The organism is Corynebacterium sp. HMSC29G08, from assembly GCF_001806875.1.
GTDB lineage: Bacteria > Actinomycetota > Actinomycetes > Mycobacteriales > Mycobacteriaceae > Corynebacterium.
Window position 1 is genome coordinate 56,347 of the sequence record NZ_KV786241.1, and the last position, 94,971, is coordinate 151,317.

Annotated in this window: 89 protein-coding genes, 1 pseudogene and 1 riboswitch (1 of these 91 only partly in view); of the genes and pseudogenes, 67 read left to right on the forward strand and 23 right to left on the reverse strand. The window is 60.2% G+C overall.

Annotation, left to right across the window (positions count from 1 at the left end; all coding sequences use genetic code 11):
• The 11 genes from HMPREF3101_RS05515 to HMPREF3101_RS05570 form a co-directional block, all read left to right on the forward strand.
• Positions 1-822 carry the 3' portion of a cytochrome bc1 complex diheme cytochrome c subunit gene (locus tag HMPREF3101_RS05515; protein ID WP_070463496.1) on the forward strand. Its footprint begins 27 nt before the window's first position, so only the last 822 of its 849 coding nucleotides appear in the window; the start codon falls outside the window, past its left edge; the stop codon is at positions 820-822.
• Entirely contained in the window at positions 819-2,039 is a 1,221-nt protein-coding gene (locus tag HMPREF3101_RS05520; protein ID WP_070463499.1) for a cytochrome bc1 complex Rieske iron-sulfur subunit, read from the forward strand. Before HMPREF3101_RS05515 ends, HMPREF3101_RS05520 begins: the two co-directional genes overlap by 4 nt.
• Positions 2,039-3,664 carry a cytochrome bc1 complex cytochrome b subunit gene (locus HMPREF3101_RS05525; RefSeq protein ID WP_070463501.1) on the forward strand — a complete coding sequence of 542 codons (1,626 nt, stop codon included), beginning with the start codon at positions 2,039-2,041 and terminating at the stop codon, positions 3,662-3,664. The genes HMPREF3101_RS05520 and HMPREF3101_RS05525 overlap by 1 nt, the downstream gene beginning before the upstream one ends.
• A gap of 344 nt (positions 3,665-4,008) precedes the next feature.
• Positions 4,009-4,208, forward strand: a riboswitch (cyclic di-AMP (ydaO/yuaA leader).
• On the forward strand, positions 4,207-4,899 hold the full coding sequence (locus HMPREF3101_RS05535) for a C40 family peptidase (protein WP_246816657.1): 693 nt from the start codon (positions 4,207-4,209) through the stop codon (positions 4,897-4,899). It overlaps the preceding riboswitch by 2 nt.
• Before the next feature lie 237 nt (positions 4,900-5,136).
• A complete protein-coding gene (locus HMPREF3101_RS05540; RefSeq protein ID WP_070463504.1) occupies positions 5,137-6,165 on the forward strand; it encodes a C40 family peptidase in 1,029 nt (342 codons plus the stop codon).
• 5 nt (positions 6,166-6,170) lie between these two features.
• A complete protein-coding gene (locus HMPREF3101_RS05545) occupies positions 6,171-7,286 on the forward strand; it encodes a glycosyltransferase family 4 protein (RefSeq protein WP_070463506.1) in 1,116 nt (371 codons plus the stop codon).
• Positions 7,287-7,325: 39 nt separating this feature from the next.
• Entirely contained in the window at positions 7,326-8,285 is a 960-nt protein-coding gene (locus HMPREF3101_RS05550) for an ROK family protein (protein ID WP_070463508.1), read from the forward strand.
• Positions 8,286-8,298: 13 nt separating this feature from the next.
• On the forward strand, positions 8,299-9,054 hold the full coding sequence (locus tag HMPREF3101_RS05555; RefSeq protein ID WP_070463510.1) for a lysophospholipid acyltransferase family protein: 756 nt from the start codon (positions 8,299-8,301) through the stop codon (positions 9,052-9,054).
• Positions 9,047-9,235, forward strand: coding sequence for a hypothetical protein (locus HMPREF3101_RS05560; RefSeq protein WP_070463512.1), 189 nt, complete (start codon positions 9,047-9,049; stop codon positions 9,233-9,235). Before HMPREF3101_RS05555 ends, HMPREF3101_RS05560 begins: the two co-directional genes overlap by 8 nt.
• A complete protein-coding gene (locus tag HMPREF3101_RS05565) occupies positions 9,232-9,747 on the forward strand; it encodes a polyadenylate-specific 3'-exoribonuclease AS (protein WP_070463514.1) in 516 nt (171 codons plus the stop codon). Before HMPREF3101_RS05560 ends, HMPREF3101_RS05565 begins: the two co-directional genes overlap by 4 nt.
• Positions 9,748-9,789: 42 nt before the next feature.
• Entirely contained in the window at positions 9,790-11,178 is a 1,389-nt protein-coding gene (locus HMPREF3101_RS05570) for a class II 3-deoxy-7-phosphoheptulonate synthase (RefSeq protein WP_070463517.1), read from the forward strand.
• Positions 11,179-11,211: 33 nt separating this feature from the next.
• On the opposite strand, the pseudogene HMPREF3101_RS05575 reads toward HMPREF3101_RS05570, so the two are convergent.
• Positions 11,212-12,405, reverse strand: a pseudogene (locus tag HMPREF3101_RS05575) (protein kinase); the annotation flags it as partial.
• 30 nt (positions 12,406-12,435) lie between these two features.
• Here HMPREF3101_RS05575 and HMPREF3101_RS05580 point away from each other — a divergent pair.
• Positions 12,436-12,819 (forward strand): Rv2175c family DNA-binding protein, encoded by a 384-nt coding sequence (locus HMPREF3101_RS05580; RefSeq protein WP_246816658.1) that lies wholly within the window; start codon positions 12,436-12,438, stop codon positions 12,817-12,819.
• A 7-nt stretch (positions 12,820-12,826) separates the two neighbouring features.
• On the opposite strand, the gene HMPREF3101_RS05585 is transcribed toward HMPREF3101_RS05580, so the two are convergent.
• Entirely contained in the window at positions 12,827-13,930 is a 1,104-nt protein-coding gene (locus tag HMPREF3101_RS05585; RefSeq protein ID WP_070463524.1) for a polyprenyl synthetase family protein, read from the reverse strand.
• A gap of 11 nt (positions 13,931-13,941) precedes the next feature.
• Positions 13,942-14,502, reverse strand: coding sequence for a GNAT family N-acetyltransferase (locus HMPREF3101_RS05590; protein ID WP_070463527.1), 561 nt, complete (start codon positions 14,500-14,502; stop codon positions 13,942-13,944).
• 146 nt (positions 14,503-14,648) lie between these two features.
• On the opposite strand from HMPREF3101_RS05590, the gene HMPREF3101_RS05595 reads away from it, so the two are divergent.
• From HMPREF3101_RS05595 to HMPREF3101_RS05660, 14 genes are all read left to right on the forward strand, one after another.
• Positions 14,649-15,086 carry an SAV_6107 family HEPN domain-containing protein gene (locus tag HMPREF3101_RS05595; protein WP_070463658.1) on the forward strand — a complete coding sequence of 146 codons (438 nt, stop codon included), beginning with the start codon at positions 14,649-14,651 and terminating at the stop codon, positions 15,084-15,086.
• 121 nt (positions 15,087-15,207) lie between these two features.
• On the forward strand, positions 15,208-15,603 hold the full coding sequence (locus HMPREF3101_RS05600; protein WP_070463529.1) for a DUF3040 domain-containing protein: 396 nt from the start codon (positions 15,208-15,210) through the stop codon (positions 15,601-15,603).
• Between the two features lie 430 nt (positions 15,604-16,033).
• Positions 16,034-16,468: a division/cell wall cluster transcriptional repressor MraZ gene (gene mraZ / locus HMPREF3101_RS05605; RefSeq protein WP_070463532.1), complete on the forward strand. Its 435-nt coding sequence runs from the start codon at positions 16,034-16,036 to the stop codon at positions 16,466-16,468.
• 195 nt (positions 16,469-16,663) lie between these two features.
• On the forward strand, positions 16,664-17,677 hold the full coding sequence (gene rsmH, locus HMPREF3101_RS05610; protein WP_070463534.1) for a 16S rRNA (cytosine(1402)-N(4))-methyltransferase RsmH: 1,014 nt from the start codon (positions 16,664-16,666) through the stop codon (positions 17,675-17,677).
• A 4-nt stretch (positions 17,678-17,681) separates the two neighbouring features.
• A complete protein-coding gene (locus tag HMPREF3101_RS05615) occupies positions 17,682-18,386 on the forward strand; it encodes a cell division protein FtsL (protein ID WP_070463536.1) in 705 nt (234 codons plus the stop codon).
• An 81-nt stretch (positions 18,387-18,467) separates the two neighbouring features.
• Positions 18,468-20,399, forward strand: coding sequence for a peptidoglycan D,D-transpeptidase FtsI family protein (locus HMPREF3101_RS05620; RefSeq protein WP_083280105.1), 1,932 nt, complete (start codon positions 18,468-18,470; stop codon positions 20,397-20,399).
• A gap of 15 nt (positions 20,400-20,414) precedes the next feature.
• Positions 20,415-21,938 carry a UDP-N-acetylmuramoyl-L-alanyl-D-glutamate--2,6-diaminopimelate ligase gene (locus HMPREF3101_RS05625; protein ID WP_070463538.1) on the forward strand — a complete coding sequence of 508 codons (1,524 nt, stop codon included), beginning with the start codon at positions 20,415-20,417 and terminating at the stop codon, positions 21,936-21,938.
• Positions 21,939-23,480 carry a UDP-N-acetylmuramoyl-tripeptide--D-alanyl-D-alanine ligase gene (gene murF, locus HMPREF3101_RS05630; protein ID WP_070463540.1) on the forward strand — a complete coding sequence of 514 codons (1,542 nt, stop codon included), beginning with the start codon at positions 21,939-21,941 and terminating at the stop codon, positions 23,478-23,480.
• Positions 23,481-23,495: 15 nt separating this feature from the next.
• Positions 23,496-24,602, forward strand: a complete 1,107-nt coding sequence (gene mraY, locus HMPREF3101_RS05635) for a phospho-N-acetylmuramoyl-pentapeptide-transferase (protein WP_070463542.1) — start codon at positions 23,496-23,498, stop codon at positions 24,600-24,602.
• Between the two features lie 11 nt (positions 24,603-24,613).
• On the forward strand, positions 24,614-25,975 hold the full coding sequence (murD, locus tag HMPREF3101_RS05640; RefSeq protein ID WP_070463660.1) for a UDP-N-acetylmuramoyl-L-alanine--D-glutamate ligase: 1,362 nt from the start codon (positions 24,614-24,616) through the stop codon (positions 25,973-25,975).
• 40 nt (positions 25,976-26,015) lie between these two features.
• Positions 26,016-27,485: an FtsW/RodA/SpoVE family cell cycle protein gene (locus HMPREF3101_RS05645; protein ID WP_070463544.1), complete on the forward strand. Its 1,470-nt coding sequence runs from the start codon at positions 26,016-26,018 to the stop codon at positions 27,483-27,485.
• A gap of 21 nt (positions 27,486-27,506) precedes the next feature.
• Entirely contained in the window at positions 27,507-28,589 is a 1,083-nt protein-coding gene (locus HMPREF3101_RS05650; protein WP_070463546.1) for a UDP-N-acetylglucosamine--N-acetylmuramyl-(pentapeptide) pyrophosphoryl-undecaprenol N-acetylglucosamine transferase, read from the forward strand.
• Between the two features lie 22 nt (positions 28,590-28,611).
• Positions 28,612-30,090, forward strand: a complete 1,479-nt coding sequence (gene murC, locus HMPREF3101_RS05655; protein WP_070463549.1) for a UDP-N-acetylmuramate--L-alanine ligase — start codon at positions 28,612-28,614, stop codon at positions 30,088-30,090.
• Entirely contained in the window at positions 30,074-30,952 is an 879-nt protein-coding gene (locus tag HMPREF3101_RS05660) for a cell division protein FtsQ/DivIB (RefSeq protein ID WP_083280106.1), read from the forward strand. The genes murC and HMPREF3101_RS05660 overlap by 17 nt, the downstream gene beginning before the upstream one ends.
• A 493-nt stretch (positions 30,953-31,445) precedes the next feature.
• Here the strand turns inward: HMPREF3101_RS05660 and HMPREF3101_RS05665 are convergent, their stop codons facing one another.
• The 3 genes from HMPREF3101_RS05665 to HMPREF3101_RS05675 all read right to left on the reverse strand — a co-directional run bounded on the left by HMPREF3101_RS05665 (position 31,446) and on the right by HMPREF3101_RS05675 (position 33,925).
• On the reverse strand, positions 31,446-32,471 hold the full coding sequence (locus HMPREF3101_RS05665; protein WP_070463550.1) for a hypothetical protein: 1,026 nt from the start codon (positions 32,469-32,471) through the stop codon (positions 31,446-31,448).
• Positions 32,455-33,054 carry a hypothetical protein gene (locus tag HMPREF3101_RS05670; protein ID WP_070463555.1) on the reverse strand — a complete coding sequence of 200 codons (600 nt, stop codon included), beginning with the start codon at positions 33,052-33,054 and terminating at the stop codon, positions 32,455-32,457. The genes HMPREF3101_RS05665 and HMPREF3101_RS05670 overlap by 17 nt, the downstream gene beginning before the upstream one ends.
• An 85-nt stretch (positions 33,055-33,139) precedes the next feature.
• Positions 33,140-33,925, reverse strand: coding sequence for a hypothetical protein (locus tag HMPREF3101_RS05675; protein ID WP_070463557.1), 786 nt, complete (start codon positions 33,923-33,925; stop codon positions 33,140-33,142).
• Positions 33,926-34,085: 160 nt separating this feature from the next.
• Here HMPREF3101_RS05675 and ftsZ point away from each other — a divergent pair, with 160 nt between their 5' ends.
• From ftsZ to HMPREF3101_RS05720, 9 genes are all read left to right on the forward strand, one after another.
• The gene (gene ftsZ / locus HMPREF3101_RS05680; protein ID WP_070463558.1) at positions 34,086-35,321 is read left to right on the forward strand and encodes a cell division protein FtsZ; all 1,236 of its coding nucleotides are present in this window, start codon (positions 34,086-34,088) and stop codon (positions 35,319-35,321) included.
• 9 nt (positions 35,322-35,330) lie between these two features.
• Entirely contained in the window at positions 35,331-36,056 is a 726-nt protein-coding gene (gene pgeF / locus HMPREF3101_RS05685) for a peptidoglycan editing factor PgeF (RefSeq protein ID WP_070463560.1), read from the forward strand.
• Between the two features lie 4 nt (positions 36,057-36,060).
• A complete protein-coding gene (locus tag HMPREF3101_RS05690; RefSeq protein ID WP_070463562.1) occupies positions 36,061-36,756 on the forward strand; it encodes a YggS family pyridoxal phosphate-dependent enzyme in 696 nt (231 codons plus the stop codon).
• Positions 36,757-36,802: 46 nt separating this feature from the next.
• Positions 36,803-37,258 (forward strand): cell division protein SepF, encoded by a 456-nt coding sequence (locus HMPREF3101_RS05695; RefSeq protein WP_070463564.1) that lies wholly within the window; start codon positions 36,803-36,805, stop codon positions 37,256-37,258.
• Positions 37,259-37,272: 14 nt separating this feature from the next.
• Positions 37,273-37,584: a YggT family protein gene (locus tag HMPREF3101_RS05700; protein WP_246816659.1), complete on the forward strand. Its 312-nt coding sequence runs from the start codon at positions 37,273-37,275 to the stop codon at positions 37,582-37,584.
• Between the two features lie 60 nt (positions 37,585-37,644).
• A complete protein-coding gene (locus HMPREF3101_RS05705) occupies positions 37,645-38,616 on the forward strand; it encodes a DivIVA domain-containing protein (RefSeq protein WP_070463566.1) in 972 nt (323 codons plus the stop codon).
• Between the two features lie 231 nt (positions 38,617-38,847).
• Positions 38,848-42,030: an isoleucine--tRNA ligase gene (gene ileS, locus HMPREF3101_RS05710; RefSeq protein ID WP_070463570.1), complete on the forward strand. Its 3,183-nt coding sequence runs from the start codon at positions 38,848-38,850 to the stop codon at positions 42,028-42,030.
• 56 nt (positions 42,031-42,086) lie between these two features.
• Complete coding sequence (locus tag HMPREF3101_RS05715; protein WP_070463571.1) at positions 42,087-43,343, forward strand: HNH endonuclease signature motif containing protein; 1,257 nt, start codon at positions 42,087-42,089, stop codon at positions 43,341-43,343.
• Between the two features lie 42 nt (positions 43,344-43,385).
• Complete coding sequence (locus tag HMPREF3101_RS05720; protein WP_070463573.1) at positions 43,386-44,768, forward strand: DNA polymerase IV; 1,383 nt, start codon at positions 43,386-43,388, stop codon at positions 44,766-44,768.
• Here HMPREF3101_RS05720 and HMPREF3101_RS05725 read toward each other — a convergent pair.
• Positions 44,765-45,670 carry an asparaginase domain-containing protein gene (locus HMPREF3101_RS05725; RefSeq protein ID WP_070463575.1) on the reverse strand — a complete coding sequence of 302 codons (906 nt, stop codon included), beginning with the start codon at positions 45,668-45,670 and terminating at the stop codon, positions 44,765-44,767. The two genes, HMPREF3101_RS05720 and HMPREF3101_RS05725, sit on opposite strands and share 4 nt — an antisense overlap.
• Positions 45,671-45,713: 43 nt before the next feature.
• Between HMPREF3101_RS05725 and HMPREF3101_RS05730 the strand changes: the two genes are divergently transcribed.
• Entirely contained in the window at positions 45,714-46,274 is a 561-nt protein-coding gene (locus HMPREF3101_RS05730; RefSeq protein ID WP_070463578.1) for a WKL family lipoprotein, read from the forward strand.
• Here HMPREF3101_RS05730 and HMPREF3101_RS05735 read toward each other — a convergent pair.
• The 4 genes from HMPREF3101_RS05735 to HMPREF3101_RS05750 all read right to left on the reverse strand — a co-directional run bounded on the left by HMPREF3101_RS05735 (position 46,271) and on the right by HMPREF3101_RS05750 (position 49,528).
• Positions 46,271-46,564: a chymotrypsin family serine protease gene (locus tag HMPREF3101_RS05735; RefSeq protein ID WP_070463580.1), complete on the reverse strand. Its 294-nt coding sequence runs from the start codon at positions 46,562-46,564 to the stop codon at positions 46,271-46,273. The genes HMPREF3101_RS05730 and HMPREF3101_RS05735 overlap by 4 nt on opposite strands.
• Positions 46,564-46,809 carry a hypothetical protein gene (locus HMPREF3101_RS05740; protein ID WP_070463582.1) on the reverse strand — a complete coding sequence of 82 codons (246 nt, stop codon included), beginning with the start codon at positions 46,807-46,809 and terminating at the stop codon, positions 46,564-46,566. Before HMPREF3101_RS05740 ends, HMPREF3101_RS05735 begins: the two co-directional genes overlap by 1 nt.
• A gap of 61 nt (positions 46,810-46,870) precedes the next feature.
• The gene (locus HMPREF3101_RS05745; RefSeq protein WP_070463584.1) at positions 46,871-48,568 is read right to left on the reverse strand and encodes an ABC-F family ATP-binding cassette domain-containing protein; all 1,698 of its coding nucleotides are present in this window, start codon (positions 48,566-48,568) and stop codon (positions 46,871-46,873) included.
• A 9-nt stretch (positions 48,569-48,577) separates the two neighbouring features.
• Positions 48,578-49,528: a DUF6263 family protein gene (locus HMPREF3101_RS05750; RefSeq protein ID WP_083280107.1), complete on the reverse strand. Its 951-nt coding sequence runs from the start codon at positions 49,526-49,528 to the stop codon at positions 48,578-48,580.
• 54 nt (positions 49,529-49,582) lie between these two features.
• On the opposite strand from HMPREF3101_RS05750, the gene lspA reads away from it, so the two are divergent.
• From lspA to HMPREF3101_RS05790, 8 genes are all read left to right on the forward strand, one after another.
• Entirely contained in the window at positions 49,583-50,077 is a 495-nt protein-coding gene (gene lspA / locus HMPREF3101_RS05755) for a signal peptidase II (protein ID WP_070463587.1), read from the forward strand.
• Entirely contained in the window at positions 50,074-51,003 is a 930-nt protein-coding gene (locus tag HMPREF3101_RS05760) for an RluA family pseudouridine synthase (protein WP_070463589.1), read from the forward strand. The genes lspA and HMPREF3101_RS05760 overlap by 4 nt, the downstream gene beginning before the upstream one ends.
• Positions 50,975-51,490 carry a hypothetical protein gene (locus HMPREF3101_RS05765; protein ID WP_083280108.1) on the forward strand — a complete coding sequence of 172 codons (516 nt, stop codon included), beginning with the start codon at positions 50,975-50,977 and terminating at the stop codon, positions 51,488-51,490. The genes HMPREF3101_RS05760 and HMPREF3101_RS05765 overlap by 29 nt, the downstream gene beginning before the upstream one ends.
• 40 nt (positions 51,491-51,530) lie before the next feature.
• Positions 51,531-53,111: an efflux RND transporter periplasmic adaptor subunit gene (locus HMPREF3101_RS05770; protein ID WP_070463593.1), complete on the forward strand. Its 1,581-nt coding sequence runs from the start codon at positions 51,531-51,533 to the stop codon at positions 53,109-53,111.
• A 155-nt stretch (positions 53,112-53,266) separates the two neighbouring features.
• Positions 53,267-53,962, forward strand: a complete 696-nt coding sequence (locus tag HMPREF3101_RS05775; RefSeq protein WP_070463664.1) for an ABC transporter ATP-binding protein — start codon at positions 53,267-53,269, stop codon at positions 53,960-53,962.
• A 3-nt stretch (positions 53,963-53,965) separates the two neighbouring features.
• Positions 53,966-55,237 (forward strand): ABC transporter permease, encoded by a 1,272-nt coding sequence (locus HMPREF3101_RS05780; RefSeq protein WP_070463595.1) that lies wholly within the window; start codon positions 53,966-53,968, stop codon positions 55,235-55,237.
• Positions 55,238-55,270: 33 nt separating this feature from the next.
• The gene (gene dnaE / locus HMPREF3101_RS05785) at positions 55,271-58,831 is read left to right on the forward strand and encodes a DNA polymerase III subunit alpha (RefSeq protein WP_070463665.1); all 3,561 of its coding nucleotides are present in this window, start codon (positions 55,271-55,273) and stop codon (positions 58,829-58,831) included.
• A gap of 110 nt (positions 58,832-58,941) precedes the next feature.
• The gene (locus HMPREF3101_RS05790) at positions 58,942-60,147 is read left to right on the forward strand and encodes a cobalamin-independent methionine synthase II family protein (RefSeq protein WP_070463597.1); all 1,206 of its coding nucleotides are present in this window, start codon (positions 58,942-58,944) and stop codon (positions 60,145-60,147) included.
• 65 nt (positions 60,148-60,212) lie between these two features.
• Here the strand turns inward: HMPREF3101_RS05790 and HMPREF3101_RS05795 are convergent, their stop codons facing one another.
• Together HMPREF3101_RS05795 and HMPREF3101_RS05800 are read right to left on the reverse strand one after the other, a co-directional pair.
• Entirely contained in the window at positions 60,213-60,674 is a 462-nt protein-coding gene (locus tag HMPREF3101_RS05795; RefSeq protein WP_070463599.1) for a hypothetical protein, read from the reverse strand.
• Between the two features lie 28 nt (positions 60,675-60,702).
• Positions 60,703-61,080 carry a hypothetical protein gene (locus tag HMPREF3101_RS05800; protein WP_070463601.1) on the reverse strand — a complete coding sequence of 126 codons (378 nt, stop codon included), beginning with the start codon at positions 61,078-61,080 and terminating at the stop codon, positions 60,703-60,705.
• Between the two features lie 139 nt (positions 61,081-61,219).
• Between HMPREF3101_RS05800 and ilvA the strand changes: the two genes are divergently transcribed.
• Positions 61,220-62,494 (forward strand): threonine ammonia-lyase IlvA, encoded by a 1,275-nt coding sequence (ilvA, locus tag HMPREF3101_RS05805; protein WP_070463603.1) that lies wholly within the window; start codon positions 61,220-61,222, stop codon positions 62,492-62,494.
• On the opposite strand, the gene treZ is transcribed toward ilvA, so the two are convergent.
• Positions 62,495-64,216 (reverse strand): malto-oligosyltrehalose trehalohydrolase, encoded by a 1,722-nt coding sequence (treZ, locus tag HMPREF3101_RS05810; protein ID WP_141737368.1) that lies wholly within the window; start codon positions 64,214-64,216, stop codon positions 62,495-62,497.
• Positions 64,217-64,244: 28 nt separating this feature from the next.
• Between treZ and HMPREF3101_RS05815 the strand changes: the two genes are divergently transcribed.
• The 3 genes from HMPREF3101_RS05815 to HMPREF3101_RS05825 are packed head-to-tail and all read left to right on the forward strand — an operon-like array spanning position 64,245 to position 65,518.
• A complete protein-coding gene (locus HMPREF3101_RS05815; RefSeq protein ID WP_070463606.1) occupies positions 64,245-64,880 on the forward strand; it encodes an IMPACT family protein in 636 nt (211 codons plus the stop codon).
• Positions 64,881-64,897: 17 nt separating this feature from the next.
• The gene (locus tag HMPREF3101_RS05820; protein WP_070463608.1) at positions 64,898-65,131 is read left to right on the forward strand and encodes a hypothetical protein; all 234 of its coding nucleotides are present in this window, start codon (positions 64,898-64,900) and stop codon (positions 65,129-65,131) included.
• A gap of 3 nt (positions 65,132-65,134) precedes the next feature.
• Entirely contained in the window at positions 65,135-65,518 is a 384-nt protein-coding gene (locus tag HMPREF3101_RS05825; RefSeq protein WP_070463610.1) for an RNA-binding S4 domain-containing protein, read from the forward strand.
• Here the strand turns inward: HMPREF3101_RS05825 and HMPREF3101_RS05830 are convergent.
• Genes HMPREF3101_RS05830 through HMPREF3101_RS05855 form a run of 6 tightly spaced genes read right to left on the reverse strand, consistent with a single transcriptional unit; the run spans position 65,515 to position 73,843 of the window.
• Entirely contained in the window at positions 65,515-66,528 is a 1,014-nt protein-coding gene (locus tag HMPREF3101_RS05830) for a GTP pyrophosphokinase (RefSeq protein WP_070463611.1), read from the reverse strand. The genes HMPREF3101_RS05825 and HMPREF3101_RS05830 overlap by 4 nt on opposite strands.
• 2 nt (positions 66,529-66,530) lie before the next feature.
• A complete protein-coding gene (gene treY / locus HMPREF3101_RS05835; protein ID WP_070463613.1) occupies positions 66,531-69,032 on the reverse strand; it encodes a malto-oligosyltrehalose synthase in 2,502 nt (833 codons plus the stop codon).
• A gap of 32 nt (positions 69,033-69,064) precedes the next feature.
• The gene (locus HMPREF3101_RS05840; protein WP_141737369.1) at positions 69,065-69,670 is read right to left on the reverse strand and encodes a hypothetical protein; all 606 of its coding nucleotides are present in this window, start codon (positions 69,668-69,670) and stop codon (positions 69,065-69,067) included.
• A 56-nt stretch (positions 69,671-69,726) separates the two neighbouring features.
• Positions 69,727-71,100, reverse strand: a complete 1,374-nt coding sequence (locus tag HMPREF3101_RS05845; protein ID WP_070463617.1) for an exonuclease domain-containing protein — start codon at positions 71,098-71,100, stop codon at positions 69,727-69,729.
• A 7-nt stretch (positions 71,101-71,107) separates the two neighbouring features.
• The gene (gene glgX, locus HMPREF3101_RS05850) at positions 71,108-73,285 is read right to left on the reverse strand and encodes a glycogen debranching protein GlgX (RefSeq protein WP_070463619.1); all 2,178 of its coding nucleotides are present in this window, start codon (positions 73,283-73,285) and stop codon (positions 71,108-71,110) included.
• A gap of 9 nt (positions 73,286-73,294) precedes the next feature.
• Entirely contained in the window at positions 73,295-73,843 is a 549-nt protein-coding gene (locus HMPREF3101_RS05855; protein WP_070463621.1) for a TetR family transcriptional regulator, read from the reverse strand.
• 153 nt (positions 73,844-73,996) lie between these two features.
• Here HMPREF3101_RS05855 and HMPREF3101_RS05860 point away from each other — a divergent pair, with 153 nt between their 5' ends.
• Both HMPREF3101_RS05860 and HMPREF3101_RS05865 read left to right on the forward strand, forming a co-directional pair.
• Positions 73,997-74,734, forward strand: a complete 738-nt coding sequence (locus tag HMPREF3101_RS05860) for a nuclear transport factor 2 family protein (RefSeq protein WP_141737370.1) — start codon at positions 73,997-73,999, stop codon at positions 74,732-74,734.
• On the forward strand, positions 74,713-75,222 hold the full coding sequence (locus HMPREF3101_RS05865) for a hypothetical protein (protein WP_141737371.1): 510 nt from the start codon (positions 74,713-74,715) through the stop codon (positions 75,220-75,222). Before HMPREF3101_RS05860 ends, HMPREF3101_RS05865 begins: the two co-directional genes overlap by 22 nt.
• Here HMPREF3101_RS05865 and HMPREF3101_RS05870 read toward each other — a convergent pair.
• Positions 75,188-76,207 carry a YbjN domain-containing protein gene (locus HMPREF3101_RS05870; protein WP_070463627.1) on the reverse strand — a complete coding sequence of 340 codons (1,020 nt, stop codon included), beginning with the start codon at positions 76,205-76,207 and terminating at the stop codon, positions 75,188-75,190. The two genes, HMPREF3101_RS05865 and HMPREF3101_RS05870, sit on opposite strands and share 35 nt — an antisense overlap.
• Before the next feature lie 50 nt (positions 76,208-76,257).
• Between HMPREF3101_RS05870 and hisD the strand changes: the two genes are divergently transcribed.
• The 17 genes from hisD (at position 76,258) to HMPREF3101_RS05955 (ending at position 93,911) form a co-directional block, all read left to right on the forward strand.
• Positions 76,258-77,565, forward strand: coding sequence for a histidinol dehydrogenase (hisD, locus tag HMPREF3101_RS05875; protein ID WP_070463628.1), 1,308 nt, complete (start codon positions 76,258-76,260; stop codon positions 77,563-77,565).
• A 5-nt stretch (positions 77,566-77,570) separates the two neighbouring features.
• Entirely contained in the window at positions 77,571-78,659 is a 1,089-nt protein-coding gene (locus tag HMPREF3101_RS05880; RefSeq protein WP_070463630.1) for a histidinol-phosphate transaminase, read from the forward strand.
• On the forward strand, positions 78,652-79,272 hold the full coding sequence (hisB, locus tag HMPREF3101_RS05885) for an imidazoleglycerol-phosphate dehydratase HisB (RefSeq protein WP_070463632.1): 621 nt from the start codon (positions 78,652-78,654) through the stop codon (positions 79,270-79,272). The genes HMPREF3101_RS05880 and hisB overlap by 8 nt, the downstream gene beginning before the upstream one ends.
• 111 nt (positions 79,273-79,383) lie before the next feature.
• Positions 79,384-80,634 (forward strand): MFS transporter, encoded by a 1,251-nt coding sequence (locus HMPREF3101_RS05890; protein WP_246816660.1) that lies wholly within the window; start codon positions 79,384-79,386, stop codon positions 80,632-80,634.
• An 11-nt stretch (positions 80,635-80,645) separates the two neighbouring features.
• Entirely contained in the window at positions 80,646-81,293 is a 648-nt protein-coding gene (gene hisH / locus HMPREF3101_RS05895; protein ID WP_070463636.1) for an imidazole glycerol phosphate synthase subunit HisH, read from the forward strand.
• A 10-nt stretch (positions 81,294-81,303) separates the two neighbouring features.
• Complete coding sequence (gene priA, locus HMPREF3101_RS05900) at positions 81,304-82,041, forward strand: bifunctional 1-(5-phosphoribosyl)-5-((5-phosphoribosylamino)methylideneamino)imidazole-4-carboxamide isomerase/phosphoribosylanthranilate isomerase PriA (protein WP_070463637.1); 738 nt, start codon at positions 81,304-81,306, stop codon at positions 82,039-82,041.
• Between the two features lie 2 nt (positions 82,042-82,043).
• Complete coding sequence (locus tag HMPREF3101_RS05905; protein ID WP_070463639.1) at positions 82,044-82,847, forward strand: inositol monophosphatase family protein; 804 nt, start codon at positions 82,044-82,046, stop codon at positions 82,845-82,847.
• 13 nt (positions 82,848-82,860) lie between these two features.
• Positions 82,861-83,640, forward strand: coding sequence for an imidazole glycerol phosphate synthase subunit HisF (gene hisF / locus HMPREF3101_RS05910; RefSeq protein WP_070463641.1), 780 nt, complete (start codon positions 82,861-82,863; stop codon positions 83,638-83,640).
• On the forward strand, positions 83,641-84,018 hold the full coding sequence (gene hisI, locus HMPREF3101_RS05915) for a phosphoribosyl-AMP cyclohydrolase (RefSeq protein WP_070463643.1): 378 nt from the start codon (positions 83,641-83,643) through the stop codon (positions 84,016-84,018).
• The gene (locus HMPREF3101_RS05920; RefSeq protein WP_070463644.1) at positions 84,018-84,662 is read left to right on the forward strand and encodes a TIGR02234 family membrane protein; all 645 of its coding nucleotides are present in this window, start codon (positions 84,018-84,020) and stop codon (positions 84,660-84,662) included. Before hisI ends, HMPREF3101_RS05920 begins: the two co-directional genes overlap by 1 nt.
• A gap of 19 nt (positions 84,663-84,681) precedes the next feature.
• Positions 84,682-85,497: an indole-3-glycerol phosphate synthase TrpC gene (locus tag HMPREF3101_RS05925; protein WP_070463645.1), complete on the forward strand. Its 816-nt coding sequence runs from the start codon at positions 84,682-84,684 to the stop codon at positions 85,495-85,497.
• Positions 85,498-85,507: 10 nt separating this feature from the next.
• Entirely contained in the window at positions 85,508-86,389 is an 882-nt protein-coding gene (gene lgt / locus HMPREF3101_RS05930) for a prolipoprotein diacylglyceryl transferase (protein ID WP_070463666.1), read from the forward strand.
• Between the two features lie 14 nt (positions 86,390-86,403).
• Entirely contained in the window at positions 86,404-87,828 is a 1,425-nt protein-coding gene (gene pyk, locus HMPREF3101_RS05935) for a pyruvate kinase (RefSeq protein ID WP_070463646.1), read from the forward strand.
• 18 nt (positions 87,829-87,846) lie between these two features.
• Positions 87,847-90,285 (forward strand): excinuclease ABC subunit UvrA, encoded by a 2,439-nt coding sequence (locus HMPREF3101_RS05940; protein WP_070463647.1) that lies wholly within the window; start codon positions 87,847-87,849, stop codon positions 90,283-90,285.
• Between the two features lie 92 nt (positions 90,286-90,377).
• Positions 90,378-91,373 (forward strand): TAXI family TRAP transporter solute-binding subunit, encoded by a 996-nt coding sequence (locus tag HMPREF3101_RS05945; protein ID WP_070463648.1) that lies wholly within the window; start codon positions 90,378-90,380, stop codon positions 91,371-91,373.
• 16 nt (positions 91,374-91,389) lie between these two features.
• A complete protein-coding gene (locus HMPREF3101_RS05950; RefSeq protein WP_070463649.1) occupies positions 91,390-91,875 on the forward strand; it encodes a DUF1850 domain-containing protein in 486 nt (161 codons plus the stop codon).
• Positions 91,876-91,904: 29 nt separating this feature from the next.
• Entirely contained in the window at positions 91,905-93,911 is a 2,007-nt protein-coding gene (locus HMPREF3101_RS05955; protein WP_070463650.1) for a TRAP transporter permease, read from the forward strand.
• On the opposite strand, the gene HMPREF3101_RS05960 is transcribed toward HMPREF3101_RS05955, so the two are convergent.
• Together HMPREF3101_RS05960 and HMPREF3101_RS05965 are read right to left on the reverse strand one after the other, a co-directional pair.
• On the reverse strand, positions 93,908-94,132 hold the full coding sequence (locus HMPREF3101_RS05960; RefSeq protein ID WP_141737372.1) for a hypothetical protein: 225 nt from the start codon (positions 94,130-94,132) through the stop codon (positions 93,908-93,910). The genes HMPREF3101_RS05955 and HMPREF3101_RS05960 overlap by 4 nt on opposite strands.
• Positions 94,133-94,400: 268 nt before the next feature.
• Positions 94,401-94,971, reverse strand: a 571-nt coding sequence (locus HMPREF3101_RS05965; protein ID WP_210386175.1) for a hypothetical protein, incomplete at its 5' end; no start/stop codon positions are given.

Consider the following 94,971-nt stretch of genomic DNA (forward strand, 5'->3'; position numbering starts at 1 on the left):
AGCCGTCGCAAGACGCAGCGCACCGTCGCTGGTGCTGCAGCGCTTACGTTGGGTTTGACCGGCGCGGGTTTCCTTGCATCCGCGCTTGCGCCGAACGCGCAGGTTGCTACCGCCCAGCGTGATGAGCAGGCTCTGATTCAAGAGGGCAAGGATCTCTACGACGTGGCGTGTATTACCTGCCACGGTGCGAACCTTCAGGGCGTTGAAGGCCGCGGCCCCTCCCTGATCGGTACCGGCGAAGGCGCCGTGTACTTTCAGGTCAACTCTGGCCGTATGCCGATGATGTCCAACGATGCGCAGGCTGAGCGCAAGCGCCCGCGTTACACCGAGTCCCAGGCACTCGCCTTGGCCGCATATGTTGCTGCCAACGGTGGTGGTCCGGAGCTGGTGTACAACCCGGACGGCACGCTTGCCATGGAGGAACTCCGTGGCAAGAATTTCGATGGACAGATGAAAGCAGAAGACGTCGCCCGTGGCGGCGAGCTGTTTCGCCTGAACTGTGCCTCCTGCCACAGCTTCACCGGCCGTGGTGGCGCACTGTCCTCCGGTAAGTACGCACCAGTCCTGGATCCTGCGAATGAGCAGGAGATCTACCAGGCGATGCTGACTGGCCCGCAGAACATGCCGAAGTTCTCTGATCGTCAGCTCAGCGCTGATGAGAAGAAGGACATCATTGCCTTCATTAAGTCCTCCAAGGAGACTCCGAGCCCGGGTGGCTACGGTCTCGGTGGCTTGGGCCCAGTTTCTGAAGGTATGGCGATGTGGATTATCGGTGTGACCCTCGTGGCTGCCGGTGCTATTTGGATTGGATCCCGCTCATGAGTGATGTGAAGAAGAACTACACGACTGAAGAGCTCGACCGCATGAGCAATGCCGAGCTCGCTGCTCTGGGTACCGAGCTCGATGACGTTACGGTTGCCTACCGCAAGGAGCGTTACCCGGTAGAGGGTGACCCGCGCGAGAAGTCGGCTGCTGCCGGCATCACCGCGTGGCTGGTTATTTCCGTAGTCTCCGCGATCGCGTTTTTGGGTGTGTACCTGTTCTGGCCGTGGGAGCCGAAGTTCCACGGTGACGAAGGCCTGCTGACCTTCACCCTGTACACGCCGCTGCTGGGTCTGACCGCTGGTTTGACCTTTGCTGCTCTCGGCTTTGCCATCATCCAGTACGTGAAGAAGTTCATCCCGGAAGAGATTTCGGTGCAGCGTCGTCATGACGGCCGCTCTTCTGAGCTGGACCGCCGTACGACCACCGCACTGCTGAATGATGCGTGGGAGACCTCCACCCTGGGTCGTCGTAAGGCCATCAAGGGCTTGCTCGGCACCGCCGGTGTTCTGGCTGGTCTCGTGGTTATCGCCCCGATGGGTGGCATGATCAAGAACCCGTGGCGCGAGCGTCATGCTCTTGGCTACAACGGTGACGGCACCCTGTGGACCCACGGCTGGACCCTGCACGAGCAGGGCGTGAAGATCTACCTGGGTCGCGATACCGGTGCGATTGCTGAAAAGCACTCCGGTGTGGCAGGGGAGCACTTCACCACCGCTGGCGTTTCCCGCCTGGTGCGTATGCGCCCGGAGGACCTGGCTGCTGCAGCCATGGAGACCGTCTTCCCGCTGTATGAGGAAGATGTGAACGACGGCGCGCAGTACAACCCGGAGCGCGATGTGTACGAAAACCACATGCACTCCATCCATGGCCCGCGTAACGCGGTCATGCTGATTCGCCTGCGTTCCGCAGATGCGAAGAAGGTTGTGGAGCGTGAGGGGCAGGAAGACTTCCACTACGGCGATTACTACGCCTACTCGAAGATCTGCACCCACATCGGCTGCCCGACTTCGCTTTACGAGGCGCAGACGAACCGCATCCTTTGCCCGTGTCACCAGTCGCAGTTCGACGCACTGCAGTACGCTAAGCCGATCTTCGGCCCGGCTGCTCGCGCGTTGCCGCAGCTGCCTGTGACAATTGACGAAGAAGGTTACCTCATCGCCAACGGCAACTTCATCGAGCCCGTTGGCCCGGCATTCTGGGAGCGTAAGTCCTAATGACTACAAAACTCGCTAAAGCCGCGGACAACGCTGATTCGCGCCTGTCTGGCGCCGGATTCCTCCGCGCTCAGCTCAACAAGGTGTTCCCGAGCCACTGGTCCTTCATGCTCGGAGAGATGGCGCTGTACAGCTTCATCATCCTTCTGCTGACTGGTATTTACCTGGCACTGTTCTTTGACCCGTCCATTACCAAGGTCATTTACGACGGTGCGTACTTGCCGCTCAACGGTGTCGAGATGTCTCGCGCCTACGCAACGGCACTTGATATTTCCTTTGACGTGCGTGGCGGCTTGTTTGTCCGCCAGATGCACCACTGGGCTGCATTGATGTTCATGATGTCGATGTTCGCTCACATGATGCGTATCTTCTTCACCGGTGCGTTCCGCCGCCCGCGTGAGGCTAACTGGCTCATCGGTGTCACCCTGATCCTGCTCGGCATGATCGAGGGCTTCATGGGTTACTCCCTGCCAGATGACCTGCTCTCTGGTGTGGGTCTGCGCATTATGTCCGCGATCATTCTGTCCATCCCGATCATCGGTACCTGGACCCACTGGGCCATCTTTGGTGGTGACTTCCCGTCTGACCTGATGCTGGATCGCTTCTACATTCTGCACGTGCTGATCCTGCCGGGCCTGATCCTGGCGCTGATCGCAGCTCACCTGCTGCTCGTCTGGTTCCAGAAGCACACTCAGTTCCCCGGCCCTGGCCGTACTGAGAACAACGTTATTGGCATCCGCATCATGCCGGTCTTCGCTGTCAAGGCAATTGGCTTCATGATGATCGTGTTCGCAGTGCTTGCTGCAATGGCTGGTCTGACCACCATTAACGGCATCTGGAACATTGGTCCGTACAACCCATCGCAGGTGTCCGCTGGTTCCCAGCCTGACGTGTACATGCTGTGGACTGACGGTGCTGCTCGTGTCATGCCGGCATGGGAGCTCTACATCGGTAACTACACCATCCCAGGTGCCTTCTGGGTTGCCCTGATGTGTGGTGTGATGGTTGCTCTGCTGATCGGGTACCCGTTCATTGAGAAGAAGGTCACTGGTGACGACGCACACCACAACCTGCTGCAGCGTCCGCGCGACGTTCCGGCACGTACCGGCCTGGGTGTCATGGGCATCGTCTTCTTCATGATCCTGACTATCTCCGGTGGTAACGACCACGTTGCCCACTTCTTCCAGATCTCCCTGAACGCGATGACCTGGTTCGGTCGTATCGGCCTGATCATTCTGCCGCCGATTGCTTACTGGATCACTTACCGCATCTGTGTTGGTCTGCAGCGGTCTGACCGTGAGGTCCTGGAACACGGTATTGAGACCGGTATCATCAAGAAGCTGCCGAACGGTGCGTTCGTTGAGATTCACCAGCCGCTCGGCCCGGTGGACGAGCACGGTCACCCGATCCCGCTGGAGTACGGCGGTGCACGTGTGCCGAAGCAGCTCAACCAGCTTGGTTTCGCTGACTCCGAGACCATCGGCAAGTTCAAGCCGGCTTCTATCGACGTCACCGAGAAGGTCCGAGAGAAGGCTGCCGAGTACCACCGCGAAGAGGTTGAGACGCTGCGTCAGCTCGAGGAGACGAAGCACCTCGCTGATCGCGACGCCACCCCGCGCGACTAACGCCTAAGCCTGCGGTCGCTTACGCGTGAAGCCCTCTCCTTCGGGAGGGGGTTTTGTTATGTAACAAACCGGTTAACTAGCGGCCCCCACACTTCGTTTCCTCACGATTCGACACCGCATCTGCAGCTGGAGGACGGTATAAACGAAAAAGTGCCGGTCAATCTGCATATTCTGCAGTTGGAGGCATGTGAAAGAGGGCTTGCCTCGGTTGCCTGATTGCCCCCGAATTGGGGCAATTATTACAAATAACGAAACGATAACGGCGCGGTGAGTGGACATTGCCGTTGCCGTTTCGTAATCTAACCGAGACATTGCGACGACATACGTTGCCGCAAGGTACGAAAAGAACATATAAGCCGAATTTCACAGCGTGAGCACAAAGGGTGATCACGATGTGGAAACCGGGGGCCCACAACAGGTTCCGGATGGTTCCGCCCCCTGGGGTGAATGGTCGCAAGGATAGTGCGAGAAGCGCTACGGAGCGAGCCAGGGCTGGCTCTCAAGCCCAACCCGACAGCTAACCCGGTAGGCACTGAGATGATATGGAGAACACTTTCGTGGCTAAACACCGTCGCCAGGAGACCAACACTGCAACCCGTGCAGTGGCCGCAGCAACCGCAGCAGTTGCCGGTGCAACCCTGATCGCACCGACCGCTGGCGCAACCGAGATTAGCCTGCCGAACTTCGACGCTATCCCGGGCCTTGCAGACAATGTGCAGGCTGCTGTTGACGCTGCGCGTAACGTGCCGGCTGTTAACGCTGTTCCTGAGCTGAACAACGCCATCGAGGCTGTACAGTCTCAGTTTGCCCCGGCGGCGCCGGCCGCAAACGTGGCGGCTGTGGCCGACGCTCTTCCGCTGCCGGCTGCGGAGCCAGCTCCGGAAGTGAGCAAGGGTCAGCAGATCGTAGATATCGCTCGTGCAAAGGTTGGCGCACCGTACGTGTACGGCGCAGCTGGCCCGGCAGCGTTCGACTGCTCCGGTTTCACCTCCTGGGTTTACTCCCAGGCTGGCATCAACATTCCGCGTACCTCCCAGGCTCAGGCCTCCGCTGGCCAGCGCGTGCCGCTGGATCAGCTGCAGCCGGGTGACATCGTCGCGTACTACGGCGGTGCGTCCCACGTTGGGATCTACGCCGGCGACGGCCAGATCATTGACGCGCTGAATTCCGGCATTCCGGTTGGTTACCGTAGCCTGAATCTGATGCCGATCCACTCGGCATTCCGCTTCCACTAAAGCGAGCTTTTGCCCGGCCCCCTGGTTGAAGGGGTCGGGCGTTTTGCTTTTCGACGCCCGGCCGCGCTTCACCTCATCAGTCTCACAAAACACATGCGTATCTCTATATATCTGCAGTTCTCTTACAGTTTTCCGCGTCACGGAAAGTGGAGTGAAGGGCTTGGAAGGCGTGCTGCGCGCCGCTATAATAATAGCGGTCTTATATAACGCTGTGGGATTGAGAAGAGGTTTTCAAGCGTGCGGAAGGACTCGAAGCGTAGCCGGTGGCAGTCGTATGTTCCGGGGTCTGTGGCGGGCGCGTTGCTGGCGTCGATAATCGTGCCGGTGCACGCGAGCGCAGACGACATCGATGACCTGATTGAAGCGCTTGAGCAGGTGTCCCACGACACCACTGCGAAATCGGAAGAGATTAAGGCGCTTGAAGACGAGATTGCGGCTAAGGAGCAGCACATTGACCAGCTGCATGCAGATGCTGAAGCCGCACGCGTAGACGTAGAACATGCGAGCGGGGCCCGAGCCGGCTATCAGGGCAAAGTCAATGGCATTGCACAGTCCCGGTACCGTAACAATCAGCAGGAGCTGCTGCTGAACACCCTTGACTCCGGTAGCCCGCAGGCGGCGATTGACCGCGCGGCGTACTTGGGGGCGTTGACTCGCAGCGCCGGGCGCACACTTGATGGGCTGAATGAGGCTACGCGTTTTGCCACCGAGCGCTCGGATGCTGTGACCCGCGCGATGGATGAAGCTGAGCGTGAGCGCGAAGAGTTGCACCGTAAGCGTGATGAGCTCGAGCGTGAGCGTGAGGTCCTGGATGAGCGTGTGCATGAGATTGAGCACCGTGTGGACAATCTGAGCCCTGAGGAGCGTTCTCGCTGGATTGCTAAGGATGGTCCCGTGGATCTGTTGGGGCTGTCACTGCCGGGCGCAATGACCGGCGTGGTTGCTTCAGCCATGGCACAGCTGGGCAAGCCCTACGGGTGGGGCGCTACCGGACCGTATGCTTTCGACTGCTCCGGGTTGATGGTGTACGCCTATGCACAGAACGGTATTGGTATCCCACGTACCTCGCAGGCGCAGCTTGCGGGCGGAACCCCGGTGCCGCTGAGTCATTTGCAGCCGGGGGACATTATTGGGTACTTCCCGGGAACAACGCACGTTGGCATGTACATCGGCAATGGCATGATTGTGCATTCCTCTGATTACGGCATTCCTGTCCAGGTGGTGCCATATGATTCCATGCCGATATCTGGTGCAGTGCGCTACTAGCTGACATGACGGTGCTGCTTGTCACCAATGATTTCCCGCCAACCGTTGGCGGAATTCAGTCCTACCTGCGCGACTACGTCAACGAGTACATCGCGCGCTGTGGCGCCGAGGCGATTGTGGTGTTTGCGTCCACGCCGAAGGGCAACGAAGGCACCGAGGCGTTTGACGCTGCGCAACCTTTTACAGTGGTCCGTTGGCCGCGGCGGGTGATGCTTCCTACGCCGGCTACGAAACGTCGCATGCAGGACCTGATCCGCGAACACAACATAGGAACCGTTTGGTTTGGAGCGGCGGCGCCGCTTGCGCTGATGGGTAAGGCCGCAAAGCAGGCGGGTGCGAAGCGTGTTGTTGCCACTACTCATGGGCATGAGGTGGGGTGGTCGATGCTTCCTGGCGCACGCCAAGCGCTGCAAGCTATTGGGCGCAGCGCAGACGTCATCACGTATATCTCCGCTTACACCTACGGGCGTTTGCGGCCGGTCTTTGGTAATCACCTGCGCTACGTGTCGTTACCCTCAGGGGTGGATACGCAGTATTTCCGCCCTGCAACCCCCGTCGAACGTACCGAAACCCGTGCGCTTTTAGGCGTTGGAGATGCACCGTTGGTGGTGTGTGCTTCGCGCCTTGTGCGTAGGAAGGGGCAGGACCAGCTGCTGCGTGCGCTGCCGAAGATTCAGCAGCGGGTGCCCGGCACACAGCTGGTGATCGTGGGGGCGGGGCCGTATCGCTCCCGCTTGGAGTCCATGGCTCCTGAGGGGGTGCATTTCACTGGCGCGGTGGAGCGTGACACGCTGCGAGATATTGTCGCCGCTGCGGATGTGTTTGCCATGCCGGCTCGCACGCGTTTTGGCGGTCTGGATGTTGAAGGCCTCGGCATTGTCTATCTGGAGGCCCAAGCGTGTGGCGTGCCGGTGGTGGCGGGGGATTCTGGTGGCGCACCCGAGACGGTCGCAGCCGATTCCGGCATTGTCGTTCCCGGCCGCGATACGGATGCACTCATTGACGCTGTGAGCAGGTTGCTTATCGACGCCAACGGGTTGCCCTCCGGCCGCCAGTTTGTCACCGAGCGCTTTTCTTGGCAGGCGTTAGGCGATGCTTTGGCGGATGCGCTGGGTAGTTAAAACTGGTAGGTGAAACGGGGGAGTCTACGATTGGCACCTATGGTTGCAACTTCTTCACCGCTGACTGTCGGGTTTGATATCGGCGGAACGAACGCTCGCGCGGCTGTGGTGGATGCTAACGGCAGCGTGATCACGGTGCGCTCTGAGGCCACCCCGGATAGTGGCGAGGGCCTGACCCGGGCGATCGTGGACATGGTGGGACAGCTGCGGACTGAGCACGACATCAGTGCAGTGGGCGTGGCAATCGCCGGCTTTTTGGATCCTGAGTGCGAGGTCGTCCGGTTCGCGCCGCACTTGGCGTGGCGTAATGATGCGCCGGTGCGCAAAGAGCTGGAAGCCGCCATTGGTCTGCCGGTGCGTCTTGAACACGACGCGAACGCCGCCGCCTGGGGCGAGTACCGCTTCGGTGTGGCAAAAGATGCTGAGACGTGGGTGTTTTTCGCCGTTGGCACGGGTATTGGCGCAACGCTGATGCACAAAGGCGAGATTTACCGCGGTGCGTTCGGCACTGCACCGGAGTTTGGCCACCTCACCGTGGTGCCCGGTGGGCGTGTGTGCTCGTGTGGCAAGAAGGGGTGCTTGGAGCGCTACGCCTCTGGTACGTCGCTCGTCGATTGCGCGGTAGAGCGCGCTACCCAGGGCGAGTTCACCGACTGCGAGCTCTACCGCAAGGTTGTGGACAAACGTGCCACAGGCCACGACGTTATGAACGCCGCGCGTGCAGGCGATCCGTTGGGGTTGGCGGCGCTGAACAGCTTCGGCATTTGGCTGGGGCGCGGGCTGTCCATTGTTGCGGACGTGCTGGATCCGTCTCTGATCGTGCTGGGCGGTGGGGTGAGCGCGGATGCAGATCTGTTCCTAGACACCGCCTGCACAGAGATGAAGGAAACAATGGTTGGTGCGGGCTATCGCCCGGTACCGGAGGTACTGCAGGCAAAGCTAGGCCCCCAGGCGGGTATGATCGGCGTAGCTGATTTGGCCCGAGTGAAGACGAACTAGAAGGAGCCTGCGAATGAAAAACCGGTGGTACTCGTTTTTCAAGGCAGTCTTCGGACTTCCTCTGCGGGTGTATAACCGCCCGACGATTGAGGGCAGGCAGCACGTTCCGGAAACCGGCCCGGTGATCTTGGTGTCTAATCACCAGTCCGTGATGGACTCGTTCTACCTGCCGCTGATGATGCCGCGTCAGATCCAGTTTCCTGCGAAGAATGAGTACTTCACCGCGCCGGGCATCAAGGGCAGACTGCAGAAGTTCTTCTTTACCGCGGTAGGCCAGATTCCGGTTGACCGTGGAAGCAAAGAGGCAGGCGATGCACTGCAGGTAGCTGCCACAAAGGTGCTGGAGCGTGGTGACGTTTTCGGTATCTACCCGGAGGGCACCCGCTCACCTGATGGGCGTGTGTACAAGGGGCGTACTGGCGTGGCCCGCATTGCTATGGCCAGTGGCGCACCGATTGTCCTTGTGGCCATGTTTGGGGCGCGGGAGGCCAATCCCATTGGTTCGTGGATGCTGCGCCCGGTGAAGGTGCACATCAAGCTGAGCGAGCCGATTGACCCGCATGGGTGGGCACGCGAGAACGGGTTTGACCCAGATTCGCGTGACGTCATGCGTCCATTTACGGATTACTGCATGCAGAGGTTGGCTGCGCTTTCTGAAAACCCGTATGTGGACATCTACGCATCTGACGTGAAGAAAGAACTAGAGGCAACAGGCAACTACCCGGAGGGTGCGCAGCCGGGTGGCGCTTTGGAGTCGTGGCATGGATAAAGATCTGGCTGTACGTGTCGCTCTTGTAGTAGTGACGGTGGTTGCTTACCTCATTGCAAACCGCTTTGAGTTTCATAACACGGTGCTTGCACCGATTGCTGTGGTGACGGTTGCGGTGATTATGTTTTGGCCGCGGATGGGGGACAACGCGGCGTCGACAAGCAAGAAGCCCAAAGCGTGAAGTACTTTTACGACACTGAATTTATCGAAGACGGCTCCACGATCGAGCTGATCTCTATTGGCGTTGTGGCTGAGGATGGGCGCGAGTATTACGCTGTATCCACCGAGTTTGATCCGGCGAAAGCCAATAGCTGGGTGCGTGACAACGTGCTGGACAAGCTGCCCGAGGCTGGTGCGGACGTGTGGAAGCCGTTGGGGGCGATCCGCGATGAGTTGTTTGCGTTTCTGACTGCGCGTGGTCAGCCGGAGCTGTGGGCTTGGGTCGGTGCCTACGATCATGTCGTGCTTGCGCAACTCTGGGGCGATATGCGCGGTTTGCCTAGGCAACTGCCGCGTTATACGCGTGAGTTGAAGCAGTACTGGCTGATGGCGGGACGCCCGCGGTTGCCGAAGCTGCCGGACGGAAACCACAATGCTTTGGTGGATGCGCGGCACAATTTGCGCAAGTATAAAGCGTGTGCGGAGGCGTTGCCGTTGACTCGCGACGGCAAGGTGTCCACATTGCGGAACTGATATTTCACACATTGAACGCGCTGGCGTGGTACAACTATTAGCGTGAGTTGGACTATCGATATTCCCAAGGATGTGCTGCCAGATCTGCCCCCGCTGCCGGGGGACCTGAACCAGCGATGGCTCGACGTGCTTTCCCTCGACGCGAAGCAGCAGCCGTCGTGGGACCCGAATCAGGCGGACTATGTTCGCAAGATTTTGGAGTCTGTGCCGCCAGTTGTGCTTGCCCCAGAGGTTAACAAGCTGAAGGCCCAGCTTGCAGACGTTGCGTTGGGTAAAGCATTCCTTCTTCAGGGTGGCGACTGTGCAGAGACGTTTGAATCCAATACTGAGCCGCACATTCGCGCCAACATCCGCACCCTGCTGCAGATGGCTGCGGTGCTGACGTACGGTGCGTCGCTGCCGGTGATCAAGCTTGGCCGTATCGCTGGCCAGTACGCCAAGCCGCGTTCCTCTGATTACGACGAGAACGGGCTGCTGAACTACCGCGGCGACATCGTCAACGGCGTGGAGCCGACTGAAGAGGCACGCCGCCATGATCCGGCTCGTATGGTGCGCGCATACGCAAACTCCTCTGCGGCGATGAACCTGGTGCGTGCACTGGTCTCTTCCGGTACGGCCGACCTGCACCACATCAATGACTGGAACCGTGAGTTCGTACGCAAGTCTGCCGCGGGTGCTCGTTATGAGGCTTTGGCCCGTGAGATCTCCCGTTCCCTGGCGTTTATGGATGCCTGTGGTGTCAACGATGACAACCTGCGTCACTCTGAATTCTACGCTTCCCACGAGGCGCTTTTGGTGGACTACGAGCGTGCAATGCTACGTATTGCGGAAAACGATAAGGGCGAGACCAAGCTCTATGACTTGTCCGCGCACCAGCTCTGGATCGGCGAGCGTACCCGTGGGATTGATGATTTCCACGTGAACTTCGCCGCCCTGATTGAAAACCCTGTAGGCATCAAGCTCGGCCCGTCGGTCACCCCGGAAGAGGCAGTGGCCTACGCGGACAAGCTGGACCCGAACCGCGAGCCGGGCCGTTTGACCATGATTACCCGCATGGGCCACGACAACGTGCGCAACGTGCTGCCGGGCATTGTCAAGGCAGTGGAAGCGTCCGGCCATAAGGTGGTGTGGCAGTGTGATCCGATGCACGGCAACACCATGACCGCATCTAATGGTTACAAGACCCGCCACTTTGACAAGATCATCGATGAGGTCCAAGGCTTCTTCGAGGTCCACCGTGAGCTGGGCACCCACCCGGGCGGTATCCACGTGGAGGCTACCGGTGAGAACGTCACTGAGTGCCTCGGCGGCGCCCAGGACATTACGGACGTGGACCTGCCTGGTCGTTACGAGTCCGCAGTTGACCCGCGTTTGAACACCGAGCAGGCTCTCGAGTTGGCCTTCTTGGTTGCGGAGATGTTGCGTTACTAGCGGGTTTGTGGCCGGCTACTGGCCGGTCACAAAAATAGGCGGGAACATCCCGTACATACCTGAGCCGAACCACCAGCCGCCAACCAACACGGCGGCGGTTGCGGCAATGGCAAAGCCCACAAACAGCGTGATAGCGAACCCGCCGCGGTTACTTACTGAGCGGGGGCGCGGCGCCAGGGTACGCTGCCGCGCTGCGGGTGCTGGAACGCGCTCTGGTGCAGGCGCCGGGACGGGGGTGGGGGCAGCCGGGTCAAAACGTGTGGCTTGGGGTGCTTCCGGGAAGAGACGCTGATCTCGAGCCCTGGTTTCTTGGGCCCCGCCAAGCCTAAAGACTGTCGGATGGGCTGCTGCGCGGTTCGCCGCGGCGTTGCGCGGTATCGGCACTGTGTAGTCCGGCAGCGCCAATGCGTCGGCAACATCTTCAAGCGCCCCCAAAAACTCCGCTGCATCTCGGAAGCGTTCTTCGGGGTGGCGGGCGGTTGCGGTGGCCACGAGCTCGTCGAAAAGCATGGGCACCCCGGGCATCCAGGCTGAGGGGGGCGGGACGTTCTCACGCAGGCGTGCATACGCGTGGGCAATCGGCGTTTCCCCGGAAAAGGGCGTGCGCCCAGTCAGCAGCTCAAAGAACACGATGCCGGCGGCATAAACATCGGAGGCCTGTGTCATTGGGGAGCCATCGACCTGCTCGGGGGAGAGGTAGCTGACCGTGCCAACAATCTGATCCGTGGAATGCGTGGCATCCGCGGCGGCACGCACCAGCCCGAAATCCGCCAGTTTTACCCGGTGATCCATGTCAATCAGCACGTTATCCGGCTTAATATCGCGGTGAATCAACCCTTTGCGGTGTGCAACCGAAAGGCCGGTAAGCATCCCGCGCATCACTGCCGCTGCGGCGTGCGCAGGCATTGGGCCGCGCTCATCCAACAACTCGCGCAGCGTGCCGCCAGTGATGAGCTCCATGATCAAAAAGATCGCGTCGCCCTCAGAGGAAAAGTCGTACACGTTGACCAGATTCGGGTGGCTCAGCTGTGCCATAGCGCGTGCTTCACGGCGAAACCGCTCCGCAAACACCGGATCGTGCACGTACTGCTCATGCATCACCTTCGCTGCGACCTCGCGGCCTAAGCGAGTATCCACGCAGCGGTAGACGGTAGCCATGCCGCCGCGTGCAATCGCACGGTCAATGACATAGCGGTTATCCAAATAGTCCCCAACTGCCAACTGCATGCAACCAGTATGGCATTAGACTTACACACCGTGAATACACCACAGCAACAGCCACAGCAGCCGCAGACCCTTGACGCTTTGCTTGCAGACGAAGAACTGCTTGCATACCCCGACGTTGCCGAAACCCTCGGCGTGCCTGTGACCAAGGTCCATGACCTCGTAGGCGCCGGCAAGCTTGTGGCCTACCGAAAAGACGGCGTGCGCTACATCCCGGCGGCTCTGCTGGATGAAGGCGAGCTATCCAAGTTCGTGGCAGGTGCGATCACCGTGCTTGCAGACGGCGGGTTTAACCCCGAAGAAATCCTCCACTTTTTGTTCACGCCCGATGAGTCCCTGCCGGGGCGCCCAGTGGACGCGTTACACGGCCACGGTGCGCGCGAGGTAATCCGTCGCGCACAAGCGATGGCGTTCTAAACACGTTCTAGTTGTGCCGCGCAGTGGCCTTGATAGCCAGTGCGCGCAGGTTTTCCCGCACGTTTTCCGGCAGCTCAGCAGCATCTAGTTTTGCCAAGCCTGATGCGGTAAGCGCCTCAATGCGCTCTTCCACCGCGTCGACGGCGCCGCTTTGCTCAATAATGCGCGCCAGCTCACGCAGGTGCTCTGGATCGGAGGCGACGCCGATGCCATTGCGAAGCGTGGCGGCGTCGGGGCTTCCCGCCGCATCCAGAAGCGATAATGCACTTGCGTACAGCACGGTGCGCTTGCCCTCCCGGATGTCATCACCTGCAGGTTTGCCGGTTACTGCGGAGTCACCGAAAACGCCGAGCAGGTCATCGCGCAGTTGGAAAGCGATGCCGATGTCCTCGCCGTAGCCACGAAACGCTTCGATGACCTGATCTGAGGCACCCGCGAGTGCGGCGCCGAGGTGCAGGGGACGCTCAATGGTGTAGGCGGCCGTTTTGAAACGGTTGACGCGATCAGCCATGTCTACCGACTCACTGCCTTCGGCTTCCAGCATGATGTCGAGGATCTGCCCGCCGATAACCTCGGTGCGCATGCCGCGCCACGCGCCCTCTGCACGTGCCAAAGCTTCGGTGCTTACGCCGGAGCCGCGCCACATATCTTCGGCCCACACCAGGGCCAGATCGCCGATCAGGATAGCGGCGTTGATGCCAAACACCTCAGCGTTCCCGCGAAAGCTCTGCGCGCGGTGGGAGGCCTCAACACTGCGGTGCACCGTGGGATTGCCGCGCCGGGTATCGGAGGCATCAATGATGTCGTCATGCACCAAGGCGCAGGCCTGGATGAACTCCAGCGCCGTGACTGCGCGCAGGACCGCAGCAGGATCTTCGCTTCGGTTCTGCAGGCCAGCGCCGCCGACAAACCCTGCCCAGCCAAAAAGCGGACGAATGCGTTTGCCGCCACCAAGGACGAAGCGCTCAAGGTGCCCCACAGCTGCGTTGACTGGGTCCCCGAGCTTGGCAATATCACTGTCGCGTTGGCGGAAGAAACGCTCAAGTTCCGCGTTGACTGCTTCAGGGATGTGCTCGAAATCGGGAATCTGTTGTGATGAAGGGGCTTGCATAGCCTTTAAGACTACAGATCAAGCGGCAAGCGACGGCCCAGGATGGCAAAAGGTCGGGCGTCGCCGGGATAGTAGAAATCCCGCGCGATATCTTCAAAACCAAACTTGCGGTACAGGCCGAACGCATTGTTGTCCTCGTTGTCTACCTCTGGGGTGGAAAGCACAGTCCACTTCGCGGGAGCGAGGCGCAGCAGTTCACGCAGCATGGCAGCACCAATGCCAGCGCCCTGCTGTGAGGGGTGGACATGGATCTCAGCAACCTCGAAGTAGCTGTTGAGCATGTCTTGGCGCTGCGGGGTGATGCCGCCGTTTTCTTCCATGGCGCGGACCAGTTGTTTGTCCCACCAGCGTTCGCGACTACCAAGAAAGCCGTAGCAGCCGCCCACCACAGTATCGCCGTCAACTGCGGCCAGGGCGGTAAACCCAGGGGCAGTGACCTCGCTGCGCCAGACGCGCACGCGCTGGTTGCTTACCTGTGGGTTGTAGTCCATCGCTGAAACGTAAATCCCCACAAGGGTGGGTGCGAGGATGGAAAACTCGCCGGGACTCAAACGTCGAATGCTGATTGGCACTCCACTACCTAACCACGACACAACTCCTTTTCGCGCCCTTTTTTCATTAGAACAAGTGTACGAATTGCTGGCGGGGCTGTGGGGTGGGCCTTTTAGGCTTAGGTGCAACAAAGAAAACAATGGAAGAAAAGGTAAAGGAAAAGCCCATGAACAGTGTCGTATCTGCCACAACGTCCAAGGTCTACGGGTCGCCCGCAAGGATTTCGCGCCGGGACGCATTCTTTAACGCCGCAGAGGACCTGATTGCCGCGGCGCATGATGATATTGAAGCAGGCCGCTTCGATGTAGCTATGGAGAATGCCTACCGCGCGGCGCTGCGTATTGCGGGAGCGGTTAACGCTGGTTCTGAGGTGCTGCGCAAGCGCAAGCGCCTGCCAACCAGTGCGTGGGAAAAGTTAGCGCTATGTGGTCCGGAGGCAAAGGCGTGGGCTGCTCGCTTTAATAGCTACTCGCGCCTGCGTGGGCGGGTCGCCTCTGGTTTGGAATTGCACCCTGATCCGGCGGTTGTGCTGAATCTTTTAGGGGATGCGGAAGAATTCCTCTACGCTTCGCACCCTGGCAAGGCGCCGCTGGCTGCTGCCTAGCTGGTTATCGGACTCTTTATCTGGATACTGTGGCTGCGGGAACAAAACAGCTACGATGGCCGTTAATACAGCAACAGAGATTTAGCATTGCCCATCGATAGTTGTGAAAGAGTTATAGCCAGTGTCTCTATCTGAGCAAGAACAGCAAATGCTGCGCGAAATTGAGAAGTCGCTCCTCGCGGATGACCCGAGGTTTGTTAGTAGCGTGGCCCGTGAATCCGGCTTTTCGGATGCACCGCGAGGCGGCCAGCTGACGTTGCGAAGCATCGCGCTGCTGGTGTTTGGCATTGTGCTGCTGCTTGGTGGCGTTGCTTTGGCGTCCCTATCCACGTGGGCCATATTGATTAGCGTGGTTGGCTTCGGTGTCATGATGGCCGGTGGCGTCATGGCCTTGCGGGCGCCTGCGTCCCCGTCCCGTGGGCCCCGGCCGGCGGCAGGTGGGCAGCGCTCCCGCTCTGCCCGCAGTGTGAATATGGAGGAAAACTTCCGTCGCCGATTCCAGAATCCTGACGCCTAGCCGGTAGCGGTTTTCTACGCGCCCTTCCATTTTGGAAGGGCGTTTTTTCGTGTCCCACTTCGCCCCATCTGAAGCCCCCACTTTGCCCCACTAGAGCCTGGTTTGGGTCCTGTCTGCCTCCATGGTGCGTGTTTTGTCTGGTTTGAGGGGTGGTGGAGATGTGGGAGTCGTGAAGCAAAGTGCCCTAAATCTACGTAAGTGACACATGTGACGATAGAATTTCCACAAAATCCCCACCCTCTTAACCTGCAGAAATAGGTATTTTTCGCAGTATTTTGGCTCGCGATGTGGCGTTTGTGGGGCAAAGTGGGTTAAAGTGGGGCACAGCGGAGAATCGTGGTGGTCGCCTTGACTACGTGTCCACCAGGAATCGAAGCCACAGAAAACTGCATAAGCCAATGTCAGAAAGTGAAGGAAGGTAGGTCGCCGGATGTTTCTGGGAACCTACACTCCCAAGCTCGACGACAAGGGGCGCCTGACACTGCCCGCGAAGTTCCGTGAGGAGCTGGCGGACGGGTTGATGGTGACCAAGGGGCAAGACCACTCGCTAGCGGTCTTTCCTCGCGAGGAGTTCGCACAACGTGCCCGCAAGGCTGCGGCGGCTTCTCGTACGAACCCGAAGGCGCGCGCGTTTATCCGAAATCTGGCTGCCAGTGCGGATGAGCAAACGCTTGATGGTTCCGGTCGCATCACGTTGTCGCCGACGCACCGTGAGTACGCAGGCCTGACTAAGGAGTGCGTGGTCATTGGCTCGGTTGATTTTCTGGAGATCTGGGACGCAGAGTCCTGGGCCGCATACCAACAAGAAACTGAAGCCGCTTTCTCAGCGGCGGATGATGACGACATTCTCTCCGGTCTGCTCTAGGGACTGACTACCCCTAACACAGCAGGCACTGACTACTGACGGAGAGCGTGTACGGACTCTGTCCGGGGCGCGAGCTCCTCTGGTGTACTTCCCCGACATCAGAGCGGCCGCCCCGGACAGGGCTCTACTCGCTCCCCGCAAGGGCAACTCTTCGACACATCTACACATGCGCAGCAGGGCAAAGGGGTGGCACCCATGGATTACGCAATTGAGGCGAACCACGGTCACGTCCCTGTTATGCGTGATCGCATGGCGGAGCTTCTCGCGCCGGCAGTGGAGAAGTTCGGTTCCCAAGCGGTGATTGTGGACGGCACGTTGGGCGCCGGTGGCCATACCGAGCATTTCCTGACAGTGTTCCCAAACGCTCGCGTGATTGGCGTTGACCGTGATCCGCTGGCGCTTGCGCAGGCTACGAAACGCTTAGAGCCGTTCGGTGCTCGCTTCACGCCGCTGCAGGCGCGCTTTGACCAGGTCACTGGGCCGATCATGGGCGGCGACGGCGACGTCTTCGATATTGTACGCGAAGTTGGCGTGGCTGGCGCGCTCTATGACCTCGGCGTGTCGTCGATGCAGTTGGACCAGGAAGAGCGCGGCTTTGCGTACAAAGTGGACGCGCCGCTGGACATGCGCATGGATCCGACGCAGGGAATTACAGCTGCGGAGGTCCTCAACACCTACTCCCACGGTGAGATCGCCCGCATTTTGAAGACGTATGGCGACGAGCGCTTTGCGGGAAAAATCGCCTCCGCAATTGTCAAAGAGCGCGAGCGTGAGCCGTTTAGCCGCAGTGGGCGCTTAGTGGAGTTGTTGTATGCGACGATCCCAGCGGCGTCTCGGCGCACTGGCGGACACCCGGCGAAGCGCACGTTCCAGGCGCTGCGCGTTGAGGTGAACCGTGAGCTTGAAGCGGTGGAGAACGTCGTGCCGGTGATTACGGATCTGCTTGGCGTAAGCGGACGTGTGGTGTTCATGAGCTACCAGAGCTTGGAAGACAAGATCATCAAATCCGCGTTTGCGGAGCTGACCACGTCGAAGACCCCACCGGGATTGCCGATGGATCTTCCTGGCACCGCGCCGAAGTTCAAGCTTGTGACCCACGGTGCCGAGAAGGCGTCGCAGGCCGAGATTGATGAAAACCCACGCGCTGCCCCGGTGCGGGTGCGTGGCATTGAGAAACTCCCAACCGATAACCCGAACGAAGGACAGTGAGACCATGGCAGTGAAAACCCGCACAGCTGCAACTGTGTACACGCCCACGCGCACGCCGCGTACCTCGCCTGACACCCGTCCGGGTCTGCACCCGAATGCGCGCCCGAATGTGCGCCCGCATGTGCCGCATCAGAAGTCGCGCAGCGGCCGCCTCGGTTCGCAGCAAGTGGTGTCTGTCCGTGGTCGCAGGGTGGCCACGGCGGCGAAGCAGAAGACTGCGTTAGGCAAGGTTGGCGGCTTGACGGTTGTGCTGCTTGTTATCGGGGTGACCATTGCGATGCTGCTGTCTGGCCTATCCACGGCACAGACGTTTACCATCCAGCAGCTGCAGTCCCAGGAGCGTCAGCTGGCCAATGAGGTTGAATCCCTCAACCGGAATCTGGAGGACCTGCGTTCTTCTGCGGAGTTCACTCAGCGCGCGACAGAGAAGGGCATGGTGGTTGCGAGCCAGCCCGGTATTGTTGCCATGCTTGACGACGGTCGCATTGAGCACCGCCGCGACTTCAACCCGGAGTCCGTGGCCAAGCTTGTAGACGTCAACGGCGCTCCAACCCGCGCAAACCGTGCAAGCAGTGATGAGAAGGCAACCGCTGAGCTTGGGGATAACTTGGCGCAGGTCCCAGGCGGCAACGTGGTGGGCGAAGCCCCTGCCGCTGCTGAGTTGGCAAACCTGGCGCCGTACCAGCCGAACGTTCCCGCCGCGTTCTAGCGCGTGGTGCGCGAACTTGTACTTGCCAAGGTGCAAGATGGATGGGAACGAGCAGCAAACAGAGGTAGGTGAGGTTTCGGCGTGGGCAAACATCCGCAGCCGGTACGGCAATCCCACATTACAAACCGCCGCGCCTCAGGGCTTGCGGTGGCGTTTCTCGTTGTAGCTGCACTTTTGGTAGGCCGCCTGTTTTGGGTGCAGGTGGTGTGGGGCCCGGAGCTTCGCGTCCAGGCTGCTGACCAGCGCACCCGTACGTATGACGATGTTGCGCGTCGCGGCGAGATCACTGACCGTGAGGGCAAGCGTTTGGCCTACACCATGCAGGCACGCTCGCTGACGGTTTCGCCGATAATGCTGCGCAAAGAGATCCAGGAGCAGCAGGAACTGAAGCTGCGCGTAGAGGGTTTGTCTAGGGAAGACATCGCCGCCCAGATTGATGCGCGTGTTGAAGATGTGCTGCGCACCATGGCCAACGAGATTCCGGTCATGATTGCGGAAGGCAAGCCGGAGACGGACCGAAGCATTGATGACGGAGGCAACCGTACCGTTGGCAACGTTTCTGCCCGCGAGATCCTAGACAAGCTCAAAGCTGATACCCACTATGAGGTGTTGGTGCGCAACGTGGATCCAGATGTGGCCGCGAAGGTTGCCAAGAGCTTCCACGGCGTGGCGGCAGACCACCAGGACATCCGCCAGTACCCGAATGGTGCGATTGGTGAGAACATTTTTGGCAAGGTTGGCATGGACGGCCACGGCCAGTTCGGTCTGGAGGCCTCCAGTGACGCGGTCTTGACTGGTATTAACGGCAGCTCTACGGAGGATGTCTCCGCTGACGGCCTTGCTATCCCAGGCAGTCTTCGCGACGTTGTTCCGGCGGTTGACGGCGCGGATATCCAGCTGACCATTGACTTGGATCTACAGACCTTTGTCCAGCAGACCCTTGAGCAGGCGAAGGCGAACTCGCTGGCCAAGAGTGGCCAGGCAGTGGTGCTGGATGCGCACACGGGGGAGGTGCTGGCAATGGCTAACACGGACACGATTGACCCGAACGGGAACTTGGAAAAGCAGTTGAAGGAGGGCCGGGACTTTGACAACACGTCAATCTCGCACCCCTTTGAGCCGGGTTCTGTGGCGAAAGTAATCACCGCTGCCGCAGCGCTTGAAGAGGGCTTGACTGACCCGTATGAGGTCCACCAGGTGCCAGGCTTTATCGAGATGGCAGGCGTTCGTGTGAACGACGCCTGGTCCCACGACGTTGCGCCGTACACCACGGCAGGCATCTTTGGTAAGTCCTCCAACGTGGGCACGCTGCAGCTTGCACAACGACTGGGTGAAGACCGCTACTGGGATTACGTGCGCCGCTTTGGCATTGGCCAGACCACCGGCATTGAGTTGCCGAACGAGTCTGATGGTCTGTTGCCGGTGCGCGAGCAGTGGTCGGGCGGTACGTTTGCCAACCTGCCTATTGGACAGGGTATGAGCTGGACCGCGTTGCAGATGGCGGGGGTCTATCAGGCCTTGGCTAACGGTGGCGAGCGTATTGAGCCGCGCATTATTGCTAAAGTCACTGGCCCGGATGGGGAGGAGATTCCGCAGCCGGAGCCGGAACGTGTACGTGTGGTCAGCGAGGAAACGGCGCGTACCACGGTGGATATGTTCCGTTCCGCGTTCCAGTCGGACCCAACTGGGATGCAGTCTGGTACCGCCCAGAACGCAGGCCTTGAGGGCTACCAGCTTGCGGGTAAGACCGGCACAGCACAGAAAGTAAACCCGGATACCGGCGCATATTCCAACAGCGCGTTTTGGATCACGTTTGCCGGTATCGCTCCGGCAAATGATCCTCGTTTCGTTGTCGCCGTCATGCTGGATGAGCCTCAGCGTGGTCCGCTCGAAGGTGGTGCTGGCGGCCAGTCGGTTGCACCGGTATTTACGCAGATTGCCAGCTGGTTGCTCAACCGGGAAAACATTCCGCCAAGCCCACACGCAGAGCCATTCCTGCTACAGGCACAGTAAGAGAGAAAGGACACCATGAACGCAGACAACGGGGCGACTATTCGCAGACTTGCCCAGCTGGCTCACGCTGAACTTGTCCACGCATCGAACGAAGACATGACGGTGACCTCTATCAGCCTGGATTCTTCCGCGGTGGAAGCCGGGGGCATCTTCGCGGCGCTTCCTGGCACCCGGGTACATGGCGCGAGCTACGCGGCTGATTCCAAGGCGAGTGCCTTGCTTACGGACGCCGACGGGCTCGCCATCATCCGCTCCACCAATGACCCACGTCCGGTGCTTGTGGTTGACAACGTTCGCGCTGTGCTAGGCGAGGTTGCGGCTGAGGTGTACGGGTGGCCGTCGACAAGCATGAAGCTCATTGGGGTGACCGGAACCTCCGGCAAAACCACCACCACCTACATGCTGGAGCGCGGTTTAGCCGCCGCTGGCTGCAAGGTGGGGCTGATTGGGACGACTGGCACGCGTATCGCGGGCGAGGATGTGCCGACGAAGCTGACCACACCAGAGGCGCCGAAGCTGCAAGAACTGTTTGCTCGGATGCGCGACGCTGGGGTGACGCACGTGGTGATGGAGGTCTCCTCTCACGCGTTGATGCTGGGGCGTGTTGGCGGCACGCAGTTTGATGTGGCGGGCTTTACAAACCTGTCCCAGGACCACCTGGATTTCCACTCCACGATGGAGGAGTATTTCGAGGCCAAGGCGCTGTTTTTTGACCCAAAGTCACCATATGCGGCCGATCAGTGCGTGATCTGTGTTGATGACCAGTGGGGCCTGAAGATGGCCGGCATTGCCAAGGATCCTGTGTTGGTGGGCACCCGCGGCCAGGACGGGGTGGACGTATCCGCACACCAGGAAAGCGTGGATGCCACCGGCGTGCAGCACATTGCGCTCGAGGTGCGCGGTGAGCCGCACACGCTGATGCTGCCCATGCCGGGCAAGTTCAACGTGGCAAATGCGGCGCTGGCGGTAGCACTGGCAACGGAAGTTGGTGTGGACGCAGAGGCGTTCATCCAGGGCTTGTCCGGTGCGAGCGTGCCTGGGCGTATGGAGCCGATTGATTGCGGCCAAGAGTTCGTGGCCGTGGTGGATTACGCACACAAGCCGGCGGCGATTGCCGCGGTGCTTGAGACGTTGCGCGGCCAGGTCAGTGGGCGAGTGGGCATTGTGGTCGGTGCGGGTGGTGACCGTGACGCTTCGAAACGCGCGGTGATGGGCGCGGAGTCCGCCAAGGGGGCGGATATGGTGATTGTTACTGATGACAACCCGCGTACCGAGGATCCTGCCGCGATCCGCGCCGCCGTGCTGGAAGGCGCGCGTGAGGCAGACGGGCGAGCCCGGGAGATCCGGGAAGTAGCCGGACGTGCGGAGGCGATTAACCAGCTTGTCGCGTGGGCGCAGCCGGGCGATGCCATCATTGCCGTTGGTAAAGGTCACGAGGTTGGACAGATCATCGGGGAGACCACCCACCATTTTGATGACCGTGAGGAAATGCGCCGTGCACTAACTGCGCGCATGGGCGCCAGTGAGGAGATGGATTAAGTGATACCGCTTACTTTGGAGCGCATCGCCGAAATCACCGGCGGGCGCCTCAGCCCGGAGGCAGACCCTAAAACCCAGGTCACAAGCTTTGTGGAGTTTGATTCCCGCAAGATCACCCCGGGTGGGTTGTTCATTGCGTTGCCGGGCTCGCGTGTCGACGGCCACGATTTCGTCCCCAAAGCCATCGAGCAGGGAGCTGCCGCCGCGCTTGTGACGAAGGAAGTGTCGGCGCCTGCGATCATTGTGAACAAAGTGCCGCCGAAGGAAGGCGACAACTCTGACTTGGCTGTCAATGATCCGGATGGCTCTGCCGCGGGTGTTGTTGCGGGCATGACAGCGCTGGCTGCGTACGTGGCGCGTGAGCTAAGCATCAACCACGGGCTGACCATTGCAGGCATTACGGGCTCTGCGGGCAAGACCTCTACGAAGGATTTGATTGCCGCGGTGCTGTCGCGCGCGGGCGAAACAGTTGCCCCGCCGGGATCTTTCAACAATGAGATCGGACATCCGTACACGGTGCTGCGATGCAGCGAAGATACAGACTTTTTGGTCGCTGAAATGTCAGCTCGTGGCATCGGCCACATTGCGCACCTAGCAAAGATCGCGCCGCCGAAGATTGGCGTGGTGCTCAACGTCGGTTCCGCCCACTTGGGTGAGTTCGGCTCGCGGGAAAACATCGCGCTTGCTAAAGGAGAGCTGGTGGAGTCCTTGCCAGCGGCCGCGGACGGGGGAGTGGCGGTGCTCAACGCGGATGATGATTTGGTTTCCGCAATGCGCACGCGAACCCAGGCCCGCGTGGTCACGTTTTCCGCCGAAGGCAAGAAAGACGCGCAGTATTACGCCACAAATGTCACGCTAGATGAGCTGGCGCGCGCAACGTTTACCATGCACACTCCGAACGCTAAACCGCAGCAGGTGCGGTTGAACGTGTTTGGCGCGCACCAGGTGTCCAATGCCCTTGCCGCCGCCGCGGTGGGTGTGGAGTCCGGTATGGATCCAGCCGTGGTGGCCCAGGCGCTGAGCCAGGCGCACTCTGTTTCCGTTGCGCGCATGGACGTAGGTACGCGCCCAGACGGCGTTACCGTGATCAATGACGCGTACAACGCCAATCCGGAATCCATGCGGGCGGCCATTGCCGCGCTTGGCTTTACCGCCGCGGCACGCCCGGGTGTGCGCTCTATCGCGGTGCTCGGCGAGATGGCAGAGTTGGGCGGGTCTTCTACAGAAGAACACGCTGAGCTTGCAGATGAGCTCGCCCGCTACCGGGTAACGCACCTGGTCACAGTGGGTTTTAACGATGCTACGGATGCACTGGCAACGCGTGCGGTGGAACACGGCATTGATACCCAGCAGGTGGCGGATGCAGATGAGGCGGCGGAGGTCGTTGAAAAGCTTATCGCTCAACCACCTGCTGGTGTGGAGGGCTGGGCGCAGCTGCACCACCGTGATGTTGTGCTGGTCAAGGCTTCGAATGCGCTTCGGCTATGGGTAGTGGCAGAGCGGCTGATGCCGGGCAATACCCTTAAGAGTGACAAACGTTAGGCACTGAGGAGAGTCATGATCCAACTCATCATCGCCGGGATTGTTAGCTTCCTGGTGGCGATTTTCACCACCCCAGTGCTCATCCGGTATTTCCACCGCCGTGAGATGGGCCAGGAGATTCGTGAGGACGGCCCACAGTGGCACGCTAAGAAGCGTGGCACACCCACTATGGGCGGCCTGGCAATCTTGCTGGGTATCACTGTGGGCTACGTGGTGAGTGCCTTGTATGCGATTGCCGGCGGGCACGCAGGTTTCACGGCTTCTGGTTTGATTGTGTTAGCGCTGACCCTCTCGCTTGGCCTGGTGGGCTTTGCTGATGATGGCATCAAAATTTTCTTCAAGCGCAACCTGGGTTTGAACAAAACCGCGAAGCTGGTCGCACAGTTGGCCATCGCGATCGTTTTCGGTTTGCTGATTACACGCTTCCCTAATGAGGCAGGTCTGACGCCTGGCTCCACGTTTTTGTCTCTGACTCGGGATGTTGAGACCATCGACATTGCCGTGGGCGGGGGAGTGTTGGGCATCATCTTGTTTTTGGTATTCATTTACCTGCTGTTGGCGGCGTGGTCGAACGCAGTGAACCTGACTGACGGTTTGGATGGTTTGGCTGCAGGTACCACCGCCTTGGTGATGGCGGCCTACACGTTTATTACGTTCTGGCAGTTCCGCAACTCCTGCGAGGCTGCCGCGGCCGCTGGCTGCTACTCGGTGCGTGACCCGCTGGAGCTGGCTGTGCTGGCTGTGTCTGGGTTTGGCGCCTGCGTGGGCTTTTTGTGGTGGAATGCGGCGCCGGCCAAGATTTTCATGGGGGATACAGGTTCGTTGGCACTTGGCGGTCTGGTTGCCGGGCTGTCGGTAACTTCGCGCACGGAGCTTTTGATGGTGATCATCGGCGCGCTATTTGTTATTGAGGCTGCGTCTGTTGTCATCCAGGTGGCGTCCTTTAAGACCACCGGTAAGCGCGTGTTCCGTATGAGCCCGTTCCACCACCACTTTGAGCAGGGCGGCTGGCCGGAGACCACAGTTGTGATTCGTTTCTGGTTGATCTCTGGCATGGCCGTGGCCACTGGTTTAGCGGTGTTCTACTCAGAGTGGCTGTTCCAGATTGGTGTGTCGCTGTGAGTGGTGTGAGCATGCCGGCGCCGTTTGATCGCGGTGTGATTGTCGCTGGCGCGGGCGTGTCTGGCACCGGCATTGCCACGCTGTTTCGCGGCATTGGGGTGGAGGTGTTGATTGCGGATGACCGCGCAACCGGTGAGGGCATTATTACCACTGAGCAGGCCCGCGCCCACTTCGGCCAGGTTGGTGTGGTTGTCACGTCCCCAGGTTGGCGGCCTGACTCGCCTTTGCTTGTCGACGCCGCGTTTGCCTCCCTCCCCGTCATCGGCGATGTAGAAGCCTGCTACCGGCTTGACCGCGCCGGTGCGTTCGGTCCGCCAAGGGATTGGCTGGTGGTTACCGGTACGAACGGCAAGACGACCACGACCGGCATGTTGGCTGCGATGATGCAGGAAGCCGGCAATGACACCGGTAAGCGTGCGGTCGCGTGCGGCAACATTGGCGTGGCTGTGGCGGATGCGTTGGCTGCGCCACAGCGTGTAGACGTGCTGGTAGCGGAGCTTTCCAGCTTCCAGCTCTACTGGTCTGATCAGCTTGTGCCCGATGCGGCCGTGTTGCTCAACCTGGCAGATGACCATCTTGATTGGCACGGTTCGTTTGCCCACTACGCGGAGGCAAAAGCGCGAGTGTTGCGCGCCACGCATGCCGTAGCGGGTGTGGATGACCAGCATGTGCGCGAGTTGGTGGCAAAGACCGGCCGAGACGACATTATTGGCTTTACGCTTGGTGAGCCGAAGCTTGGCCAAGTTGGCGTTACAGCTGGCCGGATCGTGGCCAACCTGCATGGTGCAAATGTGGATATCGCTTCGGCGGAGGGCATCGAGCCCGCCGGCGCGGCCGGCGTGCTCGACGCACTTGCCGCTTCTGCCGTCGCGCTGACCCAAGGTGCACGCCCCGAACATATCCAGCGAGCACTCGCGCAGTATCACGTGGCAGGCCACCGTGGTGCGATCGTGCATAGCGCCAATGGTGTGAACTGGGTGGATAACTCCAAGGCGACGAACCCACATGCCGCGGATTCTGCACTTACCGGCGCGGGCACCGTCGTGTGGGTAGCTGGCGGGCAGCTCAAAGGTGCGGCGGTGGATGAGCTGATCACCGCGCACGCACACCAGCTGCGCGCGGTGGCGCTCATGGGCGTGGACCGTGAGATCTTGCGTGAAGCGCTGGCCCGCCTCGCCCCGGAGGTGCCCGTCTTTGTCACGGACTCCACTGACCCGGATGCCGCTATGGAACAGGTCGCAGACTTTGCTGCCGCCCAGGCGAAACCGGGCGACACGGTGCTTTTGGCGCCAGCCGCGGCAAGTTTGGATATGTATTCCGGAATGTCGGCGCGTGGTAACGCGTTTGCCGCAGCGGCAATGAGACACTGCTAAGCACTACATGACTATTCGAGCGAAAGGGCACTATTTTCCGATGACGGCCACTGGAACCCGCCAACGCTCGATGAAGCGCCCGCCGGAATCCGGTTTTGCCCGTGCATGGCGCCGGACGCGTCAATCCCTGGATTCGTATCCGCAGCTGGATTACACGGTGATCCGCACAGTGGTGCTGGTGCTAGTTGGCCTTGGCGTGGTCATGGTCATGAGTTCTTCGATGGCCACATCGTTTGCGTTGTCTGAAAACCCGTGGGCGATTGCCGCCCGTCAAGGGGCGATGGTATGCGCGGGTTTGTTTGTGTTTTGGCTGGCGCTGAGGACACACCCGGAGCGGCTGGGGACTCTTTCCTCGTGGTTCATGCTGATTTCTGTCCTGCTATTGATCGCGGTGTTGATTCCAGGCATCGGTACAGGCCGTGAAGAGGTTGGTTCCCAGTCTTGGATTGTGCTTGGTCCGCTGCGTCTTCAGCCTTCTGAGGTTGCCCGTATCGCCATTGCTATGTGGGGTGCCAAGGTGCTTGCCGGCCGTGACCCGCGTGCATTGCGTCGCACCGACAACGGCTTCATGTTCTTTATCTTGGTTGCAGGGTTGTGTGCTGGATTGATTGCCGCACAGGGGGACATTGGTATGGCCTTGTCCTTTTCCGTTGTGGTTGGCTTGATCCTGTTCTTTGCTGGCGTAAGCTGGGGCACCATTGGCTTGGTTGCTGCAGTGGTGTTCTTCGGCGCAGCGATTGCGTTTTTCTCCGGCGGTTTCCGCTCCCAGCGTTTCCACGTCTACTTCGATGCGCTTTTTGGCCACTTCGAGGACACCCGTGGTGTGGCGTTCCAGTCACACCAGGGCTTTTTGTCGCTTGCAGACGGCTCCTTGTTCGGCGTCGGACTTGGCCAGTCTCGCGCCAAGTGGTTCTACCTGCCAGAGGCTCGCAATGACTTCATTTTCGCGGTGATTGGTGAGGAGCTCGGCCTGTGGGGCGGCGCACTGGTAATTCTGCTGTTCGCCGCGCTTGCATGCTTTGGTTTGCGCTGCGCGCGGCGTGCCCAGAGTCAGTTCCAGTCGTTGATGGCTGCGGCACTGACTGCGGGTGTTGTATCCCAGGCGTTTATCAACATCGGTTACGTGGTGGGCTTGTTGCCGGTGACCGGTATTCAGCTGCCAATGTTGTCTGCTGGTGGTACGTCCGCGATTATCACTTTGGCGGGTATGGGCGTGTTGGCGTCTATTGCGCGACATGAGCCGGATGCGATTTCGTCGATGCAAAACCATGGCCGTCCAACTTTTGACCGCGTGTTGGGTATTCCTGAGCCGCGCACGTTGGCGCAGCTGCGTGAGGATTCGAAGCCTGCGCGTGGTGGGGTGCAACGTGCGCGTCGTCAAGCAGACAAGCGCGAGGCTCGCTTCGGTGCCCCGATCGCTGGTGGCCGTACCGTGCGCCCTGCCACCTCGCGCTCTCGTGGTGCCTACGGTAATCATGGCGCCATTCATTCAGACCGTCGCGCCGGTTAGTGCAAGCAAAGGGGAGTTTCGTTGTCTTTCTCATCTTTGAGTGTTGTCGTTGCTGGTGGTGGTACCGCAGGCCACATCGAGCCGGCCTTGGCGGTGGCGGAAGTGCTGCGTGACAGCTACGGTGCTCAAGTTCGTGCCTTGGGTACTGCACGGGGCCTTGAGACCACGATCGTGCCGGCGCGTGGCTTTGAGCTGAGCTTGATTGACCCGGTGCCCATTCCGCGCGGTAAGCCGTGGAAGTTGTTTGGGGTTCCCGCCAAGCTTGCTAAGAGCGTCAATCAGACTCGCCGTATCCTTAAAGATGCCGGCGCGCAGGTGGTTTTCGGCACTGGCGGCTATGTCGCTGCGTCGGCGTATTTGGCTGCGAAGTCGCTCGGGTTGCCGTTTTTCGTGTTGGAAACCAACGCACTTGCGGGCATGGCCAACAAGCTTGGTGTGCGCCTTGGCGGCGTAGGCCTTAATGCGGTGGCAAATTCGGGCATGCCCGGTGACGTGGTTGGCATCCCGGTTCGCCCCGGCGTTGGTGTAGACCTAGAGGGGGCGAAGGCGGAGCGTGGTTACCGCATGTGGGACCTTGACCCTGCTCGGCCAACCTTGCTGGTTACGGGAGGTTCGCAGGGTGCGGTGAGCATTAACACTGCGCTTGCTGGTGCGGTTGAGCGCCTCATCGGTGAAGGCTTCCAGGTGCTGCATGCTTATGGACGCAAAAACGACGCCCCCGCACCCCACCCCGGCTATACTGCTGTGCCCTATATCGATGACATGGAGGCCGCGTATGCGGTGGCAGATGCGGTGCTTTGCCGCTCTGGTGCGATGACGGTGGCGGAGAACTCCGCTGCTGGCCTACCCGCCATTTACGTGCCGCTACCGCACGGCAATGGCGAGCAGGGGCTTAACTCCGCACACCTTGTTTCCGCAGGTGCTGCCCTGCGTATCGACGATTCCGCGCTCACCCCCGACGCCCTCTACACCGCAGTCAATGACGTACTTGCTAACCCTGAGCGCACTGCACAGATGCGTCACGCTCTCGCCGAAACTGGCGCGGGTGAGGTGGCGGAAGACATTGCCCGTCGGATCGCTGAAGCCGCTGAGTCAGCCAAGTAGAAGTTACGTAGATTAAGGAACCATGATGCAACCCGCAGTTGATCTTTCTCGCGTCCACCTCATTGGCATTGGCGGCGCAGGTATGTCGGGCGTGGCCCATATCCTGCTTGACCGTGGTGCGGTTGTTACCGGCTCTGATGTGAAGGATTCGCGTCCGGTTCGTGCGCTTCGCTCCCAAGGCGCGAAGGTTGCCGTGGGCCATGCGCCTGAGAACCTTGAGCTTTCCGGCCAGCTGCCCACGGTGGTGGTGACGAGTTTCGCGGCGATCCCCAAGGACAATCCGGAGCTGGTGCGCGCGCAGGAGGAGAACATTCCGGTGATTCGCCGCTCGGATTTGCTTGGGGAGCTTATGGAGGGCTACACCCAAGTCCTGCTCGCCGGCACGCATGGCAAGACGTCGACGACGTCGATGGCGGTTGTTGCTTTGCAGGCTGCAGGCATGGATCCGTCTTTTGCCATCGGCGGTCAGCTCAACCGCGCTGGCACTAACGCGCACCACGGCGGGGGAGAGGTTTTCGTCGCTGAGGCTGATGAGTCTGACGCGTCGCTGTTGCGCTACAAGCCGGACGTTGCCGTGATCACCAACATTGAGCCGGATCACCTGGATTACTTCGGTACTCGTGAGGCCTACTTTGAGGTCTTCGATGCTTTTGCGGATCGCGTGACCGCAGGCGGTCACCTTGTGGTGTGTCTTGATGATGACAACGCTGCCGCCTGCGGCAAGCGCGCCGCCGCCCGCGGCATTAATGTGTTGGGCTACGGTACTGCCGAGGCTGCTGCCCGACACGCGCAGTTGCAGCCAGGTGCGGTGATTGTTGAGGAAACGCTGGTGGACGGCGGCGTTGCCGTCACCATCGAGCTGGCTGATGCTTCGCGCGTGTCTTACCAATTGGCTATCCCGGGTCGCCACATGGTGCTGAACTCTGCTGCGGCACTGCTCGCCGGCGTGCTCGTTGGCGGTGAGCCTGCCCAGGTTGCCCAGGGCTTGAGTGATTTCACTGGTGTGCGTCGTCGATTCGAGCTGAAAGGCGAGATCACTGACGGCGCGTTTAAGGGCACCCGGGTTTATGACGACTACGCGCACCACCCAACCGAAGTTGCCGCCGTCTTGACTGCCGCGCGTGAAAAGGTCGCCGCGGAAGGCAGCGGAGCCCGGGTGGTTGTGTGCTTCCAGCCGCATTTGTACTCCCGTACCCAGGAGTTCGCAGCAGAGTTTGCGCAGGCACTTTCGCTTGCCGACGCCTGCGTGCTCCTCGACATCTTCGGCGCCCGCGAAGCTCCCGTAGAGGGCGTGACGTCGCGTTTGATTGCCGACAAGATTGCCGAATCCACAACGGTCCTGCTTGAGCCGGACTTCTCTACGGCGCCCACCGTGGTGGCTTCGGTGACCAAGCCAGGCGACCTAGTGTTCACCATGGGTGCCGGCAGCATCACCCTGCTTGGCGACGAAATCCTGACCACCCTCACCCAACCCGCAAGCACCCATGTCGACGAAAACTAGCTTCCCACCCCCGGAAGAAGAGCCGAACGAGCCTGCCGAACAGCCTGAGGCTGAGGCTGAACCCGAGCAACCCGCTGAGCCGGAGTCACAGGATGCAGAGGAGCTCGAAGAACTAGAACCAGAGCCTGACCGTGAGCCTGAGCCTGTAAAGCAATCAACGTGGCCGGAGAACGCGAAACCGAAGGTTGATCCGGTGCAACAGCGGATTCGCCGGCGTCGTGCAGCATTGTCCATCAGTGGATGTCTTGGCATTGTGGCGGTGCTGGCTGCGGTAGCTCCATTCACGCCAGTGGTGCCCATGCGCGGGATCAATGTGCACGGTAATCATGCGTTGACGCAAGAGTATGTCCAGCAGCTTGCAGACATCGCCCCGGATACCCCGATGGGACGTGTGGATGTGCGTCGTGCTGCACAGAACATTGCTGCTGACCCTTGGGTGGAGACAGTAACCGTGTCGCGTGATTGGCCCAGCAGTGTTGACGTTGAGATCACGGAGCATGTTGCGGTTGCGTTTATTGCACAACACGACGGCACGCATCTCATTGACAGCAACGGGGAGGATTTCCTAGTTGCTGAGCCGCCGCCGCAGGCTATTGAACTTGTCGGGGCGCCGGTGGAGGATGCTGAGGCGATGGCGGCTGTAGTGGATATTGCGGCGTCGATTAGCGAGCGAGCCCGCAATGAAATCGCCGCCATCGACGTCGCCCCGCTCAACCACGTGCTGCGCACCAACGACGGACGCACCATCGTGTGGGGTGCGTCGGAGGACAACAAGAACAAGTCGTATGCCCTTGAGGCGGTGCTGCAGATGGAGGGCCGCGAGTTCAACATCACGAACCCGCAGCTTGTCACCAGCAGGTAGTGCGGACCGGGTTCGCGTTCTTGTCGGCCGCCCCCTGTCTTGTGGTGCCTTCAAGACGGTGTTTTCCGCGGCGCGGAATACCCTCAACTTCTACTAGGCCGTCTTCCGCGCCGCGGAATGCCCGTACCGGGCCGGGGGCGACGCAACCGCTTTTCGGTCGAGGTGGCGGATTCGTCCGTTGATATTCCCCGGGCAAGCCATTCCCCTGACGGGCCAGTCTCTCTCAACAGATATGCAGGTCAAGATATGCAGGTGTAATGGTCAGGGCTTTTTTCAATAAGCATCCTTTAATGAAAAATCGCTTCCACCTGCAGACCTGCATATCTACACCTGCATATTTGGGTTTGGAGGCTCTCCGTACCGTCCCGAGAGTCGCCTGAACAACGACGCCAGGCGGGAACGGTTTGGACTCAAGTGCTTGTTCCTGGTCTTGCGGCCAATTCCAGAAGAACGTTTCCGCGCGGCGGAAAACCTGTGTCCTGCAAACGGGTCGCTAGTCGCGCACATTGTGTCCGATAACGTTTGGGAGGACGAGTGGGGCCTCGCCAAGCAGCGCCTTTAGGTTTCCTTCGCGTTCAACAGCACTGGTGACTGCCTGTACTTTTGCAGCTTTACGCTGATTGCCTTGGCCTCCAGCTCCGCCGCCAGTGCCCATGGCCATAGGGCCGCCAGCGACCGTTGTCGAACGTGCCTGTGCGCTAGGGTTTGTGCCGCTTGCGCTGTAAGCGTTTGCACCTGGAGCAGCTCCTGTGCCGGGTGCACCTGCGCCGTTAAGTGGGCCACCGCCGGAACCCATGCCACCGCCGGAACCCATGCCCTTGCCACTTGCGCCGATGCCTGTGGCAAGGCCACCGCCGGTGTTCGCACCTGTACTGGAGCCGACACCAGCCGCATTGCTGCCAATCGCACCTGGGGAAATCGAATTCATACCTGCGGCAGAACCCGGGCCGCCCGGTGCGCCGCCAGGCATACCGGCACCAGGGTTGAGCGTCGGCGGCATGGAAGGTGCCGACAGGGAAGCAGCCTGGGTTTGGGTTGAGCCTGCCTTAATCGCCTCGACAACATCCGGGTTGACCTTGCCGTAAGCATTAATGACATCATCAGGCGTAGCTGCATGAGCCAGATCGCCATGGCCGAGTGCCATGAAAGAATCGCGGATGACCTTTGGCAATGGTGAGCGGTCAAACGACGGGGCAGCGGGTTGTTTCGCCTCGCGGATATCGAAAGGATTGCCCGGGACCTGGTCTAGGTCCGGCAAGAGTTTTGTAAACGTCGGAATCGTTGCTACCAGCTGAGAGCTGGCGCGTGGGCCGAAGGAGGCGAGGTAGGTCGCTTCGTAAGCGGGACGGATCGTAGGAGGTAGGCCAACCGCCACAGCAGCAGCGGCTGCAGCCATCGCTGTCTCTGCCGCCGCTGACTTGGCGAGTGCGCTGGTGTGCATAGACATGGCGTCGGCACGCCGTGCGTACGCGTTGCCAGCATGCTGGATCCTGTTAATGCGTTCATCGCCGCGCCGCACCCACCTGGTTTCTAGCGAGGTGGCGAACGAGTTTTTTCACGCCGAAGAGTGCCACGACTGATTCATCAATGGCCCGCGCCATAAGCGTCCAGTTCGCTGCCTCTGCTTCCGCGGCGGCGATATTTGTGGCCGCTAGGAGTTGCTCAAGGATGTGCAAAGTCATCGGCGGTGCCGCTACTGGCGCTTGCGGGTGGAACGCGGTTGCCTTCGCGTTGACAACGTTCAGTGATGCTTCTATTTGCCCGAGTTCCTCCATGAGCGGATTCAATGTAGCTAGGGCAATACCTTTGAACATGCCCGCAAGCGAATCATCGGAGCGTTTCATATTCTTCAGATTGATCTCTGAAACGTTCGCGGCGTCCATCAGGTGCGAGGCCAGAACCTTGAATGATTCCGGCGCACTCATGGACGAGATGAGTCCCAACGCCTGACCAGCTTCGCGGTAGCCGGTGACGTTGGAGAACACGGCTAACTCGCTCTTAAATCCTCGCTTGAAAGGATGCAAAATTGAAGAGGCTTCCTCCTTAAGTAACTTGATGCCTGCCAACAAAGATTCGATGTCAAGGCGCACTTGCTGCGACAAAATAACCCCCTTTTACTTTTGATTACGTGTTTGGGGAGAAGCTTAAATCTTCGCTGGGAGAAATGGAACCTTTTGCGTGCACACTTTAGTGGACATTGCCTGTGCCGAATTGTAGGAAGAGCTGTTCAAAGATGTGAATCGATAGTTCGCACATTTCTGCCTGAGTCACATTATGTGCAAGGCCTCCGGCAGATGCGCCGAAACCACCACGGAGGGTATCGACCTGGGTATAGCAAAGGCTTGGGTCGTGGTTGGTAGCAGCAAACGCGAACAGCTCGGGGATTAATTCAGATCTGTAATGGGGGAGCATCAATCCTTGCATCTCAATCATTTCGCGATTCGTGTTGCCGTTGTCAAAGGAAGTGACGATTGCACGGTCTAGCTGCTCATCGGTGCTAGGAATTTCACAGAAGCTTAACTCGCTTATCGGCCACCCCTCATTAACAATCTCAATCCCCGGAAACCCCGCCGCCGCGTATTCTTCCAAAGTGATTTCGGTGCAGGGGTTAAAAATATCGTCGCCAAGCGCGTAGGGGTCGAAGTCCCCGAATTCGAGGAACCCGGATTCGAAGGCGAAGCCGCGGGGCTTAGTAGTCGCTTGAGCAGTACCCTCAGCCTCAGCAACCGAAGAAACACCAGTCTCAGAGCCAACACCAAGCGATTCAATCTTCGCGCTTGGCACGCAGGCGCTCAGCGCAAGCGCTGACACCACAGCCCCCGGAAGTACAACAAAAGCCTTTTTCAACACTGCATTTCCCCCTTCGGTTAGTTCTTTGTATGCGCAGTATTCCTGAAGCGACGCATACGAATCATTGATTCTGAAGAATCCGCCACCCCCGTTGTCTACCCGCGGCTCCAGAAAAGTAGTCACAGCTGTAACATCCGCAACAAAACCCCAGGTCAGAACCTTAAAGCTGAGGTTTAGGGTTGTGACACGCCGATTGAGAACACAAAAACTTCATCGTTTTCGCCGATTATGGGAACCACTGAATTGCTTCCCATCTTCAACTTTGGAAAGGCGAGATCCCCATATGACCTCTCCCGCGAACTACCTCGCCATGATCCGCGTCGTCGGTGTCGGCGGCGGCGGTGTTAACGCTGTGAACCGCATGATCGAGGAAGGCTTGAAGGGCGTCGAATTTGTCGCCATAAATACGGACTCCCAGGCGCTGCTGTTTACTGATGCGGACACCAAGCTGGACATTGGCCGCGAGGCAACCCGTGGCCTCGGCGCTGGCGCGAACCCGGAGGTGGGCCGCACTTCCGCTGAGGACCACAAGCAGGAGATTGAGGAGTCTCTGAAGGGCTCTGACATGGTCTTCGTTACCGCAGGCGAGGGCGGTGGCACCGGCACTGGTGCTGCGCCGGTTGTCGCGGGCATTGCGAAGAAGATGGGTGCGCTGACCATTGGTGTTGTGACTCGTCCGTTCTCGTTTGAGGGAAAGCGTCGTACTCGTCAGGCTCTTGAGGGCATTGAGAACCTCAAGGAGGTCTGCGACACCGTTATCGTGATTCCGAACGATCGCCTGCTGCAGCTTGGAGACGCTGAGCTGTCCATGATGGACGCCTTCCGCGCAGCGGACGAGGTGCTCTACAACGGCGTGCAGGGTATTACGAACCTGATCACCATCCCGGGCATGATCAACGTGGACTTTGCGGACGTTCGTTCCGTTATGGCTGACGCTGGTTCCGCGCTCATGGGCGTTGGCTCCGCACGTGGTGACAACCGTGTGATGACGGCGACCGAGCAGGCCATTAACTCGCCGCTGCTGGAGACCACGATGGAGGGTGCGAAAGGCGTGCTCATCTCCATCGCCGGTGGCTCTGACCTGGGTCTACAGGAGGTGCACGCTGCTGCCACCATCGTGGAGGAGAAGGCGGATGATGACGCGAACATCATCTTCGGCACCATCATTGATGACAATTTGGGTGATGAGGTCCGCGTGACCATCATCGCCACCGGTTTCGATGAGGTTGCCAACAAGCTGCAGCACGCTGAGCAGAACCCAGAGCTGCACCAGCCGGTCGTCCCGGGTGAGACGCATGAGGCACAGGCTGAGGCCCAGCCTTCTGGGCCGTCTGTGCCAGTTGAGCAGGCGCCGGCGCGCGGTTCGCTTTTCGACGATCGCGTGAACCCCACCGACGACTACCAGCCTCGCCACCGTTACGAGTCCCCGCGCTCTGGCCTGTTCACCAACACGGATCACGACCGTCGTGGTGGCTTTGATGATGACTTCGACGTCGACGTTCCGGACTTCATGCGCTAGTTTGTGCGCATGACTGATCTTGCTTCACGCCCCGTCCGCATGGTGTTTACTACCAGAGCGGGCGGGGTGTCTTCGTCGCCGTACGCCTCTTTCAACCTGGGCGATCACGTAGGTGACGCCCCGGAGGACGTAGCGAGTAACCGCCAGCGTCTCGCCGAAATCTTGAGCCTTAAGCCCGAGCAGTTTGTGTGGATGGAGCAGCTGCACACCAACACGGTGACCGTGGTTGGCGCTCCGCAGTCCGAGCCGGTCGAGGCAACCGATGCGGTGGTGACCACCCAGCCCGGGCTGGCTCTGTGCGTGTTGGTTGCAGACTGTGTGCCGGTGCTGCTCTCGGACCACAATGCTGGGGTGATCGCCGCAGCGCACGCGGGACGTCTTGGCGCACGCAACGGCATTGTGAAAAAGACCGTGGAAAAGATGGTGGAGCTGGGTGCAAATCCTGCGAACATCCAGGTGCTTCTGGGCCCCGCAGCGGCAGGCGCTTCCTATGAGGTGCCGCTTGAGATGGCGCGTGATGTGGAGTCGCGGCTGCCGGGGTCTATGACGAAGACGTCGAAAGGAACTACCGGCTTAGATATCCGTGCGGGCCTGGTGCGCCAGCTGTTGTCTCTAGGCGTGACGCATGTGGATGCGGATCCGCGCGATACGGTGACTGATACTGACTTTTTCTCGTACCGCCGCGAGGGCACGACGGGCCGGCAGGCGGGCGTGATTTGGCTGACGGGAGCGTAAAACCATGACCATCGCAGAAAACATTAACGCTGTACGGGAACGTATTCGCGCGGCTGAGCAGGCGGCAGACCGTGTGCCTGGCAGTGTGCAGTTGCTTCCGGTGAGTAAGTTCCACCCGGCGTCTGCAATCCGCGAAGTTGCCGCCTGTGGCATCACCCTCGTTGGTGAGAACCGGGAGCAAGAAGCGCGTGACAAGGCCGCCGAGCTAGGCGAGGTCTGCGGCATCGCCATGATCGGCCAGATCCAGACGAAGAAAGCCAACGCGGTTGCGCGCTGGGCCGCGGAGGTGCACTCGCTGGACTCGGTCAGGCTCGCCGACGGTTTGAACCGCGGCATGGCGCTTGCCCTTGAGCGTGGGGATCGCACGAGCGAGATTTTGCCCTGCATGATCCAGGTTTCTTTTGATGGCGACACTGCGCGTGGCGGGGTTGCCCTAGATGGGGTGGGGGAGTTGGCGGAGGTCGTCGAAAAGCATGAGCACCTGGAGCTCAAGGGGTTTATGGTTGTGCCGCCGCTTAACGTCGAGCCGGCCAAGGTGTTTGAGGAGCTTCGTTTGCTTGCCGACGCCTACGCGAACCAACTTGACCGCCCCCTCCAACTCTCTGCCGGGATGAGTGGGGATTTTGAGGAGGCAATTGCCTGTGGGTCGGACATCGTGCGTGTCGGAACCGCAGTGTTTGGCCCGCGACCCGTAGGCTAATTTCCATATCTTTCCACCACCCGCAAACATGCGAGGAGCAGCACTAATGTCCTTTATCGGCACCGCCAAAGAATTTTTCGGTTTCGGCCCGTACGACGACGCCGAGGACGCCTACTACGACGATCAGCAGTACCGCGAAACGCGTGAAGTGCGCGAGCATGCCGCACCGCAGCGTGCCCAGCACATTGAGCGCGCTCCGCGTGAGCCGATCGCCCGCTCGTTCGCCCCGGAGATTATCTCCACCGCCCCGCGTTCTTACAACGACGCGAAGGAGATTGGTGAGCCGTTCCGTGACGGCGATGCTGTGATCATGGACCTGACCGACTTGGAAGCAGCGGACGCCAAGCGTGTTGTGGATTTTGCCGCTGGTCTGTGCTTCGCACTGCGCGGCAGCATGCTGAACCTGGCTCGTAACACAGGTTCTCGCCGCCGCGTGTTCGCTATCGTCCCGGAAAACGCGCGCATCTCCACCGATGAGCTCAAGCGCGTCGCCCGTCTCTAGCGGGGGAATGCTTCGTGGCTTTTTTCGGCGCAATTCTTTATGCCCTCGTTGGGCTTTATATGCTTGCGGTGATCATCCGCATCATCATTGAGATGGTGCAGGCGTTCTCCAAGCGCTTTGACCCGCCCACCTGGTTTTCCCTGGCGGCGGAGCCGGTTTTTGTGATTACAGATCCGCCGGTCAAAGCGTTGCGCAAGCTGATTCCGCCGCTGCGTATGGGCGGTGGCGTGGGTCTTGATGTGAGCGTTTTAGTCTTGTTTTTTGCGCTTGCAATTGTGCAGTCCTTGATTCAGGGAGTGCTCATTCGACCCGCCTTGCATGTCTAACGCTCAACGTTGGGTTAAACTATCCGTGTTTAACTCTTTCCAACATCGAAGGGACCGCTCATGCCGCTGACACCAGCAGACGTGCACAACGTAGCCTTTAGCAAGCCACCGATTGGCAAGCGTGGCTACAACGAGGACGAGGTTGATCAGTTCCTTGACCTCGTCGAGGACACACTTGCCCAGCTGCAGGATGAGAATGATGACCTGCGTGCACGCGTGGAGGAGCTTTCTAGTGGCCAGAGTGCCCAGGCTGCTCCGGCTGCACAGGTTAGTGAAGTTGATGAGGCGGAGGTGCGTCGTCAAGTAGAGGCCAAGCTGCGCGATGAGTATGAGGAGCGCCTGAACAAGGCAACCAAGGCTCAGGAGAAGGCGCAGGCTGAGCTGGCCGCTGCTCGCGAGGAGGCTAAGAAGGCCCGCGAGGACGCTGAGAAGGCTGCGAAGAACGCGTCCGCTCCGGCTGCTGCGGTACAGGCCCGCCCGGCGGAGCAGAAGGCGTCGGCCGGTGTAGCAAACGCTGACACTCACGTGCAGGCAGCCAAGGTGCTTGGTCTGGCGCAGGAGATGGCAGAGCGCCTGACCTCTGACGCTCAGAACGAGGCACAGACCATGCTCCAGGAGGCGAAGACCGCTGCACAGCGCCAGCTGGCAGAGGCGGATGCTTCCTCCAAGAAGCAGGTGCAGGAGGCACAGGCAAAGGCCGAGCGCACTGCCCGTGACGCTGAGCAGCAGGCTACCCAGCTTGTCACCGAGGCTGAGAAGAAGGCCAAGGAGACCACCGCTGACGCCACCTTGCGTGCAGAGGCGCAGGTACGCCAGGCTGAGGAAAAGGCGAAGCAGCTGCAGGCTGACGCTGAGCGTAAGCACACCGAGATTATGAACACGGTGAAGCAGCAGCAGTCCGCTCTGGAGGCTCGTATTGCTGAGCTGCGCACCTTCGAGCGTGAGTACCGCACTCGTTTGAAGACGTTGCTGACCTCCCAGCTGGAAGATCTGGAGTCTCGCGGCAGCTTCGCACCGAACGGCGACAAGTAACTCAACGTGGGCTAGCATATAGCCCACATACGCATTGATCCGGCAATCACCGGGGAGCGTTCCGGAAGAACGGCCCGTTTAGGCTCAGTAGAACCGGACGTACACGGAAGACGTCACTTCCTCCACAACGAAGCGGGGCCCCAGGCAACTGGAGCTCAAGCAGGGTGGTACCGCGTGGCCTTTATGGCTGCGTCCCTGCGGCGAATGAAACGTAGTGGAGGAGAACAACTCATGACAGTTGGCGGCGTTTACCCCAAGGCCGACATGACGGCCGGCGGCACCAAGTTCCCTGATATGGAACGCGTGGTGCTGGATTATTGGAAGAAGGATGGCACCTTCCAGGCTTCGCTGAAGAACCGCGAGGGCTGCGAAGAATACGTGTTTAATGACGGCCCGCCGTTTGCCAACGGCCTGCCGCACTATGGCCACTTGCTTACCGGCTACGTCAAGGACATCGTGCCGCGTTACCGCACACAGGCTGGCTTCCACGTCCCGCGCGTGTTCGGCTGGGACTGCCACGGCTTGCCCGCGGAGCTTGAGGCAGAGAAGCAGCTTGGTATCACTGACAAGGCTCAGATCGAGGACATGGGTCTTGAAGCCTTCAACGAGTACTGCGCGAAATCTGTCATGCACTACGCGGGTGAGTGGGAGGACTACGTCACCCGCCAGGCGCGTTGGGTGGACTTTGAGAATGGCTACAAGACGATGGACCCGGAGTACATGGAGTCCGTCATGTGGGCCTTTAAAGAACTCTATGACAAGGGCTTGATCTACCAGGGCTTCCGCGTTTTGCCTTACTCCTGGGCGGAGCACACGCCGCTGTCTAACCAGGAGACTCGCCTGGATGACTCCTACCGTGAGCGCCAGGACCCGACGGTGACCGTGACCATGCCGTTTACGGGCGCGCGCGCAGGCTTTGCCGCGGAGAAGACTTGGGCGGAGCACCCGGAGCTGCACGACGCAGCCGCGATCGCCTGGACGACGACGCCGTGGACCCTACCATCCAACCTGGCTCTGGCCGTCCACCCTGACGTGGAGTACAGCCTGGTCGAAGTTGGTCAGGATGGGGTTGAGGGCTTTGCTGGCCGCAATCTGCTGCTCGCGTCTGGCCTAACCGGTGCGTACGCGAAGGAGCTGGGCGAGTTCACCACGGTTGCCACCTTCACCGGTGCGCAGCTGGAGGGCTTGGAGTATGAGCCGGTCTTTGACTACTTCCGTGACCAGGAAAATGCGTTCATGGTGCTCAACGCGGATTACGTCACCACTGAGGACGGCACCGGCGTAGTCCACCAGGCTCCGGCCTTTGGCGAGGACGATATGTTTACCTGTGAGGACTACGGTATCGGCCTGGTCATCCCGGTGGATGCGGATGGCAAGTTCACCTCGCTGGTTCCGGACTACCAGGGCCAGCTGGTCTTTGATGCGAACCGTGACATCATCCGTGACCTGCGTGCTAAGGGCCGTGTTGTGCGTGATCAGACGATCATGCACTCCTACCCACACTCCTGGCGCTCTGGCGAGCCGCTGATCTACATGGCGCTGCCGGCATGGTTTGTGAAGGTTACGGACATTCGCGAGCGCATGGTGGAGCTCAACCAGCAGATTGACTGGATCCCGTCGCACATGCGTGACGGCCAGTTTGGCAAGTGGCTGGAGGGTGCGCGCGATTGGAACATCTCGCGTACTCGTTACTGGGGTTCCCCGGTGCCGGCTTGGGTGTCGGATAATCCGGAATACCCGCGTGTAGACGTCTACGGTTCGCTGGAGGAGCTGGAGCGTGACTTTGGCACGCGTCCGAAGTCGCTGCACCGCCCGCACATTGATGAGTTGGTGCGTCCGAACCCGGATGATCCGACGGGCAAGTCCATGATGCGCCGCGTGCCGGACGTGCTGGACTGCTGGTTCGAGTCGGGCTCTATGCCGTTTGCGCAGTACCATTACCCGTTCGAGAACGTGGAAGAGCACGATGCTCGTCAGCCGGCGGACTTTATTGTGGAGTACTCGGGTCAGTCCCGTGGTTGGTTCTATGTGCAGCACGTGCTGTCCACGGCGCTGTTTGACCGCCCTGCGTTTAAGAAGGTCGTCGCCCACGGCATTGTGCTGGGCAATGATGGGCTGAAGATGTCGAAGTCGAAGGGTAACTACCCGGATGTCAACGAGGTCTTTGACCGTGATGGGTCTGACGCGATGCGTTGGTTCCTCATGTCCAGCCCGATTCTGCGCGGCGGAAACCTGATCGTCACCGAACAGGGCATTCGCGAAGGCGTGCGCCAGGCCATCTTGCCTATCTGGAACGCGTACACGTTCCTACAGCTGTACTCTTCGGAGGACGCGAAGTGGTCGGTGGATTCCACGGACGTGCTGGATCGCTACATCTTGGCTAAGACGCATGACATGGTTGCGGCCGTTGGTGCCGCTTTGGAGGACACCCGTATTGCGGATGCGTGCGATGAGCTGCGTCGTTTCGCAGACACGCTGACTAACTGGTACGTGCGTCGCTCGCGTGATCGTTTCTGGGCTGGCCAGGAGGAGCACCCTGAGGCGTTCAACACGTTGTACACGGTGCTTGAGGCTACGTGCCGTGCGGCTGCGCCGCTGTTGCCGTACATCAGTGAGGTCATCTGGCGTGGTCTGACGGGTGAGCGTTCGGTGCATTTGACGGATTACCCGAAGGCTGAGCAGTTCCCGGCGGATGCGGATCTGGTGGCTGCGATGGATGCGACGCGTGCGGTTTGCTCCGCGGCGTCGTCGGTACGCAAGGCCCGCAAGCTGCGCAACCGTCTGCCGCTGCCGAAGCTGACCGTGGCTATGGCGAATGCACAGGTGCTTGAGCCGTTTGCAGGTGTGATCCGCGATGAGGTCAATGTCAAGGAGCTGCTGCTTAGCCAGGACGTAGATGCTGCAGGCACCTTCGAAGTCGTTGTCAACGCTAAGGTCGCTGGTCCGACGCTGGGTAAGGACGTGCAGCGCGCGATCAAGAACGTCAAGGCTGGCAACTACGTGCGCGAGGGCGACAACGTTGTGGTTGACGGTGATATTGTGCTCACCCCGGAACTCTACACCGAGCGTCTGGTTGCGGAGGATCCCGATTCCACCACCCGCGTTGAGTCCACCGACGGCACCGTTGGCCTGGTCGTGCTTGATACCTCGGTCACCGAGGAGCTCGAGGCTGAGGGCTGGGCTGCGGACGTGATCCGTCGCCTGCAGGATGCGCGCAAGCACGCTGGCCTGGCGGTTTCTGATCGTATCGCAGTCGTGCTGTCCGTGCCGGAAGCTCGCCACGAGTGGGCGCAGCGTCACGCTGAGCACATCGCTGCCGAGACCCTGGCGACCAGTTTTGAGGTGACTACCGAGGCGTTGGAGTCGGGCGTTGAGGTGGTTGATGGGGTGCGTGCGAGCGTCGTGAAGCAATAGCTCACCTGTTCGATTGCTTGGGTTGGTGTGTGAGGTGTGTGTTATAGGGTCGTCGTATGACGATTACTTTAGAAAACACCCTCGCTACCAGCCTAAACACCGGTGAAGATGCGGCGTATGAGCATGCGTTGCGCATCTACCTCGCTAGCCACCATTCCACCACGTCGCGGGCGCGGCTGATATATGAAATCGCGCAATTTGACGCACTGGGCCGCGCCGTAGAGCTCGGTGCAGCCAGCACTGGCGCATGGCTTACGCGCAACCTGGGCATGAAAACGTCAACGGCGTATGAGTACGTGTCGGTTGGCCGGAAGCTCTTGCTTTTCGACGAATTGATGCTCGCCTTCCTCAACGGCGAAGTGGACTACACCGTAGTCAGATTGTTGTTGCGGTACATGACGTTAGAAAATGAGCTTGAGCTGCTCGAATTAGCACGAGGCGTGTGTTATTCCGAGCTGCTAAAGGCACTTGCCGGCGGGGAGCAGGACCGGGATGAGCCCGAAGCGCCGTTTTTCAAGACCTGGGTGCGCGAAGACGGCATGGTTGTCGGCGAGTTCCTGCTACCGCCGGTAGAAGGCCAGGAGCTGATGGCGGCCCTCAAGATTGCGCAGCTGGCGGCCGCTGGCGATGAAGGTGAGGACGCCGAGGAGGCGTGTCCCGCAGAGCAGGTTGAAGACGCTAAACCGGAGCGCCGCATAACCGCGGACAACATTCTGGGTGTGCCCTCGCGCTATGGGCCGCCGGTGAAGGCTGATTTGTATGCCGCACTGGTGAGCATGGTGCAGATGGTACGGAGCAACCCTCGGGCACCGGTGCGCGCGCCCGGCGCGCAGGTGACGATCATGCTGACCGAAGATGGCAAAGCGTGGATGCCCACGAACCCCCAGGCGCCGGCGAGCACGCTGCGTCATTACGTTGCGGATGCGGTAGCACGGGTGCATATGTTGGATTCGAAAGGGCTGACCATGTACTTCGGCAGGAAGCGTCGGCTAGCAAGCGACGGCCAGGTGGAAGCGTTGCTTGACGTGTGGGGCCACCAGTGTGCCATGCCGGGGTGTACGCATTCGCGGTTTATTGAGATTCACCACATTACGGATTGGTCCGATGGTGGCACGACTGACATTGGCAACTTGATCCCGCTGTGCTCGAGCTGCCATTCGCTGGTCAGCCACGGCATTGCGGAAGTGGGAAAGCATGGTCCGAATGTGGAGTTCAGTTTTAGGGATGGCTCAAAGTTTGTGTCGCGCAACCGCGGGTTGCCGGTACGGGCGGGAGGTGTAGTTGAGATGCGAACGGGTGCGAGCTTTGCCTGATTTTCCGCGGCGCGGAAAATAGCAGGCGGTACCGTAGGGGCTATGCCTCGCTGGGTGCTGCACATTGACATGGACGCGTTTTACGCCTCCGTCGAGCAGTTGACCCGACCCACGCTGAAAGGTCGGCCTGTGTTGGTGGGAGGCGTGAGTGGTCGGGGCGTGGTTGCGGGCGCGAGTTATGAGGCACGTAAGTACGGTGCGCGTTCCGCCATGCCTACGCACCGGGCGGCGCGGTTGGTGGGTAACCGGGTGGTGTTGGTCTCCCCGCGCAGGACGGTGTATCAAGCTGCGTCTAGGCGCGTGTTTGAGGTCATCGGTAGGCATGCGGAGGTAGTGGAGCAGCTGTCTATTGATGAGGCGTTTATGGAGCCCCAGCAGCTTATCGACGCCACACCGGACGACGTCCGCACCTGGGCCAATAACCTCCGCACGGAAATCAAACGCGAAACCGGCCTGCCGAGTTCAATCGGCGCTGGCTCTGGTAAGCAGTACGCCAAGATTGCCTCCGGGTTGGCGAAACCGGACGGGGTGTTCCTCATCCCGCACGCCGAGCAACTGGAGATCCTGCACCCGCTGCCAGTAGAGGAGTTATGGGGTGTGGGTCCGGTCACGGGCGCCAAGCTGCAAGCTGCGGGGATTGAGACGATCGGTGACTTGGCCGCGCTCAGCGAGAAGGAAGTGGCAATCGCCCTTGGCGGGGTGGTGGGCCAGCAGCTGTGGCAGCTGGCACGGGGGGTGGATGATCGCCCGGTGGCGCCGCGTGCGGAGTCGAAACAGATTTCCTCGGAGCACACATATCCGCAGGATTTGACCACCGTGCCGGAGATCGATGCAGCGTTACGACGGGCATCCGCCGAATCCCATCGCAGGTTGTTGAAAGATGGTCGTGGTGCTCGCACAGTAACCGTGAAACTGAAGATGGCGGACTTCCGGATTGAGTCGCGTTCCGCAACGCTGCCGTACGCCACCGATGATGCAGACACACTTTTGGCCACCGCGTTTAAGATCGTGCGCTACCCGGATGAGGTCGGCCCAATCAGATTGGTTGGGGTGTCCTACTCCGGGTTGGAAGACACGCTGCAGGACGTGCTGTTCCCGGAACTCGATCAGGTGATTGTGCAGCCGTCGCGAACGTCGAGTGATTACGAAAGTGGAGTCAGCGACCACGTTGACACACCGCACGTCGAGGTGGTCAGTGAAGCCGCGCCAAAGGCAGGGCAGTGGCATGCAACGCAAGACGTCTACCACGCTGACTACGGCCACGGCTGGGTGCAAGGCACCGGCAAGGGCTGGGTGACGGTGCGGTTTGAAACTCGCTCCACGGGCCCGGGACGGATGCGCAGTTTGCGTGTGGACGACCCGCTGCTTAGCCCGGCCGATCCGCTGGACTCACTGGACTGGGGTGACTGGCTGGCGAGAAACTAGAGCAAAAGGCGCGGGTCGGTGCCGCTGGCTAGGGCTGTAGCCAAGGCGATGCGGGCCTGGCCAGCGCTTAACGGGCCCGCAGGAAGGGCACCGATACTACCTAGCGTGGCACCACCGCCAGCGCCGCCGTAGGTAAACTCCACGCTGCCGTGGGGGACAGAAGTTGCGATGACCACGGGAATACCGCGCTCGCAGGCGCGGGCTATAGCTGCGCCCATCGGGGCGGAAACGTTGCCGGAACCCAAGGCTTCGATCACAATGCCGTTGACAGTGCCATTGACACCGCCGTTAGCCACGTGGTCTACAAGCGAAGCGTCCGCACCGGGCCACGCGCGCAGGATTGGCACCTTCAGGTCAGCTAGGGGAGCATGTTTCACAGGCGCTGGACGCGGTGCAGGCGTGTCGGTGGTCAGAGCGAAAGCGCGAAGCGATTGTGTGGAGCGCTTATACAGCCCGCGCGCGGGCAGCGTGTTGCCACCGAAGTGCACAAATACGCCGGGGCCAGGGGGATTTGCAGCCATGTCGATAGCACCGCGGAGGTTGGCGGGGCCGTCGGCGTTCGGATGGTCGTCAGGCAGCTGGGCGCCTGTGAGCACCACGGTCCTGTCGGCGGGCAAGACAAGGTCGATGGCAAGGGCGGTTTCTGCAAGAGAGTCGGTGCCGTGGGTGAGGACGATGGGGGTGGTTGACGTGGCGTCGGCAAGCAAAAGCTCTAAAAGCAGGTCTAAGTCAGCAAACGTGATGGCAGAAGAGTCAAGGCTGATTGCATCGTAGGGCGTTGCAGTGCGGCCGGAACGGGTGATTAACTCGGCGGCGGTCAGCGTAGGGACACGTGCGCCGTCGGCGTTGGTGGTGCACGCGATGGTGCCGCCAGTGGCGATGACGAGAACGGAGTTGCTCATGTGAATGATGGTGCCAGATTGAAAGTGAGTTACGCTAGGAACTATGCATGCACCGAAGATCGCCGCCACCATCGCGGCCGTAACACTGAGCCTCACGCTGGCCGCCTGCTCGGGCGACGCGGAGACGGACACGACCACAACCAGCACCGCAACGGAGGAATCAACCTCGCAGGAAGCCGCGCCGGCCGCACCGGCGGCGCAACTGCCCAGCGCCGATGAACTCAACGGCGTACTGCAGCGCGCAGCTGACCCGAACCTGCCAATTGAGGAGCGTATGCTCACCGTCCAGGGCGGCGAGAGCGTACCGGAGCTTTTCGGTGTGATGACGCAGTCCCAGCTTGAATCCGGTGCACAGTTCCAGGTCGTCGACCCGGTACTGGCGGACTTTGAGCCGAACCAGGTGCTCGCACCGGTCAACCTCACCGCGCCGGACACCGAGCCGACGCTGATTAATGACGTGATGTTTGTCCACGAAGACGGCCACTGGAAGCTGTCCCAGCAGTGGGCCTGCAACCTGATCTCCTCGACGCTGCCGCAGGACCAAGTGCCAGAAATGTGCGCCGCCGGTGCCCCCGTCGCACCGGCACCGGTGAACCCAAGCTAACCGTGGAGGGTCAGACCCCAGTACTCCATCGCGCTGGCGATTTCCATACCGCCAGCGAGGGTCTTGTTGAAGTCGCTCACATTTGAGGTCACACCTAGTGCGTAGGCGCCCTTGTCATCGAGGGCGAAAATAGCGCCGCCGGAATCACCACGGTCTACGATGTTGCGGAAGTAGAACTGACCGTCCCTTCCGATTTCCTCAAAGACGCCGCACGCGTATCCGGTGGTGGACCCGATGCGGCAGATCAACATACCCTGCTGCTGCGCGTACTGGGGAGTGATGTAGCCCATCAGCTGCTGGCCAGGGGGGAGGAGTTCCCAACCGATAAGCGCAGCGCAGACGGGTCTACAGAGAGGTAGTCAAACTCGTAGCCTGTGGTGTCCAAGAAATAGGTCAGCTCATCCTCGCAAGCCCACGCAATCTCGCTGTTCTTGAGGGCGGCAACGGTCTGCTCATCAGTGGGCTCCACCCACTGCGTGCTGGTTTCATAGACAACGTCTGTACCACCAGAGTTGCTGCAGCCGGTGAGCGCCAATGCTGAAACTGTAAGGATGCTGCCAAGTGCCTTAAGGGATTCACAGCGAACATTATGCCAGCTAGTCTCGGTCCTCGCGCCAAACCTCTTGCGTCCACATCGTGGCCAACGCCAACACCCGTGCACGGGAGTCACCCTGCTCGGTCCGGCGGCGCCACTGGCGGCGTACCCAACGGTCATGGCTGGTGATCACGACGGTGCCGGCGAAGTCCACCAACGCAGCTTCGAGCTCCTCGGCTAGGGCGAGGGAGAGGTGGTTCGTTGGCTCGTCGAGAAGCAACAAGTCCGGCGGGGAAGCCAAAATGATGCCGAGGGACACGCGGCGGCGCTGGCCAAGCGACAAATCCTCAAGCTTCTTCGCCGCCTGTTCCTCACTCATCAAGCCCATCTCCACCAAGTCAGGGGAGCCCGCAGGAGTGTGCGCAGCAAACATCTGTGCGGCGGTGATCTCTAGGTTCTCCCAGTCGTCGTCCTGCGCCAGACGCGCGACGGTGAGCTCCTCGGGGATGATCAGCTCGCCCTCGTAATGGCTCAAAGAGCCGTCCAAAATCTTCAAAAGTGTGGACTTGCCCGAGCCGTTCGGCCCCTCCACCAGCAACTGTTGACTGGGCTGCACCTTGATGGACAGCGGTGACAGGCGCTCAGGCACCCGCAGGTTAATGGCGTGAATAGCAGGCACGCCAATAGACGTCGCGGCATGCGGCGGAAGCCCACGAAACTGCAGTGCGGTCGGCGGCGCCGGAATCGCCTCGCGCTCAAGGGCCTCCAAACGCTGCTCCGCTGCACGACGCCGCCCGCTCACCGTCTTCGCAGCGCGATCTGCGTAGAACTTCGCCGCCTTGCGCGTCTCTGTCTTGTTCTCGTGACTGTGAAAAACGTCTTCGGCGGTCTGGTTGCTGGCTTTCTCTAGGCGCTCGCGCTCGTGCTCTTGTGCGGCGTAATCGGTCTCCCAGCGCGCGCGGCGTGCCTCACGGGCTTTCAAGTAATCACTAAACGCACCCGTAAAGCGCGCGCCCTGGCGAGTCTCCTCACCGTAGCCGCCCTCTGGGCCCAAACCAGGATCCAGATCCACAATGCCGTCACACGCCGTATCCAGGAAGTAGCGGTCATGTGAAGCCGCGAGGACCGGGCCCTTGAACGCCTCCAGCTCGCCGATGAGGAAGTCCACGGCCTCATCATCCAGGTGGTTCGTCGGCTCATCCAACACCATGGCGTCCACAGGACGAAGGAGCAGGGTTGCCAATGCAAAGCGACGGCGCTGGCCACCGCTCATCCCACCAAGCGGGGTAGAAAGCGGGACGTTTGCCAAACCCAGACCAGCTAGCACCGTGGCAATACGCGCATCCAATTCCCACAGGCCCGAGTTCTCGGCGCGCGCCAACGCACGGTCAAACTCCTCGGCCACCGTGGTGTTCTCCGGCTCGGCGGCCATACGCTCACTCAAGGTGGCAATGTCGGATTCGATGGCGCGGAGTTCGGCCACGGCGGCGTCGATAAGCATCTGTGCCGGCTCGGAAAACGGCAGGGACGTCTCCTGGGCAATGAAGCCCGTCACCGGAGGGGTGATCAACACACCGGCATCCGGCGTCAGCTCACCGGAGATCACCCCGAGCAGGGTGGACTTGCCCGCGCCGTTTTCACCAATCAGTCCCGTAACAGAGCCGGATGGCACAGCAAAGCTAATGTCCGTGAGTACCCGGTGGCCACCCGGGTAGGAAAAGGAAACGCCATCAAGGCCAATGTGTAAAGGGGCAACCATGGTCAAATCCTACTTTCCGTACGTCACAGCGTTGGTAACGTCTTGCACGATGCGGAACTGCGTGTCGTCACCGGCGTAGACCAAGCGCGTGGTGGCGGCAATCTGTCCGTTGGTGGGCAAAGGCTTGCTCAGATCCACCGTCAGCTCCCCGGTAGAGGTGGTGGAGGCGGACTCCACGTTTAGGGACGCCCCGTCCAAATCACCGGCAACCTCGTTATCAATGCGCAGCTCTTTTTGGGTGGGAGACTCTTCAATATCCACGTCCAGCTGGACTTCGCTGCCGTTGATTGCACGGACGGTGTACATGGTGGTGCGCACCATTGCGGCATCACCCGCCACGCGCGTGGTCACGGTCCACTGGCCACCAACACCCACGGGCTCGGAGGGGAAGACCACGGTGGAATTCATCACGCTTAGCAGTGCGCGCTCCACAACCTCGCGGCCAGCCTCAGGCGAATCTACTGGTGGCAGTATCTTCAACGACTGCACCGCACCGGAGTCTGCTGCGCGCCATCGCATGGTGAAGCCATCATTGCCGGCCACTTCCAAACCAAGGTCTGGATCCGTGTGGCCGCCGCCGCGGGTGATCAGCTCCACCTCGCGCGCAGCATCCTCCTCACCATCCTGCGGTGCACGCGCTGGCCCAGACGTCACCGTCAACGTGAGGTCCGTGTCCATAACGTCCCCGCCGGCGGGTGCGGTTGGGTTGAAACTGGCATCATCCTTCGGATCCGCAGTTTGAGCCACACCGCCGGAGACCACCACGTTGGCCTCCCACGGCTCCTCGGCGTCCTGGTAGGTGAGCACCTGCGGGTTGTCGCCCGGGCTGACCAAGTTCACCTGCGGGGCATCAACAGGGAAGGCCGGAACGCCCTCCAACAGGTCATTCGTGCCCCCGCAGGCGGTGAGAGCAAGAGCAAGGACAGCGGCGGCACAAGCGCGAAGACGGTTTTTCAGCACATTCTGAACCTACCCCACACCACCCACAGATCTTGCGGCTACAGTGATTCGGTGATGAAAGGACGTAACTTCCTCGGGCTAGTCGCGGTGATCATGGTCGTGGCCGCCGCCATAGATCAAGTGGTTAAACAGGTGATGCTGTCTTGGCTGGAGCCGGGACAAGCCGTCAACGTGATTGGGGATTGGTTCCGGTTCTACCTGCTGTTTAATCCAGGTGCCGCGTTCTCCATGGGGGAGAACATGACGTGGCTGTTTACCGCCATCCAGCTTGTCTTCGTGGTCGGTGCCCTGCTGTACGCGCCGAAGCTCACCAACAAGTGGGAAACCGTAGGCATCGGCCTGATTGCCGGTGGCGCGTTGGGCAACCTGTGTGACCGACTGTTTCGTGAGCCGGGATTCTGGTTCGGACACGTGGTGGACTACATCTCGGTGGGCAGTTTCGCCGTATTCAATATTGCAGATGCCTGCATCACCGTCGGCGTCGTGGTGTTTGTGGTGGCGATGTTTGTCACGGAGTTGCGTGCATCGCGCAAGGAGCGCACGCAATGAGCGGGGATTTTCGTTCGTTACCGGTGCCTGAGGGCCTCAGCGGTATGCGTGTAGACGCCGCACTGAGCAAGCTGTTTGGCGTCTCACGTACCGTGGCCGCGGAAATGGTGGAGGCGGGAGACGTGCTCATTGACTCGCGCGCGGTTGTTAAATCCCACCGAGTCGAGGCCGGTGTGATGCTTGAGGCGACCCTGCCGGAGCCGAAATCTACCCCGCTGCCGAAAGCGGAGCCCGTAGACGGGCTGACCATTCTGTATCAGGACGATGACGTGATTGCCGTGGATAAGCCGGTTGGCGTGGCCGCGCACCCCACGCTGGGCTGGGAGGGGCCGACTGTTGTCGGGGGGTTGCAGGCGATGGGCTTTACCCTTCCAGACGCCGGCCCGCCGGAGCGCAAAGGCATTGTTCAGCGCCTGGATGTGGGCACCTCGGGGGTAATGGTGGTGGCCAACAGTATCTCCGGGTATTCGGTGCTCAAGCATGCGTTTAAAGAGCGCACGGTGGACAAGACCTACCACGCGCTGGTGCAGGGGTTGCCGGATCCGATTGTGGGCACGATCGATGCGCCGATTGGCCGCCACCCGGCCTCTGGCTGGAAGTTCGCGGTGGTGGACGACGGTCGCCCGAGCGTGACCCACTACGAAGTTATCGAGGCTTTCCGCCACGCAAGCCTTTTGGAGGTCCATTTGGAAACTGGCCGCACGCACCAGATTCGCGTCCACATGTCCGCCGTTGGACACCCGTGCGCAGGCGATCCGATGTACGGTTGCGACCCGAATCTGGCCAAAACTCTGGGGCTGAAGCGCCAGTGGTTGCACGCCACGAAGCTTGGTTTCACGCACCCTCGCACTGGCGATTCCATGGTGGTTGAGTCCCCGTACCCGGATGATTTGCAGCATGCGCTGGATACCATTCGCGCTCTGTAGCGCGCTTCTCGCCGCCGGCATCTACGTTGTTGGCCTTGCCACCCCAGCTACACCACCCACGATCCAGGGCGACACCCTTGGCATCGAGCCGGGGGAAGGGTGGTCGGAGTATGAGGGGCGCGCGGGGGCGTCGATAAGCGAAGGCTCCGAACCTTCCTTTGGTCTGGTCACGTTTGTTCGCCCGCTGAGTCCGAGCGAGGCGGCGGCGGCAGTGGCCAGTCTGCAGCGCGTCAATGGGCTTTTGCTTGTCGACGCCCCGTTGACCCCCACCCCCGAACCCCCACCCGGCGAAACCCGAGCCGATGTCTTTGCGCGAGTGACAGACCAACGCATCGGGGCAGTAGTGGCGTATGACACTGCGGACGCCTTGAAAGACGTGGCACGTGGGGCTGATGTGGCTGCTGTGGAAATGTTGCCGCCCGATGCCGTGTGGGGCGCCTTCACCGTCCTTCCTTGGCATGGGGATCACCCCGCTCAAGGTGTATAGTCTCCCAGAGTTGAATGCAGCCTGTTTGTGAGGAGACACCTTGGCGAAGCGGCAACACTTTAAGCGCACTACCGCGGCAATCATCGTGGCTGGGAGCCTCTTTGCGGCCTCCTGTGGAGTCGGCGGTGGCGAAAACGGGGCAGGCTCAGACGGGCTTTCCCCAGGTGACTACACCATCGCCAGCGCAGAAGGCGTAACCGACAGCGTGGTAGTTAACGGCAAGATTGCGCCTGTGCGCGCTGTGTCGATCACTACGCCGCTGCAGTCCGAGGTGCGCACCATCGCCGTCGCTCCGGGCGACCGTGTGCAGGTGGAACAGTTCCTGGCCGCCATGGACACCGAGCAGCTGGAGCGCCAGCTGGCCGTCCAAGAGCGTCAGCAGGCGAACGCACAAGCCGAAGCGCAGGCGGGCGTTGAGCAGGCTCAGGCCCAGCTCAACGCACTGAACCAGAGTCTCAACAACGGTACGAACCCCACCATCCGCCAAGCCCAAGCGCAAGTGGATCAAGCGCAGGCCGCCTATGATGCAGCCGTAGCCGCCAACGGTGGCCCGCGGCTTGTGCGCATCTCTTCACGCATCGGCGACATGTTCGGCGCCTACCTCTACCCAGAGCAAGTGCCGCCACCATTCCAGTTGCCGGGCGTTGAGTCCGCTCCAGCACCAGCTCCGGCTCCGGCACCGGCACCGGCTCCGGTTGAACCAGGCGTACCCGCCGCGGGAGCAGCGGTCGGCGTCGAAGAAGCCTACGCCGCACTGCAGGACGCGAAGGCGAACCTGGCTGCGGCGCGTGCCCAGGTGGAGCAGGAACGCAGCCAGCTGCAGGCACAGGTCAACTCCGCCTCCCGACAGGCAGAGATGGCACAGCTGGAGGCTGGCGACGGCACCCTGGAATACCAGGTGAAGGAAGCCACCATCTACTCGCCGATTAACGGCGTTGTTACCAGCGTGGACGTTCAGGAAGGTGACATCCCGCAGGGACGCGTGCTCAGCCTTGCAGATGACTCCCGTCTGCTGATCCGCTCCGAGCTGCGTGAAGCGGATGTGCCGAACGTGTCCAAGGGCAACCGTGTGGTGTTCACCTCCACTGCCACAGGCAAGAAGGAATTCGAAGGCCGCGTCACCCGCGTTTCCCCGGCGGCAGCTACGCCGAGTGACCCGAAGAGCGCCATGCAGGGCGGAGGCGATGCCGCCGTGGTTTTCCCTGTGGAAATCGAGGTCACCGGAGACACCGAGGGGCTGCTGCTCGGCGGCACCGTGCGCGCTGAGATCATCACAGCCGAATCCGACAACGCGCTGAACGTCCCGGCAGACGCCGTGTTTGAAGAAGACGGCAAGAAGCAAGTCCTCGTCCTGGCTACCGACTCGGACAACGTCCGCTCCGGCAAGGTAGAAGTCCGCACCGTTGAAACCGGCGCTTCCAACGACATTGACGTTGCCATCACCGGCGGTGAGCTCAAAGCTGGCGACATCGTGATCAACTGGCCGGAAGACTACAAGGACCGTCTCGGCGAGACCGTAGAGATCACCGACGAGGGTTTTGATCCTGCCGACGTTGCGGCGGCCCGTGGCGGCAGCGATAAGGCTGAAAAAGCCGATAAAGCCGACGCAGCAGCGAACTAAGGGAGGCGCCCATGGACGCAGAGGAAAAAGATCCGTTCTTCTTCGGGGAAGAAGCCGAAGAGACTGAAAAAGTTGAACAGGCTGAACAGGCTGAACAGGTTGACGCTGGCGTCGACAAGCCTCAAGCTCTTGCGGACACTGGACTGCTCATTGACATGCGCAGTGTGGTCAAAACCTACAACGTGGGTGAGCCGAGCGAGCTGACCGTGCTGCACGGGGTGGATTTTCATGCCAAGCAGCGAGAGTTCGTCTCCATTGTCGGCCCCTCCGGTGGTGGTAAATCGACGCTGATGAACATCATCGGCATGCTTGATCGGCCAACCAGCGGCGCGTACGCGTTTAACGGGGAGCCGGTGTATGCGAAAAGCGACAAGGAACTTGCCAGCTACCGCAGCAAAAACATTGGCTTTATCTTCCAAAACTTCAATTTGATCGGCCGCATCGACGCGTTGCAAAACGTGGCCATGCCGATGATGTACGCAGGCGTAGACCGCAAAACACGTGAAGCACGTGCGGAAGAGCTGCTGGCCATGATGGGCATGGGGGATCGCATCCACCACAACCCGAATGAGCTTTCCGGTGGTCAGAAGCAACGTGTGGCTATTGCGCGTGCGCTGGCCAATGACCCAGACCTGCTGCTTGCCGACGAACCGACGGGCGCCCTTGACTCCAAAACCGGCCGGCTGGTGATGGATCTGTTCCACAAGCTGAACCAGGAGATGGGCAAAGCGATTGTGTTCATTACCCACAACCCGGAGCTTGCGGAAGAAACGCAGCGCATTGTGGAGATTATGGACGGCCGCATTTCCGGCGAACGCACCCCAGCGGGAGTGCAGGAAAGCGCGGGATAAGCAATGGATGTGAGAGAGTCCATCAGGCTTGCGGCATCGAGTCTGAACACCAATAAGCTGCGTTCGCTGCTCACACTTTTGGGCATCATCATCGGCATCATGGCCGTGATCATCATCATGACGCTCGGCCGCGCTCTGGAGAACGAGGTGCTACGCGGCCTGGAAGGCGTGGGAACCACCACGCACCCAGTGCTCGTGCACGAGCGTCCAGATGAGGAAGCGGCGGACGATGATCCGTTTGCCGCGCTGTCCTACATGCCGCCGACCGAAGAGCGCGACGGTGTGACCTTGGATCAGCTCGCGGAGCTTCAGGCGAGCTTTGGTGACCGGGTGCGTGCCGTGGACATTGACGTCGGCGGCGAGGGCGAAGTGGCCAACGGTGATGCCACAGCTAGCTCCAGCGTGACCGCAGTGCTCCCGGATTCCTTGGACATGCAAGGGCAAACGGTGCAGTACGGACGCGGAATCACCAGTGCGGATTTGGATAGCCAGCGCCCTGTTGCGGTGGTGTCGTCCGAGTTCGTTGAAGCCCTGTTCAACGGAGACCCGAAAGAAGCGCTGGGCAAGCGTTTCGACGTCACGTTGGACTCCACCACCGCAGTATTCACAGTGGTGGGTGTCCTTGAGCCCTTTAACTCCGGCGGCATGATGACAGGTACGCAGTCCTATGCGAAGATCTTCGTGCCGGCTACCTCTATGGACCGCGTTGGTGTGGAGGCAAGCTGGGTGTCGTCGTTTAGCGTGCAGTCTTCCCCGGATGAGGAAAGCGCCGTGTTCCAAGCTGACCTGCAGCAGTACTTGGACCGCATGTACGCCAAGAACGAGGATTATGAGGCGGAAGTGGTGGACTTGTCGTCCTCACTGGAGGAGCTCACTGGTATTTTCCGCATCATGTCCACGGTGCTGTCCGCCATTGGTGGCATCTCGCTTTTGGTCGGTGGCATCGGCGTGATGAATATTATGTTGATCACGGTCACCGAGCGCACCCGCGAGATCGGTGTGCGCAAGGCACTGGGTGCTACCCAAAATGACATCCGCGTCCAGTTCATTGTGGAAGCGATGATGGTCTGTCTCATTGGCGGCATCATCGGCGTGCTCTTCGGCGGTGCTATCGGCATGATCGCCACAGCGGCGTTTGATGCATTTACGTGGCCGCCAGTCAGTGCGGTGGTGTTCGCGCTGTTGTTCTCTTTAGGAACGGGTGTGTTCTTCGGCGCGTATCCAGCGGCAAAGGCAGCAAAGATGCAGCCTATCGACGCGTTGCGCTACGAATAACACCTGTGTCATGGCGCGGATATGATGGTCCGCATGGCCAAGCAATCTTCCTTCGTTCACCTGCATAACCACACAGAGTTTTCCATGCTTGACGGCATGGCAAAGGTGGATCTGTTGGCGGAGGAAGTCGCCCGCCAGGGGATGCCTGCGGTGGGCATGACAGACCACGGAAACATGTTCGGGTCTAATGCGTTCTACCGTCGCATGGTAGACGCTGGCGTTAAGCCGATTATTGGCATTGAGGCCTACATGGCGCCGGAGTCGCGCTTTAACAAGAAGCGTGTGCTGTGGGGCACGCCCGACCAGAAATCTGATGACGTTTCTGCCTCTGGCGCGTACCTGCACCAGACGATGCTGGCGGAGAACGCGACTGGCCTGCGTAACCTGTTTAAGTTGTCTTCGCTGGCGTCCTATGAGGGTCAGCTTGGTAAGTGGCCGCGTATGGACGCGGAGCTGATCGCCGAACACGCTGACGGCATTATCGCCACGACAGGCTGCCCGTCTGGTGATGTGCAGACCCGTCTGCGCCTGGGCCAGTATGACGCGGCGCTGGAGGCGGCGGCGATGTGGCAGGACATCTACGGCCGGGACAACTACTTCCTGGAGCTGATGGACCACGGCCTGCACATTGAGCGGCGTGTGCGAGAAGACCTGCTGCGCATTGGCCAAGCGTTGGACCTGCCGCCGCTGGTGACCAATGACTGCCACTACGTGCTGGAGTCGCAGGCGCCGGCGCACGAGGCGATGCTGTGTGTGCAAACCGGGAAGACGTTGATGGACCCGGACCGTTTTAAGTTTGATGGCACCGGCTACTACATCAAGTCCGCTGAACAGATGCGTGAGCTGTGGGACACCGATGTGCCGGACGGCTGTGACAACACGCTGTGGATTGCAGAGCGCGTGGGGGATTACTCGGAGCTGTGGGAGGAGCACCCGCATGACCGCATGCCGATTGCGGACGTGCCGGAGGGCCACACGCCGACATCTTGGCTGATGGAAGAAGTCATGCGTGGCTTGCAGGCACGCTTCCCAGATCAGGAGGTGCCGCAGAGCTACATCGAGCGTGCGCGCTACGAAGTGGACGTTATTGACATGAAGGGCTACCCGTCCTACTTCCTCATCGTCGCCGAGATTATTAAGCACGCTCGTGAGATTGGTATTCGCGTCGGTCCTGGCCGTGGTTCGGCTGCGGGTGCGCTGGTGGCGTACGCGCTGACTATCACCAACATTGACCCGATGGAGCACGGCCTGCTCTTTGAGCGATTCTTGAACCCGGAGCGTCCGTCCGCACCGGATATTGATATTGACTTTGATGATCGCCGCCGTGGAGAGATGATCACCTACGCCGCTGAACGTTGGGGCGAAGACAAGATTGCCCAGGTGATCACCTTTGGCACGGTGAAGACCAAGCAGGCCATTAAAGACGCAGCGAAGGTGAACTTCGGCCAGCCCGGCTTCCAGATGGCGGACCGTATTAACGCGGCGCTGCCGCCGGCGATCATGGCGAAAGACATTCCGCTGGCCGGTATCACAGACCCGGACCACCCGCGTTTTGCGGAGGCTGCCGAGGTGCGATCCCTCATTGAGACCGACCCGGATGTGGCCAAGATCTACGAAACGGCCCGTGGCCTTGAAGGTGTGGTCCGTCAGGCTGGTGTGCACGCCTGTGCTGTGATTATGGCGTCCGTGCCGCTGATGGAGCACATTCCGATGTGGAAGCGTCCGGCGGACGGTGCGTTGATCACCGGCTGGGACTACCCGGCGTGTGAGGCCATCGGCCTGCTGAAGATGGACTTTTTGGGTCTGCGAAACTTGACGGTGCTGGGGGATGCGCTGGAAAACGTCGAAAAGAACCGGGGCGAAACCATCGACCTAGAAGGCTTGGATACTGACGACGCAGCCGTGTACGAGCTACTCGGCCGCGGCGACACACTGGGTGTGTTCCAGCTGGACTCTGGTGGCATGCAGGAGCTGCTCAAGCGCATGAAGCCGACGGGCTTTAACGATATTGTGGCGTCTTTGGCGCTGTACCGCCCGGGCCCGATGGGTGTGAACGCGCACTGGGATTACGCGGACCGCAAGAATGGGCGCAAGCCGATCACCCCAATTCATCCGGAGCTGGAAGAGCCGCTGCGGGAGATTTTGGATGAGACCTACGGCCTGATCGTGTACCAAGAGCAGATCATGAACATCTCTCAGAAAGTGGCCAACTACACCGCCGGCCAAGCAGACGGCTTCCGTAAAGCCATGGGTAAGAAGAAGCCGGAGGTGCTGGCCAAGGAGTACGAGACGTTCTCCCAGGGCATGTTTGAGAACGGTTACTCCAAGGCGGCGGTGGACGCGCTGTGGGGCACGATCGAACCGTTTGCGTCCTACGCGTTTAACAAGTCGCACGCTGCGGGGTATGCGCTGGTGTCGTACTGGACGGCCTATATGAAGGCGAACTACACCGCCGAGTACATGGCGGCACTGTTGACCTCTGTGGGTGACAAGAAGGACAAGTCAGCCATCTATCTATCCGATTGCCGCCACATGGGGATCTCTGTGCTGCAGCCGGATATCAATGAGTCCGAAGAAAACTTCATGGCCGTGGGTAAAGACGTCCGCTACGGCCTTGCCGCCATCCGCAACGTTGGTGTGGAAGTGGTGGAGTCCATTAAGGAAACCCGCCACGCCAAGGGGGCATTTACAAGCTTCTCGGACTACCTGGACAAGATTGATCTGCTGCCGTGTAACAAGCGCATCACAGAATCTTTGATCAAGGCAGGTGCGTTTGACTCACTTGGGCACCCGCGCAAGGGCTTGATGCTGATCCAGGAAGACGCCGTGGATTCCGTGCTTGCCACGAAGAAGGCTGCGGATAAGGGCCAGTTTGACCTGTTTGCCTCCTTTGGCGGCGACGATGAGGCCACGGCCAATGCCTTTGCCATTGAAGTTCCGGATGATGAGTGGGAGAAGAAACACGCCCTAGCGCTGGAGCGTGAAATGTTGGGCCTGTACGTCTCTGGCCACCCGCTGGATGGCTTTGAAGAAGCCATTGACGCGCAGACCGATACGCAGCTGACGACCATCTTGGCGGGCGAACTGCGCCACGGCGCTGAGGTGACCATCGGCGGACTGATCTCCTCGGTGGACCGCAGGTTTTCCAAGAAGGACGGCTCCCCGTGGGCCATTGTCACGATTGAAGACCACCACGGTGCCCAGGTTGAGGTGCTGCTGTTCAACAAGGTCTACGCACTTGTGGCGCCGCAGATCGTTGAAGACAACATCATTTTGGTCAAGGCACACGTCTCCATCCGCGATGAGCGCATGAGCCTGTTCGGTGATGACGTCAAGGTGCCGGAACTCGGCCCCGGCGGCGGCGCCGGTTTGCCGCTGCGCCTGACCATGCGCACCGACCAGTGCACAGTGGACAACATCAGCAAGCTCAAGTCGGTGTTGCTCAACAACCCGGGTGACACGGACGTGTACCTCAACCTTGTCAACGGCGAGCACTCGCAGCTCCTCGTACTGGGAGATCACCTGCGGGTTGATCGCTCTGCGTCGCTCATGGGTGACCTGAAGGCGTCGATGGGGCCGGGCATTTTAGGGTAATGATTTTCCGCGGCGCGGAAACATCTGCTGAAGTGGATAAAGAAGCTGGCTGGCGTATTCTCTGGTTCAGATAATTTTAAAATTCCTGAGTACCCGAAAAGGAGCGTTCATTGACTTCTAACAAGATCCGGACCACGCACGTAGGTTCGCTGCCGCGTACAGAGGCGCTGCTTGAGGCGAATGCCCGCCGTGCTGAGGGCACGATTGAGGACAACGAGTTTTTCGAAATTCTGCAGACCTCCATTGATGAGGTTGTGCAGAAGCAGGTGGACCTTGGCATCGACATCATCAACGAGGGCGAGTACGGCCACATCACCTCTGGTGCCGTGGATTACGGCGCATGGTGGAACTACTCCTTTACTCGCCTTGGTGGTCTCACCATGACGGATGAGGACCGTTGGGCGAACCAGGCCATCAAGCGTTCCACTCCGGGCAACATTGAGCTGACCAGTTTCTCGGACCGTCGTGACCGCGCTTTGTTCTCTGAGGCTTACGAGGACCCGCACTCCGGCATCTTCACTGGGCGTGCGAAGGTGGGCAACCCGAAGTTCACCGGCCCAGTGACCTACATCGGCCAGGATCAGGTGGACGCGGATGTGAAGTTCCTGCGCGCAGCTATGGACAAGGCGGGCGCTACGGAAGGTTTCGTGGCGGCGTTGTCGCCGGGTTCCGCAGCGCGTTTGACGGATGAGTACTACCACAACGATGCTGAGCTGGTGCAGGCCTGCGCCGATGCAATGCACCATGAGTACAAAGCAATCACCGATGCTGGGTTTACCGTCCAGCTGGACGCCCCTGACCTGGCTGAGTCCTGGGACCAGATCAACCCTGAGCCGAGCCTGGAGGACTACCGCGCCTGGCTTCGCGTCCGCGTTGACGCGATCAACTCCGCGCTCAAGGGCCTACCCAAAGAGCAGACTCGCCTGCACATTTGCTGGGGTTCCTGGCACGGACCGCACGTGACGGACATTCCGTTTGAGGACATTGTTGATGAGATCCTGCGTGCGGATGTCGGTGGCTACTCGTTCGAGGGTGCCTCCCCGCGCCATGCCCACGAGTGGCGCGTGTGGCAAAACCGTGAGTTGCCGGAGAACACGCTGATCTACCCGGGTGTGATCTCCCACAGCACGAATGCGGTGGAGCACCCCCGCCTAGTTGCGGACCGCATCATCCAGTTCGCTGAGGTTGTCGGACCAGAGCGTGTTGTCGCCGCCGCCGATTGCGGCTTGGGTGGCCGCCTGCACCACCAGATTGCGTGGGCCAAGCTCGAGTCCCTGGTAGAGGGCGCGGCCATTGCCTCGGAGGAGCTTTTCTAGGCTTATCCACGTAAAAAACCACCACCCCAACCTGAACGGGGATGGTGGTCTTTGCCTGTTTGGCTTTAGTCCTCAGGCACGACGCCGAGCGCGTGGCGTACCTGAGCAAGCAGCTCAGGGTTGGTGGAAAGCACGAACGTTGCCACCTGGGCCAAGACACTCAAGGAGGAAATAATTGCGCCGATTACGGTGAATGCCACCTCAGCTTCCTCAGACAGGCTGCTTGCTTCCATCAAACGGGAACTTGCATCCGTCGGCTTCGGCGGGGTAAACGTCACCGTCGTTGGCTCCTCGATGACAGACTCCACCACGGTGGTAACCCCATCCGTGCCGGTCACCGTAGTGGTAGTAGTCACCGGGTACGTGACAGTGGTTGTTGCGGTGGCGGTGGTCGTGCCGGTCACCGTCGACTTCGTCTGGGTGCCGGAAGAACCATTGCTGGAGCTGCTCGAAGCGTTAGCAGTAGCTACACCAGTAAGAGCCAGCCCGGCAGCAGTAACAAGCGCGAGCGCGGTACGGGAATTCATACGTGCCTGAAACCCTTCGGGTGAGCTATTAGAAACCGAACTTCGGCAGACCCAGGCCGAAGTTAGCGTTGAGCATGTCGATTGCCTTGTCAATGCCCTTCGGGTTGGAGAAGATGATGAGAGCCAAGGTCAGTACGGCAGACAGGATACCCACGGAGGTGCCAATCGCGGAGCCGGTGTTCACGCCGGAGCTCTTCTTATCTTCAGCTGGGGTCTGGTCGCCCGGAGTCTGGTCGCCCTCGCCCGGGGTCTGGTCGCCCTCGCCCGGGGTCTCCGGCGTCTCCGGGGTTTCAACCGGTGTGGTCACGTTGTTGTCTCCCTTTACCGGCTCCTCGGCAACAGCCGGGGTGATAGCCAGGCCGGTTGCAACAGCGGCAGCAACAAGAGCGGTGGAAATACGCTTCATAGAAGTTCTCCTCAAAAGAAATGGGTTGATTGCATATGGGCGAGGTTGACAGCCCTTGCAATTCGGACGCATAGAAATCTATCAGGTTTAGGGGAAAAACACAGCGTCGGCCTACCGGTTAGCGTTAGTATTAGCCACCATGACTTCGTTCCAGCCAGTGCACGCAGCGGACATTCAGGCGGCGCAGGCGCGCATCTCCTCGGTAATTGAACCGACCCCTTTGCAGTACTGCCCACGCCTGTCGGAGCAGTACGGCGCCAACATTTACCTCAAGCGTGAGGACTTGCAGGATGTGCGCTCCTACAAGATTCGCGGCGCGTACTACGGCATTTCCCGGTTGAATGAGCAGGATCGCGCGGCGGGGGTGGTCGCGGCGTCGGCAGGCAACCATGCCCAAGGCGTGGCCTATGCGTGCCGGGCGCTGGGAATTCAGGGCAAGATTTTCGTGCCTAAGCCAACGCCGAAGCAGAAGCGTGACCGCATCCTGGTACACGGCGGGGAGAACATTGAGCTGGTGGTCACCGGTAACACGTTTGATGAGGCAGCCCAGGCCGCGCGTGAGGACGCTGAGGCGCGCGGCGCGACCATGATCGAGCCCTTCGACTCGCGCGACACCGTGGTGGGCCAGGGCACGGTAGCTGCTGAGGTGCTCGCACAGCTGACCGGCCAGGGCAGTGAGCTTGACACCATCGTCGTGCCGGTTGGCGGTGGCGGGCTGCTGGCGGGGGTGACCTCGTATCTTGCGGACATGTCGCCGCGCACCGCAATCGTTGGCGTGGAGCCGCGCGGCGCGGCATCCTTGCATGCGGCGATGGAGGCAGGCGAGCCAGTCACGTTGGACGATATCGACCCGTTTGTAGACGGTGCCGCTGTCAAGCGCATCGGCGCCTTTCCGTACCAGGTCATCGAGGAAAACCAGGGGCGTACTCACCTGATGATTGCGGACGAGGGCGCAGTGTGCACCGAGATGCTCGCCCTGTACCAAAACGAGGGCATTATCGCGGAACCCGCCGGCGCGCTGGCGGTGACTGGTTTGGCCAGTTTGAAAATCCAGCCTGGTTCTACCGTGGTGTGCATCATCTCTGGCGGCAACAATGACGTGCTGCGATACGCCGAGGTGATGGAGCGCTCCCTGGTACATAGGGGCCTGCGCCACTACTTCCTGGTGAACTTCCCTCAGGAGCCGGGCCAGCTGCGCTCCTTCCTTACAGACATCCTGGGCCCGGATGATGACATCGTGCTGTTCGAGTACCTGAAGAAGAACAACCGCGAAACTGGTGCCGCACTCGCAGGCTTGGAACTGAGCCGCGCAAGCGACTTAGATCCGCTGCTTGAGCGCATGGCGGCATCCCCCATTGAGTGCCGCCGCTTAGAGCCGGGCACCCCAGAGTACGAGTACATTGTTTCCGGCTAGTTAGCCCTCAATCAGCGCAAACTCCCAGGGTCCCAGCACGGTTTCGCTTGGGGTCACCTGTGGGTTGCTGAAGGAATACACCAGTGTGCCACCCACCGGCACGGTGACCGTGTTGGGGGAGTAGTTGCCCACAAACACGGTGCTGCCCTCGCGCAGGCACAGCCAGCCGGCCTCGTCGTGGGAAACCTCCAGCGTACGCAGGTCATCGCGGTTAAACCCGTGGGAGTGGCGGAGGCAGATGAGGGTGCGGTAGGCGTTGAGAAGCTTCTTCTGCTCCGCAGAAAACTCCCAGTCCAGCTTGGCTGATTCGAAGGTTGCCGGATCCGCCGGGTCGGGCACGTCGGCGTCGTTCCAGCCCTCGCGGGCGAAATCATGGCGGCGGCCCTCGCGCGTCAGTCGCACCAGCTCCGGGTCAGTGTGCGAGACAAAGAACGGAAACGGTGTCTGCGCGCAGAACTCTTCGCCCATAAACAGCATGGGGGTGAACGGCGACAGCAGCACCGTCGCAGCCCGCAGCATGAGCTGCTCGGGGCTTTCGCTTTGCGACGGCCTATCGCCCCCCGCACGATTACCCACCTGATCATGATTTGTGGTGTAGGTAACCATCTGCCACGGTGCAACATGCGACAGGTCCAGAGCACGGCCGTGGGTGCGGCCACGATACGCCGACCACGTATCACGGAAGCGATACGCGTTCGCCATGGTCTCAGCCAATATCTCGATGCTGCCGTAATCGCAGTAGTAACCCTGGCGCTCGTCGGCGATCAGGGAGTGGATGGCGTGGTGCACGTCGTCGCACCACTGGGCGGAAAGGCCGTAGCCACCGCGGGACTCATCATTGACAATGCGCGGGTCATTTTGGTCCGTCTCACCAATGATGGTGCGTGGGACGCCGGTGGCAGCGGCAATAGCGTCGGCCACCTGGCGGATTTCCTCCATGATGGAATATGCCCGACGATCATCGTAGGCCTGCACCGCATCCAGGCGAAGCCCGTCCACATGAAACTCGTCTAACCACTGATGTACCGCATCCAAGATGTAGGCGCGCACCTCGTCCGAGCCGGGGCCCGAAAGGTTGACCACATCACCCCAAGCCGTGTGCCCCGAGGTGGTGTACGGGCCGAAAAGACCCTTGTAGTTGCCCTCGGGACCGAAGTGGTTATACACCACGTCCATAATCACGGCGATGCCGTGCGCGTGCGCCGCATCCACCAGGCGCTTAAGGCCCTCCGGGCCGCCGTAGGAATGCTGCACAGCAAACCAATCCACGCCGTCATAACCCCAGTTGCGTTCACCGGCAAACGGTTGCACTGGCAGCAGCTCAATCGAGTTGACCCCAAGGTCGGCCAGGTAATCAAGCCTGTCTATCACCCCGTCAAACGTCCCCTCGGGGCTAAACGTGCCCACGTGCAGCTCGTAGAGCACTTGGTCTTTCAGTTCAATGCCGCTCCACTGGTCATCCGTCCAGGGGAATTCCGTAGCAACCACCTCGGAAGGGCCGTGAACACCCTCGGGTTGGTAGCGGGTACGCGGGTCGGGCAGGGGGGTGGACCAGGACGTGCCGTCGAAAAGCAAAAAAGCGTAGCGCTGGCCGGGGGACGGGACTTCGTCGCAGGTGAACCACCCACCGTCGGTGGTACGCATGTCGTGCTGCGTGCCGTCGATGATGATGCGCGCGCTATGCGCCGCAGGTGCCCAAATGTCGAATCGCGGTGTAGTCACAACAACCCACCGTACTAGTCTGAGAGCAATGCTCACTTCCTACCAACGTCCCGCCGCCCAGCTTGTTACCCATGAGCTGGAGATTAAACGCTCCCGCTTTATCACCTGGGTGGACCGCGCGACCACTGAAGATGAAGCACGTGACCTGATCCACCGGGCACGCGAAGCCTTCCCGGATGCGAGGCACCACTGCTCAGCTTTCATCGTGCATGTAGACGGAGCCCTGCCGATCGAGCGCTCGTCCGATGACGGTGAGCCGTCCGGCACCGCCGGCAAACCCATGCTGGAGGTGCTCAAAGGCTCCGAGATGCTCGACGTTGCTGCCGTGGTGATCCGCTACTTCGGCGGTATCAAACTCGGCACCGGTGGGCTGGTCAGTGCATATACCGATGCCGTGAGCGAGACGCTTGCGAAAACCACGCGGGTCACGCGCGCGATGAAAGAGCTGGTCACTGTGGACCTGCCGCATGCGGATGCCGGGCGCATCGAGGCCGAACTGCGCGTGCGTGGCGTAGATGTGATTGGGGTGGAATACGGCCGGCTCGCCCGCTACACCCTGGCCTATGAGCCGGGCGAGCGCGAGGTTATCGACGCCCACATTGCCGCCCTGACCCAAGGCAACGCCACGACGCGCTCTGGCGGGCACCAATGGGTGGAGCGCTAACAGGTACAATCACCGCCATGACGCTGCAGCCACGACCGAACAACCCCATCGAAGCACGCAAGCAGGCCGTGCGTACCTACTCCCGCAACGCAGCCATCTGGGCCGGCGGCGGTGTCGCAGGCGGCATTGTGCTTGGTCTGCTCGCCGGAAGCTGGACCGTGCTTATACTCGGCTTTGTCATCGCCGTTGTCGGCGGATACGTGAACTGGAACAAAGTCCAGCGCATTGTTAACCACCAGGACCAGTACTAGGCAGTGACCCAACCCGATAGCGCCCCAGTGCGCATAGACGTCTGGCTGTGGGCCGTTCGCATCTTCAAAACCCGCAGCCAAGCGGCCGAAGCTGTGCGCGCCGGGCACGTGAAACTCAACAGTGAGGCGGTGAAAGCCGCAGCACAAGTAGTGCCTGGCGATCACGTTCGCGTGTGGAAAGACCACCGCTATATGGAGTTCGACGTCACCGCAACCGTGCGCAAACGCGTCGGTGCGCCGATCGCGCGACAGTGCTACGTGGACGTGTCCCCGCCGCCACCACCGATGGACATTTTCGCCTCCATGCCGAAGCGCGACCGCGGTGCGGGCAGACCTACCAAGAAGGAACGCCGCGAAACCGATCGGCTGCTGGGCCGTAGCCGCTAACTGCGCAGTTTGGCCAACCGCCGCGTGAGGCGAAGCTTGCGCTCCCTCGGACGGTTACCCGCATCCCACGTGCGCTCAATGTGCTCGGTGCCGAAGCGGTTGAGCAACACGTCGTCCACAATGCGCACTTGGCCCGGGGTAAACGGGCTTTTGATGGAATGCAGCACCGCTTCAACGTCGGCGGGGTTGAGCAGCTCCGCAAGTTGGTCGACGCGTTCAATGCCATGGATGCGCAACAGTTCGTTGAGGAAGCGGTACGTAGTGGCACGTGAGAGCGGGTACTGGGACCCCAGGTACACCGTGAGGATGCCCGGTAGGGTTTCCGGTGTCAGTTCCGCAGTGGTGTCGGATGCCTCCGCCGGTGTTGCCTGCTTGTGTGAGTTTGTGATGCTTGCGATCTGGTCAAACTGCTGGTCCGCAAGTTCAATAAGGCCAGCGGCAAGGGTAAACGCGCGGTCTACTTGCGGGTCCGTTTTCGCCTCTGCGGCGCGTTTGTAGCGGATATCGTGCTCAAACTCCGCCCACGCGTGCTGCAGCACAGTACGGATTTGGACTTCAAAGACGGTACCAATGTAGTCCTCAAGGCCTTCTGAATTATCCGTGACTCGCACCTGCAGGTGGTGCGAACCGTAGCCAAAGCCCCCTGAGACACGCGTTTCCTCGGCCTTGTTCACGCTGCGCAGGACCTCGAACTGGTCTGCTAAAAGACGCTGCACCGCGGGGATCTCAGTCGAATGCAGGACTGTCACGCGTGCCCCGATGATGTCTTTGATGTCAGTCCACGGATCGGGGTAGACAGGGTTGCCCTTCTCGTTGAGTTTGCGGGCTTTTTCCTTCAACGAGGTCCACGTTTTCACCCGCACGTCCACCCGGTCAAAGGTGATGCCGGCGTCAGACATAAGCTCATGCAACGCGTCGCGAAAGTGGGTAGCAATCTCCGGGTTGGCCTTGACCCACTCCGCGTATGTGGAACCCAGCCGGGCAATGGTGATGTTGTCTTGCCTAGGCATAGTTACACGCGTCCCGTCTGGGTGAGTTGGGAAGAGACCAACAAGGCAGTAGGCAAGACCGCGAACAGATCTGCAACGTCCGTGTCACCCGAATAAACCTTGCCGGTGAAGCGGTCCGTCCACTCGCCTTCAGGAAGGCGGACAGTGGTCTCGCCCCAGCCACCGCGCGCCTCAAGGCCAAGTGGGGTGCGGGTGGCAAGGGCGATGACGCTGGGACCTGCGGCGTCGCCACGCGCAAGCCCGATCAGGCAATCGTGGGCCTCGCCGACAGCGAAGACAGCCTGGTGGTCGCCTTCCGTAAACAACGCCGGGTACTCCAGGCGCAAGTGCAGGCCCTCGGTAGTGGTGAGCAGTTTCGCGCGGTCAGCTCCCCCGGGGCTGGTGATATCGCCTATAAACGCCGCCGCATCAAAGTCATCGCTTAAGCGGGCCTCGCGGTAGCTGGCGAGTATGGACGCACGCACGCCATAGTCCACAAACCGCCGGTTATCCGGATCAACCAGGGAGTAGTCGAAGCACTCCTGGCCCTGGTACGTATCAGCCACACCGGCACCAGCCAGCTGCAGCGCCTTGCGTCCGAGCGAGACCACCACGCCACCGCGATGCAGATCAGCGGCAAGGCGTGCGATGTCCTCAGTCGCAGGTCCATCAATCAGCGCATCAATCCAAGCGACGATGGCGTGTTCATAGTCGTCCTCGCGGTCCAGCCAGGTGGTGTTCACACCGGCTTCACGTATCGCTTTCAGTGCGTACTCGTGCAGACGCATACGCAACGACTCGCTGATGGCGCCGTTGGTCGGCCACACACCCAAGACGTTTTGCAGCAAGAAATGGCCGGTGAACGTATCAGGTGGTGGCACCAGTGCAAACACGTTACGTGTGAGCTCCGCAAAAGCGGCATCAACCTCAGAGATCTCCAGCATGCGGGCGCGGGTGTCCTCGCTGCGTTTAGTGTCGTGCGTGGTCAGCGAGGTCATCGCCTTCGGCCACAGGTGGGCACGCTCTTGTTGCAACAGGTGGAACTCCGCCGCACTCACCCCGAATCGGCCCGGCGCGCCCCCGACCTCCTGGAGAGCCACAAGGCGGCTTGCACGGTAGTACAAGGTGTCTTCCACACCCTTGGCCATCACTGCGCCGCTGACTTGGGCGAAGCGTGTTTCTGCCTCGCCTCGGGCCAGCATGGCGGCGGAGATCAGGTTCAGGGCGTCTACACGATCAGGCTGGGCAACAGCCATCTCTGCGATCACGGTGGACAGGATGCGCGACAGGGAGCGGTAGTCCGCGCGGTAGACCGGAATGGCAGACATCAGTTCCACGACGGTGTCTATGAGATCTTCCTCGCTGACGTCATTGCCTGCGGTGGAGAAGTTGTCGCGGCGTATCGCCCGCGCCAGCCTGCGAACCTCTGCGGCCAGCTCGTAGGTGGCTACGCGGCGCTTGAGTTGTGGTTCTGCGGCGTCAAGTGCGGCCTCGTCCCAGGTGGAGCCGGTGTGCTGCATGGCTAGCACGGACAGAGCGTCTTCAGCGTCTTGATTGACAAACACGCCGTCGAGTTCACGCATGGCGTCATAACCCGTGGTGCCGTCGATCTTCAGACGAGGATCCAAAGGCTCGGTCACCTCAAGGATCTTCTCCACCACCAGCCAGCGGTCTGGGCCAATTAAGTCTCGTAGCCGGTTGAGGTACTCAAACGGATCCGCAAGGCCATCCGGGTGGTCCACACGCACGCCGTCAATGAGGTCTTCCGCGATCAGTTGGCGAAGAAGCCGGTGCGTGCGCTCGAAGACCAGCGGATCCTCCTGGCGTACACCAGCTAGGCCGTTGACGGAAAAGAAGCGACGATAGGAGATCACCCCGTCGCGCCAGTACATCAGCTTGTAGGGTTGGCGCTGGTAGACGTCCAACGCGGCGTCGTCAAGCGAATCAAAGCTCCCTGGTGTAACGGGGAAGTAGGAGTCGTAGTACTTCAGCACTACCTCGCCATCGGGGGCGGCGCCTTCAGGGAACGCCTCCGCGGGCAAGTGGACCAGCTCAAGCTTGTCCTCATCGCCCTCCTTGGCCAAAACCGGCATCCCCATCTTGCCGCCGGCGCCGTTGTCTTCATGCCAATCAATGTCGAAATAGCACTCAAACTCCGAATCCCGGCCGTGCTTCAGCACGTCCCAGAACCACTGGTTCATCCGCGGGTTTTCCACACCCAGGTGGTTCGGCACGATGTCCAGGATCAGTCCAAGGCCACTGTCGTGGGCGACGCGAGCCAGCTCGCGTAAACCCTCAATGCCACCGAGCTGTGGGTTCACCGTGGTGGGGTCAGTCACGTCATAATTGTGATTGGACTCAGGCATCGCAGTGAAAATGGGGGAGAGGTAGATGTGAGACACCCCAAGATCGCGCAAATATGGCACTTGTTGGGCGGCTTCAGCAAAACCAAAGGTCCTGCCATCTGGGTCCGCATGGGGACCACGAAGTTGCAGGCGGTACGTGGAAGTAATAGGCCGGCGCATGTAGACAACCCTAGCGCCGCAACGCCCATCGGCTACGCCAACGAAACGCGTGTGCGAGCAAGCAGCGGAAACCCGAGCGAGAACAACAACACACCCTCGGGCCCCAATGCGCGGACAACATCAAACTGATCCGCATCAAAGACAAACAGCTCACGCTGATCCCGTGAGAAGAACACCAGATCCTGCGTCGGGCTCAGGATCGAAGAAAAGTGTGCGTGCAGCATGCCAAACGTCAACGGGTGCGCACACCAGGCAGCGGCAGTATTCGCATCACCACGGACCTCCACGCCACGCGGGGCGTGGGAGCCCAGTATCACGGACGCGGGGCGGGAGAAAAACTGCACACCGGAAGCCGTAACCGCCGTTGCCCGCAAGGATCGCGCAGCAGCATTCCACGCCTGGTGCGGGCTCAACCCCAGTTCACCAACCTCCTGGTGCGTCAGCACCTCACCGTTGGGCCCCTCGAAAGCACACACCAACCCAGGCGACAGGCTGACAAACGCCGTGGAAGCGTCAAAACCTGGAGTAAGCCACGCCTTGGCACCACCGGCTACAGATGGGTCGCGCCGGGCGAGGCGGGGGAAAAGCCGGTGGTTGATAGGGGATACGCAACGATGGTCTAAAAGTGTTGTCTGCATATGTATTAGACCGCGAAGCACCCGCCCCGGTTCCCTCGCGTCGGGAAAAACTTTTGCTACTCGTCGTAGCCAAGTGCCTCCAACAGCTCAGCGGCGGTCCAGATCTGGATCTCCTGGCCCTTTTCCTGCAGCTCACGGGCGCGTTTTTCCTTCGACGTCATCGTTGCCCACTCACCAGCAACCAAGATCGTGGTCTTCTTGGTCACGTTCTTACCCACCTGGCCGCCGTGCGCGGCGATGCCGGCCCACAACTCGCCCTTGTCAAAGGGCTCGAAGTCACCCGACAAGGTGACGTTCTCGCCGTACAACGGGGAGTTCGGGTCAGCTGTGGCATCCGGCTCCGGGATCATATCCGGGGTAGCCACCGCATCCCACGGCGCAGGCCGGCGCGTGCGCTTCGGGGCATTGGCAACGTTCTGGTTGTTGCCCTCAGGTTCAACTACGGCGTCCACCACCGCGGTCATCGAACCTTGCTTGGCAGCTTTTGCCTGAAGGGCCCTCGTTGCCCCAGATCGGTCCCGTAACACCGGCGTTACCCGGTCATGATCAATCGAGCCCAACGCAAACCCAGCGCCGTGGACAAAGCCCATGAGACTGCCCTCGTACCCGGCGCCCCGGGCAAGCCCGGTCAGGATACCAGCGCAGGCCGCGGCGTCAGCTGCCGCGTCGTGGTGATTATCCAACGCAACGTTGAAATGTTTGGCCAGGGTTGGCAGGCGGTGGTTTTGCACATCAAGCTTGGTGGCGCGCGAAAGCGCCAGCGTGCAGGCAAACATCACCCGCGGCACCGGCGTGTGCGAAGCCAAGCAGGCGTATCGCAGTGCCGAGGCGTCAAACTGGGCGTTATGCGCCACTATGGGAAGCTCACCAATAAACGCGGCGACATCCTCCATCAAGTCCCCGACTGCCGGGCAGTCAACGATATCCTCTGCAGTAATTCCGTGGATGGACACATTAAACGGATCGAAGGAGTCAAGGCCGGTAGGCGGGCGGCATTTCCACGACACCCGCTCGACTTCCTCGCCGTCGATGACCTTCACCATGCCGATCTGGCAGATGGAACCCCACTGCTGGTTTGCGGTCTCCACGTCCAGGGCCACAAAGCTCAGCCCAGGAATGCCGGCTGCGCCATCAACCGCTGCAGCCTCAGGAGCCTCACCGCGACGAGCGGCTTCGATCAGCGCCACCAAAGCCTTCGGGCCCTCAGGATCGGTGGGGTAGAAGTGAAGGGTCAGCGCGCCGTCGGCAAGCTTCAGCTCCAAGGAGCTTGGTGACCATGAGTCACCTGCAAACTCAGTCATGCCCGTGATCTCTGCAAGCGGAATGACACGATCAGCGGAATCGCCGCGCAGGGATGCCGCAAGCAGGGTCGGAGAAACCACCACCTCACGGTTAGTCACCATCACCCGAGCACCGTGGACTGCAAACATGTTGTATCTACCTCACCGGGGGTTCGACCTGTTTAAGCACCAGCGTGGCACGCGCCGGAACCACTACCGTATCGCCTGCCGCCACAACCGTTTTTACCTCGGGGTACCCAAGCGGCTCAGTGGTGTCAATCAACATCTCCCACGTAGCGCCGAACTGCTGCGGCGGCACGGTGAAATCAATGTCCTCAAAGTGAGCGTTAAACAGCAGGGCAAACGAGTTATCGTTGACCTTGCGGCCTCGGCGATCCGCCTCTGTAATGGCATCACCGTTGAGGTAGACCATCAGCGCCTTGCCAAAAGCGAAATCCCAATCGCTTTGCTTCATCAGCTGTCCGTCCGGAGTCAGCCAGGCAATCTCACGATCCGGCACGTCCTCGCCCAACGCGCCACCGCTGAGAAAGCGGCGACGGCGAAACACCGGGTGCGCCTTACGGATGGCAATGAGGCGTTTGGTGAAATCGTGCAGCTCCTTGGATTCCTCCAACAGCTCCCAGTTCATCCACGCAATCTCATTGTCCTGGCAGTAGACGTTGTTGTTGCCATTCTGCGTGCGCGCAAACTCGTCACCGTGCGCAATCATCGGAGTGCCTTGGGAAAGCAACAGCGTGGTCAGGAAATTACGGCGCTGCTGTGCACGCAGCTGCAGCACCTCAGGATCATCCGTGGGGCCCTCCACACCACAGTTCCAGGAGCGGTTGTGGCTTTCACCATCACGGTTGTCCTCACCATTGGCCGCGTTGTGCTTTTCGTTGTAGCTGACCAAGTCATTGAGTGTGAAGCCGTCGTGTGCGGTGATGAAATTAATGGAGTGCGTTGGACGACGCCCATTGTGCTGGTAAAGGTCAGAAGACCCAGTCAAACGTGAAGCAAACTCGCCCAGGGTGGAGTCTTCGCCGCGCCAGAAATCACGCATAGTGTCGCGGTACTTGCCGTTCCACTCGCTCCACAGTGCTGGAAAGTTGCCAACCTGGTAACCGTTCTCACCCACATCCCAGGGTTCCGCGATCAGCTTGACCTGGCTGACAATCGGATCTTGCTGGACAAGGTCAAAGAACGTGGCCAGGCGGTCCACGTCAGAAAACTCACGCGCCAGGGTGGAAGCCAGATCGAAGCGGAACCCATCCACGTGCATCTCAGTGACCCAGTAACGCAGCGAATCCATGATCAGCTGTAGTGAATGTGGGTCGCGCACGTTCAGCGAGTTACCGGTACCGGTGTAGTCCATGTAGTGGAAGCGATCCCCGTCTACCAGGCGGTAGTAGGCCTCATTATCAATGCCGCGAAACGCAATGGTTGGGCCCATATGGTTGCCCTCAGCGGTGTGGTTGTACACCACATCCAGGATCACCTCAATGCCGGCCTCGTGGTAGGCGCGCACCATATGCTTGAACTCTGCCACCGCATCGCCCGGCTTCTTGGAAGAAGCGTAGTGATTCTCCGGCGCGAAGAAGCCAAACGTGTTGTAGCCCCAGTAGTTGCGCAGGCCTAGGTCGCGCAAGCGATCGTCCTGAAGGAACTGGTGCACTGGGAGCAACTCGATTGCAGTTACGCCAAGATCCGTGAGGTATTCCACCATCGCCGGGTGTGCCATGCCGGCGTAGGTGCCGCGCAGGTTCTCTGGAATCTCCGGATGCAGCTGCGTCATCCCCTTAACGTGGCATTCATAAATCACGCTTTCCTCATCCGGGATGTTGGGGGAGCGGTCATCGCCCCAATCAAAGAATGGGTTGATCACCACAGACAGCATTGTGTGGCCCAGCGAGTCTTCCTCGTTGCGGCCAGCGCCCGGATTGTCTGCATGCACGTCATAGGAAAACAGTGAGGAGTGCTGGTCAAACTCACCATCAAACGCGCGCGCATACGGGTCAACCAACAGCTTGTTCGGGTCGCAGCGTTTGCCGTTTTCCGGGTCCCAGGGGCCGTGCACACGGTAGCCGTAGCGCTGGCCTGGGGAAACGCCAGGGAGGTAGGCGTGCCAGACGTGGTTATCTACCTCTTCTAATGGGACGCGGGTTTCGTGCATGTCCTGGTCGATCAGACACAGCTCAACTTTGGTGGCAACACTAGAAAACAGTGCAAAGTTCGTGCCCGCCCCGTCATACGTCGAGCCCAGCGGGTACGCGGACCCTGGCCAGGTCTCCGGTGTTTCGGGCGAGCCGGAAGGCTGGTTGATGGTTTCAGTCATGTCGGTCGATCATACGCCCGGCGAGCACAAGCCGTTGAGCAGCAGTCGAACAGCCGTTGCATGATCGTGCTCACTGCGGGCGGCTGACCTACCCGTCAGCTCTGCAAGCTGGGCTCCCGACTGTTCCACGGCGGCTGCTCCCAGGGTCATGTGTAGCAGTCCGCTCGCCGCGGCGCGCTTGTTGCTTATCGACGCCACGTCGCCCACCCTTGCCTCAACCACCTCTTCAAAACGCTGCGTCAGTGCCGTGCCGAGGGAAGCCTCCGGATAGCCGAGGGCGGTGACGACAACCTCAGCCCCGTCCCGAATGTCCAGTGCACATGAATAAAGCTGGGCGCACAATGCTTCAGGGTCGTCCGTTCCGGAAGCCAAAACCGGGGCAACAATTGCCTCTGCCAAGGAAGCGATGAGTGCCTGTTTGTTGGCAATGTGCCAGTACAACGCGCCAGGGGCGACGCCAAGGGAAGTGGCAACGCGGCGCATGGTGACATCCGCCAGCCCGTATTGGCGCAGAATGTCAAGCGCCGCTTCGGTGATTGATGCGCCGGTGAGTTGCATAGTTGCTCACTGTACTCACAGAAAGGATTCAGAGGGCTTACAAGGCTGTTGGACAATAAGCCCAGCTTGACGCTGTTAGAATCGGTCGGAGAATATTTCACTGGATGTAGTCCATGTAGTCATGTAGTCCATTTTTGAGGAGAGATTAGTTCCGTGACGCTTCCCTTAGCTTCGAAGAAGTCTGTCGCAGTGGCCGCCGCAGCAGTCGTATTGTCCTGCACGCTAACCGCGTGTGGATCTGATTCTGAAACCACCGCGGGTGGGGGTCTTTCCACCGCAGCTACCGCGCCAGGGGCTGCCAATGCGACGGACGCCAGCGTTGCTGAAGGGCCGTCGGCAGAGAATGAAACGTCGAAGTCCTCTGAGGCGAAGCCAACCACCAGTGCGGGGAAGAAGGACCGTAATGGTGAGAAGAAGGATGAAGGCAATCACGGAGACCAAGCGATTCCGACGCTGATCAACCCGCTTGAGGATGGCCTTGAGGAGCCGACGTTTGAGCCGCTTGCAGGTGGCCGCGAAGGCACTGACGCAGAGCGCAGGGAGATGCAAGAGGTGGTGACCAAGATTGGTAATCCGGAATCCTTTGCTAAATGGAGCAGGGTGATCATAGAAAACTCTTGCGCTGCTGTTCGTGAGCCCGCGATGGAGGAGCTTGAGCGTCAGGGTGTGACCTTGGATATGATGGAGGAAATTTCGGCTCAGCAGGAGGCGCTTGCAAAGTCGAATGGGGAACCCCTTGACCTGCCGCGCTCTGAGGTCAGTGTGTCCGACGTCCGTGTTGAAGGGGATCGTGCATCCGCCACTGTGCACAGCAAGACCAACGCCGGTGAGAACGAAAGCGTGATGCTGTTTGCTAAGGAAGATGGCAAGTGGAAGGTGTGTACGAACTAAGTCGGCCTTCGAGCGCACGCAGGCTGCGTATTGACCCTGCTGTTGGTAGTGTCGCAGGGCTTCTGCTTGCGGGGCTTGGGATTGGTGTAGTCGGCGGGCTTGCATGGGGAATGCTTCGCCCGACCCTGGTTATTGACGCCGCTGGCGCTGTCGATGAGATGGCAAGCGACCCGAACGCCATATTTGCCACTGTTGGTTGGCTCAGCGTCACTGCTGCCGTTATCGGCGTGGTGCTGGCCACCGTCGCGTGGTACCAACGAAGACGCGTCGGCTACCTGCTGTGGCTGATTGCCGTTGCCGTGGCGGCCACGTTCACCGTGATTGCTGTCGGCGACACGGTGGCACTCATGCAGCACCGTGGTGACCCCACACGGATCGCACCACCCCTGGCCACGCCAGCCGTGTGGGTAGTGGCACCGTTTGTTGCGGCAACGATCTACTGGCTGCGAAACGTTATGGCGTACTTGGCGGCCACTGAACGTACGTAGCGCCAGATACGATCACACTGACCCGATCCATGGCGGCAAGGCACGACAGGATCGCGGTGATGACAAAGTTGTCGCGCTGCTGATCACTCAGGCCGTTAACAATCGGCAGCGACGCTTCCGCCTGCACGTGCAGGGTTGCTAGATCTTTGTGTAGGTACACACCGGTGCCAAGGGCGTGATCAGTCACGTCGTTGCACGCAAGCCAGGTGCGTAAGAACGCTGATCTCTCATGCAGGCCGGTATCCCACATGGACGCCACACGGATGTAAGCACCGGTGTCCACCATCAGTGCAAACGTCACCCCGTTGACACCGGTGGCAATGACCCCGTCAGTCACCGCGTAGGAAAACTCGAGCGCCTCCAGCGAGGTCTTGAGTGCCTCCAAATCCACTGGCTTTGGCATGCTCAACGCTGGGGGAGGGGTGTAGAGGTCGGGCGCGTGAAACGCAGCGTCGTCAAGCAGAAGCTCCTTGAGCAACGCCTGATGATCCTGGGAGCGCATCAGCGCGGGCGGAAGCGGGGTATCAAAACCAATGGGCAGCGTATGTGCGCGCAGCTGTGTGGCAAACCCCTGCTGCTGCTCGCAGAAGTTGGCCAGGAATGTTAGCAGCTGAGCATCGCTGAGCCCATAGCGAATGGGGATCGCGCTGCGCAGGCGGACACGGAAATCACCAGCATCCAGCAAGCGGCACGAGGCAACCGGACCCAACTGATCACGATTCCACTGGTTGCAAAGCTGGGCGAGGTCAGTCGCAGCCTCAAAAGCTGTGGGGATGCGATCTACCGCGTCCAACACAAGCGTCTGCGGACGCTGGTAGGAAATCCACACAGTCAGCGTTGCCGTGGGCAGGCCAACCACCACCCGATCCGGGCGAGTCAGCGTGTCAAAGCCCAAGCCATGCAACGCAGCAGCTACTCGCGTAAGGGTGACTTCTTCAAGCGGCTCATGGTTTCGGCCGCTTTCTACTCGCCTGTGTCTACCCATGTGGGTGAGTTTAGGCCCGCTGAGCCACTGACAGGGATAGACTTAGACAAATGCTGCACGTGACCGATCTCCGGGACCAAACTCCAACTACTTCTCAGCTGCGCCGCCTTATGCCGCGAGGAGGCGTCGATGTCGCCTCAGTGCTGCCAACGGTGGCGCCGATTATTGAGGCTGTGCGTGAAGAAGGCGCTGAGCGCGCGCTTGCATACGGTCAACAGTTTGACCATGTGCGCCCAACGTCCGTGCAGGTGCCAGCAGAAGTCATCGACGCCGCCGAGGCCGGACTAACCCCTGAGCTGCGCGCCGCGCTGAAGGAGGCAATCGCGCGCATTCGCAAGGTGCATGCGGAGCAGAAGCCTGCCGCACACACCACCACGCTGGCAGATGGCGCAACGGTGACGGAGACGTTCCTGCCTGTGGCACGCGTGGGTTTGTACGTGCCGGGTGGTAAGGCTGTCTACCCATCCAGTGTGCTGATGAATGTGATCCCCGCCCAGGAAGCCGGCGCGGAGTCCATGGTGGTCTGCACCCCGCCACAGGCAGACTTTGGTGGTTGGCCGCACCCGACGATCCTGGCTGCCTGCAAGCTGCTGGGGGTGGACGAGATCTGGGCTGTTGGCGGCGCGCAGGCCGTGGCGCTGATGGCCTACGGCGATGACGCACATGAACTGGAGCCGGTGGACATGATCACTGGGCCAGGCAACATCTTCGTTGCGGCGGCTAAGCGCCTGGTCAATGGCGTTGTTGGCATCGATGCAGAGGCAGGCCCCAGTGAGATCGCGGTGCTTGCAGACGCTGGTGCGAACTCCACCTACGTTGCCCTCGACCTGATCTCGCAGGCCGAGCACGACGAGAACGCCGCGAGCGTGCTGATCACAGACTCGGAAACCTTTGCACAAGACGTTGTGGACAAGGTGGAACGCTTCAGTGCACAAACCCTCAACGCGGATCGCGCAGCCTCCGCACTTGGTGGCAAGCAATCTGGCGTGGTGCTGGTGCGCGACATGGAGCAGGGCATTGCCGTTGCCAACGCGTACGCCGCCGAGCACTTGGAGATCCACACCGCAAACGCTCGTGAGGTGGCGCAGCGCATCACGAATGCGGGCGCAATCTTCATCGGGCCGTACTCTCCGGTGCCGCTGGGCGACTACGCCGCAGGCTCCAATCACGTCTTGCCAACCTCTGGTACGGCACGCTTCAACGCTGGGCTGAGCACGCATACGTTCCTTCGCCCAGTCAACCTGATTGAATACGACAAGGCAGCCATGCGAGACATTGGCCACCACATCATTGCGCTGGCCAAAGACGAGCAACTGCCCGCACACGGCGAAGCAATCGCCGCAAGGATGGAGGACTAAACCCCATGACGTCTCCAGATAAGCTCCCACTGCGCGAGGAGCTGCGTGGCAAGCACGCCTACGGCGCACCGCAGCTGGATGTTGCCGTGGCCCTTAACACCAACGAGAACCCCTACCCGCCGTCGGATGCGCTGATTGCAGACCTCGTTGCAGAAGTACAAAAGGTGGCAAGCGGACTCAACCGCTACCCGGAGCGCGACGCTGTAGTACTGCGCGACGCGCTGGCGGCCTACGTGACCACCCAGACCGGGGTAGCAGTCACGCGCGAGCACGTCTGGGCAGCCAACGGCTCCAACGAAGTGCTCCAGCAATTGCTGCAAGCTTTCGGTGGACCGGGCCGCAGCGCCATGGGCTTTATCCCTAGCTACTCCATGCACCCGATCCTGTGCGCCGGGACCCAGACCGAATTTATCGGCGTGCCTCGTGGTGAAGACTTCCGCATTGATATGGATGTGGCGCTTGCCGCAATTGCCAAGCACCAGCCTGACGTTATCTTTGTCACTACCCCGAACAACCCCACCGGTGACGTCACCGACATTGCAGACATCGAGCGCATCATCCAAACCGCGCCGGGCATTGTGATTGTGGATGAAGCCTATGCAGAGTTTTCGCCGTCCCCATCTGCGTGCACGCTGGTGTCTGAGTACCCGCAGAAACTTGTGGTTAGCCGCACGATGAGCAAGGCGTTCGACTTTGCTGGAGGCCGTCTCGGGTACTTCGTGGCCGACCCCGCGTTTGTTCAGGCCGTGATGCTGGTGCGCCTGCCCTACCACCTGTCGGTGCTCTCCCAGGCTGCGGCGACGGTGGCGCTGAAGCATGCCAACGACACGCTGGCAACGGTGGAGAAGCTCTCCCGTGAACGTGAGCGGGTCCAAGCGGAGCTTCTTGCTATGGGCTATGACGTGGTGCCGAGTGAGTCGAACTTCCTGTTCTTCGGGCGCTTCGAGGATGCTGCTTCTGCGTGGCAGCAGTTCCTGGACCGCGGGGTTTTGATTCGAGACGTTGGCGTGCCGCACCGGCTGCGTGTGACCATTGGTCTAGACACGGAAAATGACGCATTTTTGCAGGCAGCGAAGGAGATAATCAATGGCTGATGGGGTAGTGGATGCGCCGCGTATTGGGCGCGGGGCGCGTACGACAAGTGAGTCGGACATCACGGTAGAGATCAATCTGGACGGCACCGGCAAGTGCAATGTAGATACCGGTCTGCCGTTTTTTGACCATATGTTGAACGCCTTTGGCACCCACGGTGCGTTTGACTTGACCGTGACTGCGAAGGGCGACACTCACATTGACGCGCACCACACGGTGGAGGACACCGCCATTGTGCTGGGTCGCGCGCTGGCTGAGGCGATTGGGAACAAAGCAGGCATTCGCCGCTTCGGCTCGATGCTGCTTCCTATGGACGAAACGCTGGTCGAGGCGGTCGTAGATTTCTCCGGCAGGCCCTACTTTGTCATGAATGGTGAGCCGGAAAACATGGACTGGCAGATCATCGGCGGCCACTATGCCACCGTGATCAACCGGCACTTTTTTGAAACGCTGGCGTTGAACTCCGCGGTTACCCTGCATGTAAACGTGCGCTACGGTCGGGACCCCCACCACATCACGGAAGCTGAGTACAAAGCGGTGGCACGCGCTCTCCGTCAGGCGGCCGAAGCGGATCCGAAGGTGAGCGGTATCCCTTCCACAAAAGGTGCCCTCTAAAATCCAATGAGGTAACTGAAAAGCGAACACACAGAAGGGAGCGTGACAGTGGCGTTGATCGGCGCTTTTTCAAGGGCGCGTAGGCCGTTAACACCAGAAGAAGTAAGTGGTGTGACATCGGTGTGGCGGGCCCGAGGCATGGTCACCGTCATGTTCACGGTGGCTTCCGCTTTCATCGCATGGTCAATGCTCCTGCCAGTTGTTCCTACAGCCGTGTTGGACGCTGGCGGCTCCGAAATGCTTGCGGGGCTAAGCACTGGCATATTCATGCTGTTCGCGGTGACTACCCAAGTGCTCACTCCATTGCTTTTGCGTGTGTGTGGGTATCGCTTAGTCATGTTCACCTCAGCGCTGCTGCTTGGCGGACCCGCTTTTGGCTACATGCTTGGGATGGAGCCTGGCGTGCTGCTGACGGTGAGTGCGATTCGCGGTGTTGGCTTTGGCGCCTTGTCGGTGGCGCAGGCAGCGATTGTCGCGGAACTTGTGCCGCTGCGCATGCTTGGGCGTGCTACGGGGTCGCTGGGGTTGTTCGTTGGGGCGTCCCAAATGGTCGCTTTACCGTTGGGCCTTTTGCTTGTAGACGCAGTGGGCTACAACGGGGTCTACGTCATCGGAGCCATCGTCGGGTTGCTCTCATTGTTTGCGGCGGTGCTGATCCCGACACTGATGCCAGCTGCTGAGGATCATGCCTCCACCAACGTGATTCGTGTGCCAACGTGGCACCTGGTCCTTGTGCCTGCTTTGGCGATGTTGTTTATCGCAACTGCGTACGGCGCGATTACTAACTTCCTTCCCGCGTCCATGCGGGAGTTGGATGCCACACACGGCGCAGCCTTTGGCGGTGTAATGCTGGGTCTGCTCAACTTTGCCGTCATGCTCTCGCGCTTTTATGCAGGCCGCGTGACTGACCGTAAAGGACAGCCGGGAAGCGTGGTCATACCGTCGCAAATTTGCGCAGCGATTGGTGTTTTTATGATCACGGTGATTCTTGTGATGGAACTGCCGGTTTGGACAATGGCCATCGCAGTGATCTTCTACGGGCTTGGTTTCGGTGCTGTGCAAAATGAGGCACTGACCATGATGTTCTACCGTCTGCCGCGCTCGAAAGCATCCCAAGCTTCTGCGATTTGGAACATTTCGTACGACAGCGGCACGGGAATTGGCTCCACGGTTTACGGCATGATGCTGGCGGGAATGACCTTTGCCCCCATGTTTGGCATCGCTGCAACGGTGATTCTGCTCGGACTTGGCGTGACCCTGCTGGATAGACAGCTGGGCCGCTATCGTGTGGTGGAAGTGAACAACCTTGCGGTTCGCCTGAAGTCCGTACAGGTACCGGGGCGCAGAAGGCCGAAGCGCTAAAATCAACGCCCATGTCTACACACCAACCCTCGGTAGCACTTTTAGATTATGGCGCAGGAAACCTACGTTCTGCTCAACGTGCCCTTGAGCACGTCGGCGCACAGGTCAACGTCACCCGCGACCCCAAGGAAGCTGTTGAGGCCACGGGCCTTGTCGTACCAGGCGTTGGTGCGTTCGCGGCGTGTATGCAGGGGCTGAATGCGGTTGGTGGGCCGCGCATTGTTGGCCAGCGCCTCGCAGGGTCGCGCCCAGTGTTGGGGATCTGCGTTGGCATGCAGGTCATGTTCGAAACAGGCGTGGAGCACGGGGTTGAGGCGAAAGGGCTGGGAGAGTGGCCGGGCAGCGTGGATAAGCTTCAAGCCCCAGTGCTGCCCCATATGGGGTGGAATACCGTGGAGCAGCCCAAGGACACCGTCATGTTTGATGGCATCGACCCAGATGCGCGCTTCTACTTTGTGCACTCGTATGCCGCACGGGAGTTTCCGCTGCAGGAAGATGACTTCATTGCATACCCCAAGGTGGCGTGGGCGCAGCACGGGCACTCCCGGTTTGTGGCAGCTGTTGAAAACGGCCCACTTTGGGCAACGCAGTTCCACCCGGAAAAGTCCGGGGATGCGGGCCTGGCGCTACTGCGCAACTGGGTGAAACAGCTGGGTTAGACTAGCCGCTATGACATTTACTCTGCTGCCAGCTGTCGATGTGGTTAATGGCCAGGCTGTTCGCCTGGATCAGGGGGAAGCCGGAACTGAAAAAGTCTACGGGGACCCCCTTTCTGCGGCCAAGCAGTGGCAGGACGAGGGCGCGACCTGGTTGCACTTTGTGGATTTGGATGCGGCCTTTGGGCGCGGATCCAACCATGAGCTGATGGCAGACATCACCCGCCAGTTAGACATCAATGTGGAGCTGACCGGCGGCATTCGGGACGATGCAAGTCTGGAGCGCGCCCTGGCAACCGGAGCAAAGCGCGTGAACATTGGTACCGCCGCGCTGCAGAATCCGGAGTGGATGGAGTCTGTTATTGCGCGCTACGGCGACAAGGTGGCTATTGATCTTGCGGTGCGTGAAGAAAACGGGCAGTGGCAGGCCAAGGGCAATGGTTGGACTTCTGACGGTGGGGACCTGTGGGAGGTGCTCGAGCGTTTTGATGCTGCGGGCTGCACCAGGTTCGTGGTCACTGACGTGAGCAAAGACGGCACGCTAGCTGGCCCGAACGTGGAGCTGTTGCGTGAGGTCTCTGCCGCGACGGACGCGTTTGTTACGGCTTCCGGTGGTATTGCCACGATTGAAGACGTCACGCAGATTGCCTCCTACGCGGACGAAGGCATTGATTCTGTCATCATTGGCAAGGCGCTGTATGAGAAGCGCTTTACTCTGCGTGAGGCGCTTGCTGCAGTAGGTGCCTGCTAGCCGTGTCGGCGGATATTCAGCGCTATTTGGACGTTGCGCTTGAGGCTGTGGCCAAGGCGCGTGAGGTGCTGTTGGCTCACCGAGGTGCGGCGCCTGCCTTGATCAAAGGCAAGGGTGATTTTGCCACCGAGGCTGATTTAGCAATTGAGGCGCTGCTGCGTGAACACCTGCGCAGGGAAACCGGTATCAACGTCTTTGGGGAGGAAAACGGCGGCGAGTTCACCCCGGAGGCCTGCTGGGTGCTCGATCCTATAGACGGCACGTCGAACTACTCCGCCGGCAACCCGAATTGCGCTATTTTGGTCTCTCTCGTGTTGGAAGGCCAGCCGGTCCTCGCAGTCGTAGACATGCCGCTGTTGGGCTTGCACGTTTCTGCCTGCGCAGGCGGCCCAGTGGTGTGTAACGGTGAGGTGCTGCCGCCATTAGAGGACACCGGTGGGCAGGGGCGTGCCGCACAGGTGGGCGTTGGTTCGGTTGGCTCAGATGACCGAGTGCGCTTCCCAGCGCCGCTGCGTCTGGCCTTGATCGGTCTGCTTGCAGACGGCCCGTTGCGCCCACGTATCTCCGGATCCGTTGGCGTGGACCTGGCGTTTGTAGCGCTTGGTATCTACCGGGCGGCAGTGAGCTTTTCCCCGTATGTGTGGGACAACGCCGCAGGTGTTCTGCTTGCGCGTTGCGCTGGAGCGATAGTCACGGACGTGGATGGAGGGCCGTGGACGCCTGAGAGTGTAGGGGCGATCGTTGGTGCGCCGTCAGCGCATGAGACGGTGCTCAGTAGCATGTTGCACATATCCGCAAATACATAAATAAGGAGCAGCCATGACCGTAGCTGTGCGAGTGATTCCCTGCCTGGACGTGGATAACGGCCGCGTGGTCAAGGGTGTGAATTTTGAAAACCTCAAAGATGCTGGCGACCCAGTGGAGTTAGCCAAGCGTTATGGCGAAGAGGGTGCAGATGAGTTGACGTTTTTGGACGTCACTGCATCTAAAGAGGGCCGCGGCACGATGCTTGAGGTTGTGCGCCGAACCGCGGACCAGGTGTTTATCCCACTGACCGTTGGTGGCGGTGTGCGCAGTGCTGATGATGTGCGTGAGCTGCTGCGCGCCGGCGCGGACAAGGTCAGCGTGAACACTGCAGCGATTGCGCGACCAGAGCTGCTGCGTGAACTGGCGCAGGAGTTTGGCTCCCAGTGCATTGTGCTCTCTGTTGATGCGCGACGCTGCACTGACGCCTCCGGCGCAGAGACCACGCCTTCCGGTTTCGAGGTGACCACGCATGGTGGTACTCGCTCCGCTGGACTGGATGCCATTGAGTGGGCACGTACCGGCGAGCAGTTGGGTGTTGGTGAGATCCTGCTGAACTCCATGGATGGTGACGGCACGAAGGAAGGCTTCGATCTTGAGCTTTTGCGCCAGGTTCGCGCGGCGGTGAGCATTCCAGTGATCGCCTCTGGTGGCGCGGGTAGCGCTGCGCACTTCCCGCCGGCGGTATCAGCGGGTGCGGATGCGGTGCTCGCGGCGTCTATCTTCCACTTTGGTGAGGTGTCTATCGCCGAGGTGAAGCAGGCGCTGGCTGACGCGGGTTATGAGGTGCGTTAGATGCCTCAAGAAGTGTCTCAGGAGCTCACCAACCCGGCCGATTTTGAGCTAGACCCGGACATTGCTGCACGTCTTAGGCGCAACGCGGCTGGCCTTGTCCCTGCGATTGTGCAGGCGGTTGACACGCGCGAGGTGCTGATGATGGCGTGGATGGATGACCACGCGCTCGCGCACACGTTGGCTACGCGTCGTGGCACGTACTATTCGCGTTCGCGCAAAGAGTACTGGATCAAGGGCTTGACCTCAGGAAACGTGCAAGCAGTGGAGTCGGTGGCGCTGGATTGTGATGGCGACACGATTCTGGTTACGGTGCGGCAAACGGGTGGGGCCTGCCACACGGGCGATCGCACGTGTTTTGACGCGGATGTGTTGCTGTGATGGCGCCGCACAGAATTGGGGCGATGCTGATCGCGCTTGGCGCCACGCTGTTGGCTGTGTTTTCGCGTGTGCCATGGATCACCGCCACCTATGAGGATTCTCTATCCGGCGGTGGTGTTGCCCAGATCCGTGGTGCGGACTGGTCTACGGAGACCACCGCCGTTGCGCTTTTGCTGTTCGTCGGCGCCTTGGGGGCTTTTGCTTTACGACGCCTAGGTCGCCGCACCACAGCGATCATCTCCGCCATTGCCGCTGTCGGTGCAGCGGTCTCGCCGGCGCTGCTGCTTGCGCGCGGGGCCGATGCGGAGCGTGTGCACGCGCTTTTGACCTCTGGTGCAGACGCAGCGCAAACAACAGCGTCGAAAGCGGAGCTGATTTCGGAGTGGGCAAAGATCACCTCCACGGACGTCTCCACAGCGTTTCCACTGCTCACACTGCTTGGTGCGGCGCTTGCCATGGTGGGTGCGGTCATTGTTGCGCTGCGTCCAGGCAAGGACGCACCGAAGCTGAGCAAGTACGAAAAAGAGGCGGTGCGGCGCAAGCATCTCGAAGAAGACATGGAGGCGCGACCTGACTCAGGCCGCGTTATGTGGGACGCGCTGGACGCGGATATTGATCCCACCGATTTCTCCACAGAGCGCTAGGCGCACTAGCCTTAGGCACATGCTGGGGTCGAGCGTGGTTAATCCGGTGGTGGACGGGGTGCTGCGTGACGTCGAAAAGCGGGAAGCTCAAGTGCCTTTCAAGGAGATCAAGGCGCGCTCCCGTGACATGGAACCCACGCGAGACGCCCGTGCCGCGCTTTTGCGGCCGGGCTGCAGTGTGATTGCAGAAATCAAGCTGAACTCGCCCGTCTTTGGCCCGACCAGGGTTGATCGACGGGCGATTGCTGAAGTGTCGAAAGCTATTGAAGACGGCGGGGCGCACCTAATTGCATGCCAGACTGAGCGCCTGCGTTTTGATGGCTCCCTGCACGACATGGCCGCCGCCCGTGCAGCAGTGAGTCTGCCAATGGTGTGCCGCGACGTGATTGTGGATCCGTATCAGATCCATGAAGCGCGCTGCTACGGCGCGGACGTGCTGCCGCTGCAGGTGGGGATTTTGGAGGAAGCCAGGCTGGCGGCTCTTCTAGACCGCGCGGAATCGCTGGGCATGGTGGTGATGGCGGAGGTGCGCACGCCTGAAGAAGCGGACTTGGCGCTGAGGGTGGGGGCGAGCGTGATCGCGGTGAACTCTTGGACCTTTGACACCAACGATTTGCGCCACGGCGTCTTCGCTGAGATTGTGCCCGGCCTACCCAGCGAGGTGATCAAGATTTCGCTGGGTGGCGTGACTTCTGTGCGTGACCTGTTGGATGCGGCCTCAAGTGGTGCGGATGCCGTGTTGGCGGCGGAAGCGATCATGAGCGGTGACGATATCTTTGCCGCTACGCGCAAGCTTGCTGCGGCTGGACAACACCCCTCCTGCCCGAGACGGTAGTGTGCTGGGGGTGCAAACCATGATCTTGGCTAACATCCCATCGCCGCCACAGGGTGTGTGGCACCTTGGCCCGGTGCCTATCCGTGCGTATGCGCTGTGCATTATGACCGGCATCATTGTGGCTACGTTTATTGGCATCCGTCGCTACCAAGCACGCGGCGGCAGTGCGGACACGGTGTGGGACGCACTGATTGTTGTCATCCCTGCCGGCATTATCGGTGGCCGTCTCTATCACGTGATCACGGATCATGATAAGTACTTCGGAGCAGGGAAAGACCCGCTGCAGGCATTCAATATCACCGCAGGCGGCCTCGGTATTTGGGGTGCGGTGGCGCTAGGCGCTGTGGCGCTGATGGTGATGATGCGGGTGAAAAAGCTGCCTTTTTTGCCACTTGCGGACGCGCTTGCTCCCGGCGTGATCTTGGCCCAAGGCATTGGGCGTTTGGGCAACTGGTTTAACCAGGAGCTCTACGGCGCGGTAACAGATGTGCCCTGGGCGCTCGACATTTACTACCGTGTGGATTCCGCAGGTAATTATTCACCGCTGAACGGCCATTCCACCGGCGAAGTCATCGCTAGCGTTCACCCGACGTTTTTGTATGAGCTGATCTGGAACGTGTGCATCTTCGCGCTGCTGATTTGGGCGGATCGCAGGTTCACGCTTGGGCACGGGCGTGTGCTGTGGCTGTATGTTGCCGGCTACACGTTCGGAAGGTTCTTCATTGAGTTGATGCGCACTGATGCGGCGACGATGATTTTGGGCCAGCGTGTGAACACGTGGGTGTCTGGGATCTTGTTTATCGTGGCGCTGGTGTTGTTCCTGCGTGCTGAGCGTGGACGCGAAACCCCGCAGGAGGTGGATCCCGCGAACGCGCATGAGCGCGAAAACTGAGTAAGGTTGGGCGCGTGGATAGAAGAACAAAGATTGTATGTACCTTGGGTCCCGCAGTGGCAAGCAAAGATGCCATTGTGGGTCTTGTCCGCGAGGGCATGGATGTCGCTCGTCTGAACTTCTCCCACGGCGACTACCCGGATCATGAGCAGAATTACCGCTGGGTCCGTGAGGCTACGGATGAGACTGGCCACGCCGTGGGCATCCTGGCTGACTTGCAGGGTCCGAAGATTCGCCTGGGCCGGTTTGAGGGGGATGGCAAAACGTACTGGGAGACTGGTGAGATTGTCCGCATCACCGTTGATGATGTTGTGGGCACGCACGACAGGGTTTCCACCACGTACAAGCAGCTTGCGCAGGATGCGGAGCCGGGGGACAGGTTGCTTGTAGACGATGGCAAGGTCGGCCTCGTCTGCATCGAAGTTGATGGCAACGATGTGGTGTGCAAGGTCACCGAGGGTGGCCCTGTGTCCAACAACAAGGGTGTGTCTCTTCCTGGCATGGCTATTTCCGTGCCAGCGTTGAGTGAGAAGGACAAGGAAGACTTGCGCTTCGCGCTGCGTATGGGCGTGGACATGATTGCGCTTTCCTTCGTTCGCTCGCCGTCCGATGTGGATTTGGTACACGAGATCATGGATGAGGTTGGCCGCCGCGTTCCGGTTATTGCGAAGCTGGAGAAGCCGGAGGCGGTTGACGCGCTGGAGTCCATCATCTTGGCATTCGATGCGGTGATGGTGGCTCGTGGTGATCTTGGTGTGGAGATCCCGCTGGAGCAGGTGCCGCTGGTGCAAAAGCGCGTGATTCAGATTGCGCGTGAGAACGCGAAGCCGGTGATTGTGGCTACGCAGATGCTTGATTCCATGATTGATAACTCGCGCCCGACGCGTGCTGAGGCATCCGATGTGGCTAACGCGGTGCTTGATGGCGCGGATGCGGTGATGCTTTCCGGCGAGACATCGGTTGGTGTTGACCCGCACAACGTGGTGCGCACCATGAGCAGAATCGTGCGTTCTGCCGAGACCATGGGCACGGTCCCGCCGCTGAATCACATTCCGCGCACCAAGCGTGGTGTGGTGTCGTTTTCCGCAAATGACATTGCTAGCCGCCTGAATGCGCGCGCAATTGTCACGTTCACCACCTCTGGTGACACGGCGCGCCGCGTGGCTCGTCTGCACCCAGACCTGCCACTTTTGGTGTTCACGCCGGTGCAGCAGGTGCGTTCTCAGCTTGCGATCACGTGGGGTGTGGAGACGTTCCTGTGCCCAGACGTCTACTCCACAGATGACATGATTCGCACAGTGGATGACATCTTGCTCGCGCTTGATAGCTACAAGAAGGGCGAAACGATGGTGGTGGTTGCAGGTATCCCGCCGGGGGTTGCTGGCACCACGAACACGATTCACGTGCACCAGTTGGGCGAGGACACGCGTAATCCGTAAGTAGATACCCTGGATGCCATGACTGCTCGAGATGGCATCCAGGTACGTGACGCTCACTTGCACAATCTGCGCAACGTGGATGTGGATATCCCACGTGGAACGCTGGTGGCGGTAACGGGCGTTTCGGGTTCTGGTAAGTCTTCGCTTGCCTTTGGCACGATTCACGGGGAGGGGCAGCGGCGCTATTTCGAGTCGGTGGCGCCGTTTGCGCGGCGTCTGATCGGGTCAGCTGTTGACCCGCAGGTGGGATCTGTTGAGGGGCTGCCGCCAACTGTGGCGCTGGAGCAATCCACCTCCGGCGGTGGGGCACGATCAACTGTGGGAACGGTCTCCGCGTTATCGAATAGTATTCGCCTGCTGTATTCGCGCGCCGGGGATAACCCGAAGGGCCTTTATTCGGATTCCTTCTCACCCAACACACCTGAGGGCATGTGTCCGACGTGTCAGGGCACGGGTGTGGTGCATGAGCCGACTGAGGCTTCGATGGTGCCGGACCCAACGCTGTCGATTGAAGCTGGCGCAATTCAAGCCTGGCCCGGTGCCTGGGCTGGCAAGAATTTCCACGATATTCTGCAGACCTTGGGCTATGACCTAGATAGCGCGTGGCAGGACCTGCCGAAGGAAGACCGGGACTGGATTCTGTTTACTGATGAGCGCCCGGTAGTGACCGTGAAGCCGGTTCGCGGCGCGGATCAGATCCAACGAAACTACCAGGGCACCTGGCGCTCCGTGGCGTCCTACCTGACTACTACCTTGGCGGAAACCCAGTCGAATACGCTGCGTAAACGCGTGTTGTCCTACATGGAGTCACGCGTATGTGAGACTTGTGGCGGGCGGCGTCTGAACCCGGAAGCGCTCAAGGTCACCTATGCCGGTTTGCCGATTGATCAGCTTGGTGCCTTGCCGCTGGATCGCGTCTATGAGGTGTTGGATGCCCAGACGCCTCAGGAAGGTTCGGCGGAGGATCTACTTCTGAAGCAGATTCTGCCGGCGGTGCAGTCGGCGCTGGATTTAGGCCTTGCACACTTGAGTCTGGACCGGCCGGCGCGCACGTTGTCAGCCGGTGAGCTGCAGCGCATTCGACTTTCTGCGCAGCTGCGCAGTGGCCTGTTCGGGGTAGCGTATGTTCTGGATGAGCCGTCTGCCGGGTTGCACCCTGCTGAGCGTGACGCGGTGTTAGACATTTGCCGCCGCTTCATTGCTGCTGGCAATTCCGTGTTGCTTGTAGAACACGATATGAACCTGGTCGCCCAAACCGACTGGTTGGTTGACGTCGGTCCACTCGCCGGGGAGGGCGGCGGCGAGGTGGTCTACTCCGGCCCCACCAGCGAGTACACCGGCGATACCCCTACCGCGCGTGCACTGGACTCGAGGAGCCTTTTGCTTAAGGACGCCCCACGTCCAGCCACCGGTACCCTCACCTTGTCCGGCATCCACGCTCGCTCCATTGACGGCCTGGATGTTGACTTCGGGCTTGGACAGTTCACAGCAGTGGCTGGTGTGTCCGGCTCTGGTAAGTCCACGCTGGTTTCCACTGTGCTTGCCGGTGTGCTTCGCGCTGCAACCAACACCGCAACCAACACTGTAACCAGATCCGTGCCGGAGGATGATGGGGAAGTGGTGGATGAGGGGGCATGGGGCGTCGATAAGCAAGCAGGCACTGACGCTGTTAGCCGAATCGTGCAGATCACCCAGAAGCCGATCGGGCGCACGCCGCGTTCAACTCTGGCAACCTATACCAGTCTTTTCGACGCAGTACGCAAACTCTTCGCCGACACCGACGAAGCCAAGCGACGTGGCTGGAACGTGTCGCGGTTTTCCTACAACGTCAAGCAAGGCCAATGCCCAACGTGTGGTGGAGCGGGCAAGATCGAGGTGGAGTTGGTGTTCCTGCCGGGGTCCTACACCACCTGCCCGGATTGCGGCGGTGCGCGCTACAACGATGCGACGCTTGAGGTGACCTGGCAGGGGATGACGATTGCCCAGGTGCTGGACCTGACCGTTGATGAGGCAGCCGGCGTTTTTGCAAAAGAGACGAAAATCCTGCGTGCTTTGGAAACACTCCAGGCAGTGGGGCTGGGTTATCTTCGCTTGGGGCAAGGTGCACCGGAGCTTTCCGGTGGTGAGGCGCAACGCATCAAGCTGGCAACGGAGCTGCAGCGTGCGAGAAACTCGCGTCGCGGCCACACGGTATACCTGCTGGATGAGCCGACCACGGGCCTGCACCCGGCCGATGTTGCGTTGCTGGTGGCAGAGCTCAACAGTCTGGTCGATGCGGGACAGACGGTCATTGTGGTCGAACATGATCTGTCAGTGATCGCGCAGGCAGACCGCGTGATTGAAATGGGCCCGGGCGCCGGAGCTGACGGCGGTCAAGTGATTGCGAATGGCACGCCTGCTGACCTGGCTGCCTGTGACACCGCGACGGGGCGAGTGCTGTCCCAGCGGCAGGGGTAAGCGCGTAAAAAATTAGAGAAAACGCGTGAAATGTTGAGTAGATCACTGTACGGTGCGAGTTGTTATTGTCCCGTCAATCAAAGGAAATTCGAATGCGTACTCGCACTCTTGCCGCCACGTTCCTGGCCGCATCCCTCATTCTGACTGGCTGCTCCGATACCGGCAGCAGCACTGGCGATTCCGCAGACTCGAACGCAGCGGGCGAAGCCAACGTTGATTTTGTCACCATCGCAACCGGTGGCACATCCGGCCCATACTACCAGATCGGTGCGACCATGTCGCAGATTCTGAACCGCGAGCTGGGTGCTGACTCGTCCGTGCAGGCCACCGGCGCTTCGGTTGAGAACGTGCAGCTGCTTTTGGACGGCAACGCTGAGGTCGCCTTCGCCATGGGTGACGCAACCCGCCAGGCAATCGAGGGCACCGGCCCGTTCGAGGGCAAAGGTGGTGCGTCTGAACTGAAGGCTATTACCGCTTTGTACCCGAACTACGTGCAGATTGTGACCACGGCGGGCTCCGGCATCCAGTCCGTGGAAGATCTGAAGGGCAAGCGTGTTGGCGTGGGTGACAAGAACTCCGGTGTGGAGCTCAATGCGCAGATGATCCTTGAGGCCTATGGCATGAGCTACGAGGACATCAGCGAGGACTTCCTGTCCTATGCAGACTCCATCGACCAGATGAAAAACGGCCAGATTGACGCAGCGTTTGTTACCTCCGGTCTGCCGAACTCCTCCGTGATGGACCTGGCAACCACCGCTGACGTGGTTGTTGTCCCGATCGAGGGGGCAGGCTTTGAGGCGCTGCAGGCAAAGTACCCGTTCTTTGACAATGAGCCGATTCCTGGCGGCACCTACGACCAGGAAGAGGACGTTTTGACCGCGACGATCACCAACCAGCTGCTGGTGTCGCCGCACCTGTCTGATGATGAGGTGTATGCGATCACCAAGGCACTGTTTGAAAACCTTGAGGAGATCCAGGGGGCGCACAACGCTGCGAAGAAGATCACCCTTGATTCTGTTGAGGAGGGTCTGGCAACTGAGTTGCACCCGGGTGCTCGCCGTTACTACGAGGAGGTCGGCGCGCTCTAAGTAGTGTGCCCTGCTTGTGGCCAAATTTCGGCGTAGCGTTTTTGCCGCAGTTACCGCACTAGTTGTGGTGATTGCGGCGCTCGCTTTCCTTGGGGCGCCACTGCGTGAGCCCCATTTTGTTATCTCTGACCAAAAGAGTGGGGCAACGTATTTCGACGCTCCCGTTGCTGATGTTTCTTCAATGGAACTGGCGTGGATCCACTCCATTGAGAAAACGCCGTGGCGGGAGCGCTACGAGATTGGCCGCGATGGTCTGCAGCTGACGGATGTTTATTTGAAGTCTTACGGCGCAGGCGCCCCGACGGATATCGGTGGAACCACCACTGTTAAAAACGGCGAGGTTCACATTGCTGATCTTCACCACCACTACAAGGAAGTGACCTGGGTGCACTCCCGGGCGACGCAGCATACTTTGACCGTGTCGTACACAGATGCAAAAGCTCCGTTTGTTCTTAGAGACGATCTTCCAGAGCGAATATTTCTCAAGGCAACGGTTGAGTGACGCTAACAAATCAATGAAAAGGCAATTCCATGTCAACGAAGATCACTAATCCCAACGATGGGACGAACAATGACAGTTCCGGCACTGCGGACACTGTTGATGTGAAGCCGGATACTCAGGCGATTCTTGAAGAGTTTGACCGCGAGTCACGCCAGCGCAGCTTCACGTCCCGCCCGCTAGCTATCGGCCTGACCATCTTTGCGGTGATTGTGTCGCTGTACCACATGTACACGGCATACTTTGGCACCCCTCCGGTGCTGATCCACCGCTCGGTGCACGTTGCCATGATCTTGGCGCTGGCGTTTGCCATGTACCCGCCGGTGAAGAAGGCGTCTCGGACCAAAATTCCAATTTATGACGTGATTTTGATCCTGCTTTCTATCGCCACCGCGGTCTACGTGTACGTGAACTACGACGACATTGTGCGTCGTGCGGGTGTTGCCACCACTTGGGACGTCATCATGGCGGCGGTGCTCGTGCTACTTGTGCTTGAAGCAGCGCGGCGTATCTCTGGTTGGGCGTTGCCGGTACTTGGCGTGCTGTTCGTGCTGTATGCAGTGTTCGGTCGCGAGATCCCCGGTATGTTCCGCCACCGCGGGTACAGCTGGGATTCCACGTTCAACTTCCTCTACCTGACCACCGAGGGAATCTACGGCACCGCAATCGGCGTGGCTGCGTCCTACATTTTCCTGTTTGTCCTGTTCGGTGCGGTGCTGCAGAAGTCTGGCATGGGCCAGTTCTTCAACGACATTGCGCTCGCTTTGGCTGGTCAGTCTCGTGGTGGCCCGGCAAAGGTGGCGGTTGTTGCCTCCGGTTTCCTTGGCTCCATCAACGGTGCTGCTGTAGCAAACGTTGTCACCACCGGTGCATTCACCATTCCGTTGATGAAGCGTGTTGGCTACAAGCCGGTGTTCGCCGGTGCGGTTGAGGCTTCCGCATCCGTAGGTGGCCAGATTCTGCCGCCGATTATGGGTGCTGCGGCCTTCATCATGGCAGAGACCCTTGGCATGCCTTACCGCGACATTGCTATCGCGGCACTGATTCCGGCGCTGTTGTATTACCTCGGCGTAATTGCTCAGGTTCACCTGCGCGCCACCCGCGATGGTCTGAAGGGCATTTCCCGTGAGAACCTGCCGGCAGTTGCTGAGGTGCTGAAGGAGCGCGGTCACCTGATGATCCCGCTGCTGTTTTTGATCTACATGCTGTTTTTCACCGGCCGCACCATCCTGCTGTCCGCGCTGCTGACCATCTTGGTCACGGCCGTGGTTGCGCAGCTGCGCAAGACCACCCGCATGAGCATTCAGGACATGATTGACGCGCTTGCAGATGGCGCGAAGACCTCCGTGTCTGTCTCCATCGCCTGTGCGGCTGTCGGCGTGATCGTGGGTGTGGTGACGCTCACCGGCTTCGGGGTGAAGCTGGCAAACGCCATTGTGACCATTGGCGCAGGCAACCTACTATTCTCTCTGATCCTGACCATGATCGCCTGCATCATCCTCGGCATGGGCCTACCGTCCATTCCGACCTACATCATCACCGCTACCATGGCGGCACCAGCGCTGGGGCAGCTGGGGGTAGAGCCGCTGGTTGCGCACCTGTTCGTGTTTTACTTCGGCCTGTTCGCAAACATCACCCCGCCGGTGGCGCTTGCATCCTTTGCCGCCGCAGGCCTGTCCGGCGCGGATCCGGTCAAGACTGGTTTCCAGTCCATGCGGCTGTCACTTGCCGGCTACATCATTCCGTTCATCTTCGTGTTCAACCCGGCGATGCTGCTGCAAGATGTCAACGCTGGCCAGGCAATCCTCGTTGCCATCACCGGAACCGTTGGCGTGCTTCTGCTCTCGGTTTCCGTTGAGGGCCACTTCATGGTCAACGCCAACCCGATTGTGCGTGTTTTGTTCGCCGCGGCGGCACTGACGATGATGGCGCCAGACCTGATGACCGACGCCATCGGCCTTGGCATCGCAATCGTTGCCATTGCCATTCAGTGTGTCGCTGCGAAGAAGCAGGATATGCTTTCCATCAGCAATATTTAGCGGAACTGATTCCACCACCACGCCCGCCACTCGGCCACATCCGGGTGTGCCGGTGGGGTGGTGGTTTTTGTTTCGGTGCGTAGTTGGTCAACCAGGCTGATTCCATGCAGCGAATTACAAAACCACAGGGGGTTCGCTGCCGCGTGCTCCAGCGTCAACGGCCGACTGATCACTTGCCTCCCAAGCTGCTTTGCACGGGTAGTGATCTGATGCAGAGTCACGCTGGGAAGTTTGGTTCCCTCCGGCACCACCAGAGCATCCCCATCGAAGGAAAGCAATGCGCCATCGGCGACAACAAGTCTAGTGCTGCTGTGCGCCTAGCCGACTTCCTGCGAATCACCACATTAACACCTGCAGCACCTGGAAAGTTAACACCGTCAACACCGTCAACGCAGCCGACGCCGCATGAAAGGCGGGTTGAAGCTACCGTGGCGTTACGTACACCTTTAGCTGCATCTTTTAGCTGCATGGCAAGAATCGACGGGCGAGTTAGGTTTGCAGGGTTTCCGGGTACTGCCGTCCGTCGCGTTCGTTTACTTGGGGCATGGGAAGTAGTTGCTCCAGCAGGTACTTGAGGTCTTCCGGAGTTGCGTTTTGGTAATAGGGCAGCACGATTCGCAAACCCCGCAAGGGAAGGCCTTCGCCGCGTATCCGTAGTGCGAATGTCGGAACGGGCCGCAGGTTGGTTGCCACCATTGTTGCCTCACTGACAGGGGAGACGACTTTTACCGAGGGCTTGAACGGGAAGATTCTTCGACAAATCTCCACACTATTTTCCCTGACGGTGATCCTTTTGCGTACCAGTGCGGCCTGCAGCAGAAGGAAAGTGGACATACAGATTGACCCCACCCCGACGACGAAGGTGACGAACGGATCACGGGAGGAAGAGGAGGTGAGATGGAGAATAGCAACACCTCCCGCACCAACACCCCAGGATCCTGCAATGGCCACGAGTACCAATCGATTGGCTGGCCCATCGGTCCACGAAACCGAATCTGCTGTTTGTTCAAGCCTGGTTTGGAACCGCCGAGTGATACACAACGGCCCACGAGCCACCTGG

Coding starts and splice junctions, on each gene's coding strand:
- HMPREF3101_RS05585 (WP_070463524.1), bottom strand. CDS start 13,930: ATGCAAGCCCCTTCATCACAACAGATTCCCGATTTCGAGCACATCCCT.
- HMPREF3101_RS05840 (WP_141737369.1), bottom strand. CDS start 69,670: ATGCAGACAACACTTTTAGACCATCGTTGCGTATCCCCTATCAACCAC.
- HMPREF3101_RS05690 (WP_070463562.1), top strand. CDS start 36,061: ATGACCATCGCAGAAAACATTAACGCTGTACGGGAACGTATTCGCGCG.
- HMPREF3101_RS05815 (WP_070463606.1), top strand. CDS start 64,245: ATGCTCACTTCCTACCAACGTCCCGCCGCCCAGCTTGTTACCCATGAG.
- HMPREF3101_RS05940 (WP_070463647.1), top strand. CDS start 87,847: ATGACTGCTCGAGATGGCATCCAGGTACGTGACGCTCACTTGCACAAT.
- HMPREF3101_RS05955 (WP_070463650.1), top strand. CDS start 91,905: ATGTCAACGAAGATCACTAATCCCAACGATGGGACGAACAATGACAGT.
- HMPREF3101_RS05660 (WP_083280106.1), top strand. CDS start 30,074: ATGTCGACGAAAACTAGCTTCCCACCCCCGGAAGAAGAGCCGAACGAG.
- hisH (WP_070463636.1), top strand. CDS start 80,646: ATGTCTACACACCAACCCTCGGTAGCACTTTTAGATTATGGCGCAGGA.
- HMPREF3101_RS05615 (WP_070463536.1), top strand. CDS start 17,682: ATGGCAGTGAAAACCCGCACAGCTGCAACTGTGTACACGCCCACGCGC.
- HMPREF3101_RS05695 (WP_070463564.1), top strand. CDS start 36,803: ATGTCCTTTATCGGCACCGCCAAAGAATTTTTCGGTTTCGGCCCGTAC.
- HMPREF3101_RS05855 (WP_070463621.1), bottom strand. CDS start 73,843: ATGCAACTCACCGGCGCATCAATCACCGAAGCGGCGCTTGACATTCTG.
- ftsZ (WP_070463558.1), top strand. CDS start 34,086: ATGACCTCTCCCGCGAACTACCTCGCCATGATCCGCGTCGTCGGTGTC.
- HMPREF3101_RS05645 (WP_070463544.1), top strand. CDS start 26,016: ATGACGGCCACTGGAACCCGCCAACGCTCGATGAAGCGCCCGCCGGAA.
- HMPREF3101_RS05945 (WP_070463648.1), top strand. CDS start 90,378: ATGCGTACTCGCACTCTTGCCGCCACGTTCCTGGCCGCATCCCTCATT.
- HMPREF3101_RS05720 (WP_070463573.1), top strand. CDS start 43,386: ATGCCTCGCTGGGTGCTGCACATTGACATGGACGCGTTTTACGCCTCC.
- HMPREF3101_RS05795 (WP_070463599.1), bottom strand. CDS start 60,674: ATGAATTCCCGTACCGCGCTCGCGCTTGTTACTGCTGCCGGGCTGGCT.
- murD (WP_070463660.1), top strand. CDS start 24,614: ATGCCGGCGCCGTTTGATCGCGGTGTGATTGTCGCTGGCGCGGGCGTG.
- HMPREF3101_RS05705 (WP_070463566.1), top strand. CDS start 37,645: ATGCCGCTGACACCAGCAGACGTGCACAACGTAGCCTTTAGCAAGCCA.
- ilvA (WP_070463603.1), top strand. CDS start 61,220: ATGACTTCGTTCCAGCCAGTGCACGCAGCGGACATTCAGGCGGCGCAG.
- HMPREF3101_RS05725 (WP_070463575.1), bottom strand. CDS start 45,670: ATGAGCAACTCCGTTCTCGTCATCGCCACTGGCGGCACCATCGCGTGC.
- HMPREF3101_RS05535 (WP_246816657.1), top strand. CDS start 4,207: ATGGAGAACACTTTCGTGGCTAAACACCGTCGCCAGGAGACCAACACT.
- HMPREF3101_RS05555 (WP_070463510.1), top strand. CDS start 8,299: ATGAAAAACCGGTGGTACTCGTTTTTCAAGGCAGTCTTCGGACTTCCT.
- mraY (WP_070463542.1), top strand. CDS start 23,496: ATGATCCAACTCATCATCGCCGGGATTGTTAGCTTCCTGGTGGCGATT.
- ileS (WP_070463570.1), top strand. CDS start 38,848: ATGACAGTTGGCGGCGTTTACCCCAAGGCCGACATGACGGCCGGCGGC.
- HMPREF3101_RS05920 (WP_070463644.1), top strand. CDS start 84,018: ATGGCGCCGCACAGAATTGGGGCGATGCTGATCGCGCTTGGCGCCACG.
- HMPREF3101_RS05775 (WP_070463664.1), top strand. CDS start 53,267: ATGCGCAGTGTGGTCAAAACCTACAACGTGGGTGAGCCGAGCGAGCTG.
- HMPREF3101_RS05800 (WP_070463601.1), bottom strand. CDS start 61,080: ATGAAGCGTATTTCCACCGCTCTTGTTGCTGCCGCTGTTGCAACCGGC.
- HMPREF3101_RS05545 (WP_070463506.1), top strand. CDS start 6,171: ATGACGGTGCTGCTTGTCACCAATGATTTCCCGCCAACCGTTGGCGGA.
- murC (WP_070463549.1), top strand. CDS start 28,612: ATGATGCAACCCGCAGTTGATCTTTCTCGCGTCCACCTCATTGGCATT.
- priA (WP_070463637.1), top strand. CDS start 81,304: ATGACATTTACTCTGCTGCCAGCTGTCGATGTGGTTAATGGCCAGGCT.
- HMPREF3101_RS05625 (WP_070463538.1), top strand. CDS start 20,415: ATGAACGCAGACAACGGGGCGACTATTCGCAGACTTGCCCAGCTGGCT.
- glgX (WP_070463619.1), bottom strand. CDS start 73,285: ATGACTGAAACCATCAACCAGCCTTCCGGCTCGCCCGAAACACCGGAG.
- HMPREF3101_RS05870 (WP_070463627.1), bottom strand. CDS start 76,207: ATGGGTAGACACAGGCGAGTAGAAAGCGGCCGAAACCATGAGCCGCTT.
- HMPREF3101_RS05880 (WP_070463630.1), top strand. CDS start 77,571: ATGACGTCTCCAGATAAGCTCCCACTGCGCGAGGAGCTGCGTGGCAAG.
- HMPREF3101_RS05925 (WP_070463645.1), top strand. CDS start 84,682: ATGCTGGGGTCGAGCGTGGTTAATCCGGTGGTGGACGGGGTGCTGCGT.
- HMPREF3101_RS05780 (WP_070463595.1), top strand. CDS start 53,966: ATGGATGTGAGAGAGTCCATCAGGCTTGCGGCATCGAGTCTGAACACC.
- HMPREF3101_RS05745 (WP_070463584.1), bottom strand. CDS start 48,568: ATGGTTGCCCCTTTACACATTGGCCTTGATGGCGTTTCCTTTTCCTAC.
- hisB (WP_070463632.1), top strand. CDS start 78,652: ATGGCTGATGGGGTAGTGGATGCGCCGCGTATTGGGCGCGGGGCGCGT.
- hisF (WP_070463641.1), top strand. CDS start 82,861: ATGACCGTAGCTGTGCGAGTGATTCCCTGCCTGGACGTGGATAACGGC.
- HMPREF3101_RS05715 (WP_070463571.1), top strand. CDS start 42,087: ATGACGATTACTTTAGAAAACACCCTCGCTACCAGCCTAAACACCGGT.
- HMPREF3101_RS05735 (WP_070463580.1), bottom strand. CDS start 46,564: ATGGGCTACATCACTCCCCAGTACGCGCAGCAGCAGGGTATGTTGATC.
- HMPREF3101_RS05520 (WP_070463499.1), top strand. CDS start 819: ATGAGTGATGTGAAGAAGAACTACACGACTGAAGAGCTCGACCGCATG.
- HMPREF3101_RS05560 (WP_070463512.1), top strand. CDS start 9,047: ATGGATAAAGATCTGGCTGTACGTGTCGCTCTTGTAGTAGTGACGGTG.
- HMPREF3101_RS05765 (WP_083280108.1), top strand. CDS start 50,975: ATGCGCTGGATACCATTCGCGCTCTGTAGCGCGCTTCTCGCCGCCGGC.
- treY (WP_070463613.1), bottom strand. CDS start 69,032: ATGCGCCGGCCTATTACTTCCACGTACCGCCTGCAACTTCGTGGTCCC.
- HMPREF3101_RS05820 (WP_070463608.1), top strand. CDS start 64,898: ATGACGCTGCAGCCACGACCGAACAACCCCATCGAAGCACGCAAGCAG.
- mraZ (WP_070463532.1), top strand. CDS start 16,034: ATGTTTCTGGGAACCTACACTCCCAAGCTCGACGACAAGGGGCGCCTG.
- dnaE (WP_070463665.1), top strand. CDS start 55,271: ATGGCCAAGCAATCTTCCTTCGTTCACCTGCATAACCACACAGAGTTT.
- HMPREF3101_RS05595 (WP_070463658.1), top strand. CDS start 14,649: ATGAACAGTGTCGTATCTGCCACAACGTCCAAGGTCTACGGGTCGCCC.
- hisI (WP_070463643.1), top strand. CDS start 83,641: ATGCCTCAAGAAGTGTCTCAGGAGCTCACCAACCCGGCCGATTTTGAG.
- HMPREF3101_RS05845 (WP_070463617.1), bottom strand. CDS start 71,100: ATGTTTGCAGTCCACGGTGCTCGGGTGATGGTGACTAACCGTGAGGTG.
- hisD (WP_070463628.1), top strand. CDS start 76,258: ATGCTGCACGTGACCGATCTCCGGGACCAAACTCCAACTACTTCTCAG.
- pgeF (WP_070463560.1), top strand. CDS start 35,331: ATGACTGATCTTGCTTCACGCCCCGTCCGCATGGTGTTTACTACCAGA.
- lspA (WP_070463587.1), top strand. CDS start 49,583: ATGAAAGGACGTAACTTCCTCGGGCTAGTCGCGGTGATCATGGTCGTG.
- rsmH (WP_070463534.1), top strand. CDS start 16,664: ATGGATTACGCAATTGAGGCGAACCACGGTCACGTCCCTGTTATGCGT.
- HMPREF3101_RS05830 (WP_070463611.1), bottom strand. CDS start 66,528: ATGCCTAGGCAAGACAACATCACCATTGCCCGGCTGGGTTCCACATAC.
- HMPREF3101_RS05550 (WP_070463508.1), top strand. CDS start 7,326: ATGGTTGCAACTTCTTCACCGCTGACTGTCGGGTTTGATATCGGCGGA.
- HMPREF3101_RS05760 (WP_070463589.1), top strand. CDS start 50,074: ATGAGCGGGGATTTTCGTTCGTTACCGGTGCCTGAGGGCCTCAGCGGT.
- HMPREF3101_RS05730 (WP_070463578.1), top strand. CDS start 45,714: ATGCATGCACCGAAGATCGCCGCCACCATCGCGGCCGTAACACTGAGC.
- HMPREF3101_RS05525 (WP_070463501.1), top strand. CDS start 2,039: ATGACTACAAAACTCGCTAAAGCCGCGGACAACGCTGATTCGCGCCTG.